Here is a 114,014-nt window from a genome sequence, read left to right as displayed (position 1 = left end):
GGCACCAGCCATGGCTTACAACCGCTACCCAGACGACCGCCGGGATTCAGGCTTCGACGACAGCCGCGACCGCGACCGCTTCCGCGAGCGCGGCCGCGGCTTTTTCCAGGGTGGCCGCGACGACCGCGGACCGTCCCGCTACGAAGACGATCACGATCGCGCTCGCACCGCGCCCCGCAACGCCCGCGACGACGAGCACCGCGCCCGCCGCGGCATTCCGTACGACGAGACCAGGGACCTCATCGCCTCCAGCAAGGTCGAAGGCACCCCCGTCTACGGCCGCGACGACCAGCGGCTCGGCACCGTCAAGGCGCTGATGATCGACAAGATCGAGGGACAAGTACGCTACGCCGTCCTCAGCCACGCCACCGGCTTCCTCGGCCTCGACGAAGAAGTGGTGCCGGTGCGCTGGGAAGAGCTTCGCTACGACGAACGCCGCGGCGGCTACCGCGTCGACTTCACCGCCGACGACGTGGCCTACACCATTGAGAACCGGCGCCGCAGCCGCACCGAAGGTCGCAACCTCGACCGCGAAACTCGCCGCTGACCCTGGCTGCCTCTCCTGCCCCGGCGTCGGCTGAAACGCTGGCGGCGGGCCGGGAAGCGCGGCATCGGAAATGGCGTAACGCCTTGAGTTTCAGGGCTGTCCAACCCATCTCGCCCGTTCGCGAGCGTGACTCCGCTTGCCTCCAGAACAGAAGCGGAACATACCACACCCATGCTGACTCACATCACCGTCAAGGGCGCGCGCGAGCATAATCTCAAGGGCGTGGACGTCTCGATCCCGCGCGACCAGTTGACGGTGATCACCGGCCTGTCGGGCTCGGGCAAATCCTCGCTCGCCTTCGACACCATCTACGCCGAGGGCCAGCGCCGCTACGTCGAGTCTCTGTCGGCCTACGCCCGCCAGTTCCTCGAGATGATGCAGAAGCCGGATGTCGAGCATATCGACGGCCTCTCGCCCGCCATCTCGATCGAACAGAAGACCACCAGCCGCAATCCGCGCTCGACGGTCGCCACCGTGACCGAGATTTACGATTACATGCGCCTCTTGTGGGCGCGCGTCGGCATCCCCTATTCGCCCGCCACCGGCGAGCCGATCCAGGCCCAGCAGGTCAGCCAGATGGTCGACCGCGTCATGGCCTTGCCCGAAGGCAGCCGCCATTATCTCCTCGCTCCCGTCGTCCGCGGCCGCAAGGGCGAGTATCGGAAAGAGCTGCTCGAATGGCAGAAGGCCGGTTTCACCCGCGTCCGCATCGACGGCACCTTCTACGAGATCGACGAGGCGCCCGCCCTCGACAAGAAATACAAGCATGACATCGAGGTCGTGGTCGACCGCATCGTCGTGCGCGACGGCATCCAGACCCGCCTCGCTGACAGCTTCGAAACCGCGCTGAAGCTCGCCGACGGTCTTGCTTACCTCGACCCCGCCGACCCCGCGCCCGAGCCTGCGGGCACCGAACGCACCGGCGTCGCCGAAGCCTTGGAAAAGGCCGCCACCCGCGCCGTCCTCGCCACCAACGCGCCTCCGGGCCGCATCTGCTTTTCCGAAAAGTTCGCCTGCCCCGTCAGCGGCTTCACCATTCCCGAAATCGAGCCGCGCCTGTTCTCCTTCAACGCGCCGCAAGGCGCCTGCCCCGCCTGCGACGGCCTTGGCGAGCGCATGGAGTTCGACGAGGACCTCGTCGTCCCCAACCACGACCTCAGCCTCGCCAAGGGCGCCGTCGTGCCTTGGGCCAAGAGCAACCCGCCCTCGCCTTACTACATGCAGGTGCTGAGCAGCCTCGCGAAGCATTACGGCTTCGACCTCCAGACCCCGTGGAAGGACCTCGGCCCCGAACACAGCCACGCCATCCTCCACGGCACCGGCGGCAAGGCGATCACCCTGCGCTTCGTCGACGGTCGCAAGAGCTATGAGGTCAAGAAGGCATTCGAAGGCGTCATCGGCAATCTCAATCGCCGCCTCGCGCAGACCGAAAGCGCGTGGATGAAGGAAGAACTCTCCCGCTACCAGGCCGCTCACGCCTGCGAGACCTGCCACGGTGCCCGCCTCAAGCCCGAAGCTCGCGCGGTGAAGATCGCCGGCGAAGACATCTCGATCGCCGTCCGCCGCAGCGTCGCCGACGCCTACGCCTGGTTCGGCGCGCTGGAACCCAAGCTCACGCCCCAGCACCAGGAAATCGCCCGCGCGATCCTCAAGGAGATCAACGAGCGCCTCGGCTTCCTCCACAACGTCGGGCTCGACTACCTCCACCTCGATCGCACCAGCGGCACCCTGTCGGGCGGCGAAAGCCAGCGCATCCGCCTCGCCTCGCAGATCGGCTCAGGCCTGTCCGGCGTCCTCTACGTCCTCGACGAACCCTCGATCGGCCTTCACCAGAAGGACAACGACCGCCTGCTCGAAACCCTCCAGCGCCTGAAATCGCTCGGCAACACCGTGCTGGTGGTCGAGCATGACGAGGACGCCATTCGCGCCGCCGACCATGTCATCGACATGGGGCCCGGCGCCGGCGTCCACGGCGGCACCGTGCTCCACTCCGGCACCCTCGACACCCTGCTGCAGCAGGAAGGCAGCCTCACCGCCGACTACCTGTCCGGCCGCCGCTCCATCCCCTTGCCCGCCAAGCGCCGCAAGGGAAGCGGCAAGAAGCTCACCGTCCACAATGCGCGCGAGAACAACCTCACCGGCGTCACCGCGTCGATCCCGCTCGGCACCTTCACCTGCATCACCGGCGTCTCCGGCTCGGGCAAGTCGAGCTTCACCATCGACACCCTCTACGCCGCCGCCGCGCGCCACCTGAACGGCGCCCGCATCCTCGCCGGCAAGCATGACAAGGTCACCGGCCTCGACCAGCTCGACAAGGTCATCGACATCGACCAATCGCCGATCGGCCGCACCCCGCGCTCCAACCCCGCCACCTACACCGGCGCCTTCACGCAGATCCGCGACTGGTTCGCCGGCCTGCCCGAGTCACAAGAGCGCGGCTACAAGCCCGGGCGCTTCTCCTTCAACGTCAAAGGCGGCCGCTGCGAAGCCTGCACCGGCGACGGCCTGCTCAAGATCGAAATGCACTTCCTCCCCGACGTCTACGTCACCTGCGACGTCTGCCACGGCAAGCGCTACAACCGCGAAACGCTGGAAGTCCTCCACAAGGGCAAGAGCATCGCCGACGTGCTCGACATGACGGTCGAGGACGCGGTGGAATTCTTCAAGGCCGTCCCCGGCATCCGCGACAAGATGGCGATGCTGGCCGAAGTCGGCCTCGGCTACATCAAGGTCGGCCAGCAGGCGACGACCCTCTCGGGCGGCGAGGCGCAGCGGGTCAAGCTCGCCAAGGAACTCTCCCGCCGCGCCACCGGCAACACCCTCTACATCCTCGACGAGCCCACCACCGGCCTCCACTTCGAAGACGTCCGCAAGCTCCTCGAAGTCCTCCACGCCCTGGTCGAGCAGGGCAACACCGTGGTCGTGATCGAACACAACCTCGATGTCATCAAGACCGCCGACTGGATCATCGACCTCGGCCCCGAAGGCGGCGTCAAGGGCGGCGAGATCGTCGCCGTCGGCACGCCCGAGCAGGTGGTGAAGGAGGAGCGGTCGTTCACCGGCCACCACTTGAAGCCGCTGCTCGAGCGAGCGAATGGTTCGACGCAGGGGCTTGGGGGCGCGGCGGAGGCTGCGTCGCCGGGGTTGGGCGTGGCGCTGGCAGAGGGGCCTAAGCGGGGGCGGCGGAAGAAGGTAGTTGAGGGAGTGGAATGAGCATGCCGGAACTGACAATTGCAGATTTGAAGATAGAAGCTCGCGAATTTGCTGAGTTCGAGAACGAACATAACGAGCCCACCTTGTTCGGTGTAAGCGACGGCAAGGTAATCGGGACTTACCTTGAGCAAAAGTTCACTAATGGGCTTACAGCCCATTACACGTTTGCAGCAGGGAACTCTGCGTCCGGCATCGATCTCCCTGGGCTTGACGTCGATATTAAGACAACAAGCATACGGCAGCCTCAGTCGTCTTGCCCATTTCGTTTCGCAAGACAGAAGGTCTACGGTCTGGGGTACAACCTTTTAGTCTTCGTATACGAGAAGACCGACGATCATGCTGCACGAACGTCGAATCTGCACATGCATCATGTTATCTTTATCGATCGGGCCCAAACAGCAGATTATCAGACTACTCGCGGAATCCTAGAGATACTTGAGCGGAATGGAAATGAAGACGACTTGATTTCATTTTTCTTCGATAGAAATCTGCCGATCGATGATATTACCGCTCAGCAGCTGGCAGAAGAGATACTTCAGGTTCCTCCCGAGCAAGGCTTCATCACAATATCCAATGCCCTCCAGTGGCGATTACAGTATAGCAGAGCTATCTCGCAGGCTGGGTTCGTTCCAGGCGTAGTTCGCGTTCTATAGATGCCAAATAACGAATTTGGAGATTTCCAGACACCGGATGACCTTGCCAGCAGGGTGGTCAGGCTTGCTGCTAGGATGTCTCATCTTCCGGAAACCATAATTGAGCCAACTTGCGGAAGGGGGTCAATCGTCAGAGCTGCGCTTGAGGAGCAACCTCAAGCAAGAGTTATCGGCATTGAACTTCAGTCCCAGCACGTCCAAGAATTGCGAAATTCTGGAATATCTGATGAACGAATGCAGGTCTTCGAAGCCGACTACTTCCAGTTCGATTGGGAAGCTTTGATAGACGAAGTCGCTAAGCCTCTTTGGATTGTGGGAAACCCTCCCTGGGTGACAAACTCTTTTTTGATGGGGGCTGGAAGCACTAACCTACCCGCGAAGTCTCCTCAAGCCGATCTTCGAGGCATTGAAGCACAGACCGGGAAGAGCAACTTCGACATCTCTGAGTCAATGATCCGTGACTGGTTCCAATGGGCTGCGGGCTGCAACGGTACTCTAGCTGTCATCTGCAAACAGTCGGTAGCTCGCAAAGTCCTTCTCTGGTGGTGGAAACGCGACGCAGCTGCGCCAGCCGCTCGCATCCATCTTATTGACGCAAAAGAGCATTTCGGAGCGAATGTCTCCGCCTGCGTTCTGGTTTGCTCGTTTGCCATTCGGGGACATGAGAAGGTTTGCGATGTTTACCCCAATACGGATGCGGAGCTATCGGAATCCTCCTTTGGATATGTCGATGGGTTCGTAGTAGCAGATGTACCCGCATACAAAGAAGGAAGACCATTTCTCGGCACATCTCAGCCTCGGTGGCGGTCAGGCATCAAGCATGATGCGGCGTTCGCACTCGAATTAGAAAGGGTGGCGGGGCGTTTACGAACTAAGGCTGGTGATGAGGTAGATGTTGATACCACCAATCTATTTCCCTTAAGGAAAGGGTCAGACCTTAGGAAATCGAACTCGGATCGATTCCTAATTGTGCCCAACACAGACTTGTCAAAGTCGCATGATGAGCTTGTTCTTTCAATAGGCGCAAGAACACTTGTTCACCTTCAAAGGAATAGAGAAGTTTTCTCTAGACGGAAGAGCTCGATCTATAGAAAGGGTGGGGATTTTTCAATATTTGGTGTTGGTCCGTATACATTCCTGCCTTGGAAGGTTGCTATCGGCGCACTGTACAAGTCTCTTGATTTTGTCTTAATCGGACCGAGAGAAGATAAGCCGGTCGTTTTCGACGATACTGTTTACTTTCTTTCATTCGAGACCGAAAGCGAAGCAAAAGCTGCGCTCTCGAAACTTGAGAGTGAGAGTGTTCAAAGATTTTTGCGTTCCATGATTTTCTGGGACGACATGCGACCCGTAAAAACAGATATACTCAATAGAGTAGACCTATCAAAAGTAGTATAGAATAGTCTGGCACTTCAACTGTGGGCGCTAACTGCATGTCGCTCTAAGCTCCGCTAAGTTGGCGATCTCAGTTCAAACTCCGCCTATCCCTCACTGCTGATCAGCGCGTCGACAAAGTCTTGCACGCTCACCCACAACATTGGAGCCCACCCATTAACCCTCGCGCCTTCATCCAAACCATGATCACCCTCGCCTCCGCCTCGCTCGGCCTTGTCGCGGCGTTGGCGTGGAATGAGGCGATCAAGGCCACGCTCGCCTATCTCGGCCTCGGTGACAGCCTCGCCGGCCTCACCACCAACGCGATCATCGCGACCGTGATCGCCGTCGCCGTGCTGATCTGGCTCGGCAAGCTCGCCGCCCGCTTAGGCGGGGATGCGGCGTTCAGCCGCGAGGCGGAGGGGTAAGGGCGAGGAGCGGAGGGGCCGTCACGGGAGTAAATCCATCAACCAGGCCGAATGTGCCCCCGGCACATTCTAAGACATGCCGGGGGCATGTCTTACCTGGTTGATCGTCGATCAGGTTGCCCGTGCCAGGCACCTGTCGGCCGGCCGGCTTCGCGGCTCTTCGCGCTGCTTCCCGGTTGCTTGCGCAACCGCTCAGCTGCGTTCGGCGCTCACGCCTTGCACAATAGGATTTCGCCTGATCTATCCTGGTCGATGGCAAATCCCTCCTCCCCCTTCCCCGCCGATCCCGCGCCCGGCCAGACCGCCTTTGACGCCGCGGGCGACTTCTTTATCTTCGATCCCGCCGCCGGCTGGCAGCCGTGGACCGACGAGCGCGCGCTGGCCTTGCAGCCGCCCAGGCCCGTCCTCCCCGACCCGTCCGCCTACGACGCGCTCGAAGACGCCGTCGCCGCGCTCCAGGGCCAGCTCCTCGCCTCCGACGCCCCGCGCCGCGAGGAAGCGGCCAGGCCCTCGCTCCAGCAGCGCGTCGATGCTGCCGCCGCACGCGACCGGCTCGCCCGCCAGCACACCCGCCCCGATCCCGAGGACATGTGCGCCGATGTCTACGAGGGCGATTATGCGGCGGTGATCGCGGAGGTGCCGCGGGGCGTGCGCCGCGACGGCTGGACGGTGGAGCGGCGCCTTTTGTTTCTCGAGCGGCTGGCCGAATGCGGCAGCATCCTTGCCGCCGCCCGGGCCGCCGGCGTGTCGCGCCGTTCAGTCTACAAGCTCGCGCCCCGCGCCCCCGCTTTCGCCGCGGCCCTGGACGACGCGATGCGCAGCGCCAACCAGGTGCTCGCCGACACCCTGTTCGACCGTGCCGTCCACGGCCACGAGGTGCCGATCGTCCACAAGGGCGAGGTGGTCGCCACCCGCACCGTCCACCACGACGCGCTCGGCTGCTACCTGCTGCGGGTGCGCGATCCCCTGAACTACGCGCCGGTCGACGAGCTCGACCGCTGGCTCCACCGCCGCGGCGCCGATCCCAGGCAAGCGGCCCTGCCCCGCGGCGGCGAGGGCCTCCCGCCGCCCGCCGGGTTGGCTGGTCCGGCGACGGGCCACCAGGCCTCCACCCCTTCCCCTATGTGAACTTCGAGAACTTCGGGGCTCACGACACCCGCGCCCTATGTGAACTTTGAGAACTTAGACGGGGGGAAGGACGGTGAGCCGCGCCGACCTTCCGCCGCACCTTGAGCACCTGAGCCGCGCCTCGGCCGCTTCCAGTGGGCACGACCCGAACGCCGTCACCGCTTCCGGCCCGCTCATGGTCCGCGCGGAGGCGCAGTCCAGGCAGTCGAGCCGGATGCTCGCCCTGAACCGCACAAGGTCGCCGATGACCCGGATATGCTTGGCCGACATGAGTCGGGGCTGTAGCGCACCGGGAACGTAACGGGAACGGATGCGGCGGCCGAAAGCTGTGGATAGCCGCCGCAACGAAAAAGGGCCCACCTCGCGGTGAGCCCTTCGTGGCAAATGGCGCGCCCGGAACGATAGCGAGGCGGGCGTGCTCTCGAACCAGCGGCGGCGCGGGTGACGACGGCAGCAGCAGCAGCAAGGTCTTCGGCGACCGCTTCCGGATTGTCTTCAGGAAGGTTTTCAGGAGCGTCGTGGAGGGTCTTGGGACGCTCTGGCTGTCCTTGCCCGCGACGATGACCTGACGGTTGCTGGTGGGGCTCCAAAACGATTTTACGCGGCATCGGGCATGGCGGTCTTGATGCGGTGTACGGTGGCGACGCCGATCTTCAGCTTCTTGGCCGTCTGGTTGATGCTGGTGCCACCGCGCAGGAGCCGTTCGACCTTCTGCTTCTTGAGGTAGTCCAGAGCAGGACGACCACCCTTCTTCTGGCTTCGAGCTAGCCCTGCTCGCACCCGTTCGGAGATCATGGCCCGCTCGAACTCGGCGAAGACTCCAAGCATGCCGAACATGGCTCGACCAGATGGAGTGCTGGTGTCGATGGCTTGGACATGGAGGTAGAGATCGACGCCTCGGGCATCGAGTTCGCCGAGCAGGTTGACGAGATGCTGGAGTGATCGACCGAGGCGGCAGACGCTCCAGCTTGCCACCATGTCGAACTCCTTGCGGCGATCCCTTTCATCAAGGCGTCGAGCCCCGGCCTCTTGTCCCGGCCCTTGGCTCCGCTGATCCCTTTGTCGGCGAAGGTGGCGACGATCTCCCAGCCCATGCGGTCGGCGGCTTGGCGGAGATCGCGTAGCTGGTTCTCGATGGTCTGCTGACCGCTGGTGCTGATCCGGGTGTAGATGGCGACGCGCTTCATGCCGCCGATGGTCTCACAGATGCGGATATTGGCAAACGGAAAGGTCGCGCCGGTCGGCGGTCGGCGGCGGTAAGTTCAAGTCGAGCAGGGTTGGGTGGCAGAGTCTGTCGGCTGTCACCTTCGGCGCTTACCTCGGTCGGGTCACGAGCAAGGAGCGACCATGTCCCGCCAAGAAGCTGCCGAGCAAGAAGCCGTCTTGCTGCTTTCCACCCGAGCTAAGGTGTGGCTCTATTTGGAGCGCCACAAGCTGGGCAATCCCCGCTGGTTCACCGTCACCGAAATGTTCGCTCATCTCGGGGGAAGCTGCCAAAAAACGTTGCCACAGCAAGCCTCTTTACAATTAGAACATGCGCCGTTCACGTAGCGCATCACGGTTGAAGTCTCCTAACGGAAGTCGAGTGAGCCGCAACGTCCTGCAAGTCTTGTTCACTGACAAGGCAATATGTTCTTGTCGTCTGAGTCCGGCTCTGGTTCGCCGTGGTGCGCCCTTGTCGAACACGTCGAACTTTACGCGCTAATTTGCCCACCCAACCGACAGCCCGAAGACGGAAGACCGATCCAGTTTCAGCTACACTGTAGGCTGCTAGTGCACCAACCGCGCCGACGGTAGCCGCTAGCTCGGCGGCTCTAGCTGCTGCAAACGCGAGAGTTTCCTTGGTAGCTTTCACCGCCTCGTGCGTGCTCTTGGCCACGCCCTTGCCTGCAGCGTCCGCAGTTGACCATAGCGCTGCCCCGAACTGTGACCAAGCGCCCTTCCCAAAAGCATTGATCGCCGCCTCTTCTGCGTCTTCTCGGCTGTGAGTCCGATCCGCCCGCTCAAGAATACGCGCTGCCCGGAGGGAAGCTCTTCCTTTGTAGAACCTATAGGCAAGAAACCCCGCTCGCCCGAGTAAGATCAAAGCAACCGCAAGCTGGGGCATGGAGACCATGAAGCCTTGCTTTGTAGCCGCTCCCAGGCCGGCAGAGGTGAGAGCGATAACCCGTTGCGTCCATGCCGATCTCTGGGAAGAGTTTAACGAAGCCGTTGCTTCGTCGAGCAGACACGAACTGCACGAAGCCAAGATCAAGTAGCACGGGATGGATAGGGACAACGCGCTCGCTTGCCTGCGTCTTCAGCCGCTTTTCGGTATCATCGTGAAGAGATGAAGCAGTGACCGCAAAGCATGCCACACCGTCCAGAAGCGTCACATCAGCAACATCAAGTTGACATGCCTCATTGAGCCGCAAACCTGAATAGAGTCCGATGAGCGGAAGCCAGAAGCGCGCATTGCGAGGTCGGTTTGGGCCGGACATTGCATAACCATGCTGGTCGTCTCGGCACCCAACATACAGCGGTGCTCTGAAGATCGCGTGCAGCTGCTCCGGAGTGAAAGGCGAACGCTTGTCCCGCCGAGGAGTGGTATCGGGCACTTTCAAACCGACTGCCGGATTTCGCTTGATGATCTCCTCCTTCAGCGCCCAGTTGAAGACGCCCGAGAGCTTGTTCAGGTAAGCGTTGATGTTTGCGGCGCTGCTAAGGTCATGGGCCTTCTCTCGCTTTGCTCGGTGAGCGACTGCCGTAGCCTTGAGGCCGGGAAAGCGTTTGGTCGCATTCACAAGCGGGTAGCCCTCTTCGAGGCACTCGCGAAGTGCTCCACCAAGATCACTTCGTCAGTGGGATGCCCAGCGGCACGGCGTGCAGGCTCAAGCTCCTGCTCGACGGCGGCGGCGGCGAGAGTGCCTCGACGACGAGCAATCGAGAGGCTGTCCGTGTTCAGCGACCGCCAAATCTCACGCTTACCGACAAGGGAGACAAGGCTCGTCGGAACTCGCCGTCTGTAGCTAAATCGACCGTTGCGCAGGACAATGCCGGTAGGTCGATTGTGGGATCGATCTGTGTAGCAGTCCGCAGGCCGATTTCGTGAGCGGTGTCCGACTGTTAATGCCGGATCGTCGTCCCGACTGCGTAGCAACTCTGTGGGGAGGCACGCTTCGACCTCGGCAAGAAATCCACGGTTTTCTGGTGCTTGGGGGAGAATGGCGCGTCCGGCGTGACAAAGATGGGCACTCAGATCATTGGAAAGTCTGCGCCAGGTTGAGCATGCGAGATTTGCTCTGCGCCCAGACCCGTCGTCCGGGTAAATGCATCGCCTACCCGAAAGCGGACGTCGATCTCTGCTAGTCCCATGTTATGCTGGGTGCTTAGCAGAGCAATTGCAGGAATTGCTTGGCATTAACGATGCGGGCGCCAGCGTCGACCCAGCTTGCCGGAACGTTCTGGTCAAACGAGCAACATCCGGTACGATGCTTCTGCAAACATTTACTCGAACCCTGTTCCGCGGTCCGTGCATATTGTCGACCAAGTCTGCCACCAAAGTACCAGCGCTCCGATGTCTACGGGCTGTGGCTCACGAGGCCGGCGAGCAAGCGGCTGAGCCACGCTTTCGCGAATACTGAACGACCTGAAGGTCACCATGCCGGTAAGCTGTTGTCAGGAAGACGATCACCAAGCGCTAAGTGAAGTTTGCCGGCGGTCAGATCTCGGGCAATCCCGGCCAGCCTCCGCCCAGCGCCTGGTACAGCCCGACATAGGCGTTCAGCTCATCGGCCCTGACCTGGATCAGGGCAAGTTCGGCGTTCAGCAAGGCGCGCTGGGCGTCCAGCTGCTCGAGGTAAGAGGAATAGCCCGCCTCGTAGCGGTTGGTGGCATGGCGCAGCGCTTCTGCAAGCGCGACCCGCTGGGCTTCGACCTCCTCCCGCTGGGCGGCGAGATCGCGCACCCCGGCGAGGTTGTCCTCGACTTCGCGAAAGGCGGTCAGCACCGTGTCGCGATAAGCGAAGGCAGCCTGGTCGCGCCGTGCCGCCGCGATGTCCGCCTGGGCCCTGATCCGGCCGCCATTGAGGATGGGCGCAAGCACGCTCCCGCCAACCGACCAGAGTGTAACCGGGTCGATGGCGCTGGACAGCAACAGTCCGAGCGATCCGGTTAGCTGCACGCGTGGCAGAAACTCGGCCCGGGTCGAGGACAGGCTGGCGTCCGCGGCCGCAAGCAGGTTCTCGGCCTCGGCGATGTCCGGCCGGCGGCGAAGGACGTCGGACGGAAGCCCAGCCGGGATGGCCGGCTGCCGCAAGGCGGCGAGCGCCGCTCCCCGCGACGGTGCGCGCGGCGGATCACCGGTCAAAAGGCTGAGCGCATTTTCCTGCCGAGCGATCTGCAGCCGTGCCTGGGGCACGAGCTGGGAGGCGGAACGATATTCAGCTTCCGCCTGGCGCAATTCGAGTTGCGAGGTGTAGCCGACCTCGGCCCGGTCGCGAGCGATCCGAAGCGCTTCCGCCCGGCTTGCGAGCGTCGCCTCGACCACCGCCAGGCGCGCATCAAGGGCGCGAAGCGTGATGTAGGAGGAGGCGGTCGCCGAGGCGACGCTGAGGCGGATCGCGTCGGCTGCCGCTTGGGTTGCCAGCAGGTTCGACCGCGCCGCAGCGACGTCGTTGCGGATTCGTCCGAACAGGTCGACTTCATAGGCTGCCTGAAAGGCAGGCTGGACGGTGGTCGTGCGGCTCGACCCGCCGAGCGGACTGGGACTTTGCGAACGGGACAGCGACGCCCCGCCGTCCAGCGTCGGGAACAGCTGGGAACGGGCGAGGCGGGTCTGGGCGCGTGCCTCCTGGACGCGCGCGGCCGCAGCCAGGATGTCGCTGTTATTGCTGATCGCGCGCTCGACCAGCGCGCTCAGCGCCGGATCGCCGAACCGGCCCCACCATGCCTCGTCGATGGGCGCACCCGGTCCAAGCGGCGTGCGCCAGGCCGGAGGTGCCACAACCGCGGCCTGCGGGGGGATCGCCGGCCGAGGTCCCGCGCAGCCGCCAAGCAGCGCGAGCAGAAGGGTTGCGAACCAGGCTGCCCGGGCGGGAGGAGGCGTCACTGCGCGGTATCCACCCGTGCCTCCACCGACATGCCGGGCCGAAGCCGCTGCAACAGCGGCTGGTTGCGGTCCAGTTCGATCCGCACGGCGATCCGCTGCGGCACCTTGACGAAGTTGCCGCTGGCATTGTCCTGGCGAATGACCGAGAATTCGCTGCCTGCGGCCGGTGAGATCTGCTGCACCCGCCCAGTCAACTCGGCGCCTTCGAGAGCGTCGACGCTGACCGTGGCCCGCTGGCCAGGCGCCATGCGCGCGGTCTGCGCTTCCTTGAAGTTGGCCACCACCCACACCCGATCCGGCACCAGGAACATGAGCTGCGTGCCGGCAGTGACATATTGGCCGAGTCGCACGCCCAGTTCGCTCACCTGTCCGGCCTGGGGAGCGCGGATGACGGTATTGGACAGGTCGATCTGCGCCAGCCTCAGCGCCGCGCGGGCGTTTTCCACCTGCGCTTCCAGCCCGCCGCGGCCGACCGTCACGGTCTGGACCTGCTCCTGCGCGACCCGCCGCTGGGCCTCGGCCTGCCGGACCGCCGCTTCCGCCTGCCGCAGGGCCGCAAGCGTCTGGTCTCGCTCGCGCAGGGACAGCGAACCCTCGCGGGTCAGTTCGGCCACCCGCCGCATGTCGGCCTGAGCCCTGGCAAGCTGTGCGCGGGCGCTTTCCACGGCCGCATTCTGGCCGAGGACCTGCGCCTCGGCGGAACTGGAGCTTTGCTGCGAATTCTGCAGATTGGCGATCGCCGCGGCGACGTTCGCCTCCGCCTGCTGAACGCGCTGGCGATAAATTCGGTCGTCGATCCTGATCAGGGGTGTTCCCGCCGCGACCTGCTGGAAGTCCTGAACGAGCACTTGCGCAACGTAACCATTCACCTGGGGGGCGATGACCGTGGTCTGCCCCCGCACATAGGCATTGTCGGTCGCCTGCACCGAACGACTGAACGGCGGCAAGCCCCAGGCATAGAGCACCAGCAGGCCGCCCCCGATCAGCAGCAGTAGCAGCAGCAGCGTCTTGCGCAGCCCGCCTTTGGGCGGCGCCCAGCCGCGCGCCTTCCCTTCCTCGGCGCGTGGTTCTTCGACGGGGTCCTCGAGGCGCCGGTGCTCGGCTTCTGCAGGCGCGGCCGGGCCCGCCGGAGCCGCCTCGGAAGCGGGAGGCGGATTGGAGCCGGCCCTTTCTTCGCGCAAGGTCGTCGGTGCGTCGGTGTCGCTCATTGCCGTCCTGCCATCATTGCCTGCATTGCCGCCAACTCAGCTCCGAGCGGATTGATACCCTTCCAGCGATAGTAGAGCCAGCGGCCGCCCAGCCAGACCAGAACGGCGACGCCGATCAGTCCGACGAGGAAGAAGACATCGTTGTAGGCGAGGATATTGGCCTCGCGAACCGCCTGCTGGTTGAGCAGGGCGGTGCCCTGCGCCTGCTGCAGCGCCGGGTCGGTGATCGTGCGGGCATAAGCGCCGCCGAGCTGCCGCACGCGGACTGCGACCTGCGGGTCGGCGAGGGTGATCGACTGGCCGAGCACCGACAGGTGGAACTGCGCCCGAGCATATTGATAGGTGCCGAGCAGGGCAGTCCCGACCAGTCCGCCGAGCGCCTGGGAAATGCCGAACACCGCGGAGAAGCTGACCATGTGGCTCGGCCCCTTGCTGATCGCCCGCAGCACCCCGCTCATCATCGTCGGACCGATGAAATAGATGGCTGCAAAGGCAATCAGCGCCTGGCTAAAGTAGAGCTGAGCCGGGCGGGTCAGGTTGCTTGCGTCCGAATCCATGAAGGCGGCGACGGTGATCAGCGCGATCGAGACCAGCACCGGCCGAAGCAGGTCCTGGGGGTTGAGCCGAACCACGCTGACGACCAGGCCCACGGCGCTTGCGGCGGTGATGATCCAGAACAATGCGACCAATTGGTCCTGGCCCATGCCCACCACCGACAGCAGTCCGACGGCGCCGTAATTCTGCTCCGACAGCAGGATCCGCATCGCCGCCGCGGCCACCGCGAACCGGACGATCGCGCTGCTGCCCATCCAGCGCGTGTTGAGCATCGGGTTGGCCCGGTTATGCTCGATCAGCATGGCGATCCCGATCAGCACGCTTGCGGCGGCAAAAGCATAGCCGATCCAGGCCGACGACCACCACACCACTCGGCCCTGCACCAAGGCTGCGGTCAGCAGCGCCATTCCCGGCACGAACAGGGCGAGGGTCAAAAAGTCGAGGGGTTCGAACACCTTCGCCCGCTCGCTCGGGGGAAGCGGCAGCAGGGTGATGGCGGCATAGCAGATCAGCGCCAGTCCGAACTCGAAGATGGCGAGGACCTGGATGTCGCCATTTCCGAGCAGGGCGGGGGAAATGGCCCGCGACAGTGGAAGCGCGAGTTGCGACACTCCAAGGCCGATGATGAAGCCGGCCATGCGCGCTTTGCGCGGCAGCGCCTGCATGATGTAGAAGAAGCCGAGCGGGGTGAATCCCCCGGCGATGACTCCGGCGGCGGCGCGAACCATCAGTTCCGATCCGAAACTGTGGGCGAACATCTGGAGCGCGCTCAGCACCACGAACGCCAGCAGGAAGATCCGGACGATCCGTTGCAGCCCGAACTGCTGGCGCACCTTGATCAGCACGAAGCCGGTGCAGATGTTGGTCATCGCATAGGCGCCGGTCAGCCAGGCGCCCTCGGCCTGGGTGATTCCGAGCGCCCCCTGGATCTGCGGCAGGTTGGCGAGCAGCAGGCCGTTGCTCATCCCCGCGGTGAGCGCGACGAACAGGCCGATCACCGCATAGGCGATCCGGCGCGGGAGCGGGTGATCGGGTGTTGCCGGGGAGCCCGGCATGAACGGCCGCTCGTGCGGGGCGAACTGGTAGGTGGCGCTTGCTTCAGCCAAGGTCGGGGTCCGGGAAGGAGGTGGTCAGCAGCCCGCTCCTTCCAGCGTGGAAAGAGGGTCGTCCGCCCGCCATCGGCTGGCATCGAGCCGCTTTCCACTGACTTCGTCCGCGGCGGGCGAGAGCAGCCAGAGAAGCGGCTCGACGACAATTTGCGGGTCGAGCAGCCCGGCCGCGACCGCCGGATCGAGTCCTTCGGGAATCATGCCCGTGCGGGTTGCGCCCCCCGGCAGGAGCGAGTTCACCGTCACGCCCGTGCCTTCAAGGTCCTGCGACCAGATCAGGGTTTCCGATTCCAGCGCCGCCTTGGACGGGCCGTAGGGAGAAAAGCCCCGGCGGCGCATGGTTTCCCGATTCATCGAGATATTGACCACCCGGCCCCATCCCGACCGGAGCATGGCGGGGATGGCGGCGCGGGCCATCAGGAACGGGCCGTTGACGTTGGTGTCGATCACCATTCGCCAGATTTCCGGCTCCACTTCCCAGAAGCGGGTCGGCTGCGTCAGGAAATCATGGCTGACATATTTCATGCCCCGGCCGGCGTTGTTGACCAGAATGTCGAGCCGGCCGAACCGCTCCAGCGCCAGCTCCACGGCGCGGCGGCAGTTCGGCTCGCTGGCGACGTCGGCGAGGGTGGCGACGACCCGCTCCTCGCCGGAGCCATTGGCCTCCAGCGCCACCTGCTCGACCTCGGCGGCCTCGCGGGCGGCGGTGGCGACGACCCGGGCCCCGGCCGCGGCGAGAGCGAGCACCATCTCCCGGCCGAGCCCGCGCCCGCCGCCGGTGACCAGCGCCACCTTGCCGGCAAGGTCGACGCTCGCCATCAGCGGTTCAGCGATGCCATCATCGGCTCGGCATAACGCTGGCCGGCGGCGGCCCCACGCGGCATGATCCGGTCGATCCGCTCCAGGTCCTGCCGCGACAGGCTGATGTCCAGCGCGCCGACATTCTCCTCCAGATACTTGCGCCGCTTGGTGCCGGGGATGGGCACGATGTCCTCGCCCTGCGCCAGCACCCAGCCCAGCGCGAGCTGCGCCGGGCTGCAACCCTTCTCCCGGGCGAGGTTTTCCACCTCGGTGACGAGATCGAGGTTGCGCTGGAAATTCTCGCCCTGAAAGCGCGGACTAAAGCGCCGGAAGTCGTCCTCGGCCAGGTCCTCCACCCGCCGGATCTGTCCCGTCAGGAAGCCGCGGCCGAGCGGGCTGTAGGGCACGAAGCCGATCCCCAGCTCGCGCACCGTGGCAAGGATCTCGCCCTCCGGATCGCGGCTCCACAGCGAATATTCGGTCTGAAGCGCGGCGATCGGGTGGACGGCGGCGGCCCGCCGAATGGTCGCCGGAGCCGCTTCGGACAGGCCCAGGAAGCGTACCTTGCCCTCGCGCACAAGGTCGGCCATCGCGCCTACCGTGTCCTCGATCGGCGTGTCGGGATCGACCCGGTGCTGGTAATAAAGGTCGATGGTGTTGACCCCCAGCCGCCTCAGGCTCGCCTCGCACGCCGAGCGGACATAGTCGGGTCGCCCGCACACGCCCTGGAAGCTGCCGTCCTCCCCGCGCACGTTTCCGAACTTGGTCGCCAGCGTCACCTGGTCGCGGCGGTCGCGGATGGCGCGCCCGACCAGCTCCTCATTGTGGCCGACCCCATACATGTCGGCGGTATCGAGGAAGGTGACCCCAAGCTCGATCGCCCGGTGAATGGTGGCAATCGCCTCCGCCTCGTCGCCTCCTCCGTAGAATTCGGACATGCCCATGCAGCCGAGGCCGATCGCGGAGACCTGAAGTTCCGCACCAAGTTTCCTGTGTTCCATTCCACCTCCGCCTGATCGTGTCCGCCAACCGTCCGGCACGCGAACCGTTCCAGGGGTCAGGCTTGGCCGGTCGCGACGGGAGCCACCGGCTTCAGTTGCTACCCTGCAAGACAGTGCGCGTCCGCTCGCGGCCAAGGCAGGGAGAAAGCAGCGCTCAACTGAATGATCCCGCGATCATCCTGTCGATGCCTTGGACGTTCGAGCCGAGAGATCCGGATACCAGCATTGACTGCCAATCTCGCGATTAGAGCGGCCCTGCGGCTACAAATTGTGCCGAAAGTCACGGCAACCGACCTAATTCTTAATGGCGCGCCCGGAACGATTCGAACGTCCGACCCTCAGATTCGTAGTCTGATGCTCTATCCAGCTGAGCTACGGGCGCTTGCCGAGGGCGGCGTCTAGAGGCAGGCGCCAAGGAGCGCAACCCCTTGTTGCGGGATTTCGCGCTGGTAGAGGAAGGGGATGCGCCGCCTTGCCCCCGCCATCGCCTGTTCCCTGCTGCTGGCCGGCTGCGCCTCGGTCGCCGACGCCCCCTCGCTCGCCCGCCGCCCGGCCGAAGCGATTGATCCGCGCCTGCCCATCCCCGACCGCTCCGCCGCCCTCCCCGCCGATCCCGCGCTGGCCGCCGCCCTCCGCCGCATCGCCGACCCCGCCGTCGCGCGGGCGCTCGCCGTCAACGCTGCCATCGCCCGCGCCGACGCGCTCGCCGGCTCGGCCGGGGCGCCGGGCAGCGAGAGCTGGATCTCGGCGCAGCAGGCCCTCTCGGCCGCCGTTGCTGCGCAAGCGCCCATCACCCGCGCGATCGGCGACTTCGACGAGGCCGTTGCCGAGCGTATCCGCTCCGGCGCGCGCCTTGTCCCGCAGGACCTCGCCGCCGTCCGCGCCATCTCCGCTGACCTAGCCGCCCTAGACCGCCGCCAGCGGGCGGCGATTGCTTCGGTTCAGAGTCGGCTCGCCCGCTGAACCGCCCACTCCTCGCGGGTGATGGCGAACGTCACTTGCGGGTTGGGCGGCGCGTCCGCTGGGAAGCGCTGATCGATATAGTTGTGCTGCGGCAGGTGCCGCATGCCCAGCCGCTTTATCAGCGTCTGGCTGGCCGCGTTGCCGGCTGCCGTAAGGGCGATCACCCGCTGAGCCCCGAAGCGATTGAAAGCGAGGTCGAGGGAGGCCGTCGCCGCCTCACGAGCATAGCCCTGACCCCACGCATCTTCCCGCAGTCGCCAGCCGATCTCGATCTCGCCATGCAGCGGCTCGGCGCCCGGCGCATTGGCGCGCTTGAGACCACAAAAGCCGAGCATCGCGCTGTCTTCCAGGCGTTCGACCGCCCAGAAGGTGAAGCCATGATCGCGCTGGTAGCGGTCAAGCCGCTCACGCGCGGCCGCCATCCCTTGGCACGAAAACACCCCGCCTAGCCACCGCATCACCGCCGGTGTGTTGGTCAGCCTCACGAACTCGGCCCAGCGGGCATCGTCCCATGTCCGCAGGCAAAGCCGTTCGGTGTTGGCGATCACCTTGCTCACCAGGGCTTGGCCACCACCGGCAGGATGGACGCATGGTCGTCTGTCCAGTGCACCCGTCGGCCCAGCGGCAGGCTAACCCACAGGTCAGGCTCGGTGGCGCGGACCCGCGCAAGCGTCTGCGGATCGCTCGACAGCGCCGTCCAGGTAGACTCGTAGCCGCGCAGCAGCGGCTCGCCTGCGGCCGAAGCGAGGAGGCCCGCCATGCCCACGCTTTCCCCGCCCGTGCGGACCACCGGGCGCAGCTCAAGGTGGCGGTTCGAGATGTGGATCATCAAGACGCCGCCTGGCCGGAGCACACGCTTGTAGATGGCGAAGGCTTCCTTGGTGAGGAGGTGCATCGGGATCGCATCGGACGAGAAGGCGTCGATGACGAGAATGTCGAAGCTGGCGGGCGCGGCCTCGTCGAGCTTGAGCCGGGCGTCGCCGATCACCACGCGGGCCGAGGGCAAGCAGTCGCGCAGGAAGTGGAAGCCCGGCCCCCGCGCGATGTCGATCACGGTGGGGTCGATCTCGAAGAGGGTCCAGCTTTGCCCCGGGCGCGAGTAGCAGCCGAGCGTGCCGAGGCCGACGCCGACGACTCCGACCCGGGCATTCTGTCCGGCAATGGCCGGCAGGCTCGACATCACGCGGCCGACCCCAGAGCCCTGCCAATAATAGCTGGTCGGCGTACGCTCTCGCTGCGGCGTGCCGAGCAGTTGAACGCCGTGCGTTGTGGTGCCGTGGACGAGCATGCGTTGCCCATCATAATCGTCGCTGACCCGGTAGACGCCGAAATAGCTGCGGGTCATCTGCCCGGTGACGCTGTCGTGGATCTGCTTGAACCCGCCGCCAGCCAGCATCACGGTGGCAAGCGCAAAGGCGAACAGCCACGCTCGGCCGAGCGCAAGCGTCGCAAGACCCGCTCCAATGGACGAGAACAGCGCCAGTAGCGCGAACTTGCTTTGCATCGCGGCAAGGAAAGAGCAGGCCAGGAGAAGGAGGATCACGAGCAGCAGGATTCGTCCTGCCCGTTCGCTTCGCATCAGATCCGCGATAGCGTGGATCGGTTGGCGCCCGCCAAGCAGGAAAGCGGCGGCGAGGATGAGCAGCGGATGCTCGTAGGTCCAGTCGAACAGCAAGGGCGCGAACAGCGCGCAGATCAGTCCCCCGATGACCCCGCCGAGCGACATAGCCAGGTAGAAAAGGGTGAGGTTTGCAGGCTCTGGCCGATAGTCGTAGAGCCGCGCATGAAGGGCGCACGCCGCGAGAAACATGGCGAGAATGGCCGTCAGCACGACCAGCGGCAGCATCGCGCCCGAGACCACGAACAGCAATGCGGCTGCGAGCAGCAATCCGTAGGGAGCAATCGCCGTGCAGACATTGGCCGCGCCGCGCCGCTCCGAGAACGCGATGGTAAAGCTGAGCAGGTAAAGACCAAGCGGCACTACCCACAGCAGCGGCATCGGGGCCACGTCGGTGGTGAGGTGCAGCGTGGTAGACAGCATGAGGCTGGACGGCACGGCGGCGATCAGGGCCCAGCGGATGAAGGTGCTTGCCGGTAGCCGCGGGGCTGTCTCGCGGGCGGGCGGCGCATGGTCGGTACGTAGCAGGGGCAAGCCGCAGGCTGCGACCAGCATCAGCATGATGCCGTACCCCCAGGACCACCACAGGCTGTTCTCGGCAACACCGACCATCGGCTCGAGCAGCAAGGGATAGGCGACCAGGCCGCAAAAGCTGCCAAGGTTGGAGGCGACGTAGAGCGGGTACGGATTGAGCCCGCCGACCGCGAGCCAGCGCTGAAGCAGCGGGGCTTGCGCCGAGATGGCGAAGAACAAGGGTCCGACCGAGATCAGCAGCAGCCACGGCACCCACAGGATCGGATCGGCACTGGCCGGCGGGCTCCCGGCGGCCAGCGAGAGCGGCAGGGTAAGCCCCGCAGCGGCCAGCACGGCAAGGTGCACGCCGACCTGCGTCCGGGTCCCGAAGCGGCCAAGGAAATGCGCATATGCGTAACCGCCCAGCAGCAGACCTTGATAGACCAGCATGGCCGAGTTCCAGACCGCCGGCGCGCCGCCCAGACGCGGCAGCGCCATGCGCGCAAGCATCGGCTGCACCAGGAACAGCAGGAACGAGCCGGTGAAGATGCCGAGCGTGAACAGCCAGCGCGGCGCAAACGTCGTCATTGGCGCTGGTGCCGGCGGTGCAAGACTGGCCATTGTTTCTCCAAGCAAGCGATGCGGGTGCCTAGCCCGGACATGGTTACCAGCCTCTTAGCCGCCGATCAGCCGAGCGGCGTCGAGCGCGTGGTAGGTGAGGATGCCCGTGGCGCCGGCCCGCTTGAAGGCCAGCAAGGTTTCGAGGATCAGCGCATCGCGGTCCCCTGCCCCGGCCGCGGCCGCATGTTCGATCATCGCATATTCGCCGCTCACCTGATAGGCGAAGGTCGGCACCTCGAAGCGCTTCCGGACGGCGGCGAGCACGTCGAGATAAGGCATGCCGGGCTTCACCATCACCATGTCGGCGCCCTCGGCGATGTCCAATGCGACTTCGCGCATCGCTTCGGCGGCGTTGGCCGGGTCCATCTGATAGCCGCGCTTGTCACCCTTCAGGCGGCCGCCAGATCCCACCGCATCACGGAACGGGCCATAAAAGGCCGAGGCATATTTCGCAGCATAGGCCATGATCGCGGTGTCGCACTTACCCGCGCCCTCCAGCGCTGCGCGGATCGCGCCGACGCGGCCGTCCATCATGTCGGAGGGAGCGACGATGTCGGCACCCGCTTCTGTCTGGACCAGCGCCTGTTGGACGAGAACAGCGCTGGTGAGGTCGTTGAGCACACAGCCGCGCTCGTCGATCAGCCCATCGTGGCCGTGCTCGGTATAAGGATCGAGCGCGACATCGGTGAGCACGCCGATCTCCGGGCATGCGTCCTTCACCGCTTTTACCGCGCGGCAAATGAGGTTGTCGGGATTTAACGCCTCTTCCGCACCGTTGGTGCGCAGGTGACCGGGCGTGTTGGGGAACAGCGCCACGCACGGAATCCCCGCCTCATACGCTTGCTTCGCGCGCGCGCCGATGCGGTCCACAGTCCATCGGCTGACGCCCGGAAGCGCAGCGATCGGTTCCTCGCAGCCTTGTCCGTCGCAGACGAACAAGGGAAGGATGAAGTCGCTTGGATGCAGGCGATGCTCGGCCAGCATGGCTCGAATCCAGGGGGCAGAACGGCCACGGCGCAGACGAAGCGCGGGAAAAGCTGCAGTCATTTCCGCTCTATACGGCACCGCTTGGCCGTTCCAAGCATTGTGCGGCCATGATTGACGATACGCTTCCGAAACAGGCCGTCCTTGTCGTCAATGCCATGAGCCGGTCAGGCGGCGATGCGTTTGAAGATGCCCGCCGCATGCTGCAGGAGCGCGGCATCGAGTTGCTCGCGGCGCACGCCATCACCGATCCAGAACAGATGCGGCCGACCGTGCAGTCCGCCCTCGCCGACAAGGCGCCGATGATCATCGTTGGCGGCGGCGATGGGTCCTTGTCCAAGACCATTGACGATTTCCTCGGCACCGAGACAGTGTTCGCCCTGTTGCCGCTCGGCACTGCCAACAGCTTTTCCAAGACGCTGGGCATCGGGGCTGACCTCGAGGCCGCGGTCGAGACCATTGCCAATGGCAAGAAGCTCCGGATCGACCTTGGCGCGGTCGATGGCGATTATTTCGCCAATGCCGCGGCGATGGGCTTGTCGCCGCTGATCGCCGAGACGGTGCCGCATAAGCTCAAGCGCACGCTCGGGATGGTCGGCTACATGATCTGGGCGGCCAAGGTCGCGTTCCAGTTTCGCCCTTTCCGGCTGCGGATCGACGACGGAACGCGCAAGACAAAGGTGTGGGCGACCGAGGTACGGATCGCCAACGGCACGCATCATGGCGGGATCGAGCTGGTCGAAAGCGCCGATCTCCAGTCGGGCGAGATCGTGGTGCAGGCGGTGACCGGAAAGAGCCTCCTTCACCTCGCATGGAGCTGGTTCGCGACCCTGTTCAAACTGCGCTCGCGCAATCAGACCGTGACGGAGTTCCACGGCAAGGAAATCCGCATCGAGGCACGGCCGCGGCAGAAGGTTTCGATCGACGGGGAGCTTAGCGCCAAAACCCCCGTCACGGTTACGGTTGCGCGGGCTGCGGTATGGGTTGCGGCTCCTCGCTGACCGCCATCCGCGCCTGCTTCCAGCGGCCTGAGCGGAAGTAGAGTACCGCCAGCACGAGGTTGGTCAGGGTGCTGGCCGGGAAGCTCCACCACAAGGCGTCGGCGCCAAGCCAGTCACGCCCCAGCCAGGCAAAGCCGATCCGCACCGGCAGCAGGCCGATCGCGAGAATGATCAACGGCACCACCACCGCGCCGTTCGCCCTGACGGTGCCAAAGATCACGAGCGTGATTCCGAACAGGAGGAAGCTCCAGGTCGCGATCCACTGGATGTGCATGGCGATCGGCAGCGCCGGGCTGTCCATGCCAAGGAACAGTCCAAGTGCCGGCCGCTCGAACAATAGGAACAGGGCGATCATCGCGCCGGTGATCGCCAGCACCTGAACGATCGCGATGTTAGTGATGCGGCCGACGCGGTCCCAGTGACCGGCCCCAATGTTCTGCGCGGTCATCGCGCTGACCGCGGCGCCGAACGCCATCGCCGGCATCTGGATATAGGCCCACAATTGCATGGTGACGCCATAGGCGGCGGCGGTGTGCACGCCCTCGGCGTTGACCAGCCCGATCAGCAGCAGGCTGGAAAGCGAGATGACGATCATCTGCAGGCCCATCGGAAAGCCCTTCACCACGATGGTCTTGAGGCAGCCGCCGGCGGGACGAAGATAGGTAAGTTCGGCGCCGCGAAGGCGCAGCGGCAGGTCTCTCCAGTAGATGTAGGCGAACAGGCCGATCAGCGCAGTCCAGTTGGCGATGCTGGTCGCCAGCGCCGAGCCGGCGATGCCCATCTCGGGAAACGGGCCGATGCCGGAGATGAAGAAGGGGTTGAGGCCGCTATCGAGCAACACGGCGAGCCCCATGAACCACAAGGGCGTCAGGCTGTCTCCCGTGCCGCGAAGCGCCATCATGGTGCTGACCATCAGGATCGCCGGGGGCAACGCGAGAGAGATGACGCGGAGGTAAGCGTCGGCGAGCGGGACGGCTTCCGCCGGCGTCCCGAGCAAGGCGAGAATTTTGGGGCTGAAGAACCAGCCGCCGACCGCGACCAGTATGGCGAGCAGGCTGAAGAAACCGAATGCGGTGCCGAACGACCGGCGCGCGGTGTCGATATCGCGGCGCCCGAAAGCCTGGGCGATTAGGATCGAGCTCGCCATCGAGAAGCCGAAGGTGAAGGCACTGGCGAGGAACATCACCATGTTGGCGTTGGCGGTTGCGGCCAGCGCGTCCTCGCCAATCAGGCGGCCGACCCACGCCGAGTTGATCGAGCCGTTGAGCGACTGGAGGATGGAGGAGCCGAGCGTCGGCAACGCAAAGCCGAGCAGCGTGCTTGCGATCGGACCGGTGGTGAGGTCGCGCTGGCCGGGGCGAGCTTGCGGCGCCGCCGCGGGGCGATCGGCGTCAGCCATGCGGAAATCTAAGGGCGGTCAATGCAGCAAAACGCATGGCGTTCAGTTCGTCGCCCATCTGCGGAAGGTCGGTCGAGCGGCTCAGATGATCGCGAACGCACCGGGCGGCAAAGTTCAACAAAGTCGCTTGGCCGCTGAGGTCCTTGGTGCGAACCGGTGAGGCTTGGCGGCGACGCTTCTTCTTTTTTGCAGGGAAGAAAGGCGAGAGCGGAACGTCGGCTATCCAACATATGTTGGTGCAACATCGTCGGGTAAGCCGGCGACCGGGAGACTGACGTGCGCTCTCTTTATTCCGGGTAGAGTCGTGTCGCGTTTCCATTTTCACCTAACCAACACATACGACATCCCGGATATCGAGGGGGTCGAGCTCGCCACCCTTCAGGATGCGCGTTGTTATGCCGTGAAGATGATGGCCGAAGTGCTGTGCACCTCGCCCGAACGTTATTGGGAAGCCGAAGTTTATCGGGTCACCGCGGCCGATGACCGGGGGCTGACCTTGTTCACGGTGGAGATCGTGTCGACCGACGCCGCGGCGGTCGGCAAGCGGCGCTGAGCGGAGTGGCAGGACCGGCGCCGGCCCTGCCCTTCATTCCTTAGCCGAGGCGCGCGAGCGCGGCGCGGAGGCGGTCAGCTTCGGCGCTTCGAGCTTCGTGGTCGGCGCGGGCCTTGGCGACCGCTTCGGGCTTCGCGCGTTCGGCAAAGGCCGGATTGGACAAGCGCGCGCCGAGGCTGTCGCGATCCTTTTCGGCGGCTTCGGCGGCCTTGGCGAGGCGGGCCCGCTCGGCGTCGAGGTCGATCGCATCGCCTAGCGGGAAGGCGACAGTCGCGCCGCCGACGACGATCTGTGCCGAGCCGGCCGGCGGTGCCTCGGCCGTGACCGCGGCGCCGACCTTGCCCATGCGGGTCAGAATCGCGCCTTCCTGATCGATCAGGGCGAGCATCGCGCGGTCGCCTTCGCCCGCCAGCACGTGCGGGACGAGCGTCGCGGTCCACGGCACGTTGAGTTCGGAGCGCAGGGTGCGGACGCCCTCGACGAAGGCGATGATCGCTTCGACCTTGGACTTGGCCTGCGCATCGCTCGACGCCTGCGGCTCGGGCCATTGCGCGAGGATGAGATCGTAGGGTCGCTCACCCATGCCATGCCACAGCTCTTCGGTGACGAAGGGCATGAACGGGTGGAGCATGACCAGGATCTGGTCGAACGCCCAGCCGGCGACGGCGCGGGTTTCCTCGTCGAAGCCGCCCTTAACCAGCTCCACATACCAGTCGCAGAAGGTGCCCCAGGTGAAGTGGTAGATGGCGTCCGCCATGCCGTCGAAGCGCAATTCGTCGAAGGCGCGGTTGAGGCGGCCGAGCGTGTCGGCCACTTCGCCGATGATCCAGCGGTTGACCGGCTTGGTTGCGTCCGGCGCCGCGATCGATTGCGACGGGCCGACCCCGTTCATCTGGAGGAAGCGGGCGGCGTTCCACAGCTTGGTCGCGAAGTTGCGATAGCCCTCGACGCGCTTTTCATCGAGCTTGATGTCGCGGCCCTGGCTTTCCATCGCCGCCATGGTGAAGCGCAGCGCATCGGCGCCGTACTTGTCGATGAGGCCGAGCGGGTCGACGCTGTTGCCCTTGGACTTGCTCATCTTCTGGCCCTGCGCATCGCGGACCAGGCCGTGGAGATAGAGCGTGCGCCACGGCACTTGCCCCATGAACTCCAGCCCCTGCATCGCCATGCGGGCATCCCAGAAGAACAGGATGTCGAAGCCGGAGATGAGGATGTCGTTGGGGTAGTGGCGAGCGAGGTCCTCGGTCCGGTCGGGCCAGCCGAGAGTGGCGAACGGCCACAGCGCCGAGCTGAACCAGGTATCGAGGACGTCCTCATCTTGGCTGAGCGGATGGTCGTCGCCGGCCTGGGCCTGTGCTTCCGCCGCGCTCAGCGCGACAAAGGCATTGCCGTCAGCGTCGTACCAGGCGGGGATGCGGTGGCCCCACCACAGTTGGCGGGACACGCACCAAGGTTGAATGCCTTCGAGCCAGTTGAACCAGGTCTTGGACCAGGTGTCGGGCACAACCTTGATCTCACCCGCCTTGGTCGCGGCGATCACGCGCTCGGCGAGCGGCTTCACGTCCACATACCATTGATCGGTCAGCCACGGCTCGATCACCACGCCCGAGCGGTCGCCGAGCGGGGTGGCGATGGTGCGGTCTTCGACCTTGACCAGAGCGCCGGCGGCATCGAGCAATTCAACCACGCGCTTGCGAGCTTCGAAGCGCTCGAGGCCGAGCAGGTCGGCGGGAACCAGTCCGTCGGCGGTCTGGCAGATGTTGGCTGCGGCATCGAGCATGTTGAGCATGTCGCCGGCCTTGATCCCGGCGCGCCGGCCGACCTCAAAGTCGTTGAAATCGTGGCCGGGCGTGATCTTCACCGCGCCGGACCCGAGCTCGGGATCGGCATGCTCGTCGGCAACGATCGGGATCAGGCGGCCAGTGATCGGCAGCTTGATTTGCTTGCCGACCAATGCGGTGTAGCGCGCATCCTCCGGGTGCACCGCGACCGCCATATCGGCGAGCATGGTCTCGGGCCGGGTGGTGGCGACCTCGATATGGCCGCTGCCATCGGCGAGCGGGTAGCGCAGGGTCCAGAACTTGCCGGCCTGCTCGCGCGTCTCGACCTCAAGATCGGAAATGGCGGTCTGGAACTTGGGATCCCAGTTCACCAGCCGCTTGTCGCGGTAGATGCGGCCGCGCTTATGCAGCTCGACAAAGGTGTGGAGGACTGCCCTGGAGAAGCCCTCGTCCATGGTGAAGCGCTCGTTCGCCCAGTCGCAAGAGGCACCAAGGCGGCGGAGCTGGCGGGTGATCTGGCCGCCGCTCTCATGCTTCCACTCCCACACCTTGGCCACGAACTCGTCACGGGTGAAGTCGGTGCGCTTCTGCTGCTGAGCGTTGAGCTGGCGCTCGACCACCATCTGCGTGGCGATGCCGGCATGGTCGGTGCCGACCACCCACAGGGCGTCCTTGCCCTGCATCCGCGCCCGGCGGATGAGGATGTCCTGCAGCGTGTTGTCGAGCGCATGGCCGATGTGGAGGCTGCCGGTGACGTTGGGCGGGGGCATGACGATGGTGAACGGCTCAGCATCAGGCCGCGCCGGGCGGAAGGCGCCGCTCTCCTCCCAATGCCCGTACCAGCGGGCTTCGATGGGGCCGGGTTCGAAAGTCTTGGGAAGATCGGTCATGGTTGCGGCGGTTAGCGAGAGCCAACCGCCGAAACAACCTCGAGCCTAGTTGGCGGTGCCCATGGTAGGCTGTCCGCCGGTCCACTGCTTCATCCAGCGCTCGACCTCGCGATACCATTGGATCGAGTTCTGCGGCTTCAGCACCCAGTGGTTCTCGTCGGGGAAGACGACCAGCTTGGACGGAATATTGCGGCGCTGGAGGGCGGTGAAGGCGGCGATCCCTTGGGTGTAGGGGATGCGGTAGTCCTTCTCGCCGGTAATGACGAGCATCGGGGTCTTCCACTTGGCGACATGGTTGACCGGGTTCCAGCGCTCAAACGCGGCCGGATCCTCATAGTAGGTCTTGCCGCCATGTTCCCACTCGTCGAACCACAGCTCCTCGGTCTCGTAGGCCATCGCGCGGGCGTCGAACACGCCGTCATGCTGGACCAGGCACTTGAACCGATCGGGCCATTGGCCAGCGATCCAGTTCATCATGTAGCCGCCGTAACTGGCGCCCAGCGCGCAGGCATTGTCGGCCTGGAGCTGCTTGTCCTGCGCGGTGGCGTAGGCGAGACCGAGCTGGAGGTCCTGCAGCGGCTTGCCGCCCCAGTCGTTGCGGATGCTGTCGGTGAACGACTGGCCGTAGCCGGTGGAGCCGTGGAAATCGACGCTGACTACGCCCATCCCCATCGATGCCATCACCCGCGGGTTCCAGCGGTAGGACCAGCCGTTGCCGAAGCTGCCTTGCGGCCCGCCGTGAACGACAAAGGCGACCGGCAGCGGGTGGTTGACCACCGGCTTGACCTTGATCCCCCACACCTTGTCGCCGTTGGCGCCGGCAAAGCTGAAGCGGTCAACGGTGACGGGGTCCAGCTCGGCCAGCAGCGCCTTGTTGACGGCGGTCAGCTGCACCGGCTTGCCGCGGCCGCGGAGGAGATAAAGGTCGTCCGGGGCCTGGATGCTGTTGGAGGTGTAGAGCACGGCGCCATTGGCCAAGGCATGGACATTGCCGGCATGACCCTCGGCGGTCAGGCGCGTGACCTTGCCGCTGCGGGCGTCGACGCGGAACACCGGACCCTCAAGTGTGTCGTCGGCAGTGACCAGGATCGAGCGGTTGTCGGGCGTCCAGGCGATCGAACCCACCGAACGGTCCCAACCTTGCGTCAGCGCGCGAGTTTGCCCGGTAGCGAGATCGCGCAGCTTAAGCACCTGGCGGTCGGCTTCGTAGCCGGCGCGCTCCATCGACACGTAAGCGAGCGTGCGCCCGTCGGGCGAGACGGTCGGCAGCGTGTCGGTGCCGTCATTGTCGTCGGTCAAATTCGTCGGAGCGCCCGAGCCATCGGCCGGCGCCGAAAAGACGTCGAGGTTGGTCGAGATCGGCTCGATCCGGCCCGCTTCGCGCAGCGCGAAGAAGACGGTGCGGCCGTCCTTGGACCAGCTGATCTCTTCCCCGCCTCCGAACGGCTTGGACGGCGCGTCGCCGACCAGCGCACCGGTGACGCGGGTGCCCATGCCCTGCAGTTTCCCGCCGGCGATGTCGAAGGTGTAGATGCGGCTCTTGGTGCCGGGCTCGGCCCAGGTGTCCCAGTGACGCACGAACAATTGATCGTAGACGCGGCCAGACCCTGGCTCCTTGGCCGCGAAGGTCGTGGCGGCGCAGGCAAGGTCCGGGCAGTCCCGCTGATCGGCCCAAACGAGGACACGCTTGCCGTCCGGGCTGAGCTTGAAACCCGAGATGTCCGCACCGAAGTCGCTCATCACCTGCGCCGGTTGACCCACCACCATGCGGTGAAGCTGGTCGCGCTCGCCCACGGCCTTGAGGAAATAGAGCGCCCCATCGGGCCCGAACACCGCGTCGTGAGCGCCATCGGCGCCTGCGACCGGCTGCGGGGCAGCGCCCGTGCGGGTGAGGTCGAGGCTGTGGAGGACGTTGCTGCGCTTGTTGGCGGCAAGGTCCGTGGTCGACAGGGTGAACACCGCGGTTCGGCCATCGGGCGACACGTCGGGTGCGCCCATCCGGCGCATCATGTGCATGTCGGTGGCGGTCATCGGCCGGGCGGCTACGACCGTGGGGGCGAGAACGGCGGCAGCGGCCGCCAGCAGGAGGGAGCGCTTGATCATGGCGCCGAGGGGTAGCAGCGCTGCGATGAACCGCAAGCGACTTGGCGCCTGGAGCTTAGAGCCCCTGCCCCGTGATGCGACCGATCTCGCGCTTCACATGCTCATCGACGATGCCGGGCAGGTTCTGGTCGAGCCAGTCCTTGAGCATCGGGCGAAGCATGTCGCGGACCATCTGCTCGAGCGGATTTACGGCGGGCGGCGGAGGCGCGGCGGCGGCCGCCTCCTGCAAGGCGGCAAGGCGAGAGCGGCTGGCTTCCGCCGCATCCTCGCTGACCAGCGGCGGGCCGAGATCTACCTCGGGCAGCCGCAATTCCTCGACCACCGGTTCGTCCAGCTCGAGGATTTCTTCCTCGGCCGGCGCTTCTTCCGGCTCAGGTTCAGGGTCGACCGGGGCAAGCGGCGCGGCGACCTGCACGGCGCTGCGCAGCTCCTTCTCCTCCGCGATCACTTTCTTGATCGAAGCGAGGATGTCTTCCATCGAGGGTTCGCGGCCGGCCATGACCACCTGCTACCCTTAACGCGGCGGGGTTGTCACCCCCGTGACCGGCGGCCCCGCAACGGGAGCGGCAGGCTGAACCGCGATCGGCTCTTCGGTTGCGGAGACGGTGCGGGTCGAGCGGGGCACGTAGCGGCCTTCGCTCTTCCAGTCGTTCCACTGCGAAGCGGTGCGGCGATAAGCGCCGACGGGATCGTAGAGCGGCCCGCCGTCGAGGCCGAGATCGTCGGCTTCGGCCTGCCCCATGGCGTTCAAGAGCTGAAAGCCGGCGACATATTGATCGCGACGCGCGGTGACGAGCTGGACCTGCGCGTTCAGCAGTTCCTGCTCGGCGTTCAGCACGTCGAGCACGGTGCGGGTGCCGACGCTGCGCTCTGCCCGTGCACCTTCGAGCGCGAGCTGGGCGGCGGAGACGGCGACTTCGTTGGACGCGATCGCCTGACGCGTCGCGACGACGCTGGCGAAGGCGGAGCGAACCGACTGAACGATCACTCGCTCAGTCTCGATGGTACGCTCGAGGAGCTGACCTTCGACCGCACGAGCCTGGGCGATGCGCGCGCTCGGCAGGCCGCCCTGATAGATCGGGATACGGGTGTTGACGCCGACCGTGGTCTGCGTGCCCGAACGAGGAATGCCCGCGGAGGCGCCGCCCACGGTGTTGACGTAATCGCCGCTGAGGACGCCCGACACGGTCGGCAGGCGGTCGGCATTGGCAACACGCACGTCGAGGCCGGCAGCTTCGGCCTGGCGGACGACGGCGATGACATCGGGGTTCTCGACCAGCGCGATGCGCACGGCTTCGTCAGCGCTTGCGGGGAGCGGCGGGAGCGGCGGCGGCGAGGCGAGCTGGCCGGGCGCCTGGCCGACGACCTGGCGGTAGAAGGCTTCGCTCGACAGCAGGCGGCCTTCCGCGAGCGCGAGATTGGAGCGGGCGAGCGACAGGCGCGCTTCGGACTGGGCGACGTCGGTGCGGGTGAGGTCACCGATCTGGAAGCGGTCCTGCGTCGCCTGGAGGTTGGTGGTGAGAACCTGGACCTGGTTGCGGTTCAGTTCGACGATCGCGCGGTCGCGGATCACGTCCATGTAGGCTTGCACCGCCTGCACGAAGACATCGCCTTCCACCGCGCGGAGCGTGGCGCGGCCAGCTTCGACGCGGGTGCGCGCCGCTTCGACCGAGTTCCTAACCCGGCCGCCCTGGAACAACGGCAGGCTGAGATCGACGCCGCCCGAGACGACCGGGCCCTTGCCGCGCCCGGTGTCGAGGACGCCGGAGCGGGTGAGGTCGCGGTTGACGCCAACGGTGGCGGCGACCTGCGGCCGGCCGGCGGCGCGCGCGACGGCCACGCCGGCATCGTTGACGCGCAGCGCTTCACGCTGGCCGTTCAAGGTCGGGTTGGTTCGATAGCTCGACACCAAGGCTTCGCGCAGCGTGTCGGCCGCGGCGGGTGTGGCGAGAATCAGCGCGGCAATCGCGCTGCAGCTGAGAAGATGGCGCACGGGCTGCTTTCTTGTGGGCATCAAAAGGTGAAGACGGCCGGCCGGGCGAAGCCGGGCAGCGGCGCCATGGCGGCGTCGGCGAAGGCCTTGAGCCCGAAGCCATGAACCGAGCGTGTCCCGACCATCAGCCGGGGAACGCCATTCTCGAGGAGGCAGGCGCCGAGCCGGCCGCCGGGCTTGAGCTGGTCGACAATGGCGTCGGGCAGCTGTTCGATCTGACCGTCGACGAGGATCAAGTCATAGGGAGCATCCGCGGGTGCGCCCTCTTCGAGCAACCCAGCGTGAACGGTGATGCCGTCAACAAGGCGCAGCTGCTCGAGGAGCGCGGGATCATTCTCTACCGCGACGACCTCAAGGCCCATTTCGGCGAGGACGGCGCTGCTGTAGCCGGTGCCGGCACCGATCACGAGCACGCGCTCGCCCATGCGGCAGCGCATTTCGGTCAGCATACGGCCGAGGCTTGCGGCAGGGCTGAGCGAACGGCCACCGCCGAGCGGCACCATCCGATCGATATAGGCGATGGCCGCGGATCCTTGCGGCACAAAGGCTTCGCGCGGAACCGTCGCCATTGCTGCGACCACCAGCGGATCGGTCACCGCCTGCGGCCGAAGCTGGCTGTCGACCATCGCACGGCGCGCCTGGGCAAAGTCCATCGGTTCCTCGTCGTCCTTCTGAGCTGATCGCTTCTAAGTGTCTTAGTGCACTATGACACCATCGTTGGCAATGCCCATGTAACGGTCGGGGGCCGTCCCGCCAAGCGACGCTGCCTCCGTTTATCGAATGGAGGCGCCAAGAGGTCGAGATAGAGGAGGGCGATGCTTGGCAGGCCGCAGCCCCTCGGCTCTAAGCCGGACGCACCCAAGTGATTGTGATTCGGGCAGGAGATGGCATGTTTGTGAAGCGCCGGTTGGCCGTTGCGGTTTCCTTTCTGCTGGCTGGCACCGGCCTCCTCGCGGCAGCGCCGGCTCCTTCTCCCGCTCCCGCCACGACCTCGGGGTGGATGCGCGGCGAAGGGCTTCGCGCCGATCCTGAGCTGAAGCTCGGCACCTTGCCCAATGGTCTTCGCTACGTGATCCGCCGCAACAAGACGCCGCCGGGCGAAGCATCGGTGCGGCTGCGGATCGACACCGGATCGCTGAACGAGGCCGACGACCAGCGCGGCCTCGCCCATTTCCTCGAGCATATGGTCCTGAACGGGACGGAGAACGTGCCCGAAGGCGATTTCGTCAAGCGGCTGGAACGCGCCGGCCTGCGGTTCGGGCCGGACACCAATGCGTCCACCGGTTTCGGGCAGACGGTGTTCAAGCTCGAGTTGCCGCAAACGAGCAAGGCGACGCTGGACGAAGCCTTTTTCCTGCTGCGGGAAGTGGCCGGCAAGGCGACCATCGACGCCGGCGCCCTCGACCGGGAGCGCGGGATCATCCTGTCGGAGGAACGGGCACGGGCAACGCCCGCCTTCCGCATGCTGACTGACCAGCTCGCCTGGCTCTACCCCGGGCAGCGGTTGGCCGAGCGGCTGCCGATCGGCACTACCGAGGTGATCCGCACCGCGCCGCGTCAGCGCCTGCTCGATTACTACCGCGCCTGGTACCGGCCCGAGCGGGCAACCATGGTCATCGTCGGCGACATCGATCCAGCGGACATCGAGCGGCGCTTGCAGACGCAATTCGGTGACTGGAAGGGCGTCGGCCCAGCCGGAACTCCGGCCGATCAGGGCCGCCCCGTCGCACGGCCAATGGATGCGCGTCTTTTCATCGATCCGGCCTTTGCCGCTTCCGTGTCGATGAACTGGGTCCGCCCGCCGAACCTCACGCCCGACAGCGTGGCCGATCGCACCCGCGACCTCGAGGAGCAGTTGGCTGCGACGATCCTCAACCGCCGTCTGGAGAAGCTGGCCCAAAAGGAGCAAGCGCCGCCCTTCGTTGCAGCACGTGTCGCAACGTCCGACCTTGAAGAGACGGCGGATACCACGGGTCTGTCGGCGCAAGCACGGTTGGGCGATTGGCGCGCTGCGCTGAATGCGATCGATCAGGAGCAACGGCGCCTGAATGACCATGGTGTCACTGCCGACGAAGTGGAGCGCGAGCTTGTTGGCGTGCGCGCCGCGCTGGAAGCAGGCGTCGCCTCGGCTGCTACCCGCGCCAACGCGGGGCTCGCCGACAGCGTGGTTGCTGCGGTGGACCGCGACACGGTGGTGACCAGCCCGGCCGACCGGCTCGCCTTCTTCGAGCAGGTAGCGCCAACGCTTACTGCCGAGCGGATCGGCGCGGCGGCGAAGCGGCTGTTCGCCGGCTCGGGCCCCCTGCTCTACCTCAGCCTGCCACGAGGCGCCGTCACCAAGGAAACGCTGCTCGCCGCCTATGACATCTCGCGCAAAGTGGCGGTGGCTGCACCGGCTGCGCAGGCCAGGGTTCCATGGCCCTACGAGAACTTCGGAGCTGCGGGCAAAGTCGCCGAGCGGCGCGAGTACAAGGACATTGGCGCAACCCACGTCCGCTTTGCCAACGGCGTGCGCCTGACCGTTCGGCCAAGTGCAACGCGCAAGGAACAGGTGCTGGTCAGCGCCCGCTTCGGCGACGGGCGGCTTGCCATGCCGCGCGACCGGACCAGCCCGGAATGGGCGCTCGGCACCGCCTTCACCTTTGGCGGAACGGGCAAGCTCGATGCCGATGCGGTGAACCGCGCGCTCACCGGCAAGCTGGTAGGCGCAAGCTTCGGGGTCGACGACGACCGATTCGTGCTGAGCGGGGCAACGCGCACGGCCGACCTTTCCACGCAGATGCAGCTCCTGACCGCTTATGTGACCGATGCCGGCTGGCGGCCGCTCGGCTGGGAGCGGCTGAAGGCCCAGGCGGCCTCGATCCACGACCGGTTCGAAAGCTCCCCGGGCGGGATCCTCGGCCGCGACCTTGGTCTGATCCTGCGTTCGGGCGATCGCCGCTGGCAGATACCGAGCCGTGCAGCGATGCGCGCAAGCACGATCGGCGAAGCGCGCGCGCTGGTCGCGCCGGCTCTGCAATCGGGGCGGATCGAGATCATCATGGCCGGCGACATCACCGTCGAGCGCGCCATTGCCGAGACCGCAGCGACCTTCGGCGCTTTGCCTGCGCGCACGAACAGCAACCCTGTCGCTGGCCCGATGACCTTCCCGCCCCCGCCGCCGGGCGGTCTGCTGACGCTGACCCACAATGGCCGCGACGATCAGGCGATGGGTCTGATCGCGTGGCCGACCACCGGCTATTCGCCCGAGACGCGGCAGCTGGCTCGGACGCTGACCCTGCTCGGCGCGGTGTTCCAGTTACGGCTGACCGAGGAACTGCGCGAGAAAGAAGGCGTCAGCTATGCGCCCTCGGCCGCGCACGGGGCCTCGTCGACCTGGACCCGCTTCGGCTATCTCGCCGCGCAGGTCGAGGCGCCGCCTGCCAGCCTCCCGCGCTTCTTCAGCGAAGCACAGAAGATCGCCGACGACCTTGCGGCGCGACCGATCGACGAGGATGAGCTGGCGCGGGCACGGCGGCCGATGCTGGCCTCGATCCAGCGCGCCATGGATGGCAATGGCTATTGGATCGGTGCGCTCGAGGATCTTGGCGAAGACCCGTTCACGCTGGACAGCATCCGCACCCAGCGCGCCGATCTCGAAGCGGTCACCCCTGCAACGCTGCAGGCGGCGGCGCGTCAGTATCTTCTTGGCGGCAGAGCGGTCCGGGTTCAGGTGGTGAAGGAACCAACAGCCAAGGCGGCGCCGGCCAAAACAGCGTCCGCAAGAGATTGACAGGCAAGCGGCACCCCTGCTTAGGGGGCGCACCGCATCGGGGCCCGATGGCGGAGTGGTGACGCAGAGGACTGCAAATCCTTGCACGCCGGTTCGATTCCGGCTCGGGCCTCCAGGCATTCAGATGATGTGCCAGCAATTACAGCAGCCCGCGTTTTGGTTCGCCAAGATCACTCTTGATCGGAAATCTCACCGGCGGGCGGGAATGTCTGCAATGGCTCGCAAGCGGACATCCAAGTCGCAACGTCAGCGCCGCGTGATCTCTGCTGCAAGCCGCTTGGCGGAACACTTTGCGTGCGATGCGCAGGGTCCGGTCACCTCAAAATAGCTGGGCCAGTTCTCCGACCATCGAATGACGAAGCTTCCTGGTCGGCGTTGGGGCGCGTTGCCCTCGTAGACCACGAACCTTTCGCCTTGAAACTCGACCCGATAAAGGACGAAGTCCTCCACGGGCGACTTGCGGCTGAACAGCTTGGTCCCCTGCGGGAAACAGAAACTCTCTCCGCAGACCTTCGGCGGCAGCTCTGAGCAGACCAGTAACGGTGCAGTAAGCAGCAGCGAGAGTAAGCGGATCGAAGACACGCAACAACGATGTCAGGCGCCGCCTATGTCCGCAACGGGCAGAGTGCGAACCCTCACGGTCTCCTCACTTGCTAATTACAAGGCTCGGCCCTGGGTTGAAAATGGAGGCTCTTGCGATGGGAACCGAGTGCCTCCGGCAGATTGAAGTCTGCATATCTGACGAAGGCCGTCGCTGACTGACGCGGATCTAGCTTCATGCGGCAACTAGGGCAGTATCCTCCATCCAGATCGTTCATGGCGAAGCGCTGTCCCTCGACCTCTATCCATGCGCGGCTGGGTGCTTGCTCGATGACGCCTGCCCCATCGGGCCAGTTTGTCGAATATAGGCAGATAGGAAAATGAAGGTCATTGCGAATGGTAAGGTAAAGCCGGCCTTCCTCAGGAGCATCGCGAATACTTACAGAAGGCTTCAGTACCACTGTTGAGGTTGTGGCGCATGCAGCCACCAGAAACGCCATCACCGCTACTCTCACCTGCCAAGAATGACTGGCGAAGCTAAGGTCTGCAATGGTTGAAAGCGGACGTTGAAGCTTCTCGGCGCGCTGTTAAGCTTCGTTGATGCTCTGGAACATCGTAGACAATCGAACGCGGCGGTATCGCTGGAAAAGCGTGAACGCCACCGTTGAAGCCGTCGAGCACGACAATAGCTGTCCCGACTCAGATCAAGCGCCTGAGAGCGACCCGCTCGTTTCAGTCGACTACGACGCTCTTGAGGCCGTCTCGGTGAATGAGGCAATCAAGTGAGCCATGGAACAGCCCTCCCCAGTCACCCTGTTCCTATATGATGAAGGCGGAGGCTTCTCGGACGACGAGGAGCACTTTCACAACATGGCAGTGCGCTTCGATGCTGATGGCGACAAGGACATCGGCTGATGCGAATGTCCTCCATGGGTCTTGGTCAGAGGTCACCTTCGACCCGCAACTGAATGTCTGCAAGGCATCGGAGGTGGACCTCAGATGTTCAGCTCGATCTTGAAAAGCAGTTCGCCGGCAGGCGTGCTCCCAAGGCACCTCAGCATCGCCCGCTCATCGCGGCTTACCGCCTGAGGGTCAGACGGCCGACGGCTGTCGGCGAAGCGGCATGGTCAAGCAGTGCACGCCGCCGCCGCACTGCGTGAATTCGCCGAGCGGCACGGTGAGCACCTCGAAGCCATGCGCACGCACCGCTGCATCGACTCGCGGTGCCGAACCAGTCGAGAGGATCCGCCCGCGCCCGAGTGACAGGACATTGCAGCCGAGGCTTGCGATCTCGTCTTCACGCACCGGGAGGATCTCGATCCCCAAGCCGCGGATCATCGCGACAAAGGCGGGGTCGAGCTTCTCGACGCAGGCCAGCGCCACGTCGCGGTCGAGCACGCAGAAATGGGTGTCGAGGTGGAGCAGGTTGGGATCGATCGCGGTCAACGTGACCTGCCAGCCGCGTTCCTCGAAGAACTGCCCGAGCGCGCGGGCGCCTTCGGTGGTGGTGCGTTCCTCCGACACGCCGACGACGAGGTGACCGGGGCGAAGCAGGCACACGTCGCCGCCTTCGACCGAGCCGCGCTCGACCCGGCCGAGGATCGGCACGCCGCCTGCCCGAGCGGTTTCCAGCACCACGTCAACCTCGCCGCGGCGATGCTCGACCGCTGGGCGCAGGCCGATCAGGCCCCATGAGGTCATGAGGCTGGTGTCGCGAGTGAAGGCGAGATCGGGGAGACCGGCCACCGGCTGCACCGTGCGTACGCGCACCCCCGCCGCGATCAGCGTCTCAAGGAGCGCGCGATGCTGCTTGCTTGCGGTGACGCTGCACGACGTGCGCCCTTCTGCCAGCGCGTCTTCGCTGACCCGGTTGCATGGCACGATGCTGAGATTGCGCGGGCTTGCCAGAAGCACCTCGCGGAGCAGGCCATATTCGCTGTTCGGGCCTTCCGAGTATCCTTCGGAAAACGGTGCTTCGGCCTTGTTGGTTGAGTGGATGGACGCGCGAAGAAGCTCAGGGGTCAAGATTGGTCCTCGACGGTAGAAATGGTAATCTCGGCCCGGCTCACGCCATGGGCACCTGAAAGACGAACAGTGCAGCCGCCCGACTGTTCCCTCCTGCCCAGCCTCGACAAAAGGCCGTCCCCGTCGGCAGGTGACGGCTAGGCCGGTTGCAAGGGCGTTTGGGCTGCGCCATCGTGCGGCTTCATCAGGCCGGTCCGTTCGCGATCGGCTCAGCCCTTCAGCCATGAGGCCGTGTTTATGATCGCCAAGCTTTCGCTCACCTGCGTTCTTCTGGCGAGCAGCGCCCTTGCCGCCGCGCAAGAGGCCGCGCCGCCAGCACCGCCCGCGCAGGCTTCACCGAGCGAAGCTGCGACCCAGCACAGTCCGCCCGCAGCCGCTCCGCGCGAAACGGGCGACAAGGACGCCGCCAAGTGGAATGTCGAAGCGCCGCGGGGCATGACCCTGCGCAAGGTGCGGCTCGACACGGCCGAGGGGACGTGGATGAACGTCGACGTCTCGCCCGACGGCAGCCGGATCGCCTTCGACATGCTGGGCGACATCTATGTCATGCCGATCACGGGCGGCACCCCGACGCGGATCGCCGAAGGCCTGTCCTACGAGCAGCAGCCGCGCTGGTCGCCCGATGGCACGCGCCTCGCCTTCGTGTCCGACCGCGCAGGCGGCGACAACATCTGGATCATGAATGCGGACGGCTCAGGCAAGAAGCAGCTGACGAAGGAGGACTTCCGCCTCCTCAACCAGCCGAGCTGGAGTCCGGACGGCCGCTACATCGTCGCAAAGAAGCATTTCACCACCACCCGCTCGCTCGGCACCGGCGAGGTGTGGCTCTACCATGTCGACGGCGGCAGCGGCGTCCAGCTGGTCAAGCGGGTCAACGACAAGTGGCAGAAGGAACTTGGCGAGCCGACCTTCGCGCCCGACGGCAAGCACATCTACTTCACCCGCAACGTGACGCCGGGCGGCACCTTCCAGTATGCGCAGGATTCCAACGGCGCGCTGTTTGCGATCGAGCAGTACGAGCTCGACACCGGCGAGACGCTGCGGGTGACCGGCGGCAATGGCGGCGCTGTGCGCCCCAACCCCTCGCCCGACGGCAAGTATCTCGCCTTCGTCCGGCGCGAGCGGGCCCAGTCCAAGCTTTTCGTGCGCGACATGGCAAGCGGGAACGAGCGCAAGCTCCTCGACCTGCCCGATCAGGACATGCAGGAGACCTGGGCGGTGACCGGCGTATACCCGAACATGGATTGGACCGCCGACAGCCGCGAGGTAGTGCTGTGGAGCGGCGGCAAGCTGCGCCGCGTGTCGGTCGCTGATGGCAGCGCGCGTGACATTCCGTTCCGCGTCAACGACGACCGGGTGGTCGCGGAGTCGGTTCACCCCAAGGTCGAAGCGGCACCCGACAGTTTCCAGACCAAGATGGTGCGCTGGGCGCAGATGAGCCCGGATGGACGGCAGATCGTCTTTGAGTCGCTTGGCAAGTTGTGGGTCAAGCCGGCGGGCAGCGGCGCTGGAGCGCGGCGGCTGACCCGAAATGACGACAACATCTTCGAAGCCTATCCGACCTGGTCGCGGGACGGCCGCACGCTGGCCTTCGTCAGCTGGACCGACGCCGGCCTCGGCAAGATCATGACCGTCGGCGCCGCCGGCGGAACACCGCGCGCAGTGACCGCCGATCCCGGCCACTTCATCAACCCGCGCTTTTCGCCCGACGGCAAGACCATCGCCTTTGCCGCCGGTTCGGGCGGCGGGCTGACCGCCGATCGGTGGGGCCGCGACGGCGGCGTCTATGTCGTGCCGATAAGCGGTGGCAAGCCGAAGCTGGTCGAGCGCGGCGCCTCCAACCCGCAATATGGTGCTGCTGGTGACCGCCTGTTCATGACCATGCGCGGCGACGACAAGCTGCAGCTGGTCAGCACCGACCTGTCCGGCGAAGCGCGGCGGGTCCACGCCTCGGGCGATCTCGCCAGCGACTTTCAGGTTTCGCAGGACGGCCGATCGGTGCTGTTCCGGCAGAATTACGAAGCTTATCTGATGCCGCTGCTGCCGGGCGCGCAGGATGTCACCGCGTCCACCGACAAGGGCGCGTTGCCTGCGATCCGGCTGAGCCAGGGCGGCGGCGACTTTCTTCACTTCTCCAATGGCGGCCGTAAGGCGCATTGGAGCATCGGCCCGGTCCTCTACACCGCCGATGCCACCGGCAGCTATGCGGGCGGGTACAAGTATCCGACCACGGGCGAGAACCTGTCGCAGACGGTGCGTGCGGCGAAACCCACCGGCAGCGTCGCGCTGACCGGTGCGCGAATTGTTACCATGCGCGGGGCCGATGGCGGGATCATCGAGGATGGCGTGATCCTGATCCGCGGCGACCGCATCGCTGCCGTCGGCCGCCGCGGCGAGGTGCAGGTGCCCGCCGGCACTCCGACCATGGACCTTGCGGGCAAAACCATTGTGCCCGGCTTCATCGACGCTCACGCCCACGGGCCGCAGGGCGAGGATGGGATGACCCCTCAGCAGAACTGGTCGGCGATGGTCAATCTGGCGCTTGGCACTACCACCATCCATGATCCCTCCAACAGCGCCGCCGAAGTGTTCGCCGCCGCGGAATTGCAGCGGGCGGGCAAGATCCTCGCTCCGCGCATCTTCTCGACTGGCGAGATCATCTATGGCGCCCGCGCGGCCGGCGCCTTTGCCGAGATCGGCAAGTTCGACGATGCGCTCGCCCACGTCCGCCGCCTCAAGGCGCAGGGCGCGTGGAGCGTGAAGAATTACAACCAGCCGCGGCGCGAGCAGCGACAGATGGTGGTCGCCGCCGCGCAGGCCGAGAATATGCTGGTCGTTCCCGAAGGTGGTTCGTTGTTCAACATGGACATGACGCTGATCCAGGACGGCAATGCCACCGTTGAACACAATGTGCCGGGCAGCACCTTCTATCAGGACGTGCTGCAGATGTGGGGACAGACGAAGACGAACTACACGCCGACGCTGGTCGTCACCTACGGCGGTCCGGGCGGCGATCCTTATTGGCGTGCCCACACCAACGTCTACGAGCATCCGCTGCTTCGTGCCCACATCCCGCCCGGCACGCTGGCTGCCGCCAATGCCCGCCGCGAGATCGCACCGGAAGAGGATTATGCCGATACTTGGTCCGCACGTGAGGCCCGCAAGCTTGCCGATCGCGGCATTTCGGTCAGCATCGGCGCGCATGGCCAGCAGGACGGCATCGGCGCCCACTGGGAAATGTGGAGCTTCGTCAAGGGCGGCTGGACCCCGCTTCAGGCGTTGCAAGCGGCTACGGTCAACCCGGCGCGCACGCTCGGCCTTGACCGCGACCTGGGTTCGCTAGAGGTTGGCAAGCTCGCCGATCTGGTGGTGCTCACTGCCAATCCGCTCGACAACATCCGCAACAGCGACAAGATCTCGCACGTCATGCAGGGCGGGCGGCTCTTCAACGCCGCAACCCTGAACGAGGAAGTGACCGGCAACCGCCAGCGGCAGGCTTATTGGTGGGAAACGAGCACTTCGCCCATGCCGGGCAATCGTCCCGCGGCCACGGCGCACAAGCACTGAGGCCATGAAAGCGCTTCAAGCCATCATCCGCCGGACCGGCGGCCCCGAGGTGATCGAGTGGGTGGAAGTTGACCTTCCCCCGCCCGGGCCCGGCGAGGTGGTGATGACCAATGAGGCGGTGGGGGTGAACTTCATCGACACCTATCACCGCACCGGCCTCTACCCCGCGCCGCTGCCGAGCGGCCTGGGGATGGAAGCGGCGGGACGTGTGCTGGCGGTTGGTCCTAACGTTGCTCTGAAGGAAGGCGACCGGGTCGCGACCTTCGGGCCGGAACGCGGCGCTTATTCGACTACGCGGGTGGTTCGGGCGGAGCATCTGCTGCCGGTGCCCGGCGACGTGCCCTCCGAGATTGTCGCGGCCGCCTTGCTCAAGGGCTGCACCGCCGAATTCCTGGCCGAGCGATGCGGCAAGGTGACGGCGGGGATGAACGTGCTGGTCCATGCCGCCGCCGGCGGGGTCGGGCTGATCCTGGTGCAATGGCTGAAAGCCATCGGTACGCGGGTGATCGGGACCGTCTCGACCGAAGCGAAAGCCGCGCTGGCGCGTGAGGCCGGGGCCGACGAGATCATCCGCTACGACCACGAGCCGGTCGCCGAACGCGTCCGCACGCTGACCGGCGGCAAGGGCTGCGAGGTCGTGTTCGACGGGGTTGGCGCCGACACCTGGGAAGCAAGCCTCGACTCGGCGGCAAGGCGCGGGCTGATCGTCAGCTATGGCAACGCCTCGGGTCCGGTGGTCGGCGTGGCGCTTGGCGTGCTGGCGCAGAAGGGCAGCCTCCGTGCTACGCGGCCGACCTTGTTCGACTATTATTCCGAACCCGGCGAGCGCGACGCTGGAATCCAGCGGCTGTGGGACATGATCCGCGGCGGCAAGGTCAGAGTAACGGTCGGCCTGCGTTATCCGCTGGATGAGGCGGCCGAGGCCCACCGGGCACTTGAAGCCCGGCAGACCACCGGCTCCGTACTTCTTCTACCCTAACGACAGCCGGAGCGAGGCGGTTCGGCGCATCGAACCGGGCTGAAAACCGCCAAGCCTTGCTCTTGCCGCGCTTTCATGGCCCTATCACGACCTATGTTGCTCGCCCTCGACACCGCCACGCCGGCCTGCACCGCTGCCCTATTCGAGGCGGACGGCACGCTGTTGGCGCAGGCCGATGAAGTGATGTCGCGCGGCCATGCCGAGAAGTTGATGCCGCTGCTCGACCGGCTGCTCGAAGGTCGCCGGCCCGACGCCATCCTGGTCGGCTGCGGACCCGGCAGCTTCACTGGCCTGCGCGTCGGGATTGCTGCTGCCCATGGTCTTGCCATCGGGTGGGACGTGCCGGTCTTCGGCTTATCGACCCTGGCGCTGATCGCGGCTGGCATGCCGGGAGACGGTCCGGTCGCCGTTGCCCTGACCGGCGGTCATGGAGAGCTGTTCGTTCAGCAGTTCAGCCGCGAGCCGCTGGTGCCCGTGGCTGCCGTCGCGAGCCTGACGCCGGCCGCTTCTGCCGCGGCGATCGACGCTCCGCTGGTTGCCGGGTCCGGCGCCGCAACGCTTGTCGCCGCCCGAGGGTGGGGTGAAGCGGTGGACGTTCTGCCGTCCGCGGCCCACGCCTTGCGCATGCCGGAACCGCTTCGCACGCTGGCGCCGCGTCCGACCTACGCCCGCGCCCCCGACGCGAAGCCGAAGGCGGCATGAGCAGCGCTCCTCCCCTGTCGCTTGTCATCGAGCGGGGCGGCGGTGAGGCCCTCGACGAGGTCATGACGGTCATGACCTCTGCGTTCGACCGCCGCTTTGGCGAAGCCTGGACCCGTGCGCAGTGCGCTGGCATCCTGCCGATGGTCGGGGTGACGCTGATGCTCGCCCGGCAAGACGGTGAGGTCGCCGGGTTCAGCCTTGCCCGCCGTATCCTGGACGAAGCGGAATTGCTGTTGATCGCGGTCCACCCCGACCATGTCGGCTCGGGTATTGGCACGCAGTTGCTGAAGCGCTTCGTCGCGGACCAGCAGCACGCCGGTGCCCATCACCTGCATCTCGAGGTTCGCGACGGCAATCCGGCTGTCCGTCTTTACCGCAACAACGGCTTCACGGTCGTGGGACGCCGCAGCGACTATTATCGCGGCACAGATGGTGAGCGTTTCGACGCACTGACCATGGCGTTGTTCGCCCAGCACGCAACCTCAACTTGAGCCTGCTCAGACTTGTTATTCTGGCGTAATTATTGTTACTCCCGTCCTTGCTGTAGCTCGGGCCGCGGCAAGTTGCGGTAGCTAGTTTGTTAGGACAATGAAAATGAACGACAATGACCAAGGCGCGGAGACGCTGATCACCCTTACAGCCGACATTGTCGCGGCGCATGTCAGCAACAACAGTGTTGCGGTGAACGACTTGCCTCAATTGATCCAGAACGTGCACGGAGCCCTGTCCGGTCTGGGCAGCAAGGCTCCTGAGCCGGAAGTGAAGCTTGAACCCAAGGTCCCGGTTCGCTCCTCGGTAAAGCCCGATTATCTGGTTTGCCTCGAAGACGGCAAGAAACTGAAGATGCTCAAGCGGCATCTGATGACGCATTACAACATGACGCCGGATCAATATCGTCAGAAGTGGAACCTTGCGTCCGACTATCCGATGGTCGCGCCCAACTATGCCGAACAGCGCCGGACGCTGGCCAAGAGCATCGGGCTTGGCACCAAGCGCAAGCGGAGCGGCGGACGCACCGCCAAGTAAGCTGTTTCGCAGGTGGCGGGGCCTAGACGCCCCGCCTCCTGTCCCGTAATCGCACCTCATGCACCGCAACATCGATATCGAAGCGCTCTGCGCCGAAAAAGGGCTGCGGATCACCGAGCAGCGGCGAACCATCGCTCGCATCATCTCCGAGAGCGAAGATCATCCGGACGTCGAAACGCTGCACGAGCGCGCGTCGGCGATCGATCCCAACATCTCCATCGCCACCGTCTACCGCACGGTGAGGCTGTTCGAGGAAGCCGGCATCCTCGAGCGGCACGAGTTCGGCAACGGCCGCTCGCGCTACGAAGCGGTCAGCGAAGAGCATCACGATCATCTGATCGACGTCGAAAGCGGCAAGGTCGTCGAATTCCACGACGAGGAATTGGAGCTGCTCAAGGCACGGGTGGCCGAGCGGCTGGGTTTCAAGCTGGTCGATCACCGGCTGGAGCTCTACGGCGTTCCGCTTGAGCGCGACCGGTAACGATTTGCCCGCGGCATCGTGAAGCTGCGGGCCTTCTTCCGGCTTCTGGCCATCGTTCTGCTGTTCGCGGTCTGCGCGAGCATCCACCTCCTCGTTCGATCCTTTGGACCCTCGCCGTGGCCGCGGCGATTGCTGCGCGGGGTTGGATGGATTGCCGGAGCGCGGGTTCGCACGGTTGGCCCGCGACCAACCGAGCGAACCCTGATCGTCGCCAATCACGTCAGTTGGCTGGACATCCCGATGCTGGCGGGCGCGACCGGCTGTGCGTTCGTCGCCAAGGACAATCTTGGGGATCACCCGTTCATGCGCTGGCTGTGCGAGGAGAACGGCACCGTCTTCGTCGAGCGCGACCGGCGAGGCTCGGTGGGCGAGCAACTGGCGGCGATGGAAGCCGCGATCCGCAGCCACCGGTCGCTGTGCTTGTTTCCCGAAGGCACGGTCAGCGACGGCACCCGGCTGCTGCCCTTCCGCTCCAGCCTGCTCAAGCTCGCCGAGGACCCAGCCCTGCCGCTGACCGTGCAGCCGGTGGCGATCGATTACGGCGGCGATGCGCCGGAGTTCGGCTGGCCCGCTGGCGAGACGGGGAAGGCCAATTTCATTCGCCTGCTCGGCCGCCGGGGCACGGTTACGGTGACCTTGCGCTATCTTGAGCCACTTGCGCCGGGGCAGGACCGCAAGGCGCTGACCCGTCAGTCCGAAGCTGCCATCGCGTCCGCGCTGCGGCTGGCCTAGGCGCCCCTCGCCGCGTATAGGCGCGGCGCCATGACCGCGCCTCGTACCTTCGCCATCAAGTCCTTCGGTTGTCAGATGAACGTCTATGACGGCGAGCGGATGGCCGAGCTGCTCGGCGCCGAGGGCATGACCCCCGCCGAAAGCGGGGCCGACGCTGACATCGTGGTGCTCAACACCTGCCACATCCGCGACAAGGCGGCGGAAAAGGCCTATAGCGAAGTCGGCCGCCTGCGCCGCGAAGACGGTACCCGGCCGGTGATCGCGCTCGCCGGCTGCGTCGCGCAGGCCGAGGGCGCCGAGGCGAAGCGCCGGTCCAAGGCGATCGACGTCGTGGTCGGCCCGCAAGCCTACCATCGCTTGCCCCAGCTGCTGCGCGAGGTCGAGGCAGGCGGGCGTCCGGTCGATACCGACCTCCCGCCGCTCGACAAGTTCGCTGCCCTGCCCCGCCGTCGCCGGGCTGGCGTGTCGGCCTTCCTCTCGGTCCAGGAAGGGTGCGACAAGTTCTGCACCTATTGCGTGGTGCCCTACACCCGCGGCGCCGAGGTGAGCCGGCCGATTGGCGATCTCCTCGACGAAGCGGCGCGATTGGTCGAAGGCGGCACGCGCGAGCTCACCTTGCTCGGGCAGAACGTCAATGCGTGGGAAGATGGCGGCGAGACGCTGGCAAGCCTGATCCGCCGCCTTGCGCCGCTGCAGGGGCTGGAGCGGATCCGCTACACCACCTCGCATCCGATCAACATGGGTGACGACCTCATCGCCGCCCATGCCGAGGTCCCCGAGCTGATGCCCTACCTGCACCTTCCGGTGCAGGCCGGCAGTGACCGCATCCTGAAAGCGATGAACCGCCACCACACGGCCGACGATTATCTCGCCGCCATCTCCAAGGTCCGCGCCGCCAACCCGGCCATCGCCCTATCCGGCGACTTCATCGTCGGCTTCCCCGGCGAAACCGAAGAGGATTTCGCCGCGACCCTCCGGATCGTCGCGCAGGTCGGCTACGCGTCGGCTTTCACCTTTAAGTACAGCCCGCGCCCGGGCACGCCGGCCGCGACAATGAATGATCAGGTGCCGGAAAGGGTTAAGGACGAGCGGCTGCAGCGCTTGCAGGCACTCGTCATGGAGCAGAGCCGCGCCTTCAACGCCTCCAAGGTAGGCACCGAAACTCGCATCCTGATCGACCGCGTCGGTCGCAAGCCCGGGCAGATGATCGGCAAGTCGCCGTGGCTCCAGTCCATCTTCGTCGATACAGACGCGGGGATCGGCGACATGATCGACGTTCGGCTCACCGCCGCGCTGCCCAACAGCCTTGCCGGTGAATTGATCGCGCCCGGGAGCAAACAGGCCGCGTGACTCTGCCGAACGATGCACTACATTCGGGAATGATGACGCACTTCATGGCTTCACGCCGCTAGATGCCCAAGCGCCCCGACCTTCGTGCGGTGGACGATCCCACCCGCGCCCGCCTCGAGATCGAGTTCGAGCAGCCCTACCTGCTCGGGCCTCTGTTTGGAGACTATGACCGCCACCTGGTCGCCATCGAGGACCGGCTCGGCGTCAACATCGCTGCGCGCGGGACCCGCGTGCAGATCGAGGGCGAACCCGATAGCGCCGCCAAGGCGCGCGAAGTGCTGGTCGATCTCTACAGTCGCCTTGATGCGGGCCAGGACGTCGATCTGGCGGTGGTCGAAAGCGTCATCGGCATGGGCGCCCAGCGCCAACTCGACGGGATCATGCCCGATGCCGACGCGCCAGCCGCCAATCCCAACCGGGTGATGATCCGCACCCGCAAGAAGACCATCGTTCCGCGCTCAACCATCCAGACCACCTATATGGAGGCACTGGCTCGCGACGACATGATCTTCGCGCTGGGGCCGGCGGGCACCGGCAAGACCTATCTCGCGGTGGCCCAAGCGGTGTCAATGCTGATCGGCGGTCAGGTCGACCGCTTGATCCTGTCGCGTCCGGCGGTGGAAGCGGGCGAGCGCCTCGGCTTCCTGCCCGGCGACATGAAGGAAAAGGTCGACCCCTATCTCCGTCCCCTCTACGACGCTCTTTACGACATGCTCCCGACCGAGCAGGTCGAGCGGCGGATCGCGTCGGGCGAGATCGAGATCGCGCCAATCGCCTTCATGCGCGGGCGCACGCTGAGCGACGCCTTCATCATCCTCGACGAAGCGCAGAACACCACGCCGCAGCAGATGAAGATGTTCCTGACCCGCTTCGGCATGCGCAGCCGGATGGTGATCTGCGGCGATCCCAACCAGACCGATCTTCCGCGTGGGGTCGAAAGCGGCCTTGCCGACGCTGTCGACAAGCTCGAGGGCATTCCGCGATTGGCGACGGTGCGCTTCAGCGCTGCCGACGTCGTCCGCCATCCGCTCGTCGGCCGCATCGTCGAAGCCTATGAGGGCCCCGGCCGGTGAGCCTCGACATCAGTATCGATGCCGACGAGGAATGGGACAGTAGCACCAACTGGGCGCGGCTTGCCGAAGCCGCGGCCCGGGCAGCCATCGCCGAAAGCGCCTTCCCAGCGCTCGTCCAGGCCGTGCGGCCGGTTGAATTGTCGGTCGTGCTGACCAGCGACGAGGAAGTGCGCAGTCTCAACGCCGAATGGCGCGGCAAAGACAAGCCGACCAACGTCCTCTCCTTCCCGCAAGCAGAACCCGACGAGCTGGACGGTGCTGCCACGCCTGGACCCGAGCTGATGCTCGGCGACATCGTGCTGGCGCGTGAGACCTGCGCGCGCGAGGCCGAGGAGAAAGCCCTGCCCCTGCCGGACCATGCCGCTCACCTCTTGGTGCACGGCACCCTTCACCTGCTTGGTTACGACCACATGGACGACGAGACCGCCGAAGACATGGAAGCCCGCGAAATCCGCGCCCTTGCCCGCCTCGGCCTTGCCAATCCTTACGAGGTGGCCGCCTGATGGCCACCCAGCCTGACAATGGTTCGCGCTTGTGGCGCGGGCTTCGCAGCCTGATGTTCGGGGAAGACAGCGAAACCACGCTTCGCGACCAGATCGAAGAAGCGATCGACGATGCCGAGGACGACAGCCCCAAGCAGGGGGATCTGAGCCCGCTCGAGCGGCAGATGCTCAAGAACCTGCTGCACTTCGGCGACCGCACCGCCGGCGACATCTGCGTGACCCGCGGCGAGATCATCTCGGCCAAGCACGGCAGCAGCATGGAAGAGCTTGCCAAGATCTTCGCCGAGGCCGGCCACAGCCGCCTGCCGATCACCGGCGAAAGCCTCGACGAGATCGTCGGCATGGTTCACATCAAGGACGTCTTCAACGCCTACTTCGACGCCACCGAGCGCAAGAGCGTCGAGGAGATCATGCGACTCCCGCTCTACGTGCCCGAGAGCATGGGCGTGCTCGACCTCCTTGCACGCATGCGGGCGGAGCGGGTCCACCTGGCGGTGGTGATCGACGAGTTCGGCGGGACCGAGGGCCTTGTCACTATCGAGGACGTGGTGGAGGAGATCGTCGGCGACATCGACGACGAGCATGACGAGGAGCAGCAGCCGCTGCTGGCGCGGCTCGACGACGGTTTGTGGGAAGCCGACGCGCGGATCGAGCTCGATGAGCTGGCCCAGGCGGTCGACGCGCGCCTGATCGCCGAGGATGACGAAGTCGACACGCTGGGCGGCCTTGCCTTCCTGCTTGCCGGACGCATCCTCGAGCCCGGGGAAAGCATCGCGCATCCGAGCGGCTGGCGGTTGGAAGCGGTGGAAGCCGACGAACGCAAGATGATCCGCCTGCGCCTCCACGCTCCCGAAGGCGCGGAGCTGGCTGACGCTTAAAGGCGCCTGTAGCGCAGGTAGTAAGGCCTACGTCCCTCGCGCCGGCTCTTGGCGCCGTAGCGGGTTTCGATCCATCCCGAGGGTGGGTCGAGGAAGTCCGATGGCTTTTCGGCCAGCCACTCGAACGCGTCGGTATGACGCTGCATCACGCTGAGCGTCCATTCGAGATAGATGGGGTGATCGGTCGCGATGCGCAGCTCGCCGCCGGGCTTGAGCTTGGCCGCGAAGAGGTCGACCGGCCCATCGTTCACCATCCGCCGCTTGGCGTGCCGCGCTTTCGGCCAGGGATCAGGGTGCAGCAGATAAAGCATCAGCAGGCTGCCGTCCGGCACGCGGCGCAGCACTTCCAGCGCATCGTTCATGTGCAGGCGGACGTTGCGCAGCGGCCCGTCGCGAACATGGCCAAGCGCCGTCGCAACCCCGTTCAGGAACGGCTCGCAGCCGACGAAGCCGTGGTCGGGTAGCAGGTCGGCGCGATAGGCAAGATGCTCGCCCGAGCCGAAGCCGATCTCGAAGTGCAGCGGACGATCGTCGCCGAACAGGGTCTGCGAGCTGATCTCGCCCTCGGCCGGTACGCTGATCTCGGGCAGCAGGCGGTCGATCAGCTCCTGCTGGCCTTGCCTGAGCTTGTGTCCGCTCGAGCGGCCATAAAGACGATTAAGGGTGGTCGGGTCACCCGATTTGAACGCAGTCATGGACCTGCCTTTACTGCTCCGCGTTCAGGCCACAACAGGTGAGGCAAGAAGGACGCGCGATGTACGGCAACAATCCCCGCAGCACGGCGCAGATCGCCGGCCACCCCATCCACCCGCTCCTGATCCCATTCCCCATCGTCAGCTTCATCGGCGCGCTGGTGACCGACGTCATGTGGCTGACCACCCGCGAAGGCGGCTGGGCGACTGCCAGCAATTGGCTGCTCGGCGTCGGGCTGGTCACCGCCCTGCTGGCGGCGGCGACCGGAATGGCCGATTACCTGGGCGACGACCGGGTGAAGAAGATCGGTGCTGCCACCCGGCACATGATCGCCAACATCGTGGTGGTGACGTTGGAGGCGGTGAACCTGGTCGTGCGCCTGACCAGCAGCAGCGACCAGATCGGCAGCCTCGGCATCTGGCTCAGCCTCGCCAGTGTTGCCATCCTCGCTTATTCCGGCTGGCTCGGCGGTGAGCTTGTCTATCGCCACCGGGTCGGGGTGCAGGAAACGCGCGACCAGTATAGCGGCTATGACGATGGTCATGCCGAAGGCGGCCTCGGCATTCCCCGAGGGCCGGCGCTGGACGAAAAACTCAGCCGCGACCGGCGCTGAGCGCGAGAAACCCCCGGCCGAAGCCGGGGGTAGCTGATCAGGCGACCAGCGACTTCAGCTCGTCACCGAGGTCGGTCTTCTCCCACGGGAACAGATCACCCTCGGCCTTACGACCAAAGTGGCCGTAGGCCGCCGTCTTGGAATAGATCGGCTTGTTGAGACCGAGCGCGGTGCGAATGCCGCGCGGGGTCAAGCGGCCAAGCCGCTCGATCTTGCCGATCGCCTGCTCCAGCTTGTCGTCGCCGACGCTGCCGGTGCCGTGCGTGTCGACGTATAGCGACAGCGGCTCCGACACGCCGATGGCGTAGCTGAGCTGGATCGTGCAGCGCGTGGCCAGACCGGCCGCGACGATGTTCTTCGCGAGATAGCGCGATACGTAAGCGGCCGAGCGGTCGACCTTGGTCGGGTCCTTGCCCGAGAAAGCGCCGCCGCCATGCGGTGCCGCGCCGCCATAGGTGTCGACGATGATCTTGCGCCCGGTCAGGCCCGAGTCGCCGTCCGGACCGCCGATCTCGAAGCTGCCGGTCGGATTGATGTGGTAGACCGTCTCGTCGCTGAGCAGATCGGCCGGGATCACCGACGCGATCGCCTGGCGGACGTAGTCTTTGAGCTCGGCTTCGTTAGCGCCCTCGTCATAGCCCTTCTTATGCTGGGTCGAGACAACGATGGCGGTCGCGGCGACCGGCTTGCCATTCTCGAACCGCAGGGTGACCTGGCTCTTGGCGTCCGGCTCGAGGAAGGCCGCTGCGCCCGAGTGGCGGTCGGCGGCGAGCTTCTCGAGGATCTTGTGGCTGTAATCGAGGGTCGCCGGCATTAGGTCGGGCGTCTCGTCGCAGGCGAAGCCGAACATGATGCCCTGGTCGCCTGCGCCTTCGTCCTTGTTGCCGCTGGCGTCGACGCCCTGCGCAATATGCGCCGATTGCGGGTGGAGGTTGTTTTCGAAGCGGAGCTGCTCCCAGTGGAAGCCTTCCTGCTCGTAGCCGATCTTCTTCACCGTCTCGCGAACGGTCTGCTCAATCTCGTCCTCGACACCGGGCGCCCAGTTGCCAGCCTCGTCCATGATGCCCTGGCCGCGGATTTCACCGGCGAGGACCACCAGATTGGTGGTGGTCAGCGTTTCGCAGGCGACGCGTGCTTCCGGATCCTTGCTGAGGAACAGGTCGACGATGGCGTCGCTAATCTGGTCGGCGACCTTGTCGGGGTGACCTTCGGACACGGATTCGGAGGTGAAAAGATAGGATTGGCGCATGGGACTCCGGTGCGTCTGGGAGCGGATATAAGGATATAAAGATAACTTTATATGTTCCGTCTGTAGCGGCCCCGCAAGTCCATGCCAACCGCCAAAGCCAGGAGCAGGAAAGCAAGTCCCAGCGGAAGGACATTGCCGAGCCGCGAGAAGAGGGTCGGCGCACCTTGCGGTGGCAAGTCGGCATCGATCGCGCCCGCGGTGCGCCACGGCAGGGTAGCGATGAGATTGCCGCGTGCATCGACCACCGCGCTGATCCCGGTCGGGGTCGAGCGGATCACTGGCATCGCTTCTTCGGCCGCGCGAAGCCGCGCCTGCGCGAGATGTTGCGGCGGGCCCCAGGCGCCGAACCAGGCGTCGTTGGATGGATTGAACAGGAAATCGGGGCGGTGCGCAGGATCGATCACCTGCCCCGAGAAGATGATCTCATAGCAGACCTGCACGCCCATGACGCCCCAGCCCGGCAGCACCAGGTTACGCGGACCAGGGCCTTCAAGCGTGTCGCCCTCACCGGGCGCAAGCTGGCTCAGGCCGATCGACGAGAGGAGCGGCCGCATCGGGAGATATTCGCCATAAGGGACCAGATGCGCCTTGTCGTAGCGGCCGAGGATCCGCCCATCGGCGGCGATCGGCATGACACTGTTGGTACTTCCGACAAGGTCGGCTTGCCGGTCGATGACGAGCGCGAAGGCGCCGGTGACGAGGAGGTCGGACCCTGGCCGCAGCAGCTTGCCGGCCCGGCGTGCCGGCGGCAGCGGCGTGGTCAGGCGTGCGGGCGGCGGGCCTTCGAGCTGGAAGGCCACAGGCACCGCCACTTCCGGCCACAGCAGCAAGGTTGGCGGCGCGCCGGCAGGCAGGGCGGAGAGGCGGGAGAGCCGCTGGAAAGCTTCTTCTTCCAGCCCATCGCGCCACTTGTCTTCCTGGCCGATGTTGGGTTGGATCACGCGGACCTTCTTCGCTGCCGCGACATGCGGCACCGCGGTCTGCAGGCCTCCTGCTGCTGCCATGGCGATGAGCAGCCCGGCAAGGATGGCGGCGCCTCGACGCGCCTTGGAGACCGCCATGAACAGCGCGCCGCCAAGCAGTACCACCAGCATCGAGAGGCCGTAGGTCCCGATCACCGCCGAGCTGAGGCGCCACCACGTGTCCACCAGCGTGACCCCGACCGCGTTCCAGGCGAACCCCGTGAACATGGTCGCGCGGAGCCACTCGGTCAGCGCCCACCCGCCTGCCAGCGCCAGTACCAAGGCGGTCGGCGAACGCTGTCCAAAGCGCCAGGCAAGGCCGGTCGCCAGGGCGGGATAGACCGCGAGGTAGAAGCTCAGCAGCACCACCGCTACCCAGCCGAGCCAGGGAGGCATCGCCGCCTGATAGGTAAAGGCGGTCGCGATCCAGTTGAGGCCAAGCACGAACTGCCCGGCCCCGAACAGCCAGCCGGTCCACAGCGCCCGGCCCACGCTCCCGCTGCGCGCGATCAGCAAGGCGAGCGCGGCAAAGGCAAGCGGCATCAGCGGCCACATCCCCAGCGGGGCAAAGGCGAGCGCCGAAAGGAGGCCAAGGAGAAAGGCGAGCAGCGAGTGCGAGGGCCGGAAGGTCACGCCCGGGTCTTTGGCAGAAGCGGCGGCCCCTGCAAACACGAACGGCACTCCCGCGCCTCTTGTGCGTTGAGCAGCGCGAACCTGAACATCGGAGAACATCAATGAACATCGACACGATCGCTGGCGAAGGCACGCGCACCAAGGGCGACTTCAAGCGGGGCCTCGGCGAGGTTACCGGCGACGCCAAGCTGCAGCAGGACGGCACTGCCGACCAACTGTCGGGCGAACTGCGCAAGGGCCTCGGCCAGGTTCGCGACTTCGTGAACAACAACAAGGCTGCCAGCTACACCGCTGCCGGCATCTTCGGTCTGGCGCTGCTGAACAGCCTGCGCACCAAGCGCACCAAGAACGCCTAAGCGCGCTTTCGTGAACAAAAAGGGGCGGCTCCTTGCGGGGCCGCCCCTTTTTTCATGTCCTCAGGCCGGGGTCAGGCGCAGCAGCCGGCCGCTGTCTTCGAGAAGATAAACCTCGCCCCCCGGCCCCTGCTCCACTTCGCGGATGCGGGCCATGGGCCAGCGCTCGGCCTTGGCAGCCTTGTCGCCGTTGACGTCGATACGGATCAGCGATTCCCCCGACAGGGCGCCCATCAGGATGTCGCCCTTCCACTGCGGAAAGAGATTGCCCGAATAGACGATCAGCCCGGCCGGCGAGATGCTGGGGTTCCACCACACCTTGGGTGCTTCGAACTCAGGGCGGGTTACGTGATCCGGGATGTCGCCGCCGCCATAGTTGGAGCCGTTCGACACCACCGGCCAGCCGTAGTTCTTGCCCGGCACGATGAGGTTCACCTCATCCCCGCCCTGCGGGCCCATTTCGTGCTCCCACAGACGGCCATCTGGTGCGAAGGCGATGCCGAGAAGATTGCGGTGGCCCATCGAATAGAATTGCGCCTGAACGCCGCCCTTGGCTGCCCAAGGATTGTCCGGGAACGGCTGCCCTTCAGGCGTCAGGCGAAGCACCTTCCCAAGGTTGCCGGTGGTCTCCTGCGCCGGCTGGAATTTTTGCCGGTCGCCCGACGTCACATACATCGCGCCGTCGGGCCCAAAGGCGATGCGATGCGAGAAGTGCCCGTTGCCGCTGACCTTGGGCGCCTGCCGCCACACCGGCTTAAAGCCTTGGAGCGCATAGGCGTTGCCGGCCTTCACCAGCCGGCCATAGCCAACCACCGCGCCGCTGGTGCCGCCGTCGCCGCCTTCGACGTAGCTGAGATAGATGCGGTTCTGGGGGCCGACCACTACGTCGCCAAGGCCGCCCTGACCCGCCACCTTTGCCGTCGGCACGCCCGAGACCGCGGTCTTGGCGCCGGTGGCTGCATTGACCACCCACAGCCGCCCATCCTTTTCGCTGACCAGCGCCTCGCTGCCGCCGGGAAGAAAGGTCATCGCCCAAGGCGTCTCAAAGCTTGCAACCGGGGTCACCTTGAAAGGCGTTTTGCTGCCGCTCGCCGGCTGATCCTCGGCGGGCACCGCGGCAGTCCCGCACGACGAGAGTGCTAGACCAAAGGCCATCACGCCCTGAAGCGTTCCAAATCGCATCCTTAATCCTCCTCGGCGAGTTACAATACTTCAACCCCTACTGCTGGGGCTATAAATAGGAAGCACCTCCCTTAGTGCAGCCCGTCTCCTTACTCAGCCTCGCCACCGCCGTTCCACCGCATCGCATCAGCCAAGTGCAAGCCAAGGACATCGGCCGCGAGCTTTTTTCCGGCCGCAAGGCGCTCTACGATCGTCTGTCGGGCGTCTTCGACAATGCCGGGATCGAAGGGCGCAACATTGTTGCGCCGATCGATTGGTATGTCGGCGACCACCGCTGGCAGTCGCGCAATGACCTGTATCTGCGCGCATCCGAGCAATTGTTCGAGGATGCGGCATTGGGTGCACTGGCGAAGGCCGGGCTTCAGCCGAGCGACATTGACGGAATTGTCTTCGTCTCGACCACCGGCATCGCCACCCCCAGCCTTGAGGCGCGCGTGGCCCCACGCCTTGGTTTCCGAAGCGACGTCCGGCGCGTGCCCGTGTTCGGCCTCGGCTGCGCGGGCGGGGTCAGCGGACTTGCCACCGCTGCTCGCCTTGCCGCGGCCGAACCCGGCACCCGCTGGCTGTTCGTCTGCGTCGAGACCTGCTCGATCTCGATCCGGCTCGACACCGATGATCCCGCCGCGCTGGTCGCGACTGCCCTGTTCGGTGACGGGGCGGCGGCAGCGGTGGTCTCGACCGAAGGCATGGGTCCAGCCACCATCGCCGCGGCGGGCGAGCGGCAATGGCCCGACACGCTCGGAATCATGGGCTGGAGGGTCGAAGACCCGGGCCTTGCCGTGGTGTTCGACCGCGCCATTCCGCCCTTCGTCACTGCCGAACTGGCCGGTGCGATCGACGGTATCCTCGGCGACATTGGCCTTGCCAGAAGCGACATCGACCGCCTCTGCTCGCATCCCGGTGGGGCTAAGGTCATCACCGCGATCGAGGAAGCGCTGGAGCTTCCGCCGGGCACCCTCGACCTTGAGCGCGACGTGCTGCGCGACCACGGCAATATGAGCGCGCCGACGGTGTTGTTCGTTGCCGAGCAGCTAATCGAGCGCGGTCTGCCAAGGCGAACGCTGATGACGGCCTTCGGCCCGGGCTTCACCTGCGCGGCGCTTACGCTGGAGCGGAAATGAGCGAGCATCATTGGCCGGTCTACGCCATTCTCTTCTTTGTGCTCTTTCAGCGGCTGTCGGAGCTCAAGATCGCGCGGGCGAATACCGCACGCCTGCTCGCGGCCGGTGCCTATGAGCATGCGCCCGGCCATTACCCGCTGATCGTCGCGGTGCACGCCGGCTGGCTCGCCACCTTGTTCTGGCTTGCGCCCGGACGCGACATTCACTGGTGGCTTTTTGCGCTCTTCATGCTGCTCCAGGCCGGGCGGCTGTGGGTATTACGGACGCTGGGCCCGCGCTGGACCACACGCATCATCGTGCTGCCGAACGCCCCGCTGGTGACCGGCGGCCCGTTCCGCTTCGTCCGCCACCCGAATTATCTGGTGGTCATCGGCGAGATTGCGGTGCTGCCGCTGGTGTTCGGCCTGTGGCAGGTCGCGCTCGTCTTCTCGGTCCTGAACGCCATCGTGCTGACCATTCGCATCCGGGCAGAGATGAGTGCGCTTGGCGGCTGATCAGCGCGGAAAGACGTAGACGTCATATTCCTCGTCGGTCTGCGCCGGTCGCAAGCTGGCGACCGGTCGCGTCGCGGCGAGGAAGCGTTGGCGGCCTTCGGGCGTGATCTCCGTGCGGTTCTGGAACATCATCTGGAAGTCGCCGTCTTTGCCGATCCGACGCTGCAAGGCGATCACAACCGGTCGACCGGTGCGCCGGTTGAGCAGCCGTGCATCGGCAAGGATGTCGTCAAGGGTGAGCCGATCGCGCCCCGCCTTGCTGAACGGTGCCCACACGCCGAAGCGGGTTTGGCGCAGCAGCCACAAGGGCTCGACGCCGCGATAGTAGACCACCGCTTCGCCGACCATGTCGGGATCGAGGATCAGCGCGGAGCCGCGAAACTCCGGCCGCGCCATCAGCGCGGCCAGTTCGGCCGAGCGGCTGTAGGGCACGCCCTGAAGCGCGTCGACGATCGGCTTTCGGATCAGTGTGACGACCTGCACGCCGAGCAGGATTATCAGCATCCACTTGCCGATCGGCACTGCCCTTGCTCGCCAGTGGCCTAGCGGCAGAAATTCTTCTCCGCATTCCGTCCGCACGATCCACGCCAGCGCGAGCAGGAACACGAGAAACAGAGCGACGTGGCGAAGGTAAGCCATGTAGATGAAGAAAAAGAAGAACTTCAGTGCCAGGAAGGCGAACACCGCCACCGCCAGTGCGCGCTTGTGGCGGGCGAAGACGAGCAGGCTGCCGGTGATCAGGATCATGCTGATGGTCTGCGCCGGCCACGGAATACCGAGATCGCGGACAAAGGTCTTCTGGTGGAAGATCGCGCGGATCATGTTCCAGGCGGAAAGCGGGCGCTTGTCGAGCCCGACCGCGGCGTCGTTGAACGGTGGATAGACCGTCAGGAACGCCGCCAGCGCGCCGCCGAGTGCGAGAACGGCGTTGGCGAGGAGCCGGCCCCATTCGCCGGGCCGCGCCTTGTCGCGTCTGCCGAGCACCTCCAGCGCGCGAAACAGGAACAGCGCGCCGGCGAGGATCACGGCCGGGACGTTGGTGTTGCACAGCAGGAACAACAGGAGCCGAAACCACAGGCTGTCCTTGATCCGCTCCCACCAGGCCGCGATCACGAACATCAGAAGCGCCTCACACCGTAATTGCGGGCGATCACCGTATAATCGAGCACGAAGAAGGCGCTGAACAGGGTGACGAACAGCACCCCGATGCGGAACGGCGCGCGGATGGCGAACAGGGCCGCAGCGAGGAAACCGATCAAAAGGCCAGCCCCGCTCAGCACCTAGCGCACGCCAAACAGCGCATGGCCACCGCGCAGGATCAGGTACCAGAGCGGAGGATGCCCTTCGCCGCGCAAGGCCCGCCACATCTCCGCGACGTCGGCTCCGCCCGTGGCGAAGGCATAAGCGCGCGCTTCGTCCCGCCAGACGACATGGAGCGAGGCGAGCCAGCCGACCAGCAGCACCCAAGCGCCGAGCAGCGCCAGCCGCTGCTACAGCGGCGGCCCTCCGCGCAGGTCGAACAGGGGGGTCGTGACTGACTGACGCCCAGCCGCGCTCAGCGCGGATAGACATAGACATCATAGGTCTCGTCGCCGCTGCCGCTGCGGAGCGACGCGACTTCGCGTGTCGCAGCCTTGAAGCGGTTCACGCTGTCGGGGGTCAGGATGGTGTAATCCTGGTACATCATGTCATAGGCGCCGCTGCGGGTCTTGTTGAGATCAAGCGCCAGCGCGATCACCACCGGCCGCCCGGTTCGCTGCCGAACAGTTTCGGCCTGCTCCAGCAAACGGTCGAGCGTCAGCCGCTTGTTCCCCGACAGCGACAAAGGCGTGACAACCCCCGGCCGGTCCTGGCGGATCAGCCAATACGGCCGGCCATTCTGATAGACGACCGATTCCCCCATGGTGTCGGGATCGATCATCAGCATGGAGCCACGAAACTCGGGCCGTGCCATGACCCGGGCAAGATCGGCTGCATTGGAATAAGGCCGGCCTTCGACCAGATTGCGGATCGGGTAATTGAGGTACCGCACCGTCTGCATAGCCATCAGGATGGTAAAGGCGGTGGTGCCGATCATTAGCGCGGTGCGCGGCTGCTCCGTCTTCCACTCCTTCACCCAGCCCTTGTTCGCCTCGATCCAGGCCAGCGCGATCATGAAGAAGAAGAACAGGATCGAGTGACGGTAGTAGCCGGGATAAACAAAGAAAAAGAATACCTTGAGGCAAATGAGCGCCAGCATGGCGGAGGCCAGCGCTTGTTTGCGGTCAAGAAACAGAAGCAGGCTGAGCCAGACCACCAGCGAGCCGAACAGTGATCCGCTGCCGAAGCCTATAGCCATGAACGAGCGATCGGTCGTGAAGAGCGCACCGAACAGGTTGAGCGGCGTAAGAGGCACCGCTGCCGCGCTGGCCGCGCCGTCATTCGCCGGTGGGTAAACCGCGATGAAGCAGAGAAAGGTGCCGGCGAGGAGCAGCGCGACGTTGAGCAGCCAGCGCCGCCATTCAGGTTCCTTGAGGTCCTTCTGCCCTTCGTAGAGTTCGAGCATCCGGTAAAAGGCGAAGGAGCCCGCGACGAACACGCTCGGCACGTTCGTGTTGCACAACAGGAGCAGCAACAGGCCGAGCCAGAGGTTGTCCCTGATCCGCAGCCAGGAGGAGGCGATCACCAGCATGATCAGTGCCGAAATCCCGTAGTTGCGCGCAAGCACCGTATATTCGAAGCCAAGGTGCAGGCTGAACACCAGCAGCGCCAGCATGCCGATGCGGAACGGCCCGCGCAGGATCAGCAGCGCGGAGGTGCCGACGCCGATGACCAGGCCGGTGACACGGAGCACTTCGGGAACGCCGAACACGTCCCACCCGGCGCGCAGCAGGACGTACCAGAGGTAGGGATGCCCCTCCCCCTGCACGGTGCGGAACATGTCGGGCCAGCTTTTGCCCATCAGCATCAGCGACCAGGCCCGTGCCTCGTCGCGCCAGGGCACGTGCTTGACCGCGAGGACCAGGGTAAGGGCGAGCCACACCCCGAACAGGATCCACCTTGCGCCCCGGTTTTCCGCCGCTGCGCGCTCCGCCAGCACCGGCTGCCGGATCCAACTATCCACCTTGCCTGTCACGATTTCCCCACCCGCCGCCGCACTGCAGCAGCCCTGCTCTTCCCAAGACAGCGCTTTTCTTGCAAGCGTTTACACTCTCGTTAACCTTCCTCGGCGATGGTGATGGCCTGACGCGGAGCCAGGGAGAGAATTTCGTGATCAATGGTAAGAAGGTGGCGGTCGTCCTTCCGGCCTATAATGCCGATCGGACTCTCGAGCGCACTTACAACGAAATCGACTTCACCATTGTCGACGACGTGATCCTGGTCGACGATTGCAGCAAGGACCGCACGTCGGCTCTGGCGCGCGAACTCGGCATCTTCACCGCCACGCACGAGGACAATCGCGGCTACGGCGGCAACCAGAAGACCTGCTACACCATCGCGCTGGAGCGTGGCGCCGACATCGTGATCATGCTCCACCCCGATTATCAGTACAGCCCCAAGCTGGTCCCGGCGATGGCCGGCATGATCGCATCGGGCCATTATGACGCGGTGTTCGCGTCGCGAATCCTGGGCAATGGCGCACTGGCCGGCGGGATGCCGCTCTACAAGTACGTCGCCAATCGCTGCCTGACCGCGCTGCAGAACCTGCTGATGGGCGCCAAGCTGTCGGAATATCACACCGGCTACCGCGCCTGGAGCCGCGAAGTGCTCGAAACCCTGCCGCTTCCGGCCTGCTCGGACGATTTCGTGTTCGACAACCAGATGATCGCGCAAACGATGTGGAAGGACTTCCAGATCGGCGAGATCAGCTGCCCGACCCGCTATTTCGAGGAAGCGTCAAGCATCAACTTCCGCCGCAGCTGCACCTATGGTTTCGGCGTGCTCGGCACGGCCTTCCTGTATCGCCTGTGCAAGATGGGCCTGACCTCCTCCACCTTGTTCACCAGCGAGGAGCGGCTTCCGCCGGCCAAAGCCGGTGCGCAGCGCACTTCCCGCTCGGCCCCGGCAGTCGCCGAGATCGCGTGATGCTTCGACCGCTGATGGCAGGCCACGCCCGCAAGGCGCAGCAGCTGCTCGCCCACCCGGCGTCGCGCCAGCTGGTGCGCTACATCATCGCCGGCCTGTTCGTGACGTGGCTTGCGACGTCGGTCTTCTCGGCGCTGGTGTGGCACCATGTCGATCCCTTCCTTGCCAATGTCGGAAGCACGGCGGTGGGGCTTTGCATCGGTTATTTCGTGCACAGCCGGTGGAGCTTCCGTGAAGGCGGCAACAAGGGCGAGGCGCTGCAGCTCGGACGATTCCTGATTTCGGCCGGCATCGCATTTGCGATCAACAACCTGTGGATCTGGCTGACGGTGAAGCAGCTTGGCCTGCCCCCATTGGCGGCTACCCCGCTGATGATGGCCGCGACGCCGATCCTGAGCTTTCTCCTTAATCGCTACTGGGTGTTCAAGGCGCACTGACCCGGTTGCGCGAACGCGCCGCTGCTCCTATAAACGAATCTCCTCCTCACATCGTTGATGCTGGTGAGGCCGCCCGGGACACCGCGGCGGTCCGAGGGGGTTTGGACCTATGGGAGCCGCATGGACGCAACGCTGACTTCACGGATCGAGACCGAGGCCAAGGCACTCGGCTTTGAACTCGTGCGCGTGGCCATGATCGGCGGCAAGTCGGACCCGACGCTGCAGGTCATGGCGGAACGGCCGGAGACCGGTCAGCTCGATCTTGGCGACTGCGAAGCCCTGTCGCGGCGGATCTCGGACATTCTCGACGAGATGGAAGCCGATGGCCGCGACCCGGTCGAAGGCGCCTACCGGCTTGAAGTCAGCTCACCCGGTATCGACCGACCGCTGACCCGGCTCAAGGATTATAGCGACTGGCAGGGTCACGAAGCCCGCCTGAAGCTCGCCCGCGAGGTGGACGGTGCCAAGCAGGTGACCGGCGACATCGAAGGTGTCGAGGGTGAGACCATTTTCATCTCCGGCTCGCAGGGCACCCGCAGCATTCCGTTCGATGCCATTCATTCGGCCAAGCTCCTGCTGACCGACCGCCTGATTGCCGCCACCCAGCCGCTCTCGACCGAGGGCGCAGACGAACTCGTTGAGGCACCGCTCGACGCTGCCGACCAACCTGAACTCCAAGAGGAAGAGTAAGAACATGGCTACCGCCGCTCCCGCCGCCCCGACGGCCAACCGGGCCGAGCTGCTCGCCATTGCTGACAGCGTTGCGCGCGAAAAGCTGATCGATCGCGGCATCGTCATCGAGGCGATGGAGGACGCGATCCAGCGCGCCGCCCGCGCCCGCTACGGCCAGGAAAACGACATCCGCGCCAAGCTCGATCCGCAGACCGGCGACCTGCGCTTGTGGCGCGTCGTCGAAGTGGTCGAGGAAAGCCCCGAAGACTATTACAAGCAGATCGACCTCAAGGGCGCGCAGAAACTCAAGGCCGATGCCGCGGTTGGCGACTTCATCGTCGATCCCCTGCCCCCGATCGAGTTCGGCCGCATCGCCGCTCAGGCTGCCAAGCAAGTCATCTTCCAGAAGGTCCGCGATGCCGAGCGCGAGCGCCAGTTCGAGGAATTCAAGGACCGCGTCGGCGAGATCATCACCGGCGTCGTCAAGCGGGTGGAGTTCGGCCACGTGGTCGTCGACCTTGGCCGCGCTGAAGGCGTGATCCGCCGCGACGCGCAGATCCCGCGCGAAATGCACCGCGTCGGCGACCGCGTCCGCAGCCTGATCCTGCGCGTCGCCCGTGAGACCCGCGGGCCGCAGATCTTTCTCAGCCGTGCGCACCCCGACTTCATGAAGAAGCTGTTCGCGCAGGAAGTGCCGGAAATCTACGACGGCATCATCGAGATCAAGGCCGCCGCCCGTGATCCGGGTAGCCGCGCCAAAATCGGTGTCATCAGCTACGACAGCTCGATCGACCCGGTCGGCGCCTGCGTCGGCATGAAGGGCAGCCGCGTCCAGGCCGTCGTGCAGGAGATGCAGGGCGAGAAGATCGACATCATCCCATGGTCGGAAGACACCGCGACGTTCGTCGTCAACGCGCTTCAGCCCGCGACCGTCGCCCGCGTCGTCATCGACGAGGAAGAAGGCCGGATCGAAGTGGTGGTCCCCGACGACCAGCTTAGCCTGGCGATCGGCCGCCGCGGCCAGAACGTCCGCCTGGCCAGCCAGCTGACCAGCAGCCAGATCGACATCCTGACCGAAGCCGACGCGTCCGAGAAGCGCCAGAAGGAGTTCATCGAGCGCTCCGAGATGTTCCAGAACGAGCTGGACGTCGACGAGACGCTGGCTCAGCTGCTGGTTGCCGAGGGCTTCACCAGCCTTGAGGAAGTGGCCTACGTCGAAGCCGACGAAATCGCTTCGATCGAGGGTCTCGACGACGACATCGCCACCGAGCTTCAGGAGCGTGCTTCCGAAGCGCTGGAGCGCCGCGAGGCTGCTGCCCGGGAGGAACGCCGCGGCCTTGGTGTCGATGACGCGCTGGCCGAGCTGCCGCATCTCACCGAGCAGATGCTGGTGACATTGGGCAGGGCCAAGATCCTGACGCTCGACGATCTCGCTGACCTCGCCACCGACGAGCTGGTCCAGAAGAAGCGCCCCGAGCCGCGCCGCCGTGCCGAGAATGCGCCGCAGCGGGCCGAGGACAAGGGCGGGATCCTGGCCGAGTACGGGCTCAGCGAAGAGCAGGGCAACGAGATCATCATGGCCGCCCGTGCGCACTGGTTCGAAGACGAGGCGGAAGCCCCGCAGACCGAGGAGGCCGCCGATGCGGAATCCTCGCAATGAGGCGCTAGCGCCAGCTGACGGCGACGGTGCGGACGGGCATGGTCCCGAACGCACCTGCGTCCTTACGCGCCAGTCCGCCGACAAGGCGGAGCTGATCCGGCTCGTTCTCGGGCCGGACAACCAGGTGCACCCCGACGTCCGCGCCAAGGCGCCCGGGCGCGGGGCGTGGATCGGGGTGTCCCGTCCGGAGCTCGAGACGGCGATCGCCAAGGGCAAGCTCAAGGGCGCCCTGTCGCGCGCGTTCAGGACGCAAGGAATCGAGATTCCGGCCGACCTCCCCGAACGGATTGAGCAGGCGCTTTCCCGTGCGTCGCTCGACCGGCTCGGCATGGAAGCGCGCTCCGGCACGCTGATCAACGGCGCCGACCGGGTCGATGAGGCTTGCCGCCGGGGCAAGGTCCACCTCCTCCTCCATGCTGCCGACGCGGGTGCCGATGGCCGCCGCAAGCTCGACCAGGCGTGGCGGGTTGGCGGAGCCGAAGAGATTGGCCACCGCCGAGGCTTGGAAATACCGGCCCCGCGCACCATCTTGAGCATGGCGCTGGGGCGGGAAAATGTGGTACATGTGGCCCTTACCGACCCGAGAGCGGCCGCGCGCGTGCTTGGCACCCTCAAACGCTGGCGTGCTTTCATTGTAGGAACTGCTGGGCTAGGCCGCGGCGATGACGCCGTTGGTCAACCCCTTGCTGACGACGAGTAGATAAGGAATTTATGAGCGACCAGACCGACAAGCCGAAGCTGGGTACCCGGCCGCCGCTGGGCATCAAGCGCACGGTTGAGACTGGCAAGGTCAAGCAGAGCTTCAGCCACGGCCGTTCGAACACGGTGGTGGTCGAAGTCAAGAAGCGCCGCATCCTCGGCCGGCCGGGCGAGGCGCCCGTTGCTGCGCCCGAGCCTGAAGTCGCCGCGCCCGCGCCGGCTCCGGCCCCCGTTGCTGCGCCTGCGCCCGCTCCGGCTGCCCCGCGCCGCTCGGCGGCTGACGATATCGCCGCCCGCAAGGAAGATACCGCGCGCCGGATGCGTGAGGCCGAAGAAGCGCGCATGACCGCGCTCGAAGAAGCCCGCCGCCGCGAAGAGCAGGCCAAGGTCAATGCGACCGAGGACGAGAAGAAGCGCGCCGAAGACAAGCGCAAGGCCGACGAAGAGGCCGCTCGCCAAGCCGAGGAAGACGCCAAGCGCCGGATCGAGGAAGAAGCGCGCAAGGCCGACGAAGCCGACGCGGCTGCCGAAGCGGCCGCGGCTGCGGAGTCTGCCGCCCCGGCGTCCGAGCCCGAGGCGCCCGCTCCGGCGGCTGCTCCGCGCACCGTGGCGTCGCGCCCCGGCCAGATGTTCCAGCCGGTGCGCCGTCCGCCGCCGCCCGCGCCCAAGCCGCAGCCACAGCAACAGCAACAGCAGGCCGCGCCCCAGGCCAGCCAGCAGCAGTCGGCGCCATCGTCGGGTGGCAGCAGCGGCGGCAGCGCCTCGCCCGCGCGCCGTCCTGAGCCCGCCCGTCCGGCCCGTCCGGGTCAGCGCGGCGGCGATGACCGTCGCCATTCGGGCAAGCTCACCGTCACCCGCGCGCTCGCCGGGGACGACGATCGTTCGCGCAGCCTCGCCGCCCTTCGCCGGGCGCGCGAAAAGGAGAAGCGCGCCTATTCGCAGTCGGGCCCGCGCGAGAAGCAGGTTCGTGACGTGGTGGTACCTGAAAGCATCACGGTCGGCGAGCTTGCCAACCGCATGGCCGAAAAGGCCGCGGACTTGGTGAAGGCGCTGTTCAAGATGGGCACTCCGGTGACCGTCAATCAGAGCATCGACCAGGATACCGCCGAGCTGCTGGTCACCGAGTTCGGCCACAACATCAAGCGCGTCAGCGACAGCGACATCGACATCGATACCGCCGCCGACGTCGATGCCGAAACCACCCTCGTTGCCCGTCCGCCGGTGGTCACCATCATGGGCCACGTCGACCACGGCAAGACCTCGCTGCTGGACGCCCTGCGCGGCGCCAACGTGGTGTCGGGCGAAGCTGGCGGCATCACCCAGCACATCGGCGCCTATCAGGTGAAGGTGCCGAGCGGTGAGCTCATCACCTTCCTCGATACGCCAGGCCACGAAGCCTTCACCGAAATGCGTATGCGCGGTGCCAATGTCACCGACATCGTGGTGCTCGTGGTGGCAGCCGACGACGGCCTCAAGCCGCAGACGGTGGAAGCGATCAACCACACCAAGGCCGCTGGCGTGCCGATGATCGTGGCGATCAACAAGATCGACAAGCCGGACGCCCGCGCGCAGCGGGTCCGTGAGGAGCTGCTGCAGCACGAGATCGTGGTCGAACAACTGGGCGGTGACGTCCAGGACGTCGAAGTGTCGGCATTGAAGGGCACCAACCTCGACGGGCTGCTTGACGCCATCGCGCTGCAGGCGGAAATCCTCGAGCTCCGCGCCAACCCGGATCGCGCCGCTGAAGGCACCGTGATCGAAGCCAAGCTCGACAAGGGCCGTGGTCCGCTCGCCACCGTGCTGGTCCAGCGCGGCACGCTCAAGGTCGGTGACGTCCTCGTGGTCGGCGCTGCCTCGGGCAAGGTCCGCGCGATGACCGACGACCATGGTAAGCAGGTCAAGGTCGCTGGTCCTTCGATGCCGGTCGAGGTCCTCGGCTTGGGCTCGGTGCCGTCGGCGGGCGATCAGCTCACCGTTGTCGAGAACGAGGCGCGTGCCCGTGAGGTCGCCGCCTACCGCCAGGGCGTGCTCGATCGCAAGCGCACCACCGCCGCGCCGATGAGCCTCGAGAACATGTTCGCCAACAAGGCGTCCACCGTGATCGAATTCCCGCTGGTGGTGAAGGCCGACGTGCAGGGCTCCGCCGAAGCGATCGTCAATGCGCTGAACCGCCTGTCGACCGACGAGATCAAGGTCCGCATCCTGAACTCGGGTGTCGGCGCGATTACCGAAAGCGACGTCACGCTGGCCTCGGCCACCGGGGCGCCGATCATCGGCTTCAACGTCCGTCCGAACGCCAAGGCGCGTGAAGTAGCGGCGCGGAACAAGACCGAGCTTCGTTATTACGACGTCATCTATCACCTGACCGACTGGGCCAAGGGTGCGATGGCGGGCGAGCTTGGACCCGAGATCATCGAAACGGTCGTCGGCCGTGCCCGCGTGCAGGAGGTCTTCCCGGCCGGCAAGCGCGACAAGGCGGCCGGTCTGCTGGTGCTCGAAGGCGTCATCCGCAAGGGGCTCCACGCGCGCCTCACCCGCGAGGACGTCATCGTCTCCAAGACCACGATCAGCTCGCTGCGCCGCTTCAAGGACGACGTGGCGCAGGTCATCGCGGGTCTGGAATGCGGCGTGCTGCTCGCGGACACCAACGACATCAAGGCGGGCGACAACCTCGAAGTGTTCGAGGTTGAAGAACGTGCCCGGACGCTCTGAGTTACACCCCTCCCGCGTGCGGGAGGGGACATTCTTATGAAGAGGACCGAGTCCTCCGAAGGCCGCTCCGTCCGCCTGCTTCGTGTCGGCGAGCAGGTGCGCCACGTGCTGAGCGAAGTGCTGGCGCGCGGCGACGTGCATGATGCCACGCTGCAGAGCCATCTCGTCAGCGTCACCGAAGTGCGGATGAGCCCGGACCTGCGCCACGCGACCGTTTTCGTGAAGCCGTTGCTGGGGCAGGACGAGGAGGTGGTGCTGAAGGCGCTGCGCACCAACACCGCCTTCTTCCAGGGCGAAGTCGCGCGGCGGGTGAACACCAAATATGCCGCCAAACTCAAATTCCTGGCGGACGAAAGCTTCGACGAGGGCGGCAAGATCGACAAGATCCTGCGCACCCCGCACGTCAGCCAAGACCTCACCGACGAATGAGCGACCTCGCCGCGCCGATGACGGGCGACGGCTGCTCCGCCCATCCCTTCGCCGAGGAATATCGAGCGGCGCTGAAGGCCGCCTGCGCCGAGGATCGCGATATCTGGTCGATCTACTCGGTCGATTGCTGACCCGCACATTTCGACGCCACGATCGACGCGCTGCTCGCCCGGCCGGACGCGGAAACCTTTGTCCTGTTCGATGGCGACTTCTTCGCCGGAATGTCGAGTTTCCTGCGGATCGACCAGCGCCACCGCGTGCTGGAGATCGGGTTCACTTATTACCGCCCTGCCCTGCGCGGAACGGGATTCAACCGGCGGATCAAGAACATGATGATCGGCCGGGCCATCGCGTTCGGGTTTCACAGGATCGAGTTCCGGGTCGATGCCCGCAATCTCCGCTCGCAGGCGGCGGTCGCCAAGCTCGGCGCGACGCGCGAGGGCGTGCTGAGGGCCGACACGATCACCTGGACGGGCCATGTCCGCGATACCGTCATCTTCTCCCTTCTCGCCGGCGAATGGCTGGCCGAAAGCCCGAAAGGCATCCGCCCGCTCCGCTGCGTTGACCTGTCTCGACCTCCAGGGAGCAGATGATGACCGAGAAGAAAGGCCTCGGCAGCGCCACTGCGCAAAAGGCCAACGCCAAGGCCGCCAAGGAAGGCAAGTCGAACCCGCGCAAGTCGTCGGCGGCGCAGTCTGAGCTTGGTAAGAAGGGCGGCAAGGCAGCTGCCAAGAAGTAGCCGGAGAGACTGGCAGCAGGATATTGCCGGCTTGTATGCCTGCTAAGGGCGGAAAGCGTGGGTCACCAGGTTTCGACCGCCCCCCGGCCTTATCCCGGTAAGACCTTTATCTCGCACGGCCTCGGCTAACTTGTCGGACATGAATGTCGCTCCGCTTGCCAAGCGCTTATCGATCCAAAGGTGGACCTGGCCAATCCTTTCTCGACTGAGGACAAGCTTTGCGGGAAGATCGGCGTTCTTGCCGGGAGGGAGTTCCTGCCCGCGACGGAGCAGGTCATTCAACGGCACCCAATACATACCTCGGTTTAGCGCCATTGTCGGATTATCCGGATGCATCGCGTCGATGCGATTGCCGACGAACAGGAAATATCGCCTTTCTAGGTGCTGACCGGCAGAGTTTTCGTACGATACCGGCACGAACTGGTGAGTGCCTGGTTCGAATTCATCGATTAAATCTTTGGCGCGCGATGAAACGTTTAGGATTAACCCGTTGTCGAAATCAGGAATGGGATGACCTTGTCGATCTTTCCAACGGAGGCGGGTTGGGAGGTTTTGGGTTTGTACCGATCGACCTGCTGTTAGAGGCTGGCTTCGCGCCGGATAGCCGTCATCCGGCGTTTCATCGCTCAACTTCACCTGATCGATAGCACCATCAAGTGCTTCAACTTCGACGTAGTAGCCATGCACTGGCTTCACGTTTAGGCCATACGGCATGTGAACTCCCCAAGATCCTCATGTGCCAATGGGGTCAACCCACCGTTACGGCGGATTTCGTCAGGCGCAACGTCCCCAATGGGTCGAAAGCGGACATTGGCTACCATGCGCCATCCGCGCTAAGCGCCTGCCGCCATGGCCAAGCTTTATTTCTATTATGCCGCGATGAATGCGGGCAAGTCGACGACGCTGCTGCAGGCCGACTTCAATTACCGCGAGCGCGGCATGGAGACGATGCTGTGGACCGCCGCGATCGACGATCGGGCCGGTGAGGGCCGTATCTCCTCGCGGCTGGAGATCGGCGCCGACGCGCACAGCTTCGATCCCACGACCGACCTGCTTGAGACGGTCGGCGCCGAGCTGAGCAAGCGCCGGCTCCATTGCGTGCTGGTCGATGAAGCGCAGTTCCTGACCGAGGCGCAGGTGCTTCAGCTCTGCCGACTGGCGGACGAGATGGACCTCCCCGTGCTCTGCTATGGCCTACGCACCGACTTTCGTGGCATTCTGTTCCCCGGTAGCGCAAGCCTGCTGGCGCTGGCCGATGCGCTGGTCGAGCTGAAAGCCGTCTGCGAATGTGGGCGCAAGGCGACCATGAACCTCCGCGTCGATGCCGAGGGGCGTGCGGTCGCGCAGGGGCAGCAGACTGAGATTGGCGGCAACGACCGTTATGTCGCGCTCTGCCGCCGCCACTTCTTCGCCCGGCTGCGCTCGGCGGAAGAAGCCGGGGCAGCCGCGTGAAGCAGCCCCTTTCGGGGTGGATCATCCTCGACAAGCCCCTTGGCCTCGGCTCCACGCAAAGCGTGAGCGCGGTCAAGCGCGCACTGCGCGACGCGGGCGAGGCGAAGACCAAGGTCGGCCATGGCGGCACGCTCGACCCGCTGGCGACCGGCGTGCTGCCCATCGCGCTCGGCGAAGCGACCAAACTTGCCGGGCGGATGCTCGACGCGGTCAAGGCGTACGACTTCACCATCCGCTTCGGAGTGCAGACCGACACCCTCGACCTCGAAGGCAAGGAGATCGCGGTTAGCCCGCACCGTCCCACGCTAGCCGAGGTGGAAGCTGCCCTTCCCGCCTTCACCGGCCCGATCACTCAGGTTCCGCCGGCCTATTCGGCGCTGAAGGTCGACGGTCAACGCGCCTACGACCTCGCCCGTGCCGGGGAAGACGTGGAGCTGAAGAGCCGCGCTGTCACCATCCATTCGCTTGCCATCGTAAGCGGCAGTGAAGGTCTGCTGGAGGAAATTACTCTTTCCGCTACCGTCTCCAAAGGTACCTACATCCGCAGCCTCGCCCGCGATCTGGCCTTGGCGCTCGGCACTGTCGGACACGTCACCATGCTGCGCCGCACCAAGGCCGGGCCGTTCACCCTCGATCAGGCGATATCACTGGACTTTCTAGGCCAATGCGCTAAGGGCGGCTCGCTCGACGGGGCACTTCTGCCATTGCAAGCAGGGCTGGACGACATCCCGGCCTTTCCCGTCACCCCCGATGAAGCCCGCCTGCTCCGTGTCGGACAGCGGCTTTCCCGGGTTCCGCTGGCAAGCGGTCTTCACGTCGCCGTCGATGGGCTCACCCCTGTCGCGCTGATCGAAGGAGACCGGATCGTCCGCGGGTTCAACCTTCAGGAATAGGAGTAAAACGATGTCGATTACCGCAGAGCGCAAGGCCGAAGTGATCAAGGAATATCGCCGCGACGAGAACGACACGGGTTCGCCCGAGGTCCAGGTCGCGATCCTGACCAACCGGATCCAGACGCTGACCGAGCACTTCAAGGGCCACGCCAAGGACAATCACAGCCGCCGCGGGCTGCTGATGATGGTCAACAAGCGTCGTAGCCTCCTGGCCTACCTCAAGAAGGAAGACGCCCAGCGCTACACCGACCTGATCGGTCGCCTCGGCCTCCGCAAGTAACGAGATACGAAGGGCGCCCAAGCGGCGCCCTTCGCTTATGGACCTCCCGCAATCCGGCGGGCAGTTCAGAGGCTGAAACGAACGCCTCACCCGCTGGCAGGCCGGATTGCCTGCCAAACGACCGAACCCGTCCGCATCCGGCGGCGGGCTACAAGGAAACCAGATGTTCAATATCAACACCGTGGAAGTCGATCTCGGCGGCAAGACGCTGAAGCTCGAGACCGGGCGCATCGCCCGCCAGGCCGACGGCGCCGTGCTCGCCACCATGGGCGAAACCGTCGTCCTGTGCGCCGTCACCGCCGCCAAGAGCGTGAAGCCCGGCCAGGACTTTTTCCCGCTGACCGTCCACTATCAGGAGAAGTTCTCCGCAGCCGGCCGCATCCCGGGCGGCTTCTTCAAGCGTGAGCGCGGCGCGACCGAAAAGGAGACGCTGACCAGCCGTCTCATCGATCGCCCGATCCGCCCGCTATTCCCGGAAGGCTTCTACAACGAAGTCCTCGTGATCGCTCAGGTCCTCTCCTACGACGGCGAGAACGAGCCGGACGTGGTCGCGATGTGCGCCGCCTCGGCCGCCCTCACCCTCTCGGGCGTTCCGTTCATGGGCCCGATCGGCGCTGCCCGCGTCGGCTATGTCGGCGGTGAGTATGTGCTCAACCCGACCAACGAGCAGGTCAAGGAAGGCGATCTCGACCTCGTCGTCGCCGCCACCGGCGGGGCCGTGATGATGGTCGAATCCGAGGCCAAGGAGCTGTCGGAAGAGGTCATGCTCGGCGCCGTTGTGTTCGCGCACAACGCCTGCAAGAAGGTCGTCAACGCGATCTGCGATCTCGCCGAAAAGGCTGCCAAGGAGCCCTGGGATCTCCGCCAAGCCGACGACAAGGCCGCCACCAAGGCCAAGCTCAAGGAGCTGATCGGCGCCGACATCGCGGCTGCCTACAAGATCACCTCGAAGGCCGAGCGTTCGGACCTCCTCAACGCTGCCCGCGCCAAGGCCAAGGAAGCCTTCGCCGAGGCGGAAGCCCAGGAGCAGCTCGTCGCCGCCAAGCTGGTCAAGGTGCTGGAAGCGGACATCGTCCGCACCGCCATCATCGAGGAAGGCCGCCGCATCGACGGCCGCGACACCAAGACCGTTCGTCCGATCGAGGCGATGGTCGGTTTCCTGCCGCGCACCCACGGCTCGGCGCTGTTCACCCGCGGCGAAACGCAGGCGATCTGCACCACCACGCTCGGCACCAAGGACGCCGAGCAGATGATCGACGGTCTCGACGGCCTCAGCTACTCGCGCTTCATGCTGCACTATAACTTCCCGCCCTACTCGGTCGGTGAAGTGGGCCGCTTCGGTGCGCCGGGTCGCCGCGAAGTCGGTCACGGCAAGCTCGCCTGGCGCGCGCTTCACCCGGTGCTGCCGACCAGCGAGGAATTCCCGTACACTATCCGTGTTCTGAGCGACATCACCGAGAGCAACGGCTCCTCGTCGATGGCCACCGTCTGCGGCGGTTCGCTGTCGATGATGGACGCGGGCGTTCCGCTCGCACGTCCGGTCGCCGGCATCGCCATGGGCCTCATCCTCGAGGGTGAGAAGTTCGCGGTGATCAGCGACATCCTCGGCGACGAGGATCACCTCGGCGACATGGACTTCAAGGTCGCCGGCACCGACCAGGGCATCACCACGATGCAAATGGACATCAAGGTCGCCGGCATCACCGAGGAGATCATGAAGGTCGCCCTTGCCCAGGCGAAGGACGGCCGCGCGCACATCCTCGGCGAAATGGCCAAGGCGCTCGACAGCACCCGCGGCGAGCTTTCGGCTCACGCGCCGCGCATCGAGACCATGCAGATCCCCAAGGACAAGATCCGCGAAGTGATCGGCACCGGCGGCAAGGTGATCCGCGAGATCGTCGCCACCACCGGCGCCAAGGTCGACATTGACGACGAGGGCCTGATCAAGATCAGCTCGTCCGACGTGAAGCAGATCGAAGCCGCCCGCGCCTGGATCCAGGGCATCACCCAGGAGCCGGAGCCCGGCACCATCTACACCGGCAAGGTCGCCTCGATCGTCGATTTCGGCGCCTTCGTGACCTTCATGCCGGGCAAGGATGGCCTGGTGCACGTCTCGGAAATCAAGAACGAGCGCGTCGAGAACGTCCGCGACGTCCTGACCGAGGGCCAGGAAGTGAAGGTCAAGCTGCTCGAGGTCGACAATCGCGGCAAGGTCCGCCTGTCGATGCGTGTCGTCGACCAGGAAACCGGCGCCGAGCTGGAGGACACCCGGCCCCCGCGCGAGCCGCGTGAAGGTGGTGACCGTGGTCCGCGCGGCGATCGTGGCGATCGTGGCGATCGTGGCGATCGTGGTCCCCGCCGCGACGGCCGTGGCGGCCCGCGCCGTGACGGCGGCGATCGTGGCGGCCGTGATGGCGGCGGAGACCGTGGCCCCCGCGGCGACCGCGGCCCCCGCCGCGAGCGTTCGGACAGCGACAACGGCCCCGCGCCCGAGTTCGCCCCGGCGTTTCTGACCGGCGGCAACAACAACAGCGACGACTAAGTCGCTGTCAGCCTGAACAAGGAAAAGGCCTCGCAGCAATGCGGGGCCTTTTTCTTGTTCTGAAAAACCGAATTCTTTACTTGGCTTGGCTACAGGTGGCCGTGAACCGAAAGTTCGGACACAAGGACCCCATGAGCCCGCCTCGCATCATCGTCGCCATCTGCACCTACAAGCGCAACGAGCCGCTTCGCACCTTGCTCGAGGCGCTGGTCGATGTGGCAAAGGCGACAGGCGATCGCGCCAAGGTCGGCGTGGTTGTGGTCGACGACAATCCCGACCAGCGCGCGAAGTTCGTTGTGGCCGACTTCGAGCACGCTTTCGAACTCGGGATCCGCTACCGCGCGTCGGGCAAGGCCAACATCTCCATCGCCCGCAATCTTGGCGTCAACACGGCGCTGGAAGACGCCGATTGGGTCGCGATGGTCGACGACGATTGCGAGCCAGCAGCGGACTGGCTCAACGCCTATCTCGATGTGCTCGAAGCAACCGGTGCCGATTGCGCGACGGGCGCGATGAACCTTCGGGTGCCCGAGGGATCGCCAAAGTGGATGACCGAACAACCGTTCTTCGACGACATCCGCTTTGACTTCGAGGACCAGGCCCCGATGGATCTCGCGGCAACCAACAACTCGATCATCCGCGCCCAATTCCTGCGCGAGCACTCCGACATCCGCTTTGACCCGCGTTACGGCAAGCTCGGCGGCGAGGACATGATCTTCTATCGCACCGCCCACGCCGCCGGCCTCAAGATCAGGTTTGCTAAGCATGCCGGGGTATGGGGCAACGAACCGCCTGACCGCGCAACCTTCAAGCACCTGGTCATGTATCGATTCTGGCTCGGCAATTCGATGTTCGTCACCAATCGCCATTTCGGCGACAGCAACGCCCGGCTTTTCCTGCGTGGCGGAAAGACCAGCGTGCTGGCGATGCTGCGCCCCATCTCGCGCTTGCTGCGCGGTGACCGCCCGCAATGGCGCTACGGTGTAGCAAGCTTCGCCACGGGCATTGGTCAAATGGCTGGCGCTGCCGGCTTCCGCAAAGAACATTAAGTCGTCGGCGATGCGGATCGACTTTCTCCTGCCTGGCCTGCATCGCGTCCATCGCGGTGCCGAAGTTGCCTTCGAAGCCGTCGCGACCGAAATCGCCAATCTCGGCCTGGACGACGTCAAGCTGATTGGCTCGGGAGATCCAATCCCCGGAAGGCCTTATGACTTCCAGCGGATTGGCTTGATCCCTCGCGAACGCTTCGAGAGCATTCCCAAATTCCCGCCCTTCCGTTCCGAGTCGATCGACGAGGAAGCGACGTGGGTGCTGAACGCGCTCCGCCAGTACCAAAGCCGAAAGGCAGACGTCACGGTGACGTGCAGCTATCCCTTTGTGAACTGGATGCTCACGCGCTGGCCTCCGATGGGAAAGCGGCCGGCGCACGTGTTCGTTACGCAGAACGGCGACTGGCCACCCTACTCCGACCGAAGCGAATATGCGCTGTTCCGCTGTGACGGTCTGGTCTGCACCAACCCGATCTACTTCGACCGCAACCACGCGCGTTGGCCGTCCGTGCTCATTCCCAATGGGATGAACCCTGACCGGTTCGGTCCTGGCCCAGCGCATCGCGCCCGGTTCAATCTGCCCGAGAAACGACCCATCGTCCTCATGGTCAGTGCGCTGATCGACAGCAAACGCGTGCTTGAAGGCATGCGTGCCGTCGCTCGCATCCCCGGTGCCGAGTTGGTGGTGGCGGGAGACGGCCCTCTCCGCGATCAGTTCGATGCGCTTGGCGCAGAGCTTATGCCCGGCCGTTTTCGGCGAATGACATTGCCTCTGGCCGACATGCCGGATCTTTATCGCTCGGCCGACGTCATGCTGCACCCGACGTTCCACGAGTCCTTCGGCAACGTCTACGCCGAGGCCCTGGCCATCGGTGTGCCGGTCGTGGCGCACGACTATGCAGTTACGCGCTGGATCTTCGGGGACGACTATCCGGGGTTAGTCGATGCCGCCGATGAAAGCGCGATCACCGCTGCTGTCTCCCGCGCCATCGAGCACGGGAAGCCGGATGCGCTGAGCCGCGCGGCTGCCGCCGCTGACCGATTATCGTGGCGCAACATCGCGCGCCAATATCGTGACTTCCTAGCCGAAGTTCACGACAAGCACCGCTCAGCAGGGCGCTAGGCCGCCCTTTCCCCTACCCCTTGCGAAGCACCGCGCCGACTGCCGCGATGCGCTCGGCGCCTGCGTCAGCGTACGCCGGCTGGTCGAGTTCTTCGCCGAAAATGTCGGGATCCAGCTCTTCGTAGCGAAGGCTCGCTCCAGCTTCGTCGGCGAGTTCTGACAGCGCGCTGAGCAGGCGGTCCTCGCCGGCAATGATCGGGGTCCCCGTGTACAGCAGCATGGTACCGCCCTCGCTCAGCCGCTCGAGAGACTGGCGAGCCCAGTCGAGCGACACGCCAGCGCCTAGCATGTCGCCGCCATCGCGGTAATTGCGCCCTTTGGAATCGGCAATGAAGGGCGGGTTGGCGATGATCAGGTCGATGTCGCCCGCGACGTCCGCTAGGCCGCCTTCGATCGTTTCGACCTCTAATCCTGCCGCCATCGCGTTGGCGCAGGCCAGCGCCAGTGCGCGGGGATTGATGTCGACCAGGCTCACCGCGTCGGGCTCGAGCAGCCCGGCAGCGCTGATCCCGCCGGGGCCAGCGCCAGCGCCAAGGTCGACGAGGTGCCGCGGCGGATCGAGATCCTCTGCGCTTGCCTCCACGAAGCGGGCGAAGCGGTAGGTGTCGGGGCCGAAGAAGACGCTGTCTTCCTCTTCGGTCGGGTAAGCGGAATGAAGGAACAGCCGTCCAGAGAGCGACGACACCCGCACCAGGCTGCGGTAAACGCCGCTGCGTTCGTCCAGCGCCCCGCCTTCGCGCAAGAGGTCGAGCAGATCGCCCGGCAGCGTGTCGCGCGCGAAGGACATGCTCCATCCGAAGATGTCGCGCAGATCGCTCGCCACCTCGCCCGGCCGCCGCGCCAGCACCCGCTGGTGCGTGGCGGGTGTCACGGTGGTGAAGGCATAGCCCTCCTGGTCGAGAGCCTGGAGCAAAGCGGCGAGCGGTTCGGGCGAAAAGGTCATGGGCGATGCGGGTAGCAGGGGCCGGCCGCAAGACAAGGCCGCGTCATGCCATCAGGCGATGCCCAGCATCTCCCGGTAGCGATTGAAGCAGCGCTCGCCGCACTTCAGGCGCATCAGCGCGCCTTCCGCCATCGCCCGCGCGCGTGCCGGCCCTTCGGCCGCATCCTCGACCGCCGGCCGGATCGCTTCCTTGTTCCATTCCTCGCTATGCTTGATGTCGAGCACTGCATGGAGATCGAAATAGCGCCGTAGCTTGGCATCGAAGCCGAGCCGCCGCATAGACCGCGAAACGGCCGCCGAACGCGCCGGGGCCGTGAGTTCGATCACGCCAAGAGCGCCGACGCTGTGCCAGGCATAGCTGCGGTTCGCCGCCATTCCTGTCATCGCATTGGCGAGCGCAAGGCTCTCCCAGCAGGTCGTATCGATCTGAGGCGTCAGTTCCAAGGCCTCGACAACGTAGTCCAGCATCGGGCCGTGCATGCCCTTGGGGTTACCGCGCCCCATTTCGTCCCAATAGTTGCGCGCCAGCTCCATCTTGGGCCGGACAGGCAGGCGGACCTGGGTCATGGCGACAAGATCGTCGAAACCCGCCTCCCCCGCCGCTTCTTGCGTCAGGTAGACCTTGAGCTCGTCAACAGTCGCTTCGGCTTCAAGCCAGTCGAACAAGCGGTCATGCTGCCCGGGACCTTTCTCCTCCAGCGCCTCGAACCAGGCGATGAACCCGTCAGCATCCGTCGGGGCTTCAGCGGCCTGCTCAACCACCTCGGCCCGCAGGTCTTCGAGAAACCCGAGCTCCAACCGCATCATCCGCGCATCGCGATCAATCCGCGCAGCTGCTTCGGCCCCCGGAAACTGGGGCCCGAGGCGATCGTGGTTCCAGTGGCTCAGCGCGCGCTGAAAAACATCGTTGTAGAATTGCGATCCGGACAGGGTCGAACGGAAACGGGTAGCCATGTGAAGAGTGCTCGCAATGATAAGGAATATGCGAGCCGAACGGACCCTGCCCGGCAGTTGTTCCGGCGGGTGGCCAAAGGACCATGAATCTAAGCCAGGCGCTGCAAGCAAAGAAACCTAATCCATGCAGTTGTGACCAGCGTGGCATCTTGCGCAGGCCGATGGTCAACCAGGCCGCTGCTTTGCAAACACTAACATATGTTTGGATGATTTGGCCGCCTCTTCGTTGGCAGCCTCATAGATCGCTCAACCGGGCAACCTGCGGAGCTTCGGCTCACCAACGGATTGACAACCAATCGCGTTTTGAAAATGCCCGGTGCGCAGAAACCAGCATCGCCATTGAAGGGCTGGTGGAGCTGAGGGGAATCGAACCCCTGACCTCTGCAGTGCGATTGCAGCGCTCTCCCATCTGAGCTACAGCCCCGCACCGGTTGCCCCGCGCCTCTACCCGCGCTTTGGCTGCCTTGCAACGCGCTTTTCTTCATGCCCGAAAGCTGCCGATCGTTTCGGCCCTGCGCTGCCTCACCCTGGCCTTCAGGCCCGGAACGCCTGCCCTCGCCTATCGTTAACTATTCAACATCCCGGGCCCCCTTTCCCGCGGATGTCCCATGGAGGAGATTTAATGGCTTACGATCGGTATGACGACCGCGACAACCGCGGTCACCGTGACGACCGCCAGCGCGATCATCGCAGCGGCGGCAACAATGACGAGCGCGGCTTCTTCGACCGAGCGATCGACAGCGTGTCGAACTTCTTCAGCGACGACGACAGTGGTAGCCGGCGCGAGTCCGGTCATGGCTACAACCGCGCCGCCAATACCTACGATCCGAACGCGTTTGAGCGTGGCGGTGGCTACAATCGCAGCGGCTACGAGCCGCGGTCCTATGACCAGGACGAAGGTCGCCAGCGCGGCGGCCGCGAGGACGATCGCTTCGGCAAGAGCGACCGCGGCGCCTTCTTCGGCGGCGGACAGTCGAGCAGCTACGGCCGCGGCCGTGACGAAGGCGACTATCGCAACCAATATGGCCGCGGCGGCGGTGAGAGCGGCGGCTTCGGGCGCGGCGATTACGGCAGCCAGGGTCAGAGCTCGGGAAGCCGCCAGGGTCAGGATTACGGCGACACTGGTTCGAACCGCTCCTACCCGTCCGGCTACGGCCAGACAGGCGGCGGCTCGTACCGCGAAACGCGGCATCAGTCCTATGGTGGGCAGCAGGATCGCGGCAGCCAGGACCGTCAGAGCGGCGGCTACCAGAGCCAGGGCAGCGACCGCTATCGCCCGATGACGGGTGATTATGGCCGCAGCTCGAACGAACAGGGCCGCCAGGGCTCTGGCCTCGGCAGCCAGAACTACAGCCAGCAGCAGTATGGCAGCCAGGACCGCTTCCAGGACCAGGGATCATCCAGCTTCGGCGGGAGCTCGGGCTTTGGCGGCAGCAGCAGCTCGTCGAGCTTCGGCGGCGGTTCCAGTAGCCAGTCGATGCGCAGCCCGCACGACCAGCATTATTCGTCGTGGCGCCAGCGCCAGATCGAAGACCTCGATCGCGACTATGACGAATATTGCCGCGAGCATCAGAGCCGGTTCGAGAACGAGTTCTCGGGCTTCCGCCAGACCCGCCAGACCAAGCGGCAGATGCTGACGCAGATCCGCGAACATGCCGAAGTAGTGGACGAAAGCGGCCAGCACATCGGCACGGTCGACAAGGTCCGCGGCGACAAGATCATCCTGACCAAGAACGATCCTGAAGCTCACGGCGTGCATCGCAGCTTCACCTGCTCGCTGCTCGACCGGGTCGAGGACGGCAAGGTCTATCTGACCGGCACCAAGGACTCGATCCGCTCGCGCCTGACCGAAGAGCGCGAGGACGATTACAGCCGTTCGCAGGGCGGCGGCATGGTCGGCGGCCTGTTCGGCGGCAGCGGGTCGGATCGTGACGATCGCCAGACCCAGTCGTCGACCAACCAGCCGACCGGGCAGACCATGAGCCCGACCTCGACCACCGGCGCTTCGACCACCGGCACCACGAGCGACGGCCCTCACATGCTCGATAAGAGCTTCTCGGGCACCTACGACGACGACGACTCGTCGACGACCGGTCGCTCGACCAAGAAGTAAGCTGTCCCCAGCAGCTTGACGGGAAGGCCCGGGCACCCCAGCGGTGTTCGGGCCTTTTCCGTTTCAGCCAAGGACCCCGATCCCATGCCTCAAGCCTGGCACCTTAAGAGTCGCCCGAACGGCACTCCCACCGCCGACAACTTCGAGTTCAAGGACGTGGCGCTGCCCGAACTTGGCGACGGCATGGTGCGGGTGCGCAATCACTGGCTGTCGGTCGATCCCTACATGCGCGGACGCATGAACGACGTGAAGAGCTATGTGCCGCCGTTCCAGATCGGCGAGCCGCTGGAAGGCGGCGCGGTTGGCGAGGTGGTGGAAAGCCGCTCCCCTGACTTTCAGCTCGGTGACACGGTCATGCACATGATGGGCTGGCGCGACGAGGCGGTGGTGCCGGCGCAGGCGCTGAACAAGCTGCCGAGCATTCCGGGCGTCGAGCCGCAGGCCTTCCTCGGCAATCTGGGGCTTACCGGCGGCACCGCTTACTGGGGCCTGCTTGACGCGGCCAAGGCCAAGGCCGGCGATATCGTCTTCGTGTCCGCCGCAGCGGGCGCGGTCGGTTCCGCGGTGGTGCAGATCGCCAAGGCCAAGGGCATGACCGTGATCGGCTCGGCCGGTGGTGCCGACAAGGTCGCCTTCGTGAAGTCTTTGGGCGCCGACGAATGCATCGACTACAAGGCGGGCGTGCCGCTGGTGAAGGCGCTGTCCGAGGTCGCGCCCAAGGGCATCGACGTTTATTTCGACAATGTCGGCGGCGAGCATCTCGACGCCGCGCTGGCGCTCGCCCGCCGCGACGCGCGCTTTGCCATTTGCGGAATGATCGAAGGTTACAACAGCGGCACGCCGACGCAGCTGCGCTACATCATGCGCGTGATCGCCATGCGGGTCATGCTCAAGGGCTTCATCTACACCGATTATCTGCCCCGCAATGGCGAGTTCTACGGCGAGATGGGTCCGTGGGTCGCAAGCGGCGCGGTCAAGGGCCGCGACACCGTTGTCGAGGGACTGGAGAAGACCCCGGACGCGTTCCTCGGCCTGTTTACCGGCGCCAACACCGGCAAGATGCTGGTCAAGCTCTGAGCGCGATGCTCCCCCGACTCGCAGGGGGAGCGTCACTCACACCCGGTTGTAGTTGCAGCTCGCCGGATTGCCGCTGGTGTAGCCCCGGCGAAGCGCCTCGACCCGTTGCTGGCTGCTGCCGTGGGTGAAGCTCTCCGGACGCACTGACTGGCCCGCCTGCGACTGCAGCTTGTCGTCGCCGATCGCGGCGGCGGCGGTCAAACCTTCTTCGAGATCGCCCTGCTCCAGCACCGGGGTGCCATCGGGATTGCGAGCGTTCTTGGCCCACACTCCCGCATAGCAATCGGCCTGCAATTCGACGCCGACCTGTATGGCATTGCCCTGCGCTTCGCCCGCCGCGCGCTGCGCGTTGCTGGCGCGGTCGAGCGTGCCTTCGAGGTTCTGGACATGGTGCCCGACCTCGTGCGCGATCACATAAGCCTGCGCGAAATCGCCCGGCGCGCCGAACTTCTGGGTCAGCTCGTTGAAGAAGCTCGGGTCGATGTAGATCTTCTGGTCGCCCGGGCAGTAGAACGGCCCATAAGCCGCACGGCCCGCGCCGCACGCGGTCTGTGTGCCGCCAGTATAGGCCGTGAGGACTGTCGGCCGATATTGCTGTCCGGCTGCGGAGAAGACCTGCGCCCACACCCGCTCGGTCGAGCCGAGCACGCCCGTCAAAAAAGTCCTGGTCTCGGCCGGAAGCGTTGATGCCGCATTCCGCTCACCCTGCTGCACGGTCGGGCTGCTGCCCCCGCCGCCGAGGATGCCGCCGCCGCCAAGCCCGCCAAGCGCGCAATAGCCAAGCGCCAGGACCAGCAGGCCGACGATCCCGAACCGACTGAGGATCAGCGGCACCAGCAGACCAAGGATGCCACCGCCGCCGCCCAGGATCGAACCACCGCCACCTTGTCCGGTGCGATCCTCGAAATTGGAACTGCCTGGTCCGTCGAGCCGCATTCTGATCTCCCTTACGGGGCCACAATGATCGGCAGCGCCCGGGGTTGCACGATTGCCAATTCGCCTTGCAGCGCGGCGGCGAAGCACTCCATAGGGCTGCTGAACCTTTCAGGAGTATCCGTTCGCATGATCCTCAAGGACAAGGTCGCGCTGGTGACCGGCTCGACCAGCGGCATCGGCCTCGCCATCGCCCGCGCCCTCGCCGCAGAAGGCGCCAGGGTCATGCTGCACGGCTTCGGCGACCGCGACGCCAACATGGCGCTGAAGGACGAGCTTGCGGCCTTGTCGGGTGATTGCGCCGGCTTCTCCGATGCCGACCTGTCCGACCCGGAAGCAATCGATGCCTTGGTCGCAGGGTGCACCGACGAGCTCGGCAGCCCGTCGATCCTCGTCAACAACGCCGGCGTCCAGCATGTCTCCGCGATCGAGAGCTTCCCGGCCGAAAAGTGGGACTGGATCATGGCGGTGAACCTGTCGGCCGTGTTCCACACCACGCGCCTGTGCCTCCCCTCCATGCGCCAGCGCGGTTTCGGGCGGATCATCAACACCGCCAGCGCGCACAGCCTTGTCGCCTCCCCCAACAAGGCGCCCTACGTCGCGGCCAAGCATGGTGTCGCCGGCTTCACCAAGGCGGTCGCGCTGGAAGCCGCCAGGGACGGCGTCACGGTGAATTGCATTTCACCCGGCTACGTCTGGACCCCGCTAGTCGAGAACCAGATCCCCGACACGATGAAGGCCCGTGGTCTCACCCGGGAGCAGGTGATGAACGACGTCCTCCTCGCCGCCCAGCCGACCAAGCGCTTCGTCGAACCGGTCGAAGTCGCCGCCCTTGCGCTCTTCCTGTGCCGCCCGGAAGCGGGCAGCATCACTGGCGCCAATCTCAGCATGGACGGCGGCTGGACGGCGCAATGACGCCGCTCCGCTCCCTTGCCCTCGCGTTCGCGGTGCTTGCTCTTGGCGCCTGCACCCCCAGCGAGCGGCCGACCGCAGGGCCGGTCGCCAATGCCGCCTCGTGGCAGTCCGTCGCCACCGACGTGGACCGCCGCCGCCTGCGCGACTGGCGCACGGCGTTCGTCGCCGGCTTGACGCAGGCCCGCGCTGCCGGCCATGCGGACGCGGTCGCCCGCGAAGGGCTGCTGCTGCGGCCGGATGCGGCGGTTGGTGGAGGCATTCCAAACGGCGATTATCGCTGCCGGGTGATCAAGCTTGGTGCCCGCTCGCCAGGTCTCCTTCCTTTCGTCTCCTATCCAGCCTTCAACTGTCGCATCGCAACGTCGGGCCGGCTTCAGAGCTTCACCAAGCTCAGCGGCTCGCAGCGGCAGGTCGGCTATATCTTCCCGAACGATCAGCTGCGCACGGTCTTCCTCGGCACCCTGGTTCTCGGCGATGAGCAGCGGGCCATTCCCTATGGCGCCGACAACGACCGCGACCTGGCGGGTTATGTCGAGCGGATCGGGCCGAACCGCTGGCGCCTGATCCTCCCCAACCCACGCTTCGAGAGCCTGATCGACGTGGTGGAGCTTGTGCCCGCACCTTGAGCCGCTAGGCTCGGCCCCATGCTGACCCTGCTCGCCGCCGCCGCCCTCGCTGCCCAGCCCACCGCGGCCGAAATTACGCCGCTGATGGCGCTCTACCGCGAGCTTCATGCGGCGCCTGAGCTAGCCATGACCGAGACCAAGACCGCTGCCCGCTTGACGCCCGAGTTGCGCAAGCTCGGCTATCAGGTGACGGAGAAGGTCGGCGGGACCGGCATCGTCGCCGTGCTGAAGAACGGCCCCGGCAAGACGGTGCTGGTCCGCGCCGACATGGACGGCCTTCCGCTGGAAGAGAAAACCGGCCTCCCCTTCGCGTCCAAGGTCCGGACCAAGGCCCGCTCGAGCGTCGACACGGGCATCATGCACGCCTGCGCCCACGACACCCACATGACTGCGCTGATCGGCACCGCCCGCCGCCTCGCGGCGTCCAAGGCACAGTGGAAGGGCACGCTGGTCCTCATCCTCCAGCCTGGGGAGGAGACCAGCGAAGGCGCGGCGGCGATGCTCGCCGACGGCCTGTTCACCCGCTTTCCCAAGCCCGACACCATGCTCGCGTTTCACAACAGCGCCTCGTTGCCGGCCGGAATCATCGGCCTGACGCCCGGCCCGGCGCTTGCGAATGTGGACAGCGTCGATATCACGGTGCGCGGTGTCGGCAGCCACGGCGCTGCGCCGCAGAACGGGCGCGATCCAATCGTGGTCGCTTCGCGCATCGTCTCGACGTTGCAGACGCTGGTCAGCCGCGAACTCAATCCGCTTGATCCCGCCGTCGTCACCGTCGGCAGCTTCCACGCCGGCGCTACCCACAACATCATCCCGGACGAAGCCAAGCTCCAGATCACCGTGCGCAGCTACACGCCCGAAGTCCGCGCAAGCTTGCTCGACGGCATCCGCCGTATTGCTCGCGGCGAAGCGATCGCTGCCGGGGTTCCCGATGACCGTATGCCGGTGGTTACGGTGCGCGATCCCTACACGCCGGCCACCGTCAACAGCGCCGATCTGACGACGGAGGCGCGCACCCTGTTCACCGCGCTGTTCGGCGAAAGCCGCGTGCGAATGGTTCCGGCCGCGATGGTGGGCGAGGATTTCAGCCGCTTCCTGATCGCCAACCCGCAAGGCCGCAGCCTGCTGTTCTGGGTCGGCGGTGTGCCGCAGGCGCGGTGGGATGCGGCGGGGGGCGAGATCACCAAGCTGCCCGGCCTCCACTCGCCACTGTGGGCGCCCGACGCGGAGCAGGTCATCGGCACCGCCGTCGTTGCGATGGAAGCGGCGACGCTGGAAGCACTGAAGAGCTGACCGCCACGGCGGCGGCAATCTTCACCCTTCCTTTGTAAATTTCTCCGACAGTGGCGGGGTGAACAGCCTGCTCGCCTTCTGGAGTCACGCGCTCGGCGCGGTGGCGATGGCCGCCGTTCTCCTGTGGCAATTGCGCGGCTGGGTCGCGGGACCGGCGCAGAAGTTGCTGCTCGGCGGCCTGCTCGCGACTGCGACCTCGGCCTGGCTCGGCGGGGTAATGGGCGGCACCATGCTCGCCGCCAATGCCGAAACTGCGCGCAACCTCATCTGGGTTGCCATGCTCTACGTACTGTCGAGCGCTGGCGAGGGAGGCGCTCGCCAGCAAGGCGTGGCGCTCGTTTACGGCGCCGTGGCGCTGGTGCTGGGCGCGCAGACGCTGGTCGACAGCCTTGCCCCGCTCGCCCCGGCCGCCGACCAGCTTGCGCTCGACGCCGCCGGCATTGTGCTGCGCACCATTACCGCCGCGGGCGCGCTGATCCTTGTCCACAACCTTTACGGCCAATCCGCCGCCGCCAGCCGCGCGTCCATGCGCCTGCCGATGCTTGGCCTGGCCATGCTGTGGGTGTTCGATCTCAACCTTTACACGCTGCAGGCGCTGCAACTGCCGCTTGGGCAAACGCTGAGCGACCTGAAGGGCGTGGTCGTCGCCCTCGCCGCACCCTGCTTCGCGCTCACCCGTCCCGACAGCGCCGCCTGGCGGCCCAAGCTGTCGCGCGCGGCGACTTTCCAGTCGCTGTCGCTGCTCGCCATCTGCTCCTATTTCGCGATCATGGCGCTGATCGCCGCCATTCTCCGTGCCGAGACGGTGGACTGGCTGCGCAACCTCGCCGTCCTGATGCTGGCCGCGATGACCGTGGCGCTTGCCGTGCTTCTCCCCAGCCGCCGCGCGCGAAGCTGGACCAGGGTCAAGATCGCCAAGCACTTCTTTGAGCACCGCTACGATTATCGCACCGAATGGCTGCGCTTCGCCGCGACGCTTGGGGCCGGCGGCACGAAAGAGCCGCTCGCCGCCCGCATCGTGCGTGCCTTTGCCGACATCCTCGAAGCACCTGCCGGGCTGCTGCTCGCCCCCGACGACACGGGCCGCTTCACGGTCGCCGGCACCTGGCACTGGGATGACCGCCTGCCCGATGCGGCCGTCGCCGGCCAGGGGCTCGACGCCTTGTGGCCGCTGCTCGGCGAAGGCCGGGTGCTCGAGCTTGATGCACAGCGCCATCGTTGGGGTAGCTCGGCCGACCTGTCGCTGCCGCTGCCCGAGTGGCTGCTTGCCGAAGAGAACCTCTGGGTCGGCGTTCCGCTGGTGCATGGCGATCAGGCGGTGGGCCTCGTTCTCCTCACCGCGCCGGAGCTTCGGCGCCCGCTCGATTGGGAAGACTTCGATCTCCTCCGCACGGCCGGCCGCCAAGCCGCCGCCAGCCTCGCCGAAGCCGCGGCCGAGCAGCGCCTCAGCGAGGCGCGGCGCTTCGACGAATTCAACCGACGCTTCGCCTTCATCCTTCACGACGTGAAGAACCTCGTCAGCCAGCTCACCCTCATCGCCCGTAATGCCGAGCGGCACGCCCACAATCCCGAATGGCGCGCCGACATGGTAGCGACGCTGAAATCCTCGGTCGGCAAGATGAACGAGCTCCTCACTCGCCTCGCCCCAGCCGCCTCGCCGCAGGGCCGCCAGCCGCTTCAAGACGTCGAGCTTCGCCCACTCCTCGCCAGCTGCGTCGCCGCCCAGCGCGGAAGGCACGATGTCCGCCTTCTCGGCAACGGCGGGATCGAGGTGATCGGCGAACAATCAGGGCTTGAGCAGGCGATCGGCCATCTCCTCGCCAATGCGGTCGATGCCAGCCCGCCGGCCGAACCCGTATCGGTTCGCGTGACCCACAGCGGAGGCGAGGCACGGATCGAGATCAGCGACCACGGTCCCGGCATGGACGCCGACTTCATCGCCACCCGCCTCTTCGCCCCCTTTGCCTCGACCAAGCAGAATGGTTTCGGGATCGGTGCCTATGAAGCGCGCACCCTCATCCACGCGATGGGGGGCCGCCTGACGGTGGAAAGCCGCCCCGGCGCCGGCGCCCGGTTCACCATCACCCTTCCCGTTAGCACGGCCGAGGCCGCTGATATCTCTGAGAGACTGATCGCATGACCGACCCTGCCGACCTTCCCGTCCTGCTCGTCGTCGAGGATGACGAAGGCCTCCAGCGTCAGCTGAAGTGGGCCTATGACGGCTATAAGGTCGTCAGCGCGTTCAACCGCGCCGAAGCGCTCGAACTGCTGCGCCTGCACGAGCCGGCGGTCGTCACTCTCGACCTTGGCCTGCCGCCCGATCCCGACGGCACCACCGAGGGCTTCGCGATCCTGTCGGAAATCCTGCATCTGAAGCCCGACACCAAGATCATCGTCGCATCGGGCCATGGCGCGCACGAAAGCGCGCTGCATGCCATCGCGCTCGGCGCCTATGATTTCTGCGCCAAGCCGGTCGACATCGACCAATTGGGCCTGATCGTCGCCCGCGCCTTCCACCTCCACGCGCTGGAAGCCGAAAACCGCCGCCTCGAAGAACAGGCGTCGGACGGGGGCACGGTGCTTGGCAGCATCATCACCGCTGCGCCCGAAATGTTGCGCGTCGCCCGCACCGTGGAGCGCGTGGCACCGGCCGATGTCTCCGTCATGCTGCTGGGCGCCAGCGGCACCGGCAAGGAATTGCTCGCCCGCGCCGTGCACGAAAAGAGCCGCCGCGCGTCCGGCCCATTCGTCGCCATCAACTGCGCCGCTATCCCTGAGAACCTCCTCGAGGCCGAGCTGTTCGGCTTCGAGCGCGGCGCCTTCACCGGGGCGGTCAAGACCACGCCCGGCAAGATCGAGATGGCCTCGGGCGGCACCCTTTTCCTCGACGAGATCGGCGACGTGCCGTTGCCGCTCCAGGTAAAGCTGCTGCGCTTCCTCCAGGAGCGCGTGATCGAACGCATCGGCGGGCGCCAGACCATTCCCGTCGACCTGCGCATCGTCTGCGCCACGCACCAGGACCTCGGCGCGATGCAGGCCGATGGCCGCTTCCGTGAGGACCTTTATTACCGCCTCGCCGAAATGGTGATCGCCATTCCGGCCCTCGCCGATCGGCCAGGCGACGCGGTGCTACTCGCCCGCCATTTCACCCGCCGCTTCGCGCGCGAACTCGGCGTGCCGGTCACCGGCCTTGCGCCCGATGCGGTGGACGCGGTCGATAGTTACGCCTGGCCCGGTAACGTCCGCGAGCTCGAAAACCGCATCAAGCGGGCGGTGATCATGGCCGAGGGCAAGCTGGTCGGCGCACTCGACCTCGACCTCCCCGGTCTATCGGAAGAAGCCTTCGCCGCGATCAATCTGCGCGCCGCTCGGGAAAAAGCCGATCGCCGCGCTATTCACCAGGCGCTGATTCGTACCGAACACAATATCTCTGGCGCCGCCAAGTTGCTGGGGATCAGCCGGCCGACGCTGTATGACCTGCTGAAACAATATCAGCTTCAGGCTTAGGGCAGCGGGTTCGTTATCGCTTCAAGATCACCGGGGACACAGGCGCCCGGTGTTGCGCGCAGCGGAACAAAGCGCCGCAGCACCGCCACGGGCGCAACCTCACGATAGCCGCCAAGAGCGGCCCGGAACCGCGGTTCGGCCATGAACCAGGACAGGACGTCGCCGCCCGGCGCATTCTCGTCATAGAAGCGGTCGACCACCACCATCGATGGCCGCTTGCAGGCGATTTCGGCCGCCATCTCGCGGCGGACCGCCGTTCCAAGCGCTACCATGCGCGGATCGCCGCTACGCTCCTTTTCCGCAGCCCACGGCGACAACACCATCCACAGCCCCATCGTGCGCTGATCCCACCGCAGGCCGCGCTCATAGACAGCTGGCCAGGACAGGGCCTGGCTGGGCGAGATCATGGTCACGCCCTCGCCCGGCCTGAGATCGCGTACCGCCTCTTGAAAGAACTGGTCGTAGCGGGCCTGTCCAGCCTTCAGCGGCACCATTAGGGACGCGAGCACCCCTACCCCGGCCACCAGCCGCCCGCTCCCGTTTTCCTTGGCGAGCAGCAGCACCAGCAAGGTCAGCAATGCCAGCCCCAGTGCGGGGATCGCCTGATAGTGGAAGTTCTTGCCCTGCACGATGAACACCAGCGCAAAGGCCGTCGTCCCCACCGCCGCGGCCTCGCCCAGGGTGCCCAGCCGCTCCCGCCCGAGCAGTGCCGCCACCAGCGCGAACAGCGCGACCACGATCCCCGGCTGGAACAGCAAGGTCCAGAGCGAGGGATTGTAACCGTGATACCCGGCCTGAATCACCGGGAGCATGGTGCCGAGGTAGCTCGGCGCGAACAGCAGCACCGCCGCCGCATAGGCGAGGGCCGCGCCGACCAGTCCGATATGCTCTGGCCGCACGTCCACTCGCTTGCGACGCCAGATCAGCCAGCCTTCGATGAGCGCCGGAAAGATCAGGAAATGATGCTTGAGCGCGAGACCCGGCGCCGCCACCAGCCCTACCGCGAACGCCAGCGCGCGCGGCACCGGCCTGCCCTCCGCGCGCCGCGCCGCCAAAGCAACGTAGGGCAGCACCGACATCAGCAGAAACTGCTCGCGCTGGAGATGCGCGTAAGGGCTGGTCAGGAACAGGCACAGCGCCAGCGCCAGCGCCGCCGCCCACTGCTCGCGCCGTTCGTCGATCAGACGCAGGGTGAGTAGCAGCGACAGCACGGCGTATGCTAGAAACGCCAAAGCCAGCCATCGCTCTCCCGCCATCCCCGTGACGCTGCTCAGCCGCTCGATCCCAGCGCCGATCCAGAACCACAAGGGCGGATTGACCTCCAGGATGTCGCCGTAAAGCGACGCCCCGCCGTTCATCTGGCGTCCGATCCACAGCTGCCAACCAACATCGTTGACCAGCGGCCCGGACCAGAACACGGACGCCCATAGCAGAAGCCCGACTAGTCCCGCGGCCACTGGGCCGAAACGATTGGCGCTCAAGCCAATCCCTCGGCCATTTCCGCGACTTCGAGCCAGCGCAATTCCGCCGCTTCCTTGTCGCTGTGCTTCTTGTCGATGCTCGCCATAAGCGCAGCAAAGCGCTTCGGATCGCGCACGTAAAGATCGGGGTCGGCCAGCGCGGCTTCGTCCGCCGCGATCCCCGCTTCGAGCTTCTCGATCTCACCCGGCAGGCGGTCGAGGTCGCGCTGGTCCTTGAAGCTCAATTTCTTCGCCGGAGCGGCTGCCCTCGGCGCCTCTTCCACCCTCTTCTTCGGCGCCGCCGTGCCCTTCACCGGAGCGCGCCGCTTGGCCCAGTCCTCATAGCCGCCGGCGACCACATCGACCTTGCCCGACCCGTCGAGACCCAGCGTCACTGTCACCGTCCGGTCGAGGAAGTCGCGGTCGTGGCTGACGATCAGCACCGTGCCGTCGTAATCCGAAATCACTTCCTGCAGCAGGTCGAGAGTCTCGAGGTCGAGATCGTTGGTCGGCTCGTCGAGCACGAGGAGGTTCGACGCCCGCGCGAACTCCCGCGCCAGCAGCAGCCGCGACCGCTCGCCGCCGCTCAGCGAGCTCACCGGCGCTTCGGTCAGTTCGGGCGAGAACAAGAAGTCTTTGAGATAGCCCTTGATGTGCTTCTTGACCCCCCGCACCTCCAGCCAGTCGCCGCCGTCCGCCAGCACGTCGCGAACCTTCTTCTCCGGGCTCATCAGCTTGCGCTGCTGATCGATCACGATCCCGTTGAGCGTCTTGGCCTGCGTGACCTTGCCTTCGTCGGGCGCCAGTTCTCCGGTCAGCAGCTTCAACAGCGTCGTCTTGCCCGCGCCATTGGCGCCGACAATCCCGATCCGGTCGCCGCGCTGGATGCGCAAGGTGAAGTCCTTGATCACCGCGCGATCGCCGAAGCGCTTGGTCACATGCTCGGCGTCGATCACCGTCTTGGTTTTGCTGTCGTCGCGCTGGAGCCCGAGCTTCGACACGCCCGGACCCCCGATCATTGCCGCGCGCGCCTCGCGCATCTCGCCGAGCTTCGCCAGCCGCCCTTGGTTGCGCTTGCGCCGCGCCGTCACCCCGCGCTGCAGCCAGTGAAGCTCGATCGCGAGCTTGGCGTCGAGCTTCTGCGCGGCCCGTTCTTCCTCGGCATAGACCCGCTCGGTCCACGCCTCGAACCCGCCGAACCCAACCTCCGCCCGCCGTACCTGCCCGCGGTCGAGCCACAGGCAGCTCCTGGTCAGCCGGGTCAGAAACGTGCGGTCGTGGCTGATGACGATAAAGGCGCCGTTGAAGCGGTTGAGCCAGCCTTCGAGCCAGTCGATCGCGGCAAGATCGAGGTGGTTGGTCGGCTCGTCGAGGAACAGCAGGTCGGGCTCCTGCGCCAGCGCACGCACGATCGCCGCGCGCCGCCGCTCGCCCCCACTCGCCGTGGCGGTGGTCCGGGCAAGGTCGATACCGAGCTGGTCGGCGATTGCCGCCGCCTCATGCGCTTCCGGCGCGCCGGCACCGCTCAGCACCCAATCCTGGAGCGTCGCATGGTCGCCCATCGGCGGATCCTGCTCGAGCAGCACGATCTTTTTGCCCGGCACCACCGAGCGCTTGCCCTCGTCGGTGTCGATCACGCCGGCCAGGCACTTCAGCAGCGTCGTCTTGCCGGCGCCATTGCGCCCAATCAGCGCCAGACGGTCGCGCGCCCCCACATGCACGTCGAGATGGCGGAACAGCCAGCCCTCGCCTTGCACGAGGCCGAGATCTTCAAACGACAGGATCGGAGCAACCATGGGCGCCACTTAGGCCGTGCATGGCGCCGCGTCATCAACTAGCATTGGCGCGATGTCGCACGGAGAGAAATGACAATGACAGTTGTCGGAATGGGCGGCTATTTCTTCCGGGCGAAAGATCCCGCGGCGCTGAAAGGGTGGTACCGCGACCACCTCGGCATCGGCGGCGGCTGCGGTACGGATGCGCAGGGCCAGTCGAACGAATGGCTGTGGCACACGCAGGGCGGTCCCATGGTGTTCGAGCCGTTCAAGGCCGACAGCGACTATTTCGCGGCCGACAAGCAGGCGATGATCAACTTCCGCGTCACCGATCTCGATGCACTCATCGCCAAGCTCAAGGCTGCGGGCATTGAGGTCATCGTCAAGGACGAATGGAACAGCATGCCGGAGATCGGCCGCTTTGCCCGAATCCACGATCCGGAAGGCAATGCCATCGAACTGTGGCAGCCGGGCAACCCTGCCTAACCGACCGGTTCACAAGCTATTCAACACCTTGTGGTAGAAGCGCAATCGTCATGCGTACCACCTTCACCCTGTTCCTTGCGGCCGTTGCCGCTGCCGTGACCGCGGCGCCTGCTGCGGCCGAACGGCCGCGCGACCAGGATCGCGCATTCCAGGCGACCCGCGAAGGTCGCTCCATGCCGCTGCCGATGATCGAGCGGCGGGTGCTGCCCGGCATGGGTGATGCCGATTATCTCGGGCCTGAATTCAACGGCCGTACCTATCGCCTGAAGTTCATGCGCGGTGGGCGGGTGATCTGGATCGATGTCGATGCCGCGACCGGTCGTGTGGTGGGCCGCAGCGGCATGTGATTTCCGCTGTCCGCGGCATGACCCCTCTTCATTTCGCCAAAGCAACCGTTCATCTTCGCGCGTGTTAAGGTTCCCCAAAGGGAGAAAACATTCATGCGCGTCCTGATCGTCGAAGACGAACCCTCGCTCGGCCGCCAGCTCCGCTCGACGCTGGAAGGCGCGGGTTACGCCGTCGACCTCGCCACCGATGGCGAGGACGGCCATTATCTTGGCCAGACCGAAAACTATGATGCGGTGGTGCTCGACCTTGGCTTGCCCGAGATCGACGGCCTGACTGTGCTCGACCGCTGGCGCAAGGAAGGCCGCCGGATGCCGGTGCTGGTGCTGACCGCCCGCGATAGCTGGTCGGACAAGGTTGCCGGCCTCGACGCCGGCGCGGACGACTATCTCGCCAAGCCGTTCCAGACCGAAGAACTGATCGCCCGCCTCCGCGCGCTCATCCGCCGCGCGTCAGGCAATGCGTCGTCCGAACTCATCGCCGGCGACATCCGCCTCGACACCCGCTCGGGTAAGGTCACCAAGGACGGCGAGCCGGTGAAGCTCACCGCGCAGGAATATAAGCTCCTGAGCTACCTCATGCATCACAAGGGCAAGGTGGTCAGCCGCACCGAGCTGATCGAGCATATCTACGATCAGGATTTCGACCGCGATTCGAACACCATTGAAGTGTTCGTGACCCGCATCCGCAAGAAGCTCGGCCCTGACGTCATCACCACCATCCGCGGCCTCGGCTACAGTCTGGAAGAGCCTGCCTGATGGAGCATATCGTCCCGGCAAAAGGCGCGCCCGGCGCCGGGACGCCTGCCGCGCCGCGCCGCGGCACCGGGTCGCTCACCCGGCGCATGATCGTCATTGCCGCGGTGTGGATTTCGATCCTCCTCGCGGTGGGCGGTTTTGCGCTCGACCGGCTGCTTACGAACAGTCTGGTGCGCAACTTCGACGAGAACCTCGAGCTCGTTCTCCGCTCGATGATCGGCTCGTCGGAAATCGGCACGGTGGGCGAGATCCGCTTCTCCCGCCCGCCGGCCGACCAGCGTTTTATCGAGAGCTATTCGGGCAGCTATTTCCAGATCACGCCATTACCCGGCGCCGACGGCAAGACGCCGCAGGTCGAGGATTATCCCTCACGCTCGCTGTGGGATCGCCGCCTCACGGTTAACCCCGCTTCAGTGCGCGGGACTGAGACCCACAAGTACGACAGCTACCAGTTCAGCGGAGAACCGCTGCGCATTGTCGAGCGCGACGTCATCATCCCCGGCAGCCCGGTCAAATGGCGTTACCAGGTCGCCCAAAGCCGCGAGAACCTCGACCTGCAGCTGAAAGAGCTGCGCACCACGCTGACCTGGAGCTTCGCCGTACTCGGGCTCGGCCTCGTCATGCTGGCCGCGCTGCAGACATTTTACGGGCTGTGGCCGCTGCGCCGGGTCCGCTCGGAAGTGGTCGCCATCCGTTCGGGCGCCAAGACCCGCATCTCCGACCACTTTCCCGACGAGATCCAGCCGCTGACGCAGGAGATCAATCAGCTCCTCGCCCATAATGAAGAGCAGGCGGAGGAAGCGCGCCGCCACGCCGGCAACCTTGCGCACGCGCTGAAGACGCCGCTGACCGTCATCACCAATGCCGCGACCGCCCGCGATCCCGAGCTTCACGACACCGTCTGCCGCGAGGCGACCACCATGCGGCGACAGGTCGACCATCACCTCGCCCGCGCCCGGGCCATCGGTCGCCGCGCGTCGGCGCAAGCGCGCGCGCCGGTGTGGGAAAGCCTCACGGCGGTGCAGCGCGCGGTAAGCCGGATGCACGAAGGCGCCACGGTGGATATCGCCGGTGACAAGAAGGCGGAGGTGCGGGTCGAGCGTCAGGACCTCGACGAGATGCTCGGCAATCTCGTCGAAAATGCCGCCAAATATGGCTCCGGCCGCGTGTTCGTGACAGTGGAGAAGTCGGCGCCGTTCGTCGACATCCTGGTCGAGGACGACGGCCCCGGCATCCCTGCCGAGCAGCGCACCGAGCTGTTCACTCGCGGCAAGCGGCTCGACACCACCGGCAAGCCCGGCACAGGGCTCGGCCTCGCGATCGTCCGTGACGTGGCCGAAATCTATGGCGGCCGGATCACGCTGGAGGAAAGCGAAGATCTTGGCGGGCTCCTGGCCCGGCTCAGCCTGCCGCTGGGTTGATCAGCGTGCCGCATCCTCAACGGCGGCGAGCAATTCCCGCGCCACAAGTGGCTTTCCAATCCGCGCCGTATCGGGGCAGGTGCGAACCAGTTCATCGCTGTCGGCAAAGCCGCTGACAATCAGGAACGGCAGGTCCGGCCGCACCTGCCGCGCTTCCCTGATGAGCTCCGCCCCGCTCATCTCCGGCATGAGGTAATCCGACACCACGAGGTCGAAACGCTCGGTTGCGATGGCTGCCAAGGCGCTGTGGCCATTCGCCACCGCATCAACCGAGTGACCCGCCTCGCTCAGCATCTGCGCCAAGGTCGCGCGAACCTCGGGATCGTCGTCGACCACGAGCAAGCGAAGCGCGCGGTCGGCCGCAGTGTCGCCGTCAACCGCCGTGGGCCGGATTGCCTTGGCATCGTCCTCGGCGCAAGCCGGCAGCCGCAGGGTGACGGTGGTGCCGGCGCCAGGCGCGCTGTCGATCTCGACCGACCCGCCCGACTGCTCAACGACACCGAACACTTGCGCGAGGCCGAGCCCGGTACCGCGGCCGGTCGGTTTGGTGGTGAAGAAAGGCTCCAGCGCCCGCCGCCGCGTGTCGTCGTCCATGCCGGAACCGCGGTCGATCATGTCGAACCGGACGAAGCCGGTACTGCCACCGCCCTCTAATTCACGCGCCACCTTGAGGGTGATTTCGCCGCCATCGGGCGAAGCGTCACGCGCGTTGATCGCGAGGTTGAGCAGTGCCAGTTCAAGCTGCGTCAGGTCGCTTAAGACACAGAAGGTGTCGGGCTCGGCCTCGACCGTGAAGCTGTGCCGGCTGCTGATGGTGCGATCGACCAGTTGCGACACGTTGGCCAGCAGGCCGGTGACGTCGACCGGCTCGACCGTCAGCCGCTGACGCCGCGAAAAAGCAAGTAGTTGCTGCGTCAGCTTCGCCGCGCGCTGCGCCGATGAGAGGGCACCTGTTGCAAGCTTGCGGCCGCGTTCGTCCAATCCGTCGCGGCGGGTCAATTGGTCGAGCACGCCGATCACCGGCGTTAGCAGATTGTTGAAGTCGTGTGCCAGGCCGCCGGTCAGCTGGCCGAGTGCTTCCATCTTCTGCGCCTGCTGCATCCGCTCGGCGAGCAGCCGCGCTTCCTTCATCTGGCGCAGCGCAAAGGCGATCAGCAGTCCGGCGAGCAACAGCGAGAGCAACGCCGCGGTGACCAGCGACGCCAGGAACTTGCGTGCCGGATTATCGATGTAGTTTGAGCCCAACGCCACGTGCGCTGTCCAGCCGGTCCGGTCCGAGCGCGCAAAGGCGGTGTAATTTTCGAAACCTTCCAGCGTCCGGCCGCGATAGATGCCGGCCCCCAAGCCGGAAGCGACTGCCTTTTGCAGATAGGTGGATGCGAGCGTCCCGAAGCGCTGGTTCTCACCAAGGCTGCGTGCGATGAAACGCGCCTTTGGCCCCGTCAAAGCGGTCACTTCATAGTTGTTATTGGATGGCAGCAATCGCTGCAGCAGCGCGCTGTCGGTCACCAGGGTGACGACCACGGACTGTCCGTCATCGGTCACTCCCGCCCGCTCGAACATCAGGCAGCGGCAGCCTGCGGCGCGGACAAAACCAGTGAACATCGGCCGCGATGCCGTGTTGCCGTCGCCGACCACCGTTGCACGCTCGATCGGCAGCCCGGTCCGGGTCACCAGGGTCCCCTTTTCGTCCTCGATCGTCAGCCCGCGCAGATCGGGATGGAGCTTCTGCAACTCGGCAAAACGCTCCGCCAATCGCGGCCAGTCTCGTTCGCGCAAGCCGCGCGAGGTCGCCAGCGTGTCAAGCAAGGTGCCGTAGCGAACCGTCTCCGCATCGGCGGCGAGGATCAGCTTGTCGGCGACATTCAGCGCCCTTGCCTCCAGCGCCTGGCGCTGCTCGCGCGCGGCGAAGCCGACCTGGAAGATCGCAAACAGCAGCAACGGCACCATCGCCGCCGCCACGATCAGCCAGGTCGATTGCCCCGCTTTCAAGGTCGTTCCGCCCCCGTCACCGACATTGCCCAAGAAACGTTGGGGCCGACGATGGTTCCGCAACGGCCTGCGCCGCCATGCTTGCCCTCGCGCCCTTCGGCTCTTACCCGCCATGCACGATGACCGCTTCCGTCCACCCGCTCAACCCGGCCCCAAGTCTCGATCCGCTGGTCGCGCTGACCTCGGCCGACATGAATGCCGTAAATCAGGTCATTCTTGCTCGAATGCAGAGCCAGGTTCCGCTGATTCCGGAGCTTGCGGGTCACCTCATCGCCGGCGGAGGCAAGCGGATGCGGCCGATGCTGACCTGCGCCGCCGCCGCATTGTGCCAATATCCCGGCAGCCGCCACCACAGCCTCGCCGCCGCGGTCGAGTTCATCCACACCGCGACGCTCCTCCACGACGACGTGGTGGACGTCAGCGAAACGCGCCGCGGCAAGCGCACCGCCAACATCATCTGGGGCAATCCCGCCAGCGTGCTGGTCGGCGATTTCCTGTTCTCCCGCGCGTTCGAGCTGATGGTCGAGGACGGCAGCCTCAAGGTGCTGAAGATCCTCAGCCGAGCCTCGGCCGTGATCGCCGAGGGCGAAGTCGCGCAGCTGACCGCTCAGCGGCAGATCGGGACCAGCGAAGACACCTACCTGTCGATCATCGAGGCGAAGACCGCCGCCCTGTTCGCCGCCGCCTGCCACATCGCGCCAGTCGTGGCCGAAGCCGGCGAAGAGGCCGAGGAAGCGCTCAGCAGCTTCGGCCGCAACCTCGGCATCGCTTTCCAGCTGGTCGACGACGCGATCGACTACACAAGCGAAAGCGCCACAAGCGGCAAGGACCTCGGCGACGACTTCCGCGAAGGCAAGATGACCTTGCCAATCATCCTCGCCTACGCCCGTGGATCGGACGAGGATCGCCGCTTCTGGCGGGAAGCGGTGGGGGGCACCCGCACCAGCGACGATGATCTCGCCTACGCCATCGCGCTGTTCCACCGCACCGGCGCCATTGCCGACACGCTGGAGCGCGCCCGTACCTATGCCCGCCGCGCGCTCGACAACCTTGCCCCGTTCCCCGCGGGCAAGGCCAAGGCCGCGCTGACCCAGGCGGTCGAGTTCGCGGTGGCACGGGCTTATTGAGGTAACAGGAACCGAACGGTTGCCCCGGAGCTTCCCTGTCCATCCCACACGGACAGAAAAGAGCCCCCATGGTCGAGACGATCGGTTACGCCGCCAAGCACAGCTTCAGTCGAATGAAGCCGTTCCGCTTCGAGCGCGACGAGCCCAAAGACAATGAACTGCTGATCGACGTCCTGTATTGCGGCGTCTGCCACTCGGACATCCACCAGGTGAAGAACGAATGGGCGAACACCGTCTACCCATGCGTTCCCGGTCACGAGGTTGTCGGCCGCGTCGCCAAGGCGGCCAAGAATGGCAAGTTCAAGGTCGGCGACATCGTCGGGGTCGGCTGCATGGTCGACAGCTGCCACGCCTGCGCGCCGTGCAACGAGGGCGAGGAGAATTATTGCGAGGGTCCAAACGGCTTCCTCGCCACCTACAACGGCCCGTTCATACCCGCCGCGAAGGCTGCGACCGGTGAGAACATGTACGGCCGCGACAACACCTATGGCGGCTATTCCTCCAACATCGTCTGCCGCGAAGATTTCGTGATCGCCATTCCCGGCGGCCTGAAGCCTGAGGAAGCAGCGCCCATCCTCTGCGCCGGCGTCACTACCTTCTCGCCGATGAAGCATTGGGGCGTGAAGGCGGGCGACAAGGTCGGCGTAGTCGGCCTCGGCGGTCTCGGTCACATGGCGGTGAAGCTGGCCAAGGCCCTCGGCGCGGAGGTCACCGTCTTCACCACCAGCGAGGACAAGAAGGCAGAAGCCGAGAAGCTCGGCGCAACCCACGTCACCATGGAGAAAGAGCTGAAGAAAAAGGCCGAGGAACTGACCGCCGTTCCCGGCACCTTCGACTTCATTCTCTCCACCGTGCCCGAGAAGCACGACATCAATCCTTACGTCGCCCTGCTGAAGCGCGACAAGACGCTGGTGATCGTCGGCGCGCTTGAACCCATGGCTGGTGTCGACAACAGCGCCGCGGCCTTTCACCGCCGGTCGGTCGCGGGCTCGCTGATCGGCTCGATCGCCGAGACCCAGGAAGTGATCGACTTTTGCGCCCAACACGGCATCGCGCCCGAGATCGAGATCATTCCCATCCAGGACATCAACAAGGCGATGAAGAAGGTCGAAAAGGGCGACGTGCGCTTCCGCTACGTCATCGACATGGCCAGCATCGCGCAGGAAGAAGCGGACGACGATTAAACGAGCATGGGGAAGCGCCGCTTACGACGGCGGCGCTTCCCTGTTCCGGTTTATCTCAGCAAGCCTTCAGGACGCCCCCGGCCGCTTCGAGCTTGCGCACGCAGGCGACTTCCGAAGGCCCGGCACCTCCAAGCAACATCTGCGAGCCTCTCATCTTGAGGACGGCGCGGAAGCTTTTCCGGTCTGGTGCCAAGAAGATGTTGACGTTGTCCGTGTCGCAAAAGTGGTTCTTGCAACCGAACAGATAAAGGGTCGGCTTGCCGCCGATCGGCATGGGGGCCGGGGGCGCGGTCACACCGTTCAGCCGGGTTAGCCAGGCCGCGCTTCGGCCACCGGGCGGAAGCGACTTCAGATAGGCTTGGTAGGACGCCTCATAGCCTGCCGGAAAGGGCGACGGCGCGGCGGCGACGAGGGGAAGCACAAGGGCGGCTGACGCTAACCGTACAATCCGAACAGGGCGCATATTGGCCTCCTTGTGAATGAGCGGGTCGCGCCTTTTACTCCTTTCGTGAGCCTAAGAATATCCGGGCCGGTGTCGCGCCGCCTATCAAAGCATTTCGAGTGGGATCGGCCTCGCCGGGCGCGGAAAGGCCGCGTCCAGTGCATCGAGAACATCGCTGGGAAGGACGAGGTCGGCGGCGGCTCTGTTTTCCCGCACATGCTCCACCGTGCCGGCCTTCGGGATGGCGATCACCCGCCCGCTACGCATCGTCCAGGCCAACGCAACTTGCGCCGGTGAAGCACCGATCTCGCCCGCAATCTTTGCCAGCACAGGGTGCCCGAGCAGCCGCCCCTGCTCGACCGGGCTGTAAGCCATGGCCGTCATGCCCTGCTCGAACAGCCACGGCAGCAACTCTTGCTCCGGCCCACGCCGGGTTAGGTTGTAGAGGATCTGGTCCGTGACACACGCCATCCCGCCGGCCTCGACCAGTTCCTCCATATCGTCTGTATCGAGATTACTGACGCCCCAATGCCGGATCTTGCCGGCGCGCTGCAGCGCTTCCATGCCCTCGACCGTCTCGGCCAGCGGCACTTCGCCGCGCCAGTGAAGGAGATACAGGTCGAGCCGGTCGGTGCCGAGCCGCTTCAGGCTCGCTTCGCACGACGCTGCAAGCCGTTGCCTCGAGGCGTTGTGCGGAAAGGCCTTGCTGACCAGGAACAGCTCGTCGCGCCGGTCGCCGAGAGCCTCGCCGATCAAGCTCTCGGCGGCGCCGTTGCCGTACATTTCCGCCGTGTCGATCAGTGTCATGCCAAGATCGACCCCCGCCCTGAGCGCCGCCAGTTCGTCCTCACGGCGATCGGGGCGCTCGCCCATCATCCACGTGCCCTGGCCAATCATCGGCACCTGCTGGCCGGTGGAAAGCGTCACGGTCTTCAAGCTTGCTTCTCCTTGAGGGCGGCGTGCTTCGCTCAACGCCGCCAGCGCGCCTCGGTTCGCATGAGCCCTGTGCCCGCCTCTTGCATTGCCAGGGTCGGCATGGTTGGTCCGGCGCCGCCGTGACCAGCACCCTCCCCGTTCAAGACGTGCTCCCCGACCTGCTCGCCGCTCTTAGCGAGGGTCCGCGCGCGCTGCTTGTCGCGCCGCCTGGGGCCGGCAAAACGACGCTGGTTCCGCCCGCTCTCCTCGACCAGCCATGGTGCAGCGGCGAAGTCCTGTTGCTCGTTCCACGCCGTCTCGCCGCCCGTGCCGCGGCCGAGTTTATCGCCCGCTCGCTGGGGGAGCAGCCTGGCGCGACGATCGGCTACCAGACCCGCCTTGACAGCCGCGTCGGCAAGGACACTCGCCTCATCGCCATGACGCACGGCGTCTACCTCTCGCGCCTTCAGGCCGATCCCGAGCTGACGGGCGTCTCGGCGGTGCTATTCGACGAGGTTCACGAACGCAGCCTCGACAGCGATCTCGCGCTCGCCCTCACCCTCGACGCGGCCGAAGCACTGCGCCCTGACCTTCGCCTCCTTGCTATGAGCGCGACCCTCGATGGCGAGCGCTTTGGCGCGCTGCTCGGGCATCCGCCACTGATCCGTTCCCAGGGCCGATCGCACCCGCTCACCCTCGTCCACCTCGGCCGCGATGCCGCCGCGCGGATCGAGCCGCAGGTTGCTGCCGCCTGCCGCCGCGCCTTGGGCGAGACCGACGCGTCGATCCTCGCCTTCCTTCCCGGCGTGGCCGAGATCGAGCGCACCGCAGAGGCACTCGGCTCCCTGCCCGCCGACGTGGTGCTCCACCGCCTCCACGGACAGGTCGATCCTGCCGCCCAGCGCGCCGCTCTCGCGCCCCCGTCGCCGGGCACTCGCAAGCTCGTCCTTTCAACCGCCATTGCCGAAACCAGCGTCACGCTCGATCATGTCGCGGCGGTGGTCGACAGCGGCCTTGCGCGTCGGCCACGGTACGACCGCGGCGCTGGCCTCACCCGCCTGGTGACCGAGCGCGCCAGCCGTGCCGCTGTCACCCAGCGCGCGGGTCGCGCTGCCCGCCAGCGCCCCGGCACCGCCTACCGCTTGTGGGAAGAAGCCGCGTTCAATGCGCTGCCCGCCCACGATCCGCCCGAGATCCTCGAGGCCGATCTGTCGAGCTTGCTGCTCACCTGTGTCGGCTGGGGCGAAGCCGATCCGTCGCGGCTGCCGTTCCTCGACCCGCCGCCTGCACCTGCCCTGTCCGTGGCGCGCCGCCGCCTCCAGGAACTCGGTGCCATCACCGATGATGGGCGCCTCACCGATCACGGCCGCGCCATCGCCCGCCTGCCCCTCGAGCCACGCCTTGCGCACATGCTGATCGAGGCGTCGACCCGCGGCTTCGGCCAGGCTGCGGCCGACGCCGCCGTCCTGCTCACCGAACGTGGACTCGGCGGCAATGATCCCGACCTCGAACTGCGTCATCGCCGGTGGCGCGGCGACCGTGGCAAGCGGGCCGAGGGCGGGCGCGGACTGGCCAAGCGATGGCTGAAGCTGACCAATGCCCTGCCCGGCCGCCCTGACCGTCTTGCCGACGCCGTCGCGCTCGCCTTCCCCGACCGCCTGGCGCGACGGCGCGATCCTTCGGGCGAGCATTGGCAAGCGGTCGGCGGCCGCGGTTTCAGGCTCGACCCCGCCTCGTCGCTCGCCTCGGCACAATGGCTGGCTGTTGCCGAGGTCGCCGGCGCGGCGTCGGGCGCCCGCATCCTCTCCGCCGCCGCAATCGACGAAGCCGACGTCCTCGCGTTGTTCGGAGATCGCATCGAGACCCGCCACGACGGCGCCTTCGATCCTGCCACAGGCAGCGTCACGCCCACCCGCAGCCGCCGCCTCGGCGCCATTCGTCTCGCGTCCGGCCCCGATCCGAGCCCGGACCCGCATGCCATTGCCGCGGCGCTGATTGAAGGGGTGGCCGAGCACGGCTTGTACCTCCTGCCCTGGAACGACGAAGCGCACGCACTCCGCGCTCGTGTCTTGTTCGCGGCAGCCGCCGATCCTGCCTTGCCTGACCTCTCCGACGAAGCCCTGCTCGTCCGCCTCGACGAATGGCTCGCCCCCCTTGCGCAAGGCCGCCGCCGCCTGTCCGACATCGGTGGCGGCGCCCTCGTCAAGGCGCTTCAGAACTTGCTCGGCTGGGAGGGGCAGCAGCGCCTCGACAAGCTTGCGCCAAGCCACTTCCGTTCGCCCGCCGGCTCGACCCACCCCATCGACTATGCCGCAGCCGGCGGCCCGACTGTCGAGGTCCGCGCACAGGCACTGTTCGGCCTTGCCACTCACCCGACGGTCGCCGGCGGCCGCGTGCCCCTCACCCTCGCCATCACCTCGCCCGCCGGGCGACCGATTCAGACCAGCCGCGATCTTCCCTCCTTCTGGTCCGGCAGCTGGCGCGAGGTCGCCAAGGAGATGCGCGGCCGTTATCCGCGCCACCCCTGGCCCGACGATCCCGCAACGGCAGCACCGACCCTCCGTGCCAAGCCACGCTCTTGAGCGGGGCACACCCTGGCGTCACGCTCTTGATTTCGCGCAAGGCTTCCGCCACCTCGCCCACATGCCCACCGCCCGCATCATCGAGACCGATCGCAAGACCACCCAGAGCGGCCGCGCCAAGGCCGGCAAGTGGACGCTTGAATTCGAGAGCGATCGGGCACAGCGCCACGATCCGCTGACCGGCTGGGTCGGCAACGCCAACACTACGACCCAGGTGCGCCTCGCCTTTGCGACCAAAGAGCAGGCGATCGCCTATGCCGAAAAGCATGGGTTCGATTACCACATCGTTCCCGCGCCCCCCGTGAAGCTCAAGCTCCAGGCCTACGCCGACAACTTCCGCTAACGCCGCACCTGCCTCCCTTGCGGGAAAGGCGGAAAGCACGTAATCGATACGGCGCCGGATCGCTTTCTCCTGTTCAGGAGGGCGTCGGTGTCCCATTCCATCATGCTGATCGTCGGCACGCGTCCCGAGGCGATCAAGCTCGCGCCGCTTGCGCGGGCTTTCCACGATCTCGGGCGTGCGCCGTTGATCGTGCTTACCGGCCAACATGCACAGCTCGATCCCGCCGCGTTCGGCCTTGACGCTTACCCGCTTCTTCGCCTTCACTGCGCGGCGAAGGGCGATCCGCGGCTCCATGCCGACGCGGTCGCAAACGCTCTGGCGCCTGCTTTGCTTGGCGCTGGCCGGACGGACCTTCTGATCGTCCAGGGCGATACTTCGAGCGCACTTGGCGGAGCGTTCGCCGCTACCGCCGCTGGCATCCCACTCGCCCATGTCGAAGCGGGTCTGCGCAGTCACAACCTTGCGATGCCATGGCCCGAAGAAGGCAATCGCGTCGATATCGATCGTCTCTCCCACCTCATGTTCGCCGCCACCGAGGAGAATGCCGCCAACCTCGTGCAGGAAGGTGTCACCGGCGCGGTGCATGTCACCGGCAACACTGCGATCGATGCGCTCTTTGACATCCTTTCTATCCTGCCGCCCAAGCACATCGGCGACAGCTCGCCGCGGCTGCTGGTAACCTGCCACCGGCGGGAGAATTGGGGCGCCGCCTTTACACCGATCGGCCTCGCCCTGCTTGAACTCGCGCGCCTGCCCCATCTCAGGATCGAGTTCGTCCTGCACAGCAATCCCGCGATGGCCGCCTCGGCCAAGCTCCTGCTCGGCGGGCACCCGCGGATCACGCTCCTGCCTCCTCTTGAGCACCACGACATGGTGAAGGCGATCCGATCGGCCCACATCCTGCTCAGCGACTCGGGCGGCATCCAGGAAGAAGCACCGGCGCTCGGCATCCCCTTGCTCGTGCTGCGCTCGACCACCGAGCGACCAGAAGGCGTTCACTCCGGCAACAGTCTGCTGGTCGGAAACGACCGGGGCACCATCGTCCACCACGTCAGCCGGCTGCTCAGCGACGAGGCTGCTTACCGTGCGATGGCAGTACCGACCCTTCCATTCGGCGACGGCAAGTCCGCGCCGCGCATCGCCGCCTTGTGCGAACAATGGCTCACGCGCCAGCCCCACCCGGACCGGGTACTGACCGCCTGATTGACGAACCCGGCCAGCGCCGCCATATGCGCGCCTCGCACCGCAGCACGGCCCCTTCGTCTAGCGGTCTAGGACGTCGCCCTCTCACGGCGAAAACACGGGTTCGAGTCCCGTAGGGGTCACCAATTGACGACAAGCCAGCAGAAATCTTAAGTTTTCAGTCACTCGTGTGTGTCACAGTAACACATAGGAGTGACACAACGTGCCAAAAGTTGCCAAGCCGTTCCGCAAGCCGGGTAGCACCACCTTCTACCTTCGCCGGCGTGTTCCACAGGACTTGCGGGCGGTTTACCCGCAGAAGAACGGCATCATCCTACGCTCGCTCGGCACTGACTCGCCGACCGAAGCGGCTCGGCTCTTCCCTGCGGCAAATGCGGCGCTCGAAGCAGAGTTCGCGGCGCATCGGCAGAGCGTGGGCTTGTGGCCGGCGCAGCAGGCACAGCGGCTCACCGTACTTGCAGACCTCGCTGACCAGCTGTTGAGGACCGCTCCCGAACATACCAAGCGCTCGTTTCGATATACCACGACAGTCCTGCCGGGCTGCGGGTTCGACCATTCATCCGAAGATGGAGAAGCGAATACTCCGGAGTTGCGGGTCGCGAGGATGTCGTCGACGATCAGGATGCAGGTCTTGCGCGACCTTGCGGTAGAGATCGAGAGCGCGAACGGGCCCACTCCCCTGCCCGTGTCGGTTCGCAATGAGCTGATGAAAGTGTTGGAAGAGCGCTTCCCGGCCTTCATTGGTGCGTGGTGCTCCGACGCCATCTTTTCCGATCAGGTCGGCAAGCGGAAGCTTACCCCGCCGGAGGTCACCTTCGACCCGCAGATCACCCTCTCGGGAATGAAGGACCTTTGGATCAAGGCTCGCGGACGGTCGAACCAGACGGTGACTGAGGCTTCGCAGGTGGTTGCCGACTTCGTCGAGACCTTCGGCAGCTTTCCCGCCAAGGACATCACCATCGATGACCTAATGCACTTCAAGAATATGCTGCTGCAGTTGCCGAAGAACCTTTCGAACAAGGAGGCCAAACTAGCCATGGCCGAGCGGCTACGCTGCCAGACCTGGATTGACGACAAAGGGGTCGAACAGGTCCGCCCCAAGGTCAGCACGCAGACAGTCGCCAAGAAGATGTCGCTGCTCAAGGCTGTTCTCGGTGTAAAGGTTGGGGACGGTAAGCGCGTCCTGCGCCACAATCCGGCGGAGGGTCTCTCCACCGGCCACCGCTGGGACGGCACCTCCCGGGACCAGCTGACGCCCTCCGAGGCGATCGCGCTGTTCGCCCTGCCCGTGTTCAAAGCTCCCAACGGATGGGCCGTTCGGCGCACCATCTCCGACCTGACGCTCGCCTGGCTTGGTCTCCTTGGACTTGTGAGCAGCAGCCGGCTTGGGGAGATTGCGCAGCTCCGCCCCACTGACATCATCGTTGACGGGCAGCATGTCGCGTTGGACATCACTGCATATACCGGCCCCGAGGATGAGGGCGGACCCGAGAAGAAGCTCAAAACAATAGCAAGCAGGCGCGTGATCGTGCTTCCGGCCTGCCTACTGGCACTTGGCTTTCTCGATTTTGTCGAAGCCGTGCGAGCTGCTGGGCACAAGCTCCTCTTCCCCGACCTTGTCGATCGTCACGGCAAGCCGTCGGCTAAGGAGGTGTCTCGCCGCCTCAACCAGCTTCTCGACCAGGCTGTGCCTCGAGGGAACGTCGCCTTCCACTCGCTCCGGCATAACTGGAAGGCAGCGGCTCGGCGGGCAGGCCTTGATCCAGTTCTGCAGGCTCGGCTCAGCGGCCACGCATTGGTCGATGTTGGCGACCAATACGGCAAGGCGTTCATCGACGACCTCGCCGAGGCGATCAACAAGATGACCTTCCCAATGGTTGACTGGTCAGCCTTGCGCGCCAGCTGGGCGTCGCTTGCGTGGGAACAGCAGGTTCACCTTGCCTACGAGAAGTGTCGGTCAGTTCCGCCACGAGCAGCTTAGTCTCGGCTCGCAGAAGGTCGCCACGGCAGCCTCGAAGCGCGCGTCCGGCCAAGCCCCCTTGCACTCGCTGCTATGCGGGTCGAGGCAGTTGACCCTATGGCAAGTCGCGTTGCAAAGTATTTGACCCAAACAGAGGTCAGATCTTGATCGAGGATCGGATGGTGCCAGTCGAGGGCGAGTGACGACCTGGTTCAGGCCAGAAAGGCTCCGCTGCCGCGCAGGCCGCCTGCTTGTCTGTTTCGCGCCCAAGGTGGACGCTCACGAAGGCGTTGTCGGCACCACAGAGCGGCCGTTGGTTCAGTTAAGTCGCTGATGTCCCGAGTCCATCCGTCGCGGACCTTACGTCACTTCCAGGCTTGACCGAGGGTCCGCCTCCCTTCTGTTCCGCATGCGCACAATCGGCGGAGCGCCGGAAGCGGATCGTCTGACCTCGACGCACCCGTTTCGCTTCCGCGGCGTTCCTCCCACATGCGCCGCACCATCCTCTTCCTGCTTCTTTCTCCCGCTCTCGCCAGCTGTACGACCCTTCCGCCACCCGCGGCGGTTTCTGCCCTCGTCGGCTTACCTCAACACCGTGGAGACGGTTCGGTCACGGTCAATGGCGAGGGTTTTCTTGAACGCCGCGGCGACTGCATTCTGCTCACGCGAATGGTGGGCGAGCGCCGCTATTACAACCTCGTCATTTGGCCCGAAGGCACACGTTTCGACGGCCGTTTCCTTGTCGTCCAAGCCCATCGTCCGGAAGGCGAAGTAACTCGGCGCGTCGGCGGCTCGATCCTTCTGGAAGGCAATGCTCCCGACTGGTCGGAGCGGCTGCTGACCATCTATCCCAGTCTCGCCCGCTGGCGTGCGGCCTGCCCCTACCCGCCCTTCTTCGCCGAAGGAGTGCGTCGCCACCGCGACCGCTAGCCTTAGCGCGTCGCCCATTTTGTCCTCACGTCCGCTTTCTACTCTAGGCGGATGTTCACGGGTGAACGGACATTGGCGGGCCGTCATGTCTACTAAGAGGGAAAGGAAACGCACAGTTAACGCGGCTAGCCGCATGTGAATGGGAAAAAGTGCCGAAAAATCAGTGAAGGAAATGCTGGCAGCACTGCGCAGCAGTCACGCTTGCGATGGCCATCCGGTCCCAACAACACCGGAGATTTCCGCGACTTTTCCAGCCAGTTCGGGTATGCGCGATGGCCTTATGGTCCCCAATCGGCAGCGGCCAGGTCACCGGGCGCTTCTCGACGGCAACTTCGCCCGGCGAAAGCACCCCGTGCGGGCGTCGGAGTACTGCATCTGGGACACCGAGTTGCCGGGCTTCGGCATGCGGGTCCATCCCACCGGACGGTACAGTTGGTTCGTCCGCCTGCGGCATCGCGGCAAGCATCGGCGGGTGACGCTGGGCCGAACCGACGAGCTGGACGCGGCGCTCGCCCGAACCCAGGCGCGGCGGCTGCTGGCGGAGGTGGCGCTGGACGGGCTGCCCAAGCGCACGGTGGTGAAGGCGACGCCCGAGCTGGCCGACTATGTCGAGACCTACTGGTCCGACATCTCCCGCTACTGGAAGCCGTCCACCGCCAAGCGCAATCTCCACGCCTGGCGGCTAGACCTTGCCCCCGCTTTCGGCAGCGTCAGAGTCGCCGACATTGCGCCTTCCGACATCATCCGCTGGCGTGACGACTGCGCGGGCTCGGACGAGGCGAAGTTCAACCGGGCGCTGCCCGTGCTCGCCTCGCTGCTGAAATACGCCGAGCAGCTGCACCTGCGGCGCAAAGGCTCGAACCCGTGCCGCGGCACGCCACGCTACAGGCGCCAGCCAAGCGAGCGCTACCTGACGCCCCTTGAGTACCGCAGGCTCGGAGCGGCCTTGCGCGAGGCGGAAGGCGACAGGCCCACCGAGGTCGCGATCATCCGGCTGCTGCTCTACACGGGCGCACGGGTCAGCGAGGTACGCGACCTCCGCTGGGAGTGGGTGCGTCCGCCGCATCTGGCGCTGCCCGACAGCAAGACAGGGGCGAAGACCGTCTGGCTGAACAGCCAGGCGATCGGCATCTTGGAAGCGGTTCCGCGCCGCGAAGGGTGCCCGTTCGTCTTTCCGAACCGTGCGGGAACCGCTTCGGTCAGGGTCGACAATTGGTGGCTTGCGTTCCGCCGCACCTGTGCCATGCCGGACCTCCGCATCCACGACCTGCGCCACAGCTTCGCGTCGACCGCGATCATGGACAACGTGCCGCTCGCCACCATCGGCAAGCTGCTCGGCCACCTGCTGCCCGAGACCACAGCTAAGTACGCGCACTTGTCGGACGATGTGATTGCCGACGCCGCGCAGCGTATCTCCGGCTCGCTCGCCCAAGCGATGGGTCTGCGCGCGTGACCGCGCTCGCACTCCGCCGGGTCGTCGCTGAAGCCCTGGCCGATGTCGGCGCGAACGTCGTCTATCTTCGGCTACCCCGCGGCAAGCCGCGCACGACCACATGGCTCGGCATCGAGCACGGGTTCGGCATCCGCCACTACGCCACGGGGCGCAACGTCTACATCGTCCAGACCCGCATGGCTGGGCGCCTGCGCACGGTAACGATCGGTCCGGCTTCCGTCATCACGCGCCACCAAGCGACCATGGTTGCGCGGCGGCTGATCGCCTACGCGCAGGTTGGGCTTGACCCTGCGACCGATCGCAAGCGGATCCGCTCGGCTCCTCGCTTCGACGACTTTCTGGAAGAGTACTGGGCGCGCTGGTCGCCCCACTGGAAGCCGTCGACCTACGAGACGCAAACCGGATATCGGGCGCTCTACCTCGACGGCGCGTTCCCCGGCGTGTTCATCGACGCACTGAACGAGGCGGACGTGACCAAGTGGTTCGCCGACCTCAACAACCGGACCGGGCCGGGGGCGGCGAACCGTGTCATGGCGATCCTCAACAACATGCTGAACAAGGCGGAGGTGTGGGGCTACCGGCTGGAAAACACCAATCCTTGCCGCGCGGTCCGCCTCAACCGGAAGCGCCGGTGCGAGCGCTTCCTGAGCAACGCGGAGTTGGGGCGCTTGGGCCGGGTGCTGGCGGAGGCGCGCGGGGGAGGGGACCCGGTCGCATCGGCGAAGGCAACGGCCGTCACCCTGCTGTTGCTGACCGGCTGCCGGGTTGGCGAGATCCTGGGCTTGCACTGGCAGGACGTGCGCGGCAACCGGCTCATGCTGCGAGACAGCAAGACCGGCCCGCGCACGGTGTGGCTGGGGGACGACGCACGGGCGCTCATCGGCACGCTGCCCCGGCTCAAGAACTTGCCTTGGCTGTTCTGGAATGTGAGGGCACGCAAGCCCATTCGGGACATCACGCACTTCTGGCACCATGTCCGTGAGAGGGCGGGCCTGCCGGCAGTGCGGCTCCACGACCTCCGACACACCTTCGCGAGCCACGCCGCCATAAACAAGGAGACGCTGCCGATGATCGGGCGGCTGCTGGGCCACGCGAACCCGCAATCCACGGCGCGCTACGCCCACTTGGACGACGCGCATGTGCTGGACGCGGCCGAGCAGATCGGCGCGGCGATCGAGAGAATGCTGTCATAGCGACGAGCAGCCTTGAAAAAACTGGGCAGACCGGTGTTGGACACCCGACAGTGCGGCAGCTGTAGTGCGGCTGAGCTTGGCAGAAAGCGGAAATCTGCCTCTACGAGGGAGAATTTCGAACTTAAGCTTAGTAGGTCGCCATGATCGTTCACGGCCCGTTCACCCGTATATGCCGACACCTAGGTCACCAACGGTAAGCACGCTTAGTCTGACGTGCAGTTAACGGACAGTAGCAGAGGCAAACCAGTATCGTCCAACAACCGATAAAGAACGGACTTAGGATGATCTGTTGAGGCTTCTGCTTGACTTCGCCGTAGAAAGAGGACCAACTCATAGTTGGCCGTTCACCGGCTCAGTCTGAGTCGATCGTTGCGGCCAGGGAGAAATACGATGAAGCGCATTGTACTTGCTGCAAGCCTACTCTTCTCCACCACTGTGCCGCTTGCAACGGCTCAGGCAGCCGCACCGCCGACTGCTTCGAAGCAGTCACTCGTTGAGTATCTCGGTGAGATCACAATAGACGGCGTGACGTATGACGTGTACCTCGTCACCGATCTTGGCGGCGGTGTGTACTAAGTCAATCCGCTAGGCGATCATGGTCGATGCGGAGCCTGTCTGCAGGTCTCCGTATCGACCTCTTTCCTTTATCTGAGCTGTGACTTCGGCAGCTTGTAACTGCATGAGGGCGATCACATGGGCGGACGTTCAAATATTGCATCTGCGGCAATAGCGTGCCTAGCACTCTGTTCATCGCTGGCAACGCCGGCAACTCCCGCTGTGGCGCAGAATAGGATGGCGAACGACGTTACGGGCACCTGGTCTGGATCGTTCGCCCAGACAGATTGGACCTTTGAGATTAGGCGTGAAGGCGACACTTGGTCTGGGCGGTACATGTCGGCCAAGACCAAGACGTGGCAACCAATGCAATCGTTAACGGTCTCGGCGCGCAAAGTCCGGTTTAGCATGAATGCGCAACCGCCAGTGTCCTTTGATCTGGAACTTGATCCGTCGGCTAAGGCCTTGACCGGCGACGTTAACGTTTTTGGCCGAAAGCTGCCCTTTTCAGCAGCTCGGAAGTCGTAATCTCATGCTCTTGTCGCTTGGGATAGTCGCGGGGGCAATTGTCTCCTCACCGGCGCCAAGTGGCGGTACTAGTACGAGCGGGATTGTCAGGGGGGACACGACCTTCGGTTACATTGAGGTAGAAGCCGCGGACGCCAGAGCTGCTATCAGCGAGGGCGAAGCGGCGCAAGTTGCGGCGCGGGAGGTACTGGCGCTGCACAACGTGCGCTTCGGCATCGCCACTCCACGTAGTTTGCGTGACAATTGGGTCACCCTGTCACCAAGTGGCAAACCTGTGTACAGCTGGGTGTTCAGCAACAAGAGCGCAGACCGAAACCATCGCCCGCCCAGCCATGTGCTGCGCCACGAAATAGGGCATGACCTCTTTATTCGCTACCTCGTACCTAGTTCCCGGCAGGATCAATATGGAGGCGATGCTCCCGACTGGCTGGACGAGATGGCGGCAGTTGCTTTCGAGGACGAGAAACTCACCGCAAGCAGGCGCCGCCAAGCTGCGCGGTTCGCTAAAGAAGATACGCTTATACCGTTAAGTCGGTACCTAAGCATGAGTCATCCCGAAGCGCTTGCTGGCGCACCGGCTACGCCAACCAAGCAGGTCCGCATGAGACTTGCAACGTCCGCAGAGTCGCCGCAGTTTTATGCTATGGGCCGCGCCTTCTACGATTTCCTGGTCGATAGAACAAAGAACAAAGCGATCATCGCGGAACTTGCTGCCGCGTTCCGTAGTGGCCAGCCGCTGGAGCAGTGGATCCTTACCCGAACCGGATATCTAGAGAAGCCGGATGGTCTTTTGGTGATGGACGCCGATCTCCAATCCTTTATCGCATTGGACGAGCGGTACGCTAACCATCCGAAATCCGAGGCAGGGCAATAAGAATGCGGTCGAGCTCTTCTAGTACTCGGATGGGCTGAACTCGGATGAAGCCGGGAGGTGCCTTGATGGCAGCGCTGCTGGCCGGGGCCACGTCAGCACATGCACAAGAATTGCAAAAGGCATCCACTTCACCGCCGGCTGCTCCACCTCCCCTCTCACCTGTCCAGCGGCCCGCCACGTCAACGCCACCCGGCGATGAGTCCACCGGATCCAAGCCGAACGATGCATCTGCCGAGCCGCAGATCGAGTTTTGGGGAGCCGACGAAAAGGACTTGCCACCTGAGGTGCAGCGCGAAGTCCGAGAGCAGCTCAAGAGTAGTCCGCCACCGGGTAGCGGCGGCACTACGCCAGCACCGCGGCGAAGCACGAGGACGGGTGCCGGTGAGAACGAGATAGTCGTCACGGGGCAGCGGCCGCGCGGATCGGTCATCAGCGACGTGCCTCCGGAGCGAACCCTCAGTACGCTCGATGTCAGAGCTTACGGAGCCAGCGATATCGGGGAACTGCTCGACACCATCCGACCGCAGGTGAGCAGCGATCTGGGGCGAGAGGACAACGATCCTGTTGTGCTCCTTAATGGCAAGCGAGTATCGAGCTTCGCCGAAATCGCCAAGATTCCAACCGAAGCGATCGAGCGGATGGAGGTGTTTCCGGAAGAACTCGCCTTAGCTTACGGTTATCGAGCGGACCAGAAGCTGGTGAATGTGGTCACCTTTGAACGGTTTGGAGCAGGTGCGGGTGAGTTGACTTACTCCGTGCCCACTGATGGTGGGCGGAACACAATAGGCGCTGATGCAAGCTACTTACGGATAGCGGGTGACACCCGGTACAATTTCGATGCGGACTATGATCGTTCGGGATTGCTTCGCGAGAGCGACCGCAACATCCTGCCGTCGCTAGGCCCGACAGATGCTAGGCAATTCCGGTCTCTGCTGCCGCAGGCCGAAAGGCTGGCGTTCAACGGAACAATAAGCGGTGCCGTCCTGGGCAACGTATCGTCGACTTTGAACGGGCGCTTTCAGGCCAGCAGCAGCCGCAGCCTTCTTGGGCTTGCCGCAGATGGGCCGCTGACGCGTCACACAGAGACGGGCGTAATCCACTTTGGAACGGCACACAATGGGCAGGTCGGGAAGTGGTTGTGGTCCTTCACCGGTAATTACGACCGCAGCCGAACGGATACGTCTACGGATGTCGTTGGTGGACCCGGAACACGGAGCGAAGCGCAGGCCGTGAACTCCTTCGCCGACGCCGAACTGGTGCTGAGCGGCTCGGTCCTGAAGCTCCCGGCAGGCCCGTTGTTCATGAGTGTAAGTGGGGGAGCACGGGCTCGTGACTTCGAGGGTCAATCGCTGAGTGCTGGAGTCGAGCGGCGAACTAAGCTGTCCCGAGACAGTGGCGCGATCCAGGCGAGCATTGACGTACCCATCGCCCGGCGAGGCAAGGTCAACTTCGGCCGGCTAGGCAATCTATCCACGAATGTAAATCTAGGGTTTGAAAGGCTGTCCGATGCGGGCACTCTAAGCACGTTCGGCTATGGTTTGACCTGGTCGGCAATTCCAGGGCTCAACCTTATCGCGTCTGTCACAAATGAAGAAGGCGCTCCGACCGTCGAGCAACTTGGATCTCCGCTTATCGAAACACCAGGTATTCCAACTTATGACTTCCGCCGTAGAGAGACGACGAACCTGACTAGGTTGCTGGGGGGCAACCCTGGCCTCCGTCCAGATGACCGTCGCGTCGCAAGAATCGCGGTCAATGCTCAACCTTTTCCGAAGTCGGATCTGTCGGTCAGCATCGATTACGTCAACACGCGGATCAACGATCCAATAGCGTCTTTTCCGATTGCTACGCCTGCGGTTGAGGAAGCGTTGCCCGAGCGGTTTACCCGGGATCTCGATGGTCGGTTGCTTCGGATCGACAGCAGACCGATCAACTTCGCGCGGTCCGAGCAGAAGTTGGTCCGTTGGGGCTTCAATTACACGAGACCGCTTGGTCCAGTGTCGGAAACACAGAAGCTTAACAGCCGAGTGGTCGGAGGAGGCGAAACTGGCCTGCAAGCCGCGCTGCCTCCTGGAGCTAGAATAGTCAGGCCTGAAGCAGGAAGCGCGGCGGCACGGCGAGTGGAAAATCTGACCAGCCGCCTGATCTTCAGTCTTTATCATACCTGGCGGATTGAGGACACGGTTCTGATAAGCCAAAGCGGCAAGTCCCTTGATCTCCTGGACGGGTTCGCGATTAGCAATCGCGGCGGCAGTCCTCGTCATGAAATCGAGTTGCAGGCTGGTGCCTTCAAGGGAGGACTTGGGGCTCGGGTGAGCGCGACCTGGCAAAGCGGAACGGTTGTACGCGGGCTGTCTGCACCCGCAGGCAGCATCCCTGGTGACCTGGTCTTCTCTGATTTTGGAACGATGAACGTCAACTTCTTCGTAAATCTCGCTGACCGTTTCGGGGGAGCCCAAGCCCCATCGTGGATCAGAGGGACGCGCATCAGCATTGGCATCGACAATGTTTTCAACGGCCGCCCCCGTGTTGAGGATGCAAATGGCGCGACCCCGCGAAGCTACCAGCCAGCCTATCTGGACCCGCTCGGTCGCTCGATAAGCTTTAGCCTTCGAAGGACGTTCTAGCTTCAAGAGCGCCCAGTTCGAGGTGACCAAGCAGCTAAGCTGCCGCAGCCGTTCGAGCTTGGCTTTGGCGCGTGGCGTGTCGGGGTCAGCATCACGGGGTGAGCCCGCTGCCTGAACTAGAAGGTTCGTGCACGCCAGGCACAGGAAGTGCTGGTCGGGATCATGTTGATCGCTCCTGGCTCTACACCGACGTGCCGGCAGGAGGCAGAGAAAGCGCTTAGCGTCGGCGCACGGCAGCAACGATCGACGTCGCAGCTGCAATACCATCGATGGCTATTTGGTCCCAAACTCGGAA

At 65.3% G+C, this 114,014-nt stretch carries 103 protein-coding genes, 4 tRNA genes and 2 pseudogenes; 69 read left to right on the top strand and 40 right to left on the bottom strand.

The genetic code is table 11. The features are described 5' to 3' along the window. Positions 1-10: 10 nt before the first annotated feature. The 6 genes and pseudogenes from ACP69Z_RS08320 to ACP69Z_RS08295 all read left to right on the top strand — a co-directional run bounded on the left by ACP69Z_RS08320 (position 11) and on the right by ACP69Z_RS08295 (position 7,343). On the top strand, positions 11-547 hold the full coding sequence (locus tag ACP69Z_RS08320; protein WP_426267036.1) for a PRC-barrel domain-containing protein: 537 nt from the start codon (positions 11-13) through the stop codon (positions 545-547). Positions 548-718: 171 nt separating this feature from the next. Then, positions 719-3,631 (top strand): annotated as a pseudogene (gene uvrA / locus ACP69Z_RS08315) (excinuclease ABC subunit UvrA); the annotation flags it as partial. A gap of 125 nt (positions 3,632-3,756) precedes the next feature. Beyond that, positions 3,757-4,413, top strand: a complete 657-nt coding sequence (locus ACP69Z_RS08310) for a hypothetical protein (RefSeq protein ID WP_426267035.1) — start codon at positions 3,757-3,759, stop codon at positions 4,411-4,413. Next, a complete protein-coding gene (locus ACP69Z_RS08305; RefSeq protein ID WP_426267034.1) occupies positions 4,414-5,811 on the top strand; it encodes a hypothetical protein in 1,398 nt (465 codons plus the stop codon). It begins immediately after the preceding gene. Positions 5,812-5,930: 119 nt separating this feature from the next. Then, positions 5,931-6,215: a DUF5654 family protein gene (locus ACP69Z_RS08300; RefSeq protein ID WP_426267033.1), complete on the top strand. Its 285-nt coding sequence runs from the start codon at positions 5,931-5,933 to the stop codon at positions 6,213-6,215. A gap of 252 nt (positions 6,216-6,467) precedes the next feature. Continuing rightward, positions 6,468-7,343 (top strand): hypothetical protein, encoded by an 876-nt coding sequence (locus ACP69Z_RS08295; protein WP_426267032.1) that lies wholly within the window; start codon positions 6,468-6,470, stop codon positions 7,341-7,343. Between the two features lie 597 nt (positions 7,344-7,940). Here the strand turns inward: ACP69Z_RS08295 and ACP69Z_RS08290 are convergent. Then, complete coding sequence (locus ACP69Z_RS08290) at positions 7,941-8,138, bottom strand: helix-turn-helix domain-containing protein (RefSeq protein ID WP_426268072.1); 198 nt, start codon at positions 8,136-8,138, stop codon at positions 7,941-7,943. 6 nt (positions 8,139-8,144) lie between these two features. After that, a pseudogene (locus ACP69Z_RS08285) lies at positions 8,145-8,530 on the bottom strand (recombinase family protein); the annotation flags it as partial. Between the two features lie 160 nt (positions 8,531-8,690). Here ACP69Z_RS08285 and ACP69Z_RS08280 point away from each other — a divergent pair. Further along, positions 8,691-8,894: a hypothetical protein gene (locus tag ACP69Z_RS08280; RefSeq protein WP_426267031.1), complete on the top strand. Its 204-nt coding sequence runs from the start codon at positions 8,691-8,693 to the stop codon at positions 8,892-8,894. A 497-nt stretch (positions 8,895-9,391) separates the two neighbouring features. Here the strand turns inward: ACP69Z_RS08280 and ACP69Z_RS08275 are convergent, their stop codons facing one another. From ACP69Z_RS08275 to ACP69Z_RS08240, 8 genes are all read right to left on the bottom strand, one after another. Next, positions 9,392-10,126 carry a hypothetical protein gene (locus tag ACP69Z_RS08275; protein WP_426267030.1) on the bottom strand — a complete coding sequence of 245 codons (735 nt, stop codon included), beginning with the start codon at positions 10,124-10,126 and terminating at the stop codon, positions 9,392-9,394. Continuing rightward, positions 10,123-10,482 carry a DUF6538 domain-containing protein gene (locus ACP69Z_RS08270; RefSeq protein WP_426267029.1) on the bottom strand — a complete coding sequence of 120 codons (360 nt, stop codon included), beginning with the start codon at positions 10,480-10,482 and terminating at the stop codon, positions 10,123-10,125. Before ACP69Z_RS08270 ends, ACP69Z_RS08275 begins: the two co-directional genes overlap by 4 nt. Positions 10,483-11,043: 561 nt before the next feature. Beyond that, entirely contained in the window at positions 11,044-12,432 is a 1,389-nt protein-coding gene (locus tag ACP69Z_RS08265; RefSeq protein WP_426267028.1) for an efflux transporter outer membrane subunit, read from the bottom strand. Continuing rightward, positions 12,429-13,640 carry an HlyD family secretion protein gene (locus tag ACP69Z_RS08260; protein WP_426267027.1) on the bottom strand — a complete coding sequence of 404 codons (1,212 nt, stop codon included), beginning with the start codon at positions 13,638-13,640 and terminating at the stop codon, positions 12,429-12,431. Before ACP69Z_RS08260 ends, ACP69Z_RS08265 begins: the two co-directional genes overlap by 4 nt. Further along, a complete protein-coding gene (locus ACP69Z_RS08255) occupies positions 13,637-15,301 on the bottom strand; it encodes an MFS transporter (protein ID WP_426267026.1) in 1,665 nt (554 codons plus the stop codon). The genes ACP69Z_RS08260 and ACP69Z_RS08255 overlap by 4 nt, the downstream gene beginning before the upstream one ends. 24 nt (positions 15,302-15,325) lie before the next feature. Further along, entirely contained in the window at positions 15,326-16,123 is a 798-nt protein-coding gene (locus ACP69Z_RS08250) for an SDR family NAD(P)-dependent oxidoreductase (RefSeq protein WP_426267025.1), read from the bottom strand. Further along, on the bottom strand, positions 16,123-17,106 hold the full coding sequence (locus tag ACP69Z_RS08245) for an aldo/keto reductase (RefSeq protein WP_426267024.1): 984 nt from the start codon (positions 17,104-17,106) through the stop codon (positions 16,123-16,125). Before ACP69Z_RS08245 ends, ACP69Z_RS08250 begins: the two co-directional genes overlap by 1 nt. Before the next feature lie 305 nt (positions 17,107-17,411). Further along, positions 17,412-17,488, bottom strand: a tRNA-Arg gene (locus ACP69Z_RS08240). 80 nt (positions 17,489-17,568) lie between these two features. Between ACP69Z_RS08240 and ACP69Z_RS08235 the strand changes: the two genes are divergently transcribed. Next, entirely contained in the window at positions 17,569-18,069 is a 501-nt protein-coding gene (locus ACP69Z_RS08235; protein ID WP_426267023.1) for a hypothetical protein, read from the top strand. Here ACP69Z_RS08235 and ACP69Z_RS08230 read toward each other — a convergent pair. The 3 genes from ACP69Z_RS08230 to hemB form a co-directional block, all read right to left on the bottom strand. Further along, positions 18,048-18,626 (bottom strand): GNAT family N-acetyltransferase, encoded by a 579-nt coding sequence (locus ACP69Z_RS08230; RefSeq protein ID WP_426267022.1) that lies wholly within the window; start codon positions 18,624-18,626, stop codon positions 18,048-18,050. The two genes, ACP69Z_RS08235 and ACP69Z_RS08230, sit on opposite strands and share 22 nt — an antisense overlap. Further along, a complete protein-coding gene (locus ACP69Z_RS08225) occupies positions 18,623-20,788 on the bottom strand; it encodes a spermidine synthase (protein ID WP_426267021.1) in 2,166 nt (721 codons plus the stop codon). The genes ACP69Z_RS08230 and ACP69Z_RS08225 overlap by 4 nt, the downstream gene beginning before the upstream one ends. An 87-nt stretch (positions 20,789-20,875) precedes the next feature. Further along, positions 20,876-21,868: a porphobilinogen synthase gene (hemB, locus tag ACP69Z_RS08220; RefSeq protein WP_426267020.1), complete on the bottom strand. Its 993-nt coding sequence runs from the start codon at positions 21,866-21,868 to the stop codon at positions 20,876-20,878. Between the two features lie 47 nt (positions 21,869-21,915). On the opposite strand from hemB, the gene ACP69Z_RS08215 reads away from it, so the two are divergent. Further along, entirely contained in the window at positions 21,916-22,806 is an 891-nt protein-coding gene (locus ACP69Z_RS08215; protein WP_426267019.1) for a diacylglycerol/lipid kinase family protein, read from the top strand. Here the strand turns inward: ACP69Z_RS08215 and ACP69Z_RS08210 are convergent. Both ACP69Z_RS08210 and ACP69Z_RS08205 read right to left on the bottom strand, forming a co-directional pair. Beyond that, positions 22,763-24,205, bottom strand: coding sequence for an MATE family efflux transporter (locus ACP69Z_RS08210; protein WP_426267018.1), 1,443 nt, complete (start codon positions 24,203-24,205; stop codon positions 22,763-22,765). The genes ACP69Z_RS08215 and ACP69Z_RS08210 overlap by 44 nt on opposite strands. Then, complete coding sequence (locus ACP69Z_RS08205; protein WP_426267017.1) at positions 24,198-24,323, bottom strand: hypothetical protein; 126 nt, start codon at positions 24,321-24,323, stop codon at positions 24,198-24,200. Before ACP69Z_RS08205 ends, ACP69Z_RS08210 begins: the two co-directional genes overlap by 8 nt. A 186-nt stretch (positions 24,324-24,509) precedes the next feature. On the opposite strand from ACP69Z_RS08205, the gene ACP69Z_RS08200 reads away from it, so the two are divergent. Beyond that, positions 24,510-24,758 (top strand): DUF6894 family protein, encoded by a 249-nt coding sequence (locus ACP69Z_RS08200; RefSeq protein WP_426267016.1) that lies wholly within the window; start codon positions 24,510-24,512, stop codon positions 24,756-24,758. A gap of 40 nt (positions 24,759-24,798) precedes the next feature. Here ACP69Z_RS08200 and ACP69Z_RS08195 read toward each other — a convergent pair whose 3' ends face one another. Genes ACP69Z_RS08195 through ACP69Z_RS08175 form a run of 5 tightly spaced genes read right to left on the bottom strand, consistent with a single transcriptional unit; the run spans position 24,799 to position 32,178 of the window. After that, a complete protein-coding gene (locus ACP69Z_RS08195) occupies positions 24,799-27,429 on the bottom strand; it encodes a valine--tRNA ligase (protein ID WP_426267015.1) in 2,631 nt (876 codons plus the stop codon). A gap of 45 nt (positions 27,430-27,474) precedes the next feature. Continuing rightward, a complete protein-coding gene (locus ACP69Z_RS08190) occupies positions 27,475-29,532 on the bottom strand; it encodes a prolyl oligopeptidase family serine peptidase (RefSeq protein WP_426267014.1) in 2,058 nt (685 codons plus the stop codon). A 55-nt stretch (positions 29,533-29,587) separates the two neighbouring features. Continuing rightward, entirely contained in the window at positions 29,588-30,031 is a 444-nt protein-coding gene (locus ACP69Z_RS08185) for a DUF2497 domain-containing protein (protein WP_426267013.1), read from the bottom strand. 15 nt (positions 30,032-30,046) lie between these two features. After that, a complete protein-coding gene (locus ACP69Z_RS08180; protein ID WP_426267012.1) occupies positions 30,047-31,525 on the bottom strand; it encodes a TolC family outer membrane protein in 1,479 nt (492 codons plus the stop codon). A gap of 20 nt (positions 31,526-31,545) precedes the next feature. Continuing rightward, positions 31,546-32,178, bottom strand: a complete 633-nt coding sequence (locus ACP69Z_RS08175) for a protein-L-isoaspartate O-methyltransferase family protein (protein WP_426267011.1) — start codon at positions 32,176-32,178, stop codon at positions 31,546-31,548. A gap of 236 nt (positions 32,179-32,414) precedes the next feature. On the opposite strand from ACP69Z_RS08175, the gene ACP69Z_RS08170 reads away from it, so the two are divergent. Both ACP69Z_RS08170 and ACP69Z_RS08165 read left to right on the top strand, forming a co-directional pair. Further along, positions 32,415-35,297: a M16 family metallopeptidase gene (locus ACP69Z_RS08170; protein ID WP_426267010.1), complete on the top strand. Its 2,883-nt coding sequence runs from the start codon at positions 32,415-32,417 to the stop codon at positions 35,295-35,297. A gap of 41 nt (positions 35,298-35,338) precedes the next feature. After that, positions 35,339-35,412, top strand: a tRNA-Cys gene (locus ACP69Z_RS08165). 131 nt (positions 35,413-35,543) lie between these two features. Here the strand turns inward: ACP69Z_RS08165 and ACP69Z_RS08160 are convergent. Continuing rightward, positions 35,544-35,879, bottom strand: coding sequence for a hypothetical protein (locus ACP69Z_RS08160; protein ID WP_426267009.1), 336 nt, complete (start codon positions 35,877-35,879; stop codon positions 35,544-35,546). A 558-nt stretch (positions 35,880-36,437) separates the two neighbouring features. On the opposite strand from ACP69Z_RS08160, the gene ACP69Z_RS08155 reads away from it, so the two are divergent. Both ACP69Z_RS08155 and ACP69Z_RS08150 read left to right on the top strand, forming a co-directional pair. After that, positions 36,438-36,623 (top strand): hypothetical protein, encoded by a 186-nt coding sequence (locus ACP69Z_RS08155; RefSeq protein ID WP_426267008.1) that lies wholly within the window; start codon positions 36,438-36,440, stop codon positions 36,621-36,623. A gap of 3 nt (positions 36,624-36,626) precedes the next feature. Then, positions 36,627-36,752, top strand: a complete 126-nt coding sequence (locus ACP69Z_RS08150; protein ID WP_426267007.1) for a hypothetical protein — start codon at positions 36,627-36,629, stop codon at positions 36,750-36,752. A gap of 177 nt (positions 36,753-36,929) precedes the next feature. Here ACP69Z_RS08150 and ACP69Z_RS08145 read toward each other — a convergent pair whose 3' ends face one another. Further along, the gene (locus ACP69Z_RS08145) at positions 36,930-37,862 is read right to left on the bottom strand and encodes a dimethylarginine dimethylaminohydrolase family protein (RefSeq protein ID WP_426267006.1); all 933 of its coding nucleotides are present in this window, start codon (positions 37,860-37,862) and stop codon (positions 36,930-36,932) included. A gap of 237 nt (positions 37,863-38,099) precedes the next feature. Between ACP69Z_RS08145 and ACP69Z_RS08140 the strand changes: the two genes are divergently transcribed. The 11 genes from ACP69Z_RS08140 to ACP69Z_RS08090 all read left to right on the top strand — a co-directional run bounded on the left by ACP69Z_RS08140 (position 38,100) and on the right by ACP69Z_RS08090 (position 49,153). Beyond that, positions 38,100-41,429, top strand: coding sequence for an amidohydrolase family protein (locus ACP69Z_RS08140; protein ID WP_426267005.1), 3,330 nt, complete (start codon positions 38,100-38,102; stop codon positions 41,427-41,429). Positions 41,430-41,433: 4 nt separating this feature from the next. Beyond that, positions 41,434-42,408 (top strand): quinone oxidoreductase family protein, encoded by a 975-nt coding sequence (locus ACP69Z_RS08135; protein ID WP_426267004.1) that lies wholly within the window; start codon positions 41,434-41,436, stop codon positions 42,406-42,408. Positions 42,409-42,501: 93 nt separating this feature from the next. Beyond that, positions 42,502-43,110, top strand: coding sequence for a tRNA (adenosine(37)-N6)-threonylcarbamoyltransferase complex dimerization subunit type 1 TsaB (tsaB, locus tag ACP69Z_RS08130; protein WP_426267003.1), 609 nt, complete (start codon positions 42,502-42,504; stop codon positions 43,108-43,110). Continuing rightward, on the top strand, positions 43,107-43,601 hold the full coding sequence (gene rimI / locus ACP69Z_RS08125; RefSeq protein WP_426267002.1) for a ribosomal protein S18-alanine N-acetyltransferase: 495 nt from the start codon (positions 43,107-43,109) through the stop codon (positions 43,599-43,601). Before tsaB ends, rimI begins: the two co-directional genes overlap by 4 nt. A 103-nt stretch (positions 43,602-43,704) precedes the next feature. Continuing rightward, positions 43,705-44,136: a MucR family transcriptional regulator gene (locus tag ACP69Z_RS08120; protein ID WP_426267001.1), complete on the top strand. Its 432-nt coding sequence runs from the start codon at positions 43,705-43,707 to the stop codon at positions 44,134-44,136. A gap of 58 nt (positions 44,137-44,194) precedes the next feature. Continuing rightward, complete coding sequence (locus ACP69Z_RS08115) at positions 44,195-44,617, top strand: Fur family transcriptional regulator (RefSeq protein ID WP_426267000.1); 423 nt, start codon at positions 44,195-44,197, stop codon at positions 44,615-44,617. 18 nt (positions 44,618-44,635) lie between these two features. Beyond that, positions 44,636-45,349, top strand: a complete 714-nt coding sequence (locus ACP69Z_RS08110) for a lysophospholipid acyltransferase family protein (protein ID WP_426266999.1) — start codon at positions 44,636-44,638, stop codon at positions 45,347-45,349. Positions 45,350-45,379: 30 nt separating this feature from the next. Next, on the top strand, positions 45,380-46,699 hold the full coding sequence (miaB, locus tag ACP69Z_RS08105) for a tRNA (N6-isopentenyl adenosine(37)-C2)-methylthiotransferase MiaB (RefSeq protein WP_426266998.1): 1,320 nt from the start codon (positions 45,380-45,382) through the stop codon (positions 46,697-46,699). A gap of 62 nt (positions 46,700-46,761) precedes the next feature. After that, positions 46,762-47,772, top strand: coding sequence for a PhoH family protein (locus tag ACP69Z_RS08100; RefSeq protein ID WP_426266997.1), 1,011 nt, complete (start codon positions 46,762-46,764; stop codon positions 47,770-47,772). Then, positions 47,769-48,275: an rRNA maturation RNase YbeY gene (ybeY, locus tag ACP69Z_RS08095; protein ID WP_426266996.1), complete on the top strand. Its 507-nt coding sequence runs from the start codon at positions 47,769-47,771 to the stop codon at positions 48,273-48,275. The genes ACP69Z_RS08100 and ybeY overlap by 4 nt, the downstream gene beginning before the upstream one ends. Beyond that, complete coding sequence (locus ACP69Z_RS08090; RefSeq protein ID WP_426266995.1) at positions 48,275-49,153, top strand: hemolysin family protein; 879 nt, start codon at positions 48,275-48,277, stop codon at positions 49,151-49,153. The genes ybeY and ACP69Z_RS08090 overlap by 1 nt, the downstream gene beginning before the upstream one ends. Here ACP69Z_RS08090 and trmB read toward each other — a convergent pair. Further along, the gene (trmB, locus tag ACP69Z_RS08085; RefSeq protein ID WP_426266994.1) at positions 49,150-49,848 is read right to left on the bottom strand and encodes a tRNA (guanine(46)-N(7))-methyltransferase TrmB; all 699 of its coding nucleotides are present in this window, start codon (positions 49,846-49,848) and stop codon (positions 49,150-49,152) included. The two genes, ACP69Z_RS08090 and trmB, sit on opposite strands and share 4 nt — an antisense overlap. A gap of 38 nt (positions 49,849-49,886) precedes the next feature. Here trmB and ACP69Z_RS08080 point away from each other — a divergent pair, with 38 nt between their 5' ends. Then, on the top strand, positions 49,887-50,459 hold the full coding sequence (locus ACP69Z_RS08080) for a DUF2231 domain-containing protein (protein ID WP_426266993.1): 573 nt from the start codon (positions 49,887-49,889) through the stop codon (positions 50,457-50,459). Between the two features lie 37 nt (positions 50,460-50,496). Here the strand turns inward: ACP69Z_RS08080 and metK are convergent, their stop codons facing one another. Together metK and lnt are read right to left on the bottom strand one after the other, a co-directional pair. Beyond that, the gene (gene metK / locus ACP69Z_RS08075) at positions 50,497-51,708 is read right to left on the bottom strand and encodes a methionine adenosyltransferase (protein ID WP_426266992.1); all 1,212 of its coding nucleotides are present in this window, start codon (positions 51,706-51,708) and stop codon (positions 50,497-50,499) included. 47 nt (positions 51,709-51,755) lie between these two features. Continuing rightward, on the bottom strand, positions 51,756-53,303 hold the full coding sequence (gene lnt / locus ACP69Z_RS08070; RefSeq protein ID WP_426266991.1) for an apolipoprotein N-acyltransferase: 1,548 nt from the start codon (positions 53,301-53,303) through the stop codon (positions 51,756-51,758). Between the two features lie 101 nt (positions 53,304-53,404). On the opposite strand from lnt, the gene ACP69Z_RS08065 reads away from it, so the two are divergent. After that, a complete protein-coding gene (locus ACP69Z_RS08065; protein WP_426266990.1) occupies positions 53,405-53,659 on the top strand; it encodes a CsbD family protein in 255 nt (84 codons plus the stop codon). Positions 53,660-53,719: 60 nt separating this feature from the next. On the opposite strand, the gene ACP69Z_RS08060 is transcribed toward ACP69Z_RS08065, so the two are convergent. Next, the gene (locus tag ACP69Z_RS08060) at positions 53,720-54,838 is read right to left on the bottom strand and encodes a PQQ-dependent sugar dehydrogenase (protein ID WP_426266989.1); all 1,119 of its coding nucleotides are present in this window, start codon (positions 54,836-54,838) and stop codon (positions 53,720-53,722) included. 134 nt (positions 54,839-54,972) lie between these two features. Here ACP69Z_RS08060 and ACP69Z_RS08055 point away from each other — a divergent pair, with 134 nt between their 5' ends. Continuing rightward, positions 54,973-55,959 carry a type III polyketide synthase gene (locus ACP69Z_RS08055; protein WP_426266988.1) on the top strand — a complete coding sequence of 329 codons (987 nt, stop codon included), beginning with the start codon at positions 54,973-54,975 and terminating at the stop codon, positions 55,957-55,959. Next, positions 55,956-56,453: an isoprenylcysteine carboxyl methyltransferase family protein gene (locus ACP69Z_RS08050; RefSeq protein WP_426266987.1), complete on the top strand. Its 498-nt coding sequence runs from the start codon at positions 55,956-55,958 to the stop codon at positions 56,451-56,453. The genes ACP69Z_RS08055 and ACP69Z_RS08050 overlap by 4 nt, the downstream gene beginning before the upstream one ends. Here ACP69Z_RS08050 and ACP69Z_RS08045 read toward each other — a convergent pair whose 3' ends face one another. The 4 genes from ACP69Z_RS08045 to ACP69Z_RS08030 form a co-directional block, all read right to left on the bottom strand. Beyond that, entirely contained in the window at positions 56,454-57,572 is a 1,119-nt protein-coding gene (locus ACP69Z_RS08045; protein WP_426266986.1) for a hypothetical protein, read from the bottom strand. It abuts the gene before it with no gap. After that, positions 57,572-57,712, bottom strand: coding sequence for a hypothetical protein (locus ACP69Z_RS08040; protein ID WP_426266985.1), 141 nt, complete (start codon positions 57,710-57,712; stop codon positions 57,572-57,574). The genes ACP69Z_RS08045 and ACP69Z_RS08040 overlap by 1 nt, the downstream gene beginning before the upstream one ends. A 21-nt stretch (positions 57,713-57,733) precedes the next feature. Then, positions 57,734-57,916: a hypothetical protein gene (locus ACP69Z_RS08035; protein ID WP_426266984.1), complete on the bottom strand. Its 183-nt coding sequence runs from the start codon at positions 57,914-57,916 to the stop codon at positions 57,734-57,736. 92 nt (positions 57,917-58,008) lie between these two features. Further along, positions 58,009-59,556 (bottom strand): hypothetical protein, encoded by a 1,548-nt coding sequence (locus tag ACP69Z_RS08030; RefSeq protein WP_426266983.1) that lies wholly within the window; start codon positions 59,554-59,556, stop codon positions 58,009-58,011. Positions 59,557-59,702: 146 nt separating this feature from the next. Between ACP69Z_RS08030 and ACP69Z_RS08025 the strand changes: the two genes are divergently transcribed. From ACP69Z_RS08025 to ACP69Z_RS07980, 10 genes are all read left to right on the top strand, one after another. Continuing rightward, a complete protein-coding gene (locus tag ACP69Z_RS08025) occupies positions 59,703-60,518 on the top strand; it encodes a glycosyltransferase family 2 protein (RefSeq protein WP_426266982.1) in 816 nt (271 codons plus the stop codon). After that, positions 60,518-60,955 carry a GtrA family protein gene (locus ACP69Z_RS08020; RefSeq protein ID WP_426266981.1) on the top strand — a complete coding sequence of 146 codons (438 nt, stop codon included), beginning with the start codon at positions 60,518-60,520 and terminating at the stop codon, positions 60,953-60,955. The genes ACP69Z_RS08025 and ACP69Z_RS08020 overlap by 1 nt, the downstream gene beginning before the upstream one ends. A gap of 120 nt (positions 60,956-61,075) precedes the next feature. Beyond that, entirely contained in the window at positions 61,076-61,645 is a 570-nt protein-coding gene (rimP, locus tag ACP69Z_RS08015; protein WP_426266980.1) for a ribosome maturation protein RimP, read from the top strand. A gap of 4 nt (positions 61,646-61,649) precedes the next feature. Further along, the gene (nusA, locus tag ACP69Z_RS08010) at positions 61,650-63,287 is read left to right on the top strand and encodes a transcription termination factor NusA (protein ID WP_426266979.1); all 1,638 of its coding nucleotides are present in this window, start codon (positions 61,650-61,652) and stop codon (positions 63,285-63,287) included. Next, positions 63,268-63,987 carry a DUF448 domain-containing protein gene (locus ACP69Z_RS08005; protein ID WP_426266978.1) on the top strand — a complete coding sequence of 240 codons (720 nt, stop codon included), beginning with the start codon at positions 63,268-63,270 and terminating at the stop codon, positions 63,985-63,987. The genes nusA and ACP69Z_RS08005 overlap by 20 nt, the downstream gene beginning before the upstream one ends. Before the next feature lie 11 nt (positions 63,988-63,998). Beyond that, a complete protein-coding gene (infB, locus tag ACP69Z_RS08000) occupies positions 63,999-66,698 on the top strand; it encodes a translation initiation factor IF-2 (protein ID WP_426266977.1) in 2,700 nt (899 codons plus the stop codon). Between the two features lie 36 nt (positions 66,699-66,734). Next, entirely contained in the window at positions 66,735-67,127 is a 393-nt protein-coding gene (rbfA, locus tag ACP69Z_RS07995) for a 30S ribosome-binding factor RbfA (RefSeq protein WP_426266976.1), read from the top strand. Continuing rightward, a complete protein-coding gene (locus ACP69Z_RS07990) occupies positions 67,124-67,258 on the top strand; it encodes a hypothetical protein (protein ID WP_426266975.1) in 135 nt (44 codons plus the stop codon). Before rbfA ends, ACP69Z_RS07990 begins: the two co-directional genes overlap by 4 nt. 21 nt (positions 67,259-67,279) lie before the next feature. Further along, on the top strand, positions 67,280-67,720 hold the full coding sequence (locus ACP69Z_RS07985) for a GNAT family N-acetyltransferase (RefSeq protein WP_426268071.1): 441 nt from the start codon (positions 67,280-67,282) through the stop codon (positions 67,718-67,720). Beyond that, a complete protein-coding gene (locus ACP69Z_RS07980; protein WP_426266974.1) occupies positions 67,720-67,866 on the top strand; it encodes a hypothetical protein in 147 nt (48 codons plus the stop codon). The genes ACP69Z_RS07985 and ACP69Z_RS07980 overlap by 1 nt, the downstream gene beginning before the upstream one ends. 42 nt (positions 67,867-67,908) lie before the next feature. Here the strand turns inward: ACP69Z_RS07980 and ACP69Z_RS07975 are convergent, their stop codons facing one another. Then, entirely contained in the window at positions 67,909-68,580 is a 672-nt protein-coding gene (locus ACP69Z_RS07975; protein WP_426266973.1) for an imm11 family protein, read from the bottom strand. A gap of 135 nt (positions 68,581-68,715) precedes the next feature. On the opposite strand from ACP69Z_RS07975, the gene ACP69Z_RS07970 reads away from it, so the two are divergent. From ACP69Z_RS07970 to ACP69Z_RS07945, 6 genes are all read left to right on the top strand, one after another. Next, on the top strand, positions 68,716-69,318 hold the full coding sequence (locus tag ACP69Z_RS07970; protein WP_426266972.1) for a thymidine kinase: 603 nt from the start codon (positions 68,716-68,718) through the stop codon (positions 69,316-69,318). Next, on the top strand, positions 69,315-70,211 hold the full coding sequence (truB, locus tag ACP69Z_RS07965; protein WP_426266971.1) for a tRNA pseudouridine(55) synthase TruB: 897 nt from the start codon (positions 69,315-69,317) through the stop codon (positions 70,209-70,211). Before ACP69Z_RS07970 ends, truB begins: the two co-directional genes overlap by 4 nt. Positions 70,212-70,221: 10 nt before the next feature. Continuing rightward, positions 70,222-70,491, top strand: coding sequence for a 30S ribosomal protein S15 (gene rpsO / locus ACP69Z_RS07960; protein WP_168068637.1), 270 nt, complete (start codon positions 70,222-70,224; stop codon positions 70,489-70,491). Positions 70,492-70,654: 163 nt separating this feature from the next. Continuing rightward, a complete protein-coding gene (gene pnp / locus ACP69Z_RS07955) occupies positions 70,655-73,033 on the top strand; it encodes a polyribonucleotide nucleotidyltransferase (RefSeq protein WP_426266970.1) in 2,379 nt (792 codons plus the stop codon). A 131-nt stretch (positions 73,034-73,164) separates the two neighbouring features. Beyond that, positions 73,165-74,082 carry a glycosyltransferase family 2 protein gene (locus ACP69Z_RS07950; protein ID WP_426266969.1) on the top strand — a complete coding sequence of 306 codons (918 nt, stop codon included), beginning with the start codon at positions 73,165-73,167 and terminating at the stop codon, positions 74,080-74,082. Continuing rightward, positions 74,039-75,205, top strand: a complete 1,167-nt coding sequence (locus ACP69Z_RS07945) for a glycosyltransferase family 4 protein (RefSeq protein ID WP_426266968.1) — start codon at positions 74,039-74,041, stop codon at positions 75,203-75,205. Before ACP69Z_RS07950 ends, ACP69Z_RS07945 begins: the two co-directional genes overlap by 44 nt. A gap of 13 nt (positions 75,206-75,218) precedes the next feature. Here the strand turns inward: ACP69Z_RS07945 and ACP69Z_RS07940 are convergent, their stop codons facing one another. The 3 genes from ACP69Z_RS07940 to ACP69Z_RS07930 all read right to left on the bottom strand — a co-directional run bounded on the left by ACP69Z_RS07940 (position 75,219) and on the right by ACP69Z_RS07930 (position 77,526). After that, complete coding sequence (locus ACP69Z_RS07940) at positions 75,219-76,148, bottom strand: methyltransferase (RefSeq protein ID WP_426266967.1); 930 nt, start codon at positions 76,146-76,148, stop codon at positions 75,219-75,221. Between the two features lie 51 nt (positions 76,149-76,199). Then, positions 76,200-77,102 (bottom strand): iron-containing redox enzyme family protein, encoded by a 903-nt coding sequence (locus ACP69Z_RS07935; RefSeq protein ID WP_426266966.1) that lies wholly within the window; start codon positions 77,100-77,102, stop codon positions 76,200-76,202. Between the two features lie 348 nt (positions 77,103-77,450). After that, positions 77,451-77,526, bottom strand: a tRNA-Ala gene (locus ACP69Z_RS07930). Between the two features lie 198 nt (positions 77,527-77,724). Here ACP69Z_RS07930 and ACP69Z_RS07925 point away from each other — a divergent pair. Then, on the top strand, positions 77,725-79,215 hold the full coding sequence (locus ACP69Z_RS07925; protein ID WP_426266965.1) for a DUF2171 domain-containing protein: 1,491 nt from the start codon (positions 77,725-77,727) through the stop codon (positions 79,213-79,215). A gap of 84 nt (positions 79,216-79,299) precedes the next feature. Continuing rightward, positions 79,300-80,292, top strand: a complete 993-nt coding sequence (locus ACP69Z_RS07920) for an NADP-dependent oxidoreductase (RefSeq protein WP_426266964.1) — start codon at positions 79,300-79,302, stop codon at positions 80,290-80,292. 36 nt (positions 80,293-80,328) lie between these two features. On the opposite strand, the gene ypfJ is transcribed toward ACP69Z_RS07920, so the two are convergent. After that, entirely contained in the window at positions 80,329-81,228 is a 900-nt protein-coding gene (ypfJ, locus tag ACP69Z_RS07915; protein WP_426266963.1) for a KPN_02809 family neutral zinc metallopeptidase, read from the bottom strand. A 126-nt stretch (positions 81,229-81,354) separates the two neighbouring features. Here ypfJ and ACP69Z_RS07910 point away from each other — a divergent pair, with 126 nt between their 5' ends. From ACP69Z_RS07910 to prsR, 5 genes are read left to right on the top strand one after another with little or no spacing between them, the layout of a single operon-like run. Continuing rightward, complete coding sequence (locus tag ACP69Z_RS07910) at positions 81,355-82,140, top strand: 3-hydroxybutyrate dehydrogenase (protein WP_426266962.1); 786 nt, start codon at positions 81,355-81,357, stop codon at positions 82,138-82,140. Then, positions 82,137-82,766, top strand: a complete 630-nt coding sequence (locus tag ACP69Z_RS07905) for a DUF4893 domain-containing protein (RefSeq protein WP_426266961.1) — start codon at positions 82,137-82,139, stop codon at positions 82,764-82,766. Before ACP69Z_RS07910 ends, ACP69Z_RS07905 begins: the two co-directional genes overlap by 4 nt. A gap of 18 nt (positions 82,767-82,784) precedes the next feature. Next, positions 82,785-84,059 carry an amidohydrolase gene (locus tag ACP69Z_RS07900; RefSeq protein ID WP_426266960.1) on the top strand — a complete coding sequence of 425 codons (1,275 nt, stop codon included), beginning with the start codon at positions 82,785-82,787 and terminating at the stop codon, positions 84,057-84,059. Positions 84,060-84,117: 58 nt separating this feature from the next. Then, positions 84,118-86,199, top strand: coding sequence for an XrtA/PEP-CTERM system histidine kinase PrsK (gene prsK, locus ACP69Z_RS07895; protein WP_426266959.1), 2,082 nt, complete (start codon positions 84,118-84,120; stop codon positions 86,197-86,199). Further along, positions 86,196-87,566, top strand: coding sequence for a PEP-CTERM-box response regulator transcription factor (prsR, locus tag ACP69Z_RS07890; RefSeq protein ID WP_426266958.1), 1,371 nt, complete (start codon positions 86,196-86,198; stop codon positions 87,564-87,566). The genes prsK and prsR overlap by 4 nt, the downstream gene beginning before the upstream one ends. Here prsR and ACP69Z_RS07885 read toward each other — a convergent pair. Both ACP69Z_RS07885 and ACP69Z_RS07880 read right to left on the bottom strand, forming a co-directional pair. Then, a complete protein-coding gene (locus tag ACP69Z_RS07885) occupies positions 87,563-89,047 on the bottom strand; it encodes a hypothetical protein (RefSeq protein ID WP_426266957.1) in 1,485 nt (494 codons plus the stop codon). The genes prsR and ACP69Z_RS07885 overlap by 4 nt on opposite strands. Beyond that, the gene (locus ACP69Z_RS07880; protein WP_426266956.1) at positions 89,044-90,822 is read right to left on the bottom strand and encodes an ABC-F family ATP-binding cassette domain-containing protein; all 1,779 of its coding nucleotides are present in this window, start codon (positions 90,820-90,822) and stop codon (positions 89,044-89,046) included. The genes ACP69Z_RS07885 and ACP69Z_RS07880 overlap by 4 nt, the downstream gene beginning before the upstream one ends. Positions 90,823-90,897: 75 nt before the next feature. On the opposite strand from ACP69Z_RS07880, the gene ACP69Z_RS07875 reads away from it, so the two are divergent. The 4 genes from ACP69Z_RS07875 to ACP69Z_RS07860 all read left to right on the top strand — a co-directional run bounded on the left by ACP69Z_RS07875 (position 90,898) and on the right by ACP69Z_RS07860 (position 93,811). Next, positions 90,898-91,287: a VOC family protein gene (locus ACP69Z_RS07875; protein WP_426266955.1), complete on the top strand. Its 390-nt coding sequence runs from the start codon at positions 90,898-90,900 to the stop codon at positions 91,285-91,287. A gap of 50 nt (positions 91,288-91,337) precedes the next feature. Then, the gene (locus tag ACP69Z_RS07870) at positions 91,338-91,634 is read left to right on the top strand and encodes a hypothetical protein (protein WP_426266954.1); all 297 of its coding nucleotides are present in this window, start codon (positions 91,338-91,340) and stop codon (positions 91,632-91,634) included. 93 nt (positions 91,635-91,727) lie between these two features. Continuing rightward, positions 91,728-92,390 (top strand): response regulator transcription factor, encoded by a 663-nt coding sequence (locus ACP69Z_RS07865; protein WP_426266953.1) that lies wholly within the window; start codon positions 91,728-91,730, stop codon positions 92,388-92,390. After that, a complete protein-coding gene (locus ACP69Z_RS07860; RefSeq protein WP_426266952.1) occupies positions 92,390-93,811 on the top strand; it encodes a sensor histidine kinase in 1,422 nt (473 codons plus the stop codon). Before ACP69Z_RS07865 ends, ACP69Z_RS07860 begins: the two co-directional genes overlap by 1 nt. Here ACP69Z_RS07860 and ACP69Z_RS07855 read toward each other — a convergent pair whose 3' ends face one another. Next, positions 93,812-95,836: an ATP-binding protein gene (locus ACP69Z_RS07855; RefSeq protein WP_426266951.1), complete on the bottom strand. Its 2,025-nt coding sequence runs from the start codon at positions 95,834-95,836 to the stop codon at positions 93,812-93,814. An 86-nt stretch (positions 95,837-95,922) separates the two neighbouring features. Between ACP69Z_RS07855 and ACP69Z_RS07850 the strand changes: the two genes are divergently transcribed. Together ACP69Z_RS07850 and ACP69Z_RS07845 are read left to right on the top strand one after the other, a co-directional pair. After that, positions 95,923-96,930 (top strand): polyprenyl synthetase family protein, encoded by a 1,008-nt coding sequence (locus tag ACP69Z_RS07850; RefSeq protein ID WP_426266950.1) that lies wholly within the window; start codon positions 95,923-95,925, stop codon positions 96,928-96,930. A gap of 68 nt (positions 96,931-96,998) precedes the next feature. Then, positions 96,999-98,114 (top strand): NAD(P)-dependent alcohol dehydrogenase, encoded by a 1,116-nt coding sequence (locus ACP69Z_RS07845; protein WP_426266949.1) that lies wholly within the window; start codon positions 96,999-97,001, stop codon positions 98,112-98,114. Between the two features lie 55 nt (positions 98,115-98,169). Here ACP69Z_RS07845 and ACP69Z_RS07840 read toward each other — a convergent pair whose 3' ends face one another. Together ACP69Z_RS07840 and ACP69Z_RS07835 are read right to left on the bottom strand one after the other, a co-directional pair. After that, complete coding sequence (locus ACP69Z_RS07840) at positions 98,170-98,577, bottom strand: hypothetical protein (protein WP_426266948.1); 408 nt, start codon at positions 98,575-98,577, stop codon at positions 98,170-98,172. Between the two features lie 84 nt (positions 98,578-98,661). Further along, positions 98,662-99,492, bottom strand: a complete 831-nt coding sequence (locus ACP69Z_RS07835; RefSeq protein WP_426266947.1) for an aldo/keto reductase — start codon at positions 99,490-99,492, stop codon at positions 98,662-98,664. 119 nt (positions 99,493-99,611) lie between these two features. On the opposite strand from ACP69Z_RS07835, the gene hrpB reads away from it, so the two are divergent. From hrpB to ACP69Z_RS07780, 11 genes are all read left to right on the top strand, one after another. After that, positions 99,612-102,053 (top strand): ATP-dependent helicase HrpB, encoded by a 2,442-nt coding sequence (gene hrpB / locus ACP69Z_RS07830; RefSeq protein ID WP_426266946.1) that lies wholly within the window; start codon positions 99,612-99,614, stop codon positions 102,051-102,053. A 61-nt stretch (positions 102,054-102,114) separates the two neighbouring features. Then, complete coding sequence (locus ACP69Z_RS07825) at positions 102,115-102,396, top strand: NADH dehydrogenase ubiquinone Fe-S protein 4 (protein ID WP_426266945.1); 282 nt, start codon at positions 102,115-102,117, stop codon at positions 102,394-102,396. 87 nt (positions 102,397-102,483) lie between these two features. Then, positions 102,484-103,599 (top strand): non-hydrolyzing UDP-N-acetylglucosamine 2-epimerase, encoded by a 1,116-nt coding sequence (gene wecB / locus ACP69Z_RS07820; RefSeq protein ID WP_426266944.1) that lies wholly within the window; start codon positions 102,484-102,486, stop codon positions 103,597-103,599. Between the two features lie 49 nt (positions 103,600-103,648). After that, positions 103,649-103,724: transfer RNA gene (locus ACP69Z_RS07815), tRNA-Glu, on the top strand. Positions 103,725-103,801: 77 nt separating this feature from the next. Further along, positions 103,802-105,580 (top strand): DUF6538 domain-containing protein, encoded by a 1,779-nt coding sequence (locus ACP69Z_RS07810; RefSeq protein WP_426266943.1) that lies wholly within the window; start codon positions 103,802-103,804, stop codon positions 105,578-105,580. A 468-nt stretch (positions 105,581-106,048) separates the two neighbouring features. Then, complete coding sequence (locus ACP69Z_RS07805; RefSeq protein WP_426266942.1) at positions 106,049-106,489, top strand: hypothetical protein; 441 nt, start codon at positions 106,049-106,051, stop codon at positions 106,487-106,489. A 265-nt stretch (positions 106,490-106,754) separates the two neighbouring features. Further along, complete coding sequence (locus ACP69Z_RS07800; RefSeq protein ID WP_426266941.1) at positions 106,755-107,942, top strand: tyrosine-type recombinase/integrase; 1,188 nt, start codon at positions 106,755-106,757, stop codon at positions 107,940-107,942. Then, the gene (locus ACP69Z_RS07795; protein WP_426266940.1) at positions 107,939-109,135 is read left to right on the top strand and encodes a tyrosine-type recombinase/integrase; all 1,197 of its coding nucleotides are present in this window, start codon (positions 107,939-107,941) and stop codon (positions 109,133-109,135) included. The genes ACP69Z_RS07800 and ACP69Z_RS07795 overlap by 4 nt, the downstream gene beginning before the upstream one ends. Positions 109,136-109,525: 390 nt before the next feature. Beyond that, positions 109,526-109,711, top strand: coding sequence for a hypothetical protein (locus ACP69Z_RS07790; protein ID WP_426266939.1), 186 nt, complete (start codon positions 109,526-109,528; stop codon positions 109,709-109,711). A 511-nt stretch (positions 109,712-110,222) separates the two neighbouring features. After that, entirely contained in the window at positions 110,223-111,092 is an 870-nt protein-coding gene (locus tag ACP69Z_RS07785; RefSeq protein ID WP_426266938.1) for a hypothetical protein, read from the top strand. Positions 111,093-111,157: 65 nt separating this feature from the next. Then, entirely contained in the window at positions 111,158-113,719 is a 2,562-nt protein-coding gene (locus ACP69Z_RS07780) for a TonB-dependent receptor (protein ID WP_426266937.1), read from the top strand. Positions 113,720-114,014: the final 295 nt, after the last annotated feature.

The sequence above is a fragment of the Sphingomonas sp. LHG3443-2 genome (genome assembly GCF_049896405.1).
In the GTDB taxonomy this organism is placed as follows: Bacteria; Pseudomonadota; Alphaproteobacteria; order Sphingomonadales; family Sphingomonadaceae; genus Sphingomicrobium.
This window is presented reverse-complemented; position numbering and strand designations above follow the sequence as displayed.

Excerpts from the sequence above, each read along its gene's own strand:
- infB (WP_426266977.1), top strand. The coding sequence starts at position 63,999 with ATGAGCGACCAGACCGACAAGCCGAAGCTGGGTACCCGGCCGCCGCTG.
- ACP69Z_RS07880 (WP_426266956.1), bottom strand. The coding sequence starts at position 90,822 with ATGGTTGCTCCGATCCTGTCGTTTGAAGATCTCGGCCTCGTGCAAGGC.
- ACP69Z_RS08305 (WP_426267034.1), top strand. The coding sequence starts at position 4,414 with ATGCCAAATAACGAATTTGGAGATTTCCAGACACCGGATGACCTTGCC.
- ACP69Z_RS08060 (WP_426266989.1), bottom strand. The coding sequence starts at position 54,838 with ATGCGATTTGGAACGCTTCAGGGCGTGATGGCCTTTGGTCTAGCACTC.
- metK (WP_426266992.1), bottom strand. The coding sequence starts at position 51,708 with ATGCGCCAATCCTATCTTTTCACCTCCGAATCCGTGTCCGAAGGTCAC.
- ACP69Z_RS08190 (WP_426267014.1), bottom strand. The coding sequence starts at position 29,532 with ATGATCAAGCGCTCCCTCCTGCTGGCGGCCGCTGCCGCCGTTCTCGCC.
- ACP69Z_RS07870 (WP_426266954.1), top strand. The coding sequence starts at position 91,338 with ATGCGTACCACCTTCACCCTGTTCCTTGCGGCCGTTGCCGCTGCCGTG.
- ACP69Z_RS08215 (WP_426267019.1), top strand. The coding sequence starts at position 21,916 with ATGATTGACGATACGCTTCCGAAACAGGCCGTCCTTGTCGTCAATGCC.
- ACP69Z_RS08175 (WP_426267011.1), bottom strand. The coding sequence starts at position 32,178 with ATGGACTTTGCCCAGGCGCGCCGTGCGATGGTCGACAGCCAGCTTCGG.
- ypfJ (WP_426266963.1), bottom strand. The coding sequence starts at position 81,228 with ATGCGGCTCGACGGACCAGGCAGTTCCAATTTCGAGGATCGCACCGGA.
- ACP69Z_RS08140 (WP_426267005.1), top strand. The coding sequence starts at position 38,100 with ATGATCGCCAAGCTTTCGCTCACCTGCGTTCTTCTGGCGAGCAGCGCC.
- rimP (WP_426266980.1), top strand. The coding sequence starts at position 61,076 with ATGGACGCAACGCTGACTTCACGGATCGAGACCGAGGCCAAGGCACTC.
- ACP69Z_RS08210 (WP_426267018.1), bottom strand. The coding sequence starts at position 24,205 with ATGGCTGACGCCGATCGCCCCGCGGCGGCGCCGCAAGCTCGCCCCGGC.
- ACP69Z_RS07875 (WP_426266955.1), top strand. The coding sequence starts at position 90,898 with ATGACAGTTGTCGGAATGGGCGGCTATTTCTTCCGGGCGAAAGATCCC.
- ACP69Z_RS08135 (WP_426267004.1), top strand. The coding sequence starts at position 41,434 with ATGAAAGCGCTTCAAGCCATCATCCGCCGGACCGGCGGCCCCGAGGTG.
- ACP69Z_RS08260 (WP_426267027.1), bottom strand. The coding sequence starts at position 13,640 with ATGAGCGACACCGACGCACCGACGACCTTGCGCGAAGAAAGGGCCGGC.
- ACP69Z_RS07900 (WP_426266960.1), top strand. The coding sequence starts at position 82,785 with ATGCTGACCCTGCTCGCCGCCGCCGCCCTCGCTGCCCAGCCCACCGCG.
- ACP69Z_RS08150 (WP_426267007.1), top strand. The coding sequence starts at position 36,627 with ATGGAACAGCCCTCCCCAGTCACCCTGTTCCTATATGATGAAGGCGGA.
- miaB (WP_426266998.1), top strand. The coding sequence starts at position 45,380 with ATGACCGCGCCTCGTACCTTCGCCATCAAGTCCTTCGGTTGTCAGATG.
- ACP69Z_RS08320 (WP_426267036.1), top strand. The coding sequence starts at position 11 with ATGGCTTACAACCGCTACCCAGACGACCGCCGGGATTCAGGCTTCGAC.
- ACP69Z_RS07800 (WP_426266941.1), top strand. The coding sequence starts at position 106,755 with ATGCGCGATGGCCTTATGGTCCCCAATCGGCAGCGGCCAGGTCACCGG.
- ACP69Z_RS07940 (WP_426266967.1), bottom strand. The coding sequence starts at position 76,148 with ATGACCTTTTCGCCCGAACCGCTCGCCGCTTTGCTCCAGGCTCTCGAC.
- ACP69Z_RS08050 (WP_426266987.1), top strand. The coding sequence starts at position 55,956 with ATGAGCGAGCATCATTGGCCGGTCTACGCCATTCTCTTCTTTGTGCTC.
- ACP69Z_RS07790 (WP_426266939.1), top strand. The coding sequence starts at position 109,526 with ATGAAGCGCATTGTACTTGCTGCAAGCCTACTCTTCTCCACCACTGTG.
- ACP69Z_RS08250 (WP_426267025.1), bottom strand. The coding sequence starts at position 16,123 with ATGGCGAGCGTCGACCTTGCCGGCAAGGTGGCGCTGGTCACCGGCGGC.
- rbfA (WP_426266976.1), top strand. The coding sequence starts at position 66,735 with ATGAAGAGGACCGAGTCCTCCGAAGGCCGCTCCGTCCGCCTGCTTCGT.
- ACP69Z_RS07785 (WP_426266938.1), top strand. The coding sequence starts at position 110,223 with ATGCTCTTGTCGCTTGGGATAGTCGCGGGGGCAATTGTCTCCTCACCG.
- ACP69Z_RS08185 (WP_426267013.1), bottom strand. The coding sequence starts at position 30,031 with ATGGCCGGCCGCGAACCCTCGATGGAAGACATCCTCGCTTCGATCAAG.
- ACP69Z_RS07805 (WP_426266942.1), top strand. The coding sequence starts at position 106,049 with ATGCGCCGCACCATCCTCTTCCTGCTTCTTTCTCCCGCTCTCGCCAGC.
- pnp (WP_426266970.1), top strand. The coding sequence starts at position 70,655 with ATGTTCAATATCAACACCGTGGAAGTCGATCTCGGCGGCAAGACGCTG.
- ACP69Z_RS08020 (WP_426266981.1), top strand. The coding sequence starts at position 60,518 with ATGCTTCGACCGCTGATGGCAGGCCACGCCCGCAAGGCGCAGCAGCTG.
- ACP69Z_RS08310 (WP_426267035.1), top strand. The coding sequence starts at position 3,757 with ATGAGCATGCCGGAACTGACAATTGCAGATTTGAAGATAGAAGCTCGC.
- ACP69Z_RS08225 (WP_426267021.1), bottom strand. The coding sequence starts at position 20,788 with ATGACGACGTTTGCGCCGCGCTGGCTGTTCACGCTCGGCATCTTCACC.
- ACP69Z_RS07850 (WP_426266950.1), top strand. The coding sequence starts at position 95,923 with ATGACCGCTTCCGTCCACCCGCTCAACCCGGCCCCAAGTCTCGATCCG.
- hemB (WP_426267020.1), bottom strand. The coding sequence starts at position 21,868 with ATGACTGCAGCTTTTCCCGCGCTTCGTCTGCGCCGTGGCCGTTCTGCC.
- ACP69Z_RS07840 (WP_426266948.1), bottom strand. The coding sequence starts at position 98,577 with ATGCGCCCTGTTCGGATTGTACGGTTAGCGTCAGCCGCCCTTGTGCTT.
- ACP69Z_RS08245 (WP_426267024.1), bottom strand. The coding sequence starts at position 17,106 with ATGGAACACAGGAAACTTGGTGCGGAACTTCAGGTCTCCGCGATCGGC.
- ACP69Z_RS07975 (WP_426266973.1), bottom strand. The coding sequence starts at position 68,580 with ATGCCGTATGGCCTAAACGTGAAGCCAGTGCATGGCTACTACGTCGAA.
- ACP69Z_RS08295 (WP_426267032.1), top strand. The coding sequence starts at position 6,468 with ATGGCAAATCCCTCCTCCCCCTTCCCCGCCGATCCCGCGCCCGGCCAG.
- ACP69Z_RS08280 (WP_426267031.1), top strand. The coding sequence starts at position 8,691 with ATGTCCCGCCAAGAAGCTGCCGAGCAAGAAGCCGTCTTGCTGCTTTCC.
- ACP69Z_RS08235 (WP_426267023.1), top strand. The coding sequence starts at position 17,569 with ATGCGCCGCCTTGCCCCCGCCATCGCCTGTTCCCTGCTGCTGGCCGGC.
- nusA (WP_426266979.1), top strand. The coding sequence starts at position 61,650 with ATGGCTACCGCCGCTCCCGCCGCCCCGACGGCCAACCGGGCCGAGCTG.
- rimI (WP_426267002.1), top strand. The coding sequence starts at position 43,107 with ATGAGCAGCGCTCCTCCCCTGTCGCTTGTCATCGAGCGGGGCGGCGGT.
- ACP69Z_RS08005 (WP_426266978.1), top strand. The coding sequence starts at position 63,268 with ATGCGGAATCCTCGCAATGAGGCGCTAGCGCCAGCTGACGGCGACGGT.
- ACP69Z_RS07990 (WP_426266975.1), top strand. The coding sequence starts at position 67,124 with ATGAGCGACCTCGCCGCGCCGATGACGGGCGACGGCTGCTCCGCCCAT.
- ACP69Z_RS07910 (WP_426266962.1), top strand. The coding sequence starts at position 81,355 with ATGATCCTCAAGGACAAGGTCGCGCTGGTGACCGGCTCGACCAGCGGC.
- ACP69Z_RS08170 (WP_426267010.1), top strand. The coding sequence starts at position 32,415 with ATGTTTGTGAAGCGCCGGTTGGCCGTTGCGGTTTCCTTTCTGCTGGCT.
- prsR (WP_426266958.1), top strand. The coding sequence starts at position 86,196 with ATGACCGACCCTGCCGACCTTCCCGTCCTGCTCGTCGTCGAGGATGAC.
- ACP69Z_RS08100 (WP_426266997.1), top strand. The coding sequence starts at position 46,762 with ATGCCCAAGCGCCCCGACCTTCGTGCGGTGGACGATCCCACCCGCGCC.
- ACP69Z_RS08195 (WP_426267015.1), bottom strand. The coding sequence starts at position 27,429 with ATGACCGATCTTCCCAAGACTTTCGAACCCGGCCCCATCGAAGCCCGC.
- ACP69Z_RS07845 (WP_426266949.1), top strand. The coding sequence starts at position 96,999 with ATGGTCGAGACGATCGGTTACGCCGCCAAGCACAGCTTCAGTCGAATG.
- ACP69Z_RS07825 (WP_426266945.1), top strand. The coding sequence starts at position 102,115 with ATGCCCACCGCCCGCATCATCGAGACCGATCGCAAGACCACCCAGAGC.
- ACP69Z_RS07905 (WP_426266961.1), top strand. The coding sequence starts at position 82,137 with ATGACGCCGCTCCGCTCCCTTGCCCTCGCGTTCGCGGTGCTTGCTCTT.
- rpsO (WP_168068637.1), top strand. The coding sequence starts at position 70,222 with ATGTCGATTACCGCAGAGCGCAAGGCCGAAGTGATCAAGGAATATCGC.
- ACP69Z_RS08045 (WP_426266986.1), bottom strand. The coding sequence starts at position 57,572 with ATGTTCGTGATCGCGGCCTGGTGGGAGCGGATCAAGGACAGCCTGTGG.
- ACP69Z_RS08065 (WP_426266990.1), top strand. The coding sequence starts at position 53,405 with ATGAACATCGACACGATCGCTGGCGAAGGCACGCGCACCAAGGGCGAC.
- ACP69Z_RS07980 (WP_426266974.1), top strand. The coding sequence starts at position 67,720 with ATGACCGAGAAGAAAGGCCTCGGCAGCGCCACTGCGCAAAAGGCCAAC.
- ACP69Z_RS07780 (WP_426266937.1), top strand. The coding sequence starts at position 111,158 with ATGGCAGCGCTGCTGGCCGGGGCCACGTCAGCACATGCACAAGAATTG.
- ACP69Z_RS07935 (WP_426266966.1), bottom strand. The coding sequence starts at position 77,102 with ATGGCTACCCGTTTCCGTTCGACCCTGTCCGGATCGCAATTCTACAAC.
- trmB (WP_426266994.1), bottom strand. The coding sequence starts at position 49,848 with ATGACTGCGTTCAAATCGGGTGACCCGACCACCCTTAATCGTCTTTAT.
- ACP69Z_RS07920 (WP_426266964.1), top strand. The coding sequence starts at position 79,300 with ATGCCTCAAGCCTGGCACCTTAAGAGTCGCCCGAACGGCACTCCCACC.
- ACP69Z_RS08090 (WP_426266995.1), top strand. The coding sequence starts at position 48,275 with ATGGCCACCCAGCCTGACAATGGTTCGCGCTTGTGGCGCGGGCTTCGC.
- tsaB (WP_426267003.1), top strand. The coding sequence starts at position 42,502 with ATGTTGCTCGCCCTCGACACCGCCACGCCGGCCTGCACCGCTGCCCTA.
- ACP69Z_RS07925 (WP_426266965.1), top strand. The coding sequence starts at position 77,725 with ATGGCTTACGATCGGTATGACGACCGCGACAACCGCGGTCACCGTGAC.
- ACP69Z_RS07950 (WP_426266969.1), top strand. The coding sequence starts at position 73,165 with ATGAGCCCGCCTCGCATCATCGTCGCCATCTGCACCTACAAGCGCAAC.
- ACP69Z_RS07865 (WP_426266953.1), top strand. The coding sequence starts at position 91,728 with ATGCGCGTCCTGATCGTCGAAGACGAACCCTCGCTCGGCCGCCAGCTC.
- ACP69Z_RS07860 (WP_426266952.1), top strand. The coding sequence starts at position 92,390 with ATGGAGCATATCGTCCCGGCAAAAGGCGCGCCCGGCGCCGGGACGCCT.
- ACP69Z_RS08115 (WP_426267000.1), top strand. The coding sequence starts at position 44,195 with ATGCACCGCAACATCGATATCGAAGCGCTCTGCGCCGAAAAAGGGCTG.
- ACP69Z_RS08290 (WP_426268072.1), bottom strand. The coding sequence starts at position 8,138 with ATGATCTCCGAACGGGTGCGAGCAGGGCTAGCTCGAAGCCAGAAGAAG.
- ACP69Z_RS08155 (WP_426267008.1), top strand. The coding sequence starts at position 36,438 with ATGCTCTGGAACATCGTAGACAATCGAACGCGGCGGTATCGCTGGAAA.
- ACP69Z_RS08120 (WP_426267001.1), top strand. The coding sequence starts at position 43,705 with ATGAACGACAATGACCAAGGCGCGGAGACGCTGATCACCCTTACAGCC.
- ACP69Z_RS07970 (WP_426266972.1), top strand. The coding sequence starts at position 68,716 with ATGGCCAAGCTTTATTTCTATTATGCCGCGATGAATGCGGGCAAGTCG.